We start from the raw sequence: 114947 nt of genomic DNA on the forward strand, positions 1-114947 counted from the left end.
CAATCGGTGATACAAAGCCTCGCACCTCAGTACCAAACAGCGTGCCCGCCCCTAATGCAGGAAAAAACAGCACGACAGCGATCGCTAACATCACCATTTGGGCGCGCAAACCACGGCCTCGCCGCTCAGTAATAAACACCCGCCAAGCAGCCGTAAAGCCAAATGCCGCGTGATACAGCACCAGCCCCAACAACCCTCCAACAATCATCAACAGGCCGACATTGGCACCAAATACCACACCGATGATCACCGCGCCCAGCACGATGGCTGCTGTTGAAAACAATGGCACGCGGTAGTTTGCCGGTGCTCCTGCAGAAATCGTGGACATAGCTCACCTTCTAGCAACGCCAAAAGCGCCTGTTAGAAACAGGCGCTTGCTTGGCCAACATGAATAATGGTGTTAAGCCTAACGCTGGCGGTAGACCGCTGGAAATTCTTTATTCAGCAGTGCATATGCTTTTTAAGAATATTGTTCTGCATTCGGATATTTTTCTCGCCATGAGTAGCTTGCCAATATGCAATGATCTTAGCTACCTAGTCGCTAGAAGATAATTCGACCCAGGGCGATTTCCAGGTTGAGGCTGGGATGCTTTGGCCATGCGCTGCCATAGGTGTACCCGTTAAGGGCCGGTGGCTTGCCGAACTGTCTGGCACTCGGTGTGGCGGTGAGCGTGTGCTGCCATTGCTAGTCTTTCTAGACGCTGCGATGTTGAATCAGCTCGATGCCGGTGAGCCGCTGACTGCTGTCGCCGTCGGGTGGGTTGAACTTTATGCGAACCATGGCGCTCGGGAAGGGAGTTAGGCTTAAACACGATAAATCACGTCGAAAAGAAGTCACCACGTCGGATTTAGACACATGCACGACACAGATAGCCTTGGGTAGTCGCTACTACCTACAATGCCCAGAGAGTGGTAATCAACGAATGCCGCGTCACAAGCGCGATGGTACAGCCTACTCTGCCACCACCGCTGCCCCGTAAATACGCTGGTACTCATCGGGTAACCGTGTAGGCCGCCCATTTGAGAGAGCCACACACGCAAACCGGGTGCGTGCGTTTAGCAGCGTTTTACCGCTCTCCACACGTTTAAGCTGAAACCGACGAGTGAGGCTAAAACGCCCATCGCAAGCCACAATCCACGTCGCCAACTGCAGTTTGTCATCGACAAACGCGGGAGCCAGGTAGTCCAACTCATGGCGATGAACCACCATGGCACGATCTAGCAACTGATAATCATCAAGGGATAGCCCCAGAGCTTCAGAGTGAGCCCAACTGACCTGCTCTACCCAGCGCAAATACTCGCTGTTGTTGACGTGCTGGTAGGCATCAATGGCCTCCGGCGTCACCTTAAGCTCAATCACAAAGGGATTCGGCAATGCCCACTCCATAGTGCTGCTCCTTGTGGTTACTCCTTGATGTTATCGATTATTTTTCACACGCTCGCTAAGAAGTATCTTCGACTTAATCGCGGAATACCCGCACACCCAACGCCTTCAAATACGATGTTTCCGGGATCGCTGGATGGACGGGATGATCGGGCCCCTGGTGGCCCTGAAAAATCACCTGGCCGTGGCGGTCTTGGTGGCGAACGGCGCCACGAACCACATCAATCAAACGCTCAGGTGCAAGGTGCATGGAGCACGAGGCCGATAACAGCAAGCCATCACGGCCCAGCAGACGCATCGCTTCACGATTCAGGCGTGAGTAAGCGCGTTCCCCATTGGGAATATCCTTGCGCTTTTTGATAAACGCCGGTGGATCAAGAATGACAACGTCAAACTGTTCGCCATCGGCTTTCAGTGCCGCTAGCGCTTCAAAAGCATCACCTTCTGCTACCGCAACTTGTTCTTGCACACCATTTAGCTCGGCATTGCGAGCTACCTGATCCAGTGCAGGGGCAGAAGCATCGACACATAGTACTTCCGAGGCACCGCTAGCAGCCGCCTGCACACCCCAGCCGCCCACGTAGCTGAATACATCTAGCACACGCTTACCAGCCACTTGGCTATTCAGCCACGCGCGATTAACGCGATGATCAAAGAACCAACCTGTCTTCTGACCATTCAACACAGGTACCGCAAAAGTGACCCCGTTTTCTTCCAGCAGAACCTCATCAGGAAGGATGCCCTTTACTACTTCAACGTGAGCTTCCAGGCCCTCTTGGCGACGACCGCCCGTATCATTGCGGAATACAATGGCGCTGGGCTTTACAACTTTCTCCAACGCATCGACAATCTCTTCCGCTAACGCCTGCATACCTGCGGTATTCAGCTGCACCACCAGCACATCGCCAAAACGGTCGATAACCAGCCCTGGTAGCAAGTCGCCCTCACCGTGGATCAAACGGTAGAACGGCTTATCAAACAGACGCTGACGCAGCGCCAACGCCTGATTGAAACGGTGCACGAACAGCGATCGATCCAGGCGCATTTCTGGGTCACGCGACATTACTCGACCACAAATCAGTGAATGCGGGTTAATGTAGGCTACCCCAAGGACTTTGCCGTTTGAGGCTTCGACCAGCGCAGACTCACCCGCAACAAAGTTTTTCAACGGCGTTTCTTTAATATCTACTTCATTGGAGTAGATCCACAGATGGCCCGCTTTCAGACGGCGATCGGCATTTTTATTCAGGCGCAGGCGTTGAGTCACAACAATCTCCAAAAGAGCAATCTTACAAAGCCCATAGACTCTGAAAGCCCATAGACTCTGAAAACATAGGCAAAACAGTTAACATCACAGAGTAGCTACTACCGCTGGCATCCAGGGCAAAATACACTGGCCCGCTGACCAAGCGTGATACGTCGCAGCTCAACGCCACAGCGCAGGCAGGGTTGCCCATGGCGTCCATAAACGTTCAGTTGCTGGGCAAAGTAGCCTGGCTCGCCCTGGCCACTGACAAAATCTCGCAGCGTGGTACCGCCCTGAGTAATCGCCGCCGACAGCACCTCTTTTACCGCAATGGCCAGCTGCTGATAACGGGCTAGGGAAATTTTCCCGGCGGCGCGACGCGGGTCGATACCTGCCATAAACAGCGCTTCAGCAGCGTAAATATTACCCGCACCCACCACCACGCGGTTATCCATTAAAAAAGGCTTTACCGCAACGCGTTTATTACGGGAGGCGTTATAGAGCCAACGCCCGTTAAACGCATCATCTAACGGCTCAGGACCAAGGTGCGCTAGGCGCGTATCCAAACTACCATCGCCCTGCTGCCAGTCAACAAAACCAAATCGCCGCGGGTCGTGATACCTCAGCACATGGCCATTGGCCGTCACCACATCAACATGGTCATGTTTTTTGGGCAAATCACCAACCTTGGCAATCCGCAGGCTACCCGACATGCCTAAGTGCCACAGCAACGTGGCCTCACGCTCAGACCGCATCACGGGAATTTGCAGGTACTTAGCACGGCGCTTTAATACGCCAATCCGCGCGCCTATTAATCGATCGGCTAGATCCTCAGGCACTGGTACGCGCAAACGAGAGTGCCTTACCAACACCTCGGTAATTTCTTGCCCTTCGATATAAGGGGCAACGCCACGCCGCGTTGTTTCAACTTCAGGCAATTCGGGCATGATGAAAGCCTATGATGACAGCACAGTGACAACCACACTGTCGCCAGTGCAGTGCTGGGGTATAGGGGCATGTGTAACCAATCATACACAATAAGTGGCTAACTATCAGACATGCAAAAACCCGGCTGAGGGCCGGGTTTTTCAACAGGCACTCGCCTGCGGTGAAAGCCGATCATTGTAATCGCGATTACTTGATCTTGGCTTCCTTGTAGATAACGTGCTTACGGACGACCGGGTCGTATTTCTTGAATTCGAACTTATCCGGTGTGTTCCGCTTGTTCTTATCAGTGGTGTAGAAGTGGCCTGTACCGGCACTAGACACCAGCTTGATCTTATCGCGCATGGTTTAACTCTCCCAAAATGCTAGCTTAGATGGCGTCGCCGCGCTTGCGGATATCAGCCAGAACCGTTTCGATACCTTTCTTGTCAATAATACGCATTCCTTTAGAGGAAACGCGCAGCTTGACGAAGCGGTTTTCAGCTTCAACCCAAAAACGATGGGTGTGCAGGTTCGGCAAGAAACGACGACGTGTCTTACGCTGGGAGTGAGAAACGTTATTACCAGTTACCGGACGCTTGCCGGTAACCTGACATACTTTGGACATGAGAGCCTCCAACCGCTTGGCGAGTTGTTCAAAACTGTCGGGCAAACCGGAGCAGGGAGGGAGTCGACGCAGTTAACCGCCTAGCTGTACCCAAATCCGTTATTCAACCCAAGTTTAAAGGTGGCACTTTATACCAGAGCACCCGGCTACCAGCAAGCAAAAACGCCTAAAAATGCCAAAAAAGGCACTTTTCGGACAATTTACTTAGATAAACAGCGAGAATTTGACGTCGCACTATTTTCATTAATTGCTATAGCCAGCCGCGCTCGGCAAACGAAACCACGTCACCGTCCCCCACCACAAAATGATCAAGTACCCGCACATCAAAAAGCGCGAGGGCATCTTTTAGGCGTTCAGTGATACGTCGATCAGCATCGCTTGGCTCAGCAACACCCGACGGGTGATTGTGTGCCAGGATGACAGCACCAGCGTGTAGTTCGAGCGCACGCTTGGCAACTTCGCGGGGGTAAACGGATGCGCTGTCTAGGGTACCGCGAAATAGGGATTCATAGCGAATAATTCGATGCTGTGTATCCAAAAAAAGCACCGCAAACTCTTCATGACCCAAATGACGCAGCTGAGAGCTTAGGTAATGACGCACCAACGCCGGAGAGGTGAGCGCATTGCCGCGGGCAAGCTGGCTCGCCATGTGCCGCCTGGAAAGCTCAAGGGTCGCCTGAAGCTGAGCGAATTTGGCACTTCCAAGCCCCCTGGCTGCACAAAATTGATCCTGATCTGCTTCCAAAAGCTGCCTTAACCCACCAAAGCTGGCCAGCAGGTCCCGGGCCAAATCGACTGCCGAGCGCCCTTGAACGCCGACGCGTAAAAAAATGGCCAGAAGCTCAGCGTCTGAGAGCGCCTGCACACCCATGTTCAACAGCTTCTCTCGTGGCCGCTCACCCTCTGGCCAGTGATTGATCCCCATCGCCGCCTCCCTGCCCATGCTGACAGCACTGCCCGCGCTTGCCACTGCGCACCCTTATTGGCTTTTCCAACGTCTGGCTGAGCATGCCAAAATAACCGGCCAAATGGTATGGTACACACCTTTAACAAACGCTACATGGGACTGCCCATCATGGCCTTATTATCGCCAAGTCCATCAACATCGCTGATTGGCAAACGCCTGCTGCTCGGTGTTAGCGCCGGTATTGCGGCCTACAAAAGCGCGCTGATTGTTCGGTTACTAAAGCAGGCGGGCTGTGAGGTTCGCGTGGTGATGACCGAGGGTGCCCAAGCGTTTATCACGCCGTTAACGCTTCAAGCACTGTCAGGGGAGCCCGTACGCACCTCGCTACTTGATCCTGAGGCGGAAGCAGGCATGGGCCATATCGAGCTAGCCCGCTGGGCAGATGCGATTCTGATCGCCCCAGCCACAGCCGACTTAATCGCACGCTTGGTGCATGGCATGGCAGACGATCTGCTGACCACTCTGTGTCTGGCCTCGGAAGCCCCCAAGCTGATCGCCCCAGCCATGAATCAGGCCATGTGGCGTCACCCTGCAACCCAGCGCAACGTGAATCAGTTAGCCACCGACGGCTGGCAACTCATTGGTCCCGCTGCAGGCGACCAAGCCTGTGGCGACGTAGGGCCCGGACGAATGAGCGAACCAGACGTTATTGTTGATTTCTTAGCTCAGCACTTTGCTTCTGCTGCAAAATCACCAGCGCCAACTTCTGCGCCACACGTCGTCATCACCGCAGGTCCTACCCGCGAAGCGCTAGATCCTGTGCGCTATCTCTCCAATCACAGCTCGGGGAAGATGGGGTATGCGCTAGCCGCGCAAGCAGCAAACCAGGGGGCACGGGTGACGCTGATAAGCGGTCCGGTTACTCTACCCACCCCCAATGGCGTTGAGCGGATTGATGTGGAAACCGCCGTGCAAATGCACCATGAAGCGTTAACACTAGCGCCTCATGCAGCCCTATTTATTGGCTGTGCTGCGGTCGCCGACTACCGCGCCGCCAGCGCGGCCGAGCATAAAATCAAAAAAACTGACGACAGCGATACGCTAACGCTGACGCTGGTCAAAAACCCGGACATTATTGCCGATGTGGCCGCGCTGCCTACTGACCAACGCCCCTTGGTAGTGGGGTTTGCTGCTGAAACCCAGGAGGTCGCGCACTATGCAGAAGATAAGCTAACCCGCAAAGGGCTGGATATGATCGTAGCCAACGATGTTTCCCGGCAGGGTCTTGGCTTTGGTAGTGATAACAATGCGGCGTTACTGCTGTGGCGCACAGCGACGGGCACCAACCAACTGGACGCCCCACCGCAGCCTAAAACGCAACTAGCCGCGCTAATTATTCGTCACGCCCTATCACTGCTGCCTTCTCAACGACTATCCCAGCTTCAATCTCAACGACTATCTCAACCATCTTCTCAACCATCTTCTCAACCATCTTCTCAACCACCTTCTCAATCCTCCGGAGAATTATCATGAGCGGTTCTCGCCCACGCTTGCAGTGCAAAGTTTTGGATGAACGCCTGCACGACTACCTCCCCTCTTATGCAACAACAGGCTCAGCGGGGATGGATTTGCGAGCACTGCTAGATGAACCACTGGTACTTGCTCCCGGCGACTGTCAGCTCGTGCGGACAGGCCTTGCCATTTACATAGAAGATCCTGGCTTAGCAGGCATGATCTTGCCTCGCTCCGGGCTAGGCCATAAGCACGGCATCGTGCTGGGTAATCTTGTTGGACTGATCGACTCTGATTACCAGGGCGAACTAATGGTATCGGTTTGGAACCGTGGGCAAAGCAGCTTTACGCTATCGCCCTTTGAGCGCCTTGCTCAATATGTGCTTGTCCCGGTCGTGCAGGCGGAGCTTGCCATTGTCGATGCCTTTGACGACTCCACCCGCGGCAGCGGAGGTTTTGGTAGCACAGGTCGCCAGTAAACCAAGGCTGTTTTACCGTCAATCTAGGAGCAACAATGAACGTACCTGCGTCGATATTTCGTGCTTACGACATTCGCGGTATTGTGGACGATACGCTGAGTGAGACCACCACTGAACTCATTGGCCGGGCTATTGGCTCTGAAGCCGCAGCTCGTGGTGAGCAAACGGTCATTGTTGCGCGTGATGGACGACTCTCCGGGCCACATTTGCAAGCAGCGCTGATTCGCGGCTTAACAGCCTCTGGGCGGGATGTTATTGATATCGGCATGGTGCCAACACCTGTGCTTTATTTCGCCACCCACACACTGCCTGAAAGCTCCTCCGGGGTAATGCTAACCGGCAGTCACAACCCACCTGACTACAACGGCTTTAAAATCGTCTTAGCGGGTGAAACGCTCTCCGGCGATGCTATCACCGCCCTCTATGAGCGAATTCAAGCAAGCGACCTAACCAGCGGCCAAGGCAGTGTTCGCCAGCACGACCTACGCGCAGCGTATCTTGAAAGAATTATTAGCGATATTCACATTGAGCGCCCACTGAGTGCCGTGGTGGATTGTGGCAACGGGGTTGCCGGAGAGCTTGGCCCACAGCTTATCGAGCGCCTGGGGGTAAAAACTACCCCGTTATTTGCCGAGATTGATGGCCACTTCCCGAACCACCACCCCGACCCAGGCAAACCTGAAAACCTACGCGACTTGATCCACAGCGTTAATGAAACAGGTGCCGATATTGGCTTGGCTTTTGACGGAGACGGCGACCGCTTAGGGGTTGTCACACCAAGTGGCCGCATGATCTACCCTGATCACCTACTGATGGTGTTCGCAGCAGATATGTTGTCACGCAACCCAGGCGCTAAGGTGATCTTCGACATTAAGTGCACCGGTAACTTAGCGCGTGCCATTAGCCACGCTGGCGGCGAACCAGAGATGTGGCGAACTGGCCATTCACTCATCAAAGCGCGTATGCGCGAAACCGGTGCTGCGCTGGGCGGTGAAATGAGTGGGCATATTTTTTTCAAAGAGCGCTGGTACGGGTTTGACGACGGCCTCTACGCGGCGGCTCGCCTGCTTGAAATTCTCGCCCGCTACCCCGGCAGTGCTGATGAATTATTTGAGCAGTTTCCACAAGATATCAGTACACCTGAAATTAATATCGCGGTCGCTGATGAAGAAAAATTTGCGCTTATCAAGAAGCTTGCTAGAGAGGGCGACTTCGGCGAAGGTATCAAAACCACGATTGATGGCATTCGCGTGGACTATGCCGATGGCTGGGGACTGTGTCGAGCCTCCAACACCACACCTGCACTAGTACTGCGCTTTGAGGGTAGCGATGCCGCGGCACTTAGCCGAATAAAAGCGCGGTTTGCCAATGCGCTGGCGGAGATTTCACCAGCACTGACGATCCCTGAAACCCCAGCAGGGTAAGTACACATAACAGGGTGGATAAACAGCAAGATGAACACGACATAAGTAAAACGAGATAAAACGCAAAACAACACGCCGCATGGAAAAGCCAATGCTCGCGCTGTAATAACGGTCGCGATAAACGTAGCGACGGAAAAAAGCAAAAGGGACAACGTCATGAGTTCAACTAGCCGCGACCCCCAGGTCGTTGTGGAGGTTTTGTCAGAAGCCCTCCCCTACATCCAACAGTTTTCGGGCAAAACGGTCGTCGTTAAATATGGCGGCAACGCCATGACCGAAGACACGTTGATCGATTCATTCGCACGTAACATCGTGCTTATGAAAGAAGTCGGCATTAACCCAGTCGTGGTACATGGCGGTGGGCCACAAATTGGCAGCCTGCTGGAAAAATTGAATATTGAATCACGCTTTGTGAACGGCATGCGTGTGACCGACTCCCAAACCATGGACGTTGTGGAGATGGTGCTGGGAGGCTTGGTCAATAAAAGCATTGTTAACCTGATCAACCAAAGCGGCGGCAAAGCAATTGGCTTAACCGGAAAAGATGGCGCACAAATTCGCGCCCGCCAGTTAAAAGTAGAGCACCAAAGCCCTGAGATGACCGCACCGGAAATCATCGATATTGGTCACGTGGGTGAAGTGGAGTCTATCTCCACCGACCTTATCGAGATGCTCGCTGCCCGAGACTTTATTCCGGTAATCGCGCCTATCGGCGTCGACGGTGAAGGTAATAGCTACAACATTAACGCCGATTTAGTAGCAGGCAAGCTGGCCGAAGCGCTGAACGCTGAAAAGCTAATGCTGCTAACCAACGTCGCAGGCTTAATGAATAGCGAGGGGGAAGTCTTGACTGGTCTTTCAACCACTCAAGTCGATAGCCTAATCGCTGACGGCACTATTTACGGCGGCATGCTGCCGAAAATTCGCTGCGCGCTGGACGCGGTGAAAGGCGGCGTCAACAGCGCCCATATCATTGATGGTCGCGTTCCCCATGCCGTACTCCTGGAAATCTTTACCAATGCTGGGGTAGGCACCCTGATTACTGACGCAGGTTAACCGCGACGGAGGGATAACGTCATGAGTGACGAACAAAAACCTCGCCGCCGCGAGCAAATCCTGCAAGCCTTAGCCGTTATGTTGGAAGAGGATAGCGGTAAACGCATCACAACCGCTGCACTTGCTCGCCAGGTAGGCGTCTCCGAAGCAGCGCTGTATCGCCACTTCCCCAGTAAAGCGCGTATGTTTGAGGGTCTAATCGACTTTATTGAAGAAAGCATTTTTGCGCGCATTACCCGCATCCTGGAAGATATCCCCGATGCTACATCGCGCTGCAGCACGATTTTGACCTTACTACTGGGCTTTGCCGAGAAAAACCCTGGGCTTGCCAGGGTATTGGGTGGCGATGTTCTTACCGGCGAAACGGCGCGGCTACGCCAGCGGGTACACCAGCTTTTCGAGCGCCTGGAAACTCAACTAAAACAGGTGCTACGGGAGGCTGAACTGCGTGAAGGCTTGCGCACAAGCATTCCTGCATCCGCCGCAGCTAACCTGCTGATCGCCCAGGCAGAAGGACGTATTTCTCAATATGTGCGTAGTGACTTCAAACGCTTACCAACAGAGTATTGGGAAGATCAGTGGGCACTTCTATCTAGCCAACTGTTACGAGAAACCGTGCAACCGGCTTAGCAAGCGCTGACATATCAAGCCAGCAGCCAACCAATAAAAACGCCCCGAAAGCGCTGCCTTCGGGGCGTTTATCTAGCCTACTTACCCAATATATATACTTAAATTAAGCGGCGATAGCGTCGCCCATTTTCTGACGCAACTTTTTCATAGCGTTCTTTTCGAGCTGACGAATGCGTTCAGCGCTAACGCCATACACATCAGCTAAGTCGTGCAGTGTCGCTTTATTATCGGTCAGCCAGCGACGCTGCAAAATATCCCGCGAACGCTCATCAAGCCCCTTCAAAGCTAGCTGCAAGCGACGCGTTGAATCCTCTTCAAAGTTGCTGTCTTCTAACAGCGTTGCCGGATCGGCTGAAGCATCATCTAAAAAGTACGCCGGTGCTTGATAGGTGCTCTCTTCGTCGTCGCTAGGAGAGGCATCAAAGCCCGCATCGTAAGCCGACAAACGTCCTTCCATATCGCGCACTATTTCTGGCTTCACATCGAGATCTTTTGCAATCGCATTGACCTCATCATTATTCAGCCAGGCTAAGCGTTTTTTGGCGCTACGCAGATTAAAAAACAACTTGCGCTGCGCTTTGGTAGTGGCAATTTTGACGATTCGCCAGTTGCGAAGCACAAACTCGTGAATTTCCGCTTTGATCCAATGCACGGCAAAAGACACCAAGCGAACCCCTTGATTGGGGTCGAAGCGCTTAACGGCTTTCATCAGACCAACGTTACCTTCTTGAATCAAGTCAGCCTGTGGCAAACCGTAACCTGAATAACTACGAGCAATATGCACAACAAAACGCAGGTGCGAAAGCACCAGACGACGCGCAGCTTCCAGATCACCTTCATCGTGGAGGCGGAATGCAAGCTCACGCTCTTCATCAATGCTTAGTACGGGAATTCCGTTAACCGCCTTGATGTAGCCACCCAGATCGTGACCTGGAGAGAGCTGACCCACCGGTAGAAGACTAGTGCTCATGTGCAGGTGGTCTCCCTTAAAACCTATCGTGGTTGGTGTACTGTTAACTCTAAGACCTTAGCCTAAGCATAAGGTTCATATGACCGATGCATTCACTGCATAAGACACAAAACGGGGTAGAAATTCCCGTTAATGACCGCATAACAAACACAATTAACGCGGGCGTATGCTAGAGAGATGGCGTGTAACTGCCAGCCACGCTCCCAGCCAGCCCAGTAGTGTACTGCAAGATAGCAGAATTGTAGAGCCTGTCACGTCTAACTGCGGCAATACGAAGCTCGCGCCGTAGCTTGCAGCCAAGGCCGCCACAGGCAACGACAGCCAGTGGTTACCAAGCCCCAACAAACCCAACGCCAAAAGACCGCCACCCACACCGTACCAGGCCCCGCTGTAAAGAAAGGGTCTGCGCACAAACGCATGAGTTGCGCCTATCAGCATCACCACTTCAATTTCCCGCCGCCGACTCTCAACTGCTAGGCGAATCGTGTTGCCCACTACTAGCAGCACTCCACAGCCAAACAGCACACCAAGCGCGAGCGCTACCCGTCGCCCAAGGTCTGCTAAATGACGTAAACGCTCTACCCATGCGAGGTCTACACGTACCTCGTCTACCCCAGAGAACGCTTCCAACCGCTGTGCCAATTGCGCCATAGCCGCAGGCTCAACGCTCTGCGGGTAGATGACAATACTGGCAGGCAAGGGATTATCGTCAAGGCCCGCTAAGGTATCTTCAATCCCTAGCGACTGCTGAAACTCAGCCATCCCTTGTTCTGCACTAATAAGGCGCGTCGTTGCGACGCCCTCATCTGCCCTAACGGCTTCGTCAATACGCGCAGATTGCGCAGCGTCTACGGTCGTTTCCAGATAAACCGTGAGGGTTGCACTCTCATCCAGCTCTGCGTCTAGCAGTTTGGCGCTATCTAAGGTTAACCAAAGTGCCGCGGGTAAGACTAACGCAATAGCAATGGCCAGCATGGTGAGCAGATTGCCCACAGGGTAACGTATCAGGCGATAAAGGCTATCCATCGCCATGGCACGATGATGGCGCCCCCAGGCGCGTAAGCGGCTGCTAAAGCGTGTTTGATGTGAACGCGCCCCACGCCGCTCGGTGGATGGCTCACTGGAGGTTCTGGCCGCTTGTCGCTTACCCTTGGGAGCTACACCTGTAGAACGGGGTGTCGCAGCACGTTTCATACGGCGCCCTCATCTGCCACCAAACGTCCATCGCGCAGGCGTAAAATACGGTGGCGCAGCCGTGCGATTAACGCCAGGTCGTGACTGGCAATCATCACAGTAGTTCCAATACGATTGAAGTCTTCAAACAGCGCCATAATGTCGGCAGAAAGCTGTGGGTCAAGGTTACCGGTAGGTTCATCAGCAAGAAGCAGAGCTGGCTTATTAACCACTGCGCGCGCAATTCCCACTCGCTGCTGCTCACCGCCGGAAAGCTCTACCGGTAACGCTTTTTCACGGTGTAAAAGCCCGACTTTATCCAAGGCTGCACGAACGCGCCGCGCTGCTTCACGTGGCTCTACTCCTTGGATTTCCAGCGGCAGAGATACATTGCGAAATACGCTGCGATCAAACAGCAGTTGATGATCTTGAAACACTACACCAATCTGCCGACGGTAAAACGGCACTTGGCTGGCATGAAGCTCGGCAATATCATGCCCAGCCACCACTACACGACCACGGCTAGGCTTTTCGAGACGCATAATTAGTCGCAACAGCGAGCTTTTACCAGCACCAGAATGCCCCGTCAGGAACACCATTTCGCCTCTTGCAACGCGAAAGTTTAGGTGTGCCAGCGCCTCAAAGCGCCCTCCATAGCGCTTACCCACATGTTCAAAAGCGATCATGCGCGGCCATCATCCCCTTGCCGGTCAAACAGCGCGTTAACAAAGTCATCTGCCTCAAAGGGGCGAAGATCATCAAGCCCTTCGCCCACGCCAATAAAGCGAATCGGTGTTTTTAGCTGCTTCGCCAATGCAAAAATAATCCCACCTTTAGCGGTACCGTCCAGCTTGGTCAGAGTAATACCACTGATAGGCACGGCGTCGTTAAATGTACTGGCCTGAGAAATGGCATTTTGCCCAGTGCCCGCATCCAGCACTAACATCACCTCATGGGGAGCGGTGCTATCCAGTTTCTGCATGACCCGATGCACTTTTTTTAGTTCTTCCATCAGATGGCTCTTGTTGTGCAGCCGCCCTGCTGTATCGGCAATCAGCACATCTACGCCACGTGCTTTGGCAGCTGCCACCGCATCGTAGATCACTGACGCGCTATCAGCACCAGTATGCTGCGCAATTACCGGCGCGTTGTTACGCTCACCCCACACCTTAAGCTGCTCAACCGCCGCTGCCCGGAAAGTGTCACCGGCAGCGAGCATGACGCTTTTACCTTCACGTTGAAAACGTTGGGTCAGCTTGCCGATTGTCGTCGTTTTACCTACGCCGTTAACACCTACCACGAGGATGACAAAAGGCCCATCGCTCTGTTTTTCAAAATTTAGCGGTGCCGCTACCGGCGCTAGCATTGTTGCCAGCTCCTCCTGCAAACCACGATATAGCGCTTCAGGATTATTCAGTTCTTTACGCGAAACGCGCGCCTCAAGGCGCTCAATAATCTCGCTAGTGGCTTCAATGCCGACATCCGCCATCAGCAGTTGGGTCTCAAGATCTTCCAACAGCTCATCATCAATCTGCTTTTTGCCTAAAAACAGATCTGCAATGCCATCCGTTAGATTGGCGCGGGTTTTGCCTAGCCCTGATTTAATACGAGCGAACCAGCCTTTCTTTTCCCCTTTTTCTGCCACTGGCTTCTCTTGAAGAGCCGGTTTAGGTGCAGGCATTGCGGCGGGTTCTGGTTCTGGTTCTGGTTCTGGTTCTGGTTCTGGTTCTGGTTCTGGTTCTGGTTCTGGCTCTGGCTCTGGCTCTGGCTCTGAAACAGCCTCTACTGCAGGCTCAGGCTCTTGCACCTGCTCTCTAGCAGATGCTTTTTCAGCCTCTTCTTCGACAGTCGTCGCGAGCTCAGCGGCTGATGTTGCTGAAGCAACGGCTTCCTCCGTTGGCGTGCCCTGCTCTGTTTTATGCTCTAGCTTAGACTCTTTAGTAGGCTCTGCGTCACCATGCGCCTCTTGTGAAAGCGCTTGCTGATCTTGCTGCTCCTGCGGGGAGTCGTGCTTTTTCTTACGTTTGAAAAAACCGAACATAGGTGTCATCCGACTTAATAGGTGAACATTGCGATTATCCTACCATCGCAGACCAAGACTTTGGATAAGTAGCCCGCTACAATCCATGTTATGAAACGACAACGCTCTTCTCGCTCCTCTACTTCTTCTCGTTCCGCTACTTCTCGCTCTTCAGTAGCGCGGCGTGGGCCTGTCAAGCCGCCAGGTAAGCTACGCATTATCGGCGGTGATTTTCGTCGTCGCCAACTGCCAGTGCTTGACCACCCGGGGCTACGCCCAACCCCTGATCGCGTGCGTGAAACGCTGTTTAACTGGCTTGGCCAACACTTGTTTAACAAACGTGTGTTAGATCTCTTTGCAGGCACGGGAGCACTCGGCTTTGAAGCCCTCTCCCGAGGCGCTAATCACGTTACGTTTATCGAGCGTGATGCTCGGGTAGCCGCGCTAATTGGTGAAAATATTATCACTCTTGGAGCTAGCAATGGCCGGGTGGTCAATTCCGATGCTCTGATATTTCTTGATCAACCTAGTCAACCTAGTGACGTGATTTTTCTTGATCCGCCCTTCTATCAAGGCTTGGCAGCGTCCTGCTGCGCTATGTTAGAAGCAAATAACTGGCTGACCGACGAAGCCATGATCTACCTAGAAACTGAAAATTCGCTCTCTCCGGAGGTGCCTGCTAATTGGCAGCTGTACCGAGAAACTCAAGCTGGGGAAAGCGCTGCCCGGCTCTACGTTCGTAAACCCGTGTAAACTGCGCTTGCCGCCATCTTGCAGCGGCGTTACGCTCGCCCAACTGAATTACGATTTCATCCCCGTTATGACAGGCAATGTGCCTGTCGACATTGCTGGAGGTAGGCATGAGCCTTGAGTTATTTAACCAGTTGGAACAGAAAGTCACCGACACCGTAGAGGCGTTGGAATTGATGAAGCTTGAAAATGAAGAGCTGCGTAGCGAAAACGCCCAGCTTAAACAGGAGCGTGAGGAGTGGGGGCGTCGGCTACAGGGCGTGCTCAGCAAGTTTGAAAGCATGGACAGCGATAGCATTTCTTAAAGCAACAGCGACATCAATAACGCATCTTCTCGCCCGGCCTCGCCCTGTGCAGCCGGGTAGTAGTTTCGGCGACGTCCATCTTCATGAAACCCATAATGTCGATAGAGCTTTATTGCGCGCTGATTACTTACCCGCACTTCCAGCAATAAGCGCTCGCTTTGCCACTGCCTTGCGCAGGCAACCACTTCACTAAGCAGTTTATAGCCGACTCTCTGGCCTTGCTCCTGGGGAAGCACGCCAATCGCTTGAAGCTCTGCTTCAAACGGCAAACGAGCCACCATGGCATAGCCAATCAATGGTTCTTGCTGCCAGTAACCAATTACCTGTGAATTCGCGTCTGCTAACGCATTGCGAAGATGCGGCAAGCCTATACCACTGTTAGCTTGTGCTTCTAATGCCTGTAGCTCAGCGCTGTCAGCAATACTTAATTGGCGTATCACTAGCAGTTGGCCTCACTACGCCACTGTTTGCCAAGCGAGGCAAGCTCAGGCCAAAGCTCACGTTTGGTACTCCCATGCTGGGCAATTGTATTCAGAGCAGGACCTTGCCACACGGGCAGCGACAACGTTTGGCTATGCTGCTGGCTAACCGCCATAACCCGCACCAGGGGTGAATCGTCGGGTAATTCGTCAGCGCCCCACCATAGCAGGCGCTCCAACTGCCACCCTTGCCTGCCTGCAGCACCTGCAATAAAGGCAGCCATCCCGTCCTGTGCTTCTTCCAATGGCTCTTCTGGTGTAAAGGCATTCGCCATCGGTGGCCATTTAAAGTATGTCACCACAGGCATCTCGCCGCTCAACACACCCGCCGCTCGTAGCATATTGGCCAGTAGCTGCTGCTCAACAGGCGTTATTTCACCCTCATGGAGACTTAACCAGCGCCCGCCCACACAAACACAAGAAAGACTGAATGTTAGCGGTTTAGCTTTGCTAACAGCCTGTTCTTGCTGCGTAGAACTCCCCTGCACAGAATTTATCTGTACAGAACTTTCCTGTGTAGAACCTTCCTGTGTAGAACCTTCCTGCCCAGAACTTTCCTGCACAGACCTTTCAGCCGTAAAATTTTCCTGTGTCGAAGTAACCGTGGCTACGGCTGGCTTGCTGTCAGGTACAGGCGGTTGACCAAGCAGCGCGCGCACTGCCGCAGGGGCCGAAGAGGAGCCAGTACTAGCCGCTCTGGAAGCGCTATTGATAACTGATGACTGGCTACGCGGGCGCGGTGCAGGTGCATCGTCCAATAGCGCGTGAAGCCGCTCTCGTGGTGGAGTGGCAACCGGCGCATCCTCCCACTCGCACGCCTCTGTGGGGCACGCATGGGGTAGCTGATATTTGGATGCCCAGACAGTGATGCCCATCGCCTCCAAATATTGTCTGCGAACAGCCTCTGGTGTCACTGCCCACCGCCACGGCAGTTAGGCGAGTTAGGGCGTTCGCCACCACGTGCCTGCCACTCTTTTGGGGTGTACAGATGTAGCGCCAACGCATGTACTGGGCCAGACAGCTCATCGGCGAGCAGTGCATAAATTTGCTGATGCCGCTTTACCGGCATCATGCCATCAAAGTTGTCGCTGACTAGCGTCACTTTAAAGTGCGTCTCAGAATTAGCCGGCACGTTATGCATGTGGCTTTCGTTTTCTACGTGCAGCACGTCGGGCGTTAACGCCGCTAACTTCTGCTCAATCTGTGTCTGCATCGCCATGAGTACTCTCTCCTTCAGTCAGCCATTGCCTTATTGTACGCCGTTACTTGCTAACAGACGATGCCCGCCGCTCATTGAGAGCACGCTGAGCTAACGCCACTCGAGAAAGGCTGGCTACCAGCGCTAGCAGCGTGGTGCCCGCCCCTAACCATAGGGTAACTTGCATTGGAGAACCCAACGCCAGTGCTGCCCCCACCAATGCCACGCCAAACGATTGGCCAACGGTACGAGTGGTGCTCATCACGCCAGAGACATTAGCGCTACGCTCGGGTGGCAAGCTACCCATCATTTCGCGGTTATTCGGTGGCTGAAATAGACCAAACCCAATACCACATAAAGCGGTGCGCCACAGACTGCCTGCTACTCCAGTGGATTCATCCACCAGCGCGAGCGCCACTAATCCCATCATCAGCAGCATTAAGCCTGCGCTTGAAAGCACACTGGGATTGACCCGGTCAGCTAAGCGGCCTGCCAGGGGGCCGACCACCATAATCGCTAGCGGCCAAGGGGTGAACAACCACGCCGTTTCCAGCGGCGAGAACCCCATCTGCTCCTGGTAAAAAAATGACAGCGCAACAAACGTTAACCCTTGGCCGATAAACGCTAAGCCCGAGGCTGAAACGGCTAATGTAAAGCGCCTTTCAGCAAAGATGCTCAGCGGCAGCAGCGGATAAGATGCGTAGCGCTGGCGTTGAATAAACAGCGCACAAGCCAGCACAGCTACCACTGCCCAGCCACCGCTTTGCCATAGCGGTGCAGCGTGGCCCACCGCATCCATGGCGAGAAAGAAGCTCGCTAGCATCAGCATAGAGAGCAACGCACCCAGCACATCAAAGCTGCCCTGGCGCGGTTTATCGCGGGGCAATGCGCGATAGGCAAGCCATAAGGAACACACGCCAAGGGGAACATTAAGTGCGAACAACCAAGGCCAGTCGGCAAACGAGAGGATAACGCCGCTTAATGTTGGCCCTGCCGCGTAGCCACCGGCCACCACTAACGCACTGAGCCCCAGCGCGCTGCCCAACAAGCGTGACGGAAAAATTGCCCGATACAGCGACGGGCCAATGGACAGGGTGGCCGCCGCCCCTAACCCCTGTAAAGCTCGAAATACCAGTAGCGTTTCTAAATTACGCGACAGCGCCGCCCCTAACGCCGCGAAAACAAAGGTAGCCAAACCGAACAAATAGAGCCGCCTGCGGGTAATCAGCTCACTTATGCCTGCAAACACTAATAAGAACGCCGCGCAGACCACTTGGAATAAATTAGTGATCCATACCGCTCTGGAGGCAGGCACATTAAGATCAGCGGCTATCGTCGGGAGAGCTAGGTTGATCATGGTGGTATCAACCACCGCCATCAACGTGCCTGTGACTAGCGCCAGCACGGCTAGCGCACGCGCAGGCCCTGGCAAACCATCGTCACCGGCACGAGTTTCAAACAATCTCATGGTGGACAGTTCCTAAACAGCACCATTAAAAACAGCAAAACCGGCCGGAGCCGGTTCTACAATGCGCATATATCAAGACGCCAATACGCTAGTCTTGCTCGTTATCGAGCAGCAGTGCGTCATCAACGTCAGAAATCTCAAGTGCGGTTTCATCGTCAAGATCAATCGCAAGATAGCTATGCTCAATGCGAACAAATGCTTGAAACAGTGACCAGTCTAGCTTTTCCGGCCATTGGCGCTCATCCTCTTCCCAAGCACGCAGCTCGGTCTCCAGGATTTCTGCGTAGCGCTCACGCACGAACGTCTCAAGCGCTTCTGGGGTATCCATCTCGGGGATAAGGTACACCGTGCTTTCACGTTCGACGTCGTCCAGGGTCAGGTCGTCGTCTCCCATGGTGGGTTCGAGCGCATTGATCCAGTCCACGAAGGTCTGGGTCGGCCTGACGCTCAGGGCAGAGCGATTTAGCAGTTTCATGGGATTCTCCTCGCCGTCGAAACGTTGATCATTATGGGTGCTAACGGATTAGTTTGCCATCGGTGCAGACGCAATATCGTTTCAATGCGTAAAATGAGGCAGTATTTAGGTTTAACGACATACTGTTACTTAGCAACACAGGCCGTTACAAGCCTGTGTTGGAAAGCAAATTAGGATACGCTCAATGAACACTCAAACACGACTCGAAGCGATTAAACTCAGCGTGGAACAGAATGAGCTGAATTGGCCTAACGCTGATATCGCACTCGACCAAGATAATGACTCACTGGTGTTTACGCTCAAGGACTACGGTGACTTACCTGTTACCCTAACGTATTCCGACGAAGAGTGGCTGGTAATGAGCGAAGTGGCCCCTACCAGCGCTGTTGAAGATATCAACACCTTCAATGATGCTTTGCTACGTTTGGGCATGGCCTTACCTCTGGTCAGTGTTGGCATTCACACCCTTGGTGACGAAGATTACTACGTGGTTTATGGCCAACTATTTGCAGATTGCAAGCTCGAAGCGATCAGTGCGGAAGTTGAAGCCTGTGCTCAGGCCGCACTGGAAATTGCCGATTTAATCGACTGATTGCTCATGTGATTCAGTATCAACCGGTTGTTCGTCCTGCGTGCAAGCGTCGGATTGGTTCGTCTTAAGGAGTTACCCAATGTTACTACGCAAAATGTTTACCGCCCTACGCGGCAAAGCCACTGAAACCGGCGAAGCGATTGTCGATAGTCAGGGGATTCGTATCATGGAACAAGAACTACGTGACGCTAAAACGGCAATGAATCGAGCTAATGAAGAGCTTACTACCATCATGGCCAGACGCAATCTTGCTGCAAAAGAAGTCGATGCACTGTCCGATAAGATGGCTGAGTATGAAAAAAGCGCTATGGCTGCACTTGAGAAAGGTGAACAGAGCCTAGCTGAGGAAGTTGCCGGCGAAATTGCCCGCTTGGAAAGTGAGCGCGAAATCGCTCAGGCCAATGTCACCCAGTACGATGGCACCATCGAAGCATTAAAGTCGACTATTGCTAAATCGAAGGGTGAAATCCGCCGCGTTGAGCAGCAGATGTCTCACGTTAAGGCGACTGAAGCTGCACAAAAGGCGCAGGCTGCCGTGGCATCTCAACACGCTGGTCAAAATGCCAGCATGAGCAGCGCTGTTGCCTCTCTGGAGCGCATTAAAGAGCGCCAGGCACTGCAGGCTGAAAAGCTCAAAATTGGCGAATCACTGCAAGCCCAGGAGTCTGGGGCCGACTTGGAAGCGCGTCTTTCTCAAGCGGGTATCGGCAAACAGCAAACCTCAGGAAGCGATGTACTTGCTCGCCTAAAAGCCAAGCAAAATGCTGGCAACTGAGTGCCAGCGTTAACACTACCGCCTGAACACAAGGAAGAGTGACGCCATGCCAGTGCTACAACGGCTACTGAAAGTTTTAAAAGCCTCTACTATTAACGTCAGTTGGACGTTTCTGCTGCTGTTGGCGCTGGCTCATATGACAACCTCGTGGCTGCTCATGGGGCTCACCGGCGAAGAGGTCACGGGTTCACTGTCGTTGTGGCTGTATTTTTACGTCGTTACAGCGTCTACCGTGGGCTATGGGGATTTCTCACCAAGCTCAACTGCTGGGCAGCTGATCGCTGTGTTTTACCTAATTCCGGGCGGCATTTCACTATTTGCTGCCCTGATCGGTAAGGCAACCGTTACGGTGGGCAACTTTTGGAGGCAGCAAATGCAAGGAAAAGGCGATTACAGCGATCTTACTGGTCACACGGTAGTGCTCGGCTGGCATGGAGAAACCACTGAAAAGATCATTGATATTCTCAAAGCTGATCGGCAGCTACCCGATGAAATCGTGCTGTGTGTCACCAAAGACATCAACAACCCACGCCCGGGCGATCTAAAATTCGTCAAGGGTGATAGCTTCGCCAATATGGCGCTGCTCAAACGCGCCGGTGTTGAAAATGCTAGCCGTATTATTATCTATGATGGCAGCGATGAACGCGTGGCCACCGTAGCGCTTTCCGCTTATAGCCTGAAATCTCCTGGTTGCCACATCGTTGCCCACTGCGAAAACCCTAATACCGCAGCGATGTTGCGGCGCACGCTACCTGGCATCGAATGCACTGAAGCCATGGCGCTAGAAATGCTGGTGCGATCAGCCACCGATGCTGGCATTAGCCGCGTCGTTAATGAGCTGCTCGCCGTGAACCACGGGGCCACTCAGTACCAAACGCAGCTGCAAGACATTCCCAAAGGCAGCACGTTTGGCCAATTATTCGCCTTAGCCAAGGAAGCGCATAATGCCACCTTGCTTGGCGTCACCTCCATTAGTGACGAAGCGAATATGCTCAACCCACCGTCTTCCCGTGAGCTGAGTGACGGCGATGTGCTGTATTACATGGCCTATGAGCGTCTGACGTCGGCCCACTTTTCATCTTTGCTGTCATGACACCCAGCCGCTTTATGGAGATTTATTACCATGCTTGGTTCACTTAAATCGTTATTTCGTGCCAACAGTAAAAGCGTGCAACAAAAACACACCAGCGAAACTGCCCAGCGTTCTAGCGGCCTGCCAGCAGGCATGACCCCAGACGATTTTAACGGCCTGCGGCTTGGTGGCATGGTGTCGCTCAATATGCTGTCGCTGAAAGCGTTTGATAGCCTGAATTTTGATGCCAGCTGGAGCGGTGAGACCCAAGAAATAGCCGCGGTCGGCGTCGTCGAACTCGGCCAAGGTGAACAGCTCGCGCGCTTTTATCTGGAAAATGACACCTGGATTCAGGCCTCTATTGCCAATGGCAAGGTGTTTGAATACAAACTGTTCGACTTCTTGTCGTCGCAACACGTTTCTAACCTTGAGTTTGATGGTTTGATCAATCAACCGGATAGCCAGAGGCCGTCTCATCCACTCGGCCAACAGCGCTTTACGCTGGAAACCGACAGTGAGACTCAAGACGACCTGAAACGCTATCAACGCGTCTGGGGCGCTGAAAATAGCGAATGGTCAGCACCGGTAGTGCTTGAAGAAACGGTGACCCGCGCCGATGGCAGCGGTATATCCCACGTCATGCACCACTGCATGCTTTATGAGCGCCATGATCAAGCCTCAGAGCGCTTTGAATATATCCTACTAAGCGCTGAAGCCGATGAGTTGGAAGGCAGTTATCAGTTAGTCACTAGCCTGGGCATTGATATCAGTGCGCTGATTATCGAAGCACACTGATTGCGAACCACGGCGTACGATTTACCACCTACGATTGACGACTAAAAAAGGAAACGATAATGGGCAATATCGGTATGTACTTGGCAGGCCTACCAGCGTTTTTCGCCTACCTGATCACCGCGGCCATCCTGCTGGTAGCGTTCATGGTCGCATACAGCAAGATTACCCCTCATCACGAATGGAAGTTGATTCAAGAAGGCAACGCCGCTGCAGCAACCGCCTTTGGTGGCGCCACACTAGGCTTTACCATACCGCTCTACAGCGCTATGGCGAACAGCGTGAGCTTCATTGATTTTATCGCCTGGGGCATCATCGCCTTTATCGTACAAATCGTTACCTTCTTTGCTATCAAGCTGGTACTGAAAAGCAAAGGTCAGAGCCTTTCCGGACATATTACCGATGGCCATATGGCATACGGCATTTTCGCGGCGACCGTCGCTATCGCGGTTGGCCTGCTCAACGCAGCGTCCATGATCTGGTAACGGGAGGTTTCAATGCAATCATCTAACCAGCCACCTCGCCGCAAACGCAGTTCTCGGCTGACCCTGGCTTTAATGGGCGCAGCCGGTACAGCCGCGCTAGCCGGCTGCGGGCAGTCATCCGCGCCGCAAGACACGCTGTCGGACGTCAACTTCTCCGAACCCAAGGCCTACCAGAACGTAGATGAGTGCGTAGCAGACGAGCTTTACACGCGTACCGCTTGTGAGGCGGCGTTTACCGCAGCCGTTGAAGCGGTTCCGCGCTTTGATTCCTTAGAAGCTTGCGAACAGGTACATGGCGAAGGGGCCTGTGAGCCACCACCTCAATCGGCTCAGCAGGGCCAAGGTGGCAGTTGGTTTGGCCCCGCGCTGATGGGCTATATGGTTGGCAACATGATGGCTAACCGCAATGGCGCACGGGTACAAAGCCTGTATCAAGAGCCGGTCTACCGCACCCGCCAGAATCGCGGCGACTGGAACGCTGCATCGTCTTCCGCTTCGTCACGGGTGGAACAACGTAATCAGGCTTTCCGATCATCGACAATGCAGTCCAATCAGCGAGCGACTCAACGCTCTGGGTTCGGTTCGCGCTCCAGCGCACGGGGTGGATTTGGCTCCTAAGCTAACCTTAGTTCGCTTAACCTCTTCCGTCGCCCTCACCTGTGCTAGCAAGGAGCCGCTTTATGTTGCGCGTTGCCATCCCTGAACGCCCTCAATGGCGCGAGCTGGCGCACCAGCTAGGGTTTCACTTCCATACGATTGAAGGGGAGCCCTACTGGACCGAGGATGCCTATTACCAGTTCACGCTGGAACAGATTGAACAAGACATCGAAGACCCCACCGAAGCGCTACACGAGATGTGTATGGATGCCGTGGACAGGGTTTGTCAGTCCGATGCTCTTCTCCATCAGCTGAACATTCCTGAAAGGATGTGGGGTGTTATTCGTGACTCCTGGCGCAGTGGACAACCTCACTTGTATGGGCGTATGGACTTTGCCTACAGCGGTAATGGGCCTGCCAAACTGCTAGAGCTTAACTACGATACGCCCACCAGCATTTACGAGGCTGGCTTCTTTCAGTGGCTGTGGCTTGAGCAGGTGATCGAACAACGCCTGCTGCCTGCTCATGCCGATCAATTCAACTCGATTCAAGAGCGTCTGATTGCAGCCTTCGCCCACATTGGGCAGCGCCTTGAGCGGGACACATCGGCACCTCCGTCACTACACTTCGCCTCTATCAAAGCCCATGAAGAAGATCGCGCTACAGTTGCCTATTTGCAAGACTGTGCTTTACAGGCAGGTCTTAACGCTCCTTTTGTTCATATCGAAGATATCGGCTATCAACCCGACACAGATCACCGCTGTTTTGTAGACTTGGAAAATCGGCCCATCCGTGCGCTGTTTAAGCTCTACCCTTGGGAAGAAATGAGTGATGACGCTTTTGGTGAGCTGCTACCCAAAATGAAAACCCACTGGTTCGAACCACCGTGGAAAGCGATCCTCAGCAATAAGGGTATTCTGCCGTTGCTCTGGCAATGGAATGAGGGCCACCCTAATCTGCTACCGGCGTATTTTGACACCAGTGATGGCACGTCGCTGGCCCCCGGCTGGGTGCGCAAACCATTTTTCTCTCGGGAAGGGAGCAATATTGAGCTGATAACCACGAGTGGCCAGTACGAAGCCGTTGATGGCCCCTATACCGACAACCCGCGTATCCTGCAGGCCTACCACCCACTACCGCGCTTTGGCGAACGGCATGCCCTGATCGGCAGTTGGGTAGTGGGTGACAGGGCGTGCGGCATTGGTATTCGTGAAGACGTTGGCAGAATTACCAAGGACTCGAGCTGCTTTGTGCCGCACGCCATTGTCTAAAGGCGTCTTTCGGTAGACTGCGAAGCCGTTACTCGCTGACTTCGGGACGCATCGCTGGGAACAGCAGTACGTCCCGAATAGAGGGGCTATCGGTAAACAGCATCACCAAGCGATCAATGCCAATTCCCTCTCCCGCCGTTGGCGGTAAGCCATACTCCAACGCGCGCACGTAGTCAGCGTCAAAATACATTGCTTCCAGATCACCGGCATCTTTCTCAGCTGCCTGCTCACGGAAGCGCTCAGCCTGATCTTCGGCGTCATTAAGCTCCGAGAAGCCATTAGCAATTTCTCGGCCACCAACAAAGAACTCAAACCGATCGGTAACAAATGGGTTGGCGTCATTACGGCGCGCCAGCGGGCTTACTTCTGCTGGGTATTCGGTGATGAACGTCGGCTGGTCCAGCTTGTGCTCAGCCACCTCTTCGAAGATCTCGGTCTGAATTTTACCCAGCCCCCAGCTCGGCTTTACTTTAATACCCAGGGTTGCTGCAACGGCTTGTGCGGCTTCCAGCGACTCCAGATCTGCATCGGTGATGCCGTCGCCATGATCCAAAATCGCTTGGCGTAGCGTCAGGCGATGGAAAGGCTGGCCGAAGTCGTAGCTAGCGCCTTGATACACAATAGTGGTGGTGCCCAGCACTTCTTGGGCCGCAGTGCGCAGCATGGCTTCAGTCATATCGAGCAGATCGCGATAATCCGCGTAGGCCCAATAGAATTCGACCATGGTGAACTCAGGGTTATGCCGCGTAGATAGCCCTTCGTTACGGAAATTACGGTTTATTTCAAACACTTTCTCGAAACCACCCACCACTAGGCGCTTGAGGTAAAGCTCAGGCGCAATGCGCAGATACATATCAATATCCAGCGCATTATGGTGGGTAATAAACGGCCGTGCCGCCGCGCCGCCTGGGATTGGCTGCAGCATCGGCGTTTCAACCTCCATAAAGCCGCGGGCTTCAAAGAAACGACGCATGGAGCTAATCACCGCCGCGCGGGTCTCAAACACCTTACGTGACTGCGGGTTCATGATCAGGTCAACGTAGCGCTGACGATAGCGCGCTTCCTGGTCAGTCAGGCCGTGAAACTTATCCGGCAGCGGGCGTAGGCTCTTGGTCAGCAGCTGCGCCTCTCTCATCATCACGTACAAATCGCCCTTACCCGACTTATGCACAGGGCCACGTGCGGCGACGATGTCACCGATATCCCATCCCTTGATGTCCTCAAGCAGGTCGGCAGGCAGCCCTTTTTTGTCCACATACAGCTGGATCTGGCCGGCCACGTCTTGAATCACGATAAATGGGCCACGCTGACGCATGACGCGCCCAGCCACCGACGCTTGATGATCAAGCGCTTCAAGCTCCGCTTTATCCTTTTCGCCTAGCAGGTTGTGTAGCTCAACCGTGAGACTGTCACGGCGAAAATCGTTCGGGAAAGCGCTCTTACCCTGCTCAGCGGCGCGCTCACGGCGAGCCGCGAGCTTGGCACGGCGCTCAGCGATTAGGTGGTTTTCGTTATCGAGAGAAGACGCGTCTTGGTTAGCCATTGGGCACCCTGTTCATGTTCAAACGCTAAAAAGATGACGAACCCCCTGATTAACTATTGCGCTTGACCATACTGCGTTAAAAATCGCCTCAAAATGCTCATTTACAACCCGTAAACTGCGCTTTTTCGTTGATTTTTGCCTTGTCTGGTCTGCGCTCATCACATTAATCAGAGGCTTCTTACAAACCCTGCTTTAGGCTGGCGACGATAAACTGATCTAAATCGCCGTCGAGCACTTTGTCGCAGTTGCTGGACTGAACGCCGGTGCGCAGGTCTTTGATGCGTTGATCGTCCAGTACATATGAGCGAATTTGGCTACCCCAACCGATATCAGCTTTAGAGTCTTCCGCTTCCTGCTTAGCCGCATTGCGCTTTTGCATTTCATGTTCCCACAGCTTCGCTTTTAACTGCTTCATAGCGAAGTCGCGGTTGGCGTGCTGGCTGCGCTGATTCTGACACGCCACCACAATGCCGCTAGGCTCGTGGGTAATCCTCACCGCTGAGTCGGTGGTGTTAACGTGCTGACCACCCGCACCACTGGAGCGGTAGGTATCTACCCGAAGGTCAGAGGGATTAATATCAACCTCAAAGCTATCGTCGATTTCCGGCGACAGAAATACCGATGCAAATGAGGTGTGACGACGGCCGCCCGAATCAAACGGACTCTTACGCACTAAACGGTGAACACCAGTTTCGGTGCGCAGCCAGCCGAAGGCGTAGTCGCCTTGTATATGCAGCGACGCTGATTTGATACCCGCCACTTCACCTGCGGAAATTTCGACAATCTCTGCTTTGAAACCGTGGCTCTCAGCCCAGCGTAAGTACATACGCAATAGGATATTCGCCCAATCTTGAGCTTCGGTGCCGCCCGACCCGGACTGAATATCGAGGTAAGCGTTGTTAGCATCCATTTCACCAGAAAACATGCGGCGAAATTCGAGCTTTTCCAGTGCTGCTTGCAGGCCATCAAGCTCTTTGCGCACCTCATCAACGGTGCCTTCGTCATCTTCCATCTCAGCAAGTTCGAGCAGGTCGCGGCTGTCAGCCAAGCCCTGGTCAAGCTCATCGATGGTGGCCACAATGGCTTCTAATGATGCACGCTCTTTACCCAGCTTTTGAGCGTAGTCTGGGTCGTTCCAAACGTTGGGATCTTCAAGCTCGCGGGAGACTTCTTCTAACCGATCTTTACGTTCGGCATAGTCAAAGATACCCCCTAAGAACGTCTGTCCGCTCAGACAGGTCCTTGATCTGGTTATGAATCGGATTTGTTTCCAACATGGATCGCCTAGCCTTGGTCAGTATCGCACGGTTCAAAAGAGACAGGCGCCGCTGGGACAGCTAGACGCCCAGGCTTAAAAAATGCCAACGCCAGCCGCCCCAGCGGCGGAATTCTGAGACGCATTGTAACGAAAGCCAACGCTTACCGCACCCATCCCGAAAAAGCTCGCCACGCAAAAAACCCGGCTTACGCCGGGCTAGTCACTCTTAACGATCTACAAAATAGCGCTAACGCACCGTCTATCAGAAGCGATAAGTAAGCTGAGCACCGAAACCATGGGCTTCGTTTTTATAGTCTGCTGAGTAGTTGGAGGTAATCGGTGGCGTTTGCTGACCGGCCACGGTGAAGCTGTCAGTTTTGCTTTGATCAATCTGGGTGCTGCGCTCGGTAAGGTACGAGTAGGCAACGTCCAAGGTTAGATCAGGCGTGGGGCTCCAGCCTGCACCAATCGAGAAAATCCGACGGTCGTCAGAGGGAATACGCACACTGCGAGTTTCATCCTGGGTGGGCGTAAAGTCTAGCGCCACCCCAGCGCGTAGTGCCAGCGTCGGCGTTAACTGGTACTCACCACCGGTGGAAAATGCCCACGCATTGGAGTAGTTCTGCTGCTCGTTAGTAATCTCACCACGCTCAGTGCCAGTAACCAGAATCTGGTCAAAGCGGCTCCAACGTGCCCAAGAGGCCCCAAACATCAGTTTGAGGTTGTCGCTCATTTGCTGGGTAAGCGAGAAGTTGATAGTTTCCGGCGTTGTTAAATCCAGCGCCGCGGTATCCGTCACTGTGCCTATGCCTAATTGATCCAGCACGGGTGAGTTCGCCGTAAAGCTGCCCTCAAGATTGAAATCTACTTTAGAGCGGTACGTTAAACCAAATGTTGTTTCAGGTGCAGGTTGGTAGATAACACCCAAGTTATAACCCCAGGCCTCATCATCGCCTTCCACACGTGAATCCACTTCAGAAAGGCCCAGCGGTGTTGCCACGGGCACCTGACGGCGAAGTTCACCCTCTACTCGGTTATAGGTAAGGCCAGCCCCCACAGACCACTGCTCGTTGAAGCGATAAGACACCGTTGGCTGAGCCGTCATCACTTTCACTTCGGTGTAATTACCCTGGTTACGGCCTTGGAAACCATCTTCATAGTCAGTTTTCGAGCCGAAGGGTGCATATACCCCAAAACCAAACGCTAGCTGTTCGTTAACAGGATGGGCATAAAAGGCAAAGGGGATTAGCGTACCTGGCACCATATCGCCGTCGTTAGAACCTGCCACTGGCAACGTATCTGTTGCGCCTCCTGTTGCTTGCAGGAAAGCAGGGCTACTCTGTGAAGCACGTACATTAGAGATGTCACTATTTACGTTGAGGAACGTGCCACCTGCAGTGATTTGGGCCCGGTCTAAAAACGACATACCCGCCGGGTTACCGTACACAATGGTTGCATCATGCACATTTGAGCTACGCCCAGCATGGCCATAGCCTTGGCCACTAACGCTCTGCTCGTTGATTTGATATCCACCTGCCTGCGCCTGACTGGCAAAAGCGACGGATGCGACTGCGGCCGCCAAGGTAAGCTTTTTAAATTTATTATGCATAGTGGGCCTCTCTTCCCAATGATCCGATGGATACATCCATCCACCTTCTTTGTTTTACCACGTCAGTTTTCGCCCAATGACCGCTTGGGATCAAGGGCAAACGAGCGTTTTATTTCGGTTTTGTCTTATACATTAGTCGAACGAGTGTTTTAAATCAGTGTTTTAGTCATTCCGACTGATGGTCCCAATACTGCTTGACCTATGTGTTACCCATAGGTTTTACACTAAAAAACATTCCTACTTCCACGCAGAGGACGTTATGCAGTCTGGAGCGATGAAGGTCGGCGAGCTTGCCAAACGCGGCAGCGTTACCGCTGAAACGGTTCGTCATTACACCCGCGAGGGGTTGCTGGCGCCAACCCGGCACCCTGATAACGGCTACCAGCTATTTTCAGCGACTGACTTAGAGCGTCTGAACTTTATCCAACGGGCGCGTAAGCTTGGCTTTAGCGTGGCAGAGATTCGCGACATTCTGGCTCACGCTGATCAGGGTGACTCACCTTGCCCACTGGTGCGCGATTTACTCTCTCACCGGCTACCGCAAATTCGTGAGCGCATTGCTGAGCTAGAGGCGCTAGCCCAGCGAATGGAACAGGCACTCGAAAGTTGGCAGGACATGCCAGACGGTACCCCAGACGGACATAGCCTGTGCCGATTAATCGAAAGCTTTCCCGAGGAGGCACCATGCAGTCACACGACTTGCAACCACAAACGCTGATTCGTACCGTGCCAGGCATGAACTGCCAGGGTTGTGTAAAACGCATGCGCGAAGCGATCCAGGCCAAGGACCCTAATGCAGAGGTAGTCGGCATCCCCGCTGACAAGCGCTTGGAAGTCGTCAGCACGCTAACGGATGAAACGCTTAACAGCGCGCTACACGATGCAGGTTACCCGCCTGGCGACGTGTCATTGGAAAAAGCGGCAGATGAAAACAGCGTCTCACCTAGCGAAGCTGACACCGCTGTTGACAGCGACACTCGCGTTGATGCTGATAGTCGCCAGGGAGCGACAGAAACATCACGCAGTGGCTCAGGTAACCAGCAGATTCGTCTAGCCATCAGCGGCATGTCCTGCGCCAGCTGTGTCAAAAGCGTGCAGAAAGCACTGGAAAACACCCCAGGGGTTGAAACCGCCAGCGTCAACTTCGGCACTCATACTGCCCAGGTATTTGGCCATGCAGATTCACAGGCGTTGGTTGATGCGGTGGATTCTGTCGGGTATAGCGCTGAGCCGATTGTCGATATGCGCGAAGCGGAAAAAACCCGCGCCGAACAGGAAGCCAAGCAGTATAAGCAACGCCTGAAAGGCAGCGCTTATGCCCTGGCACTGGCCCTGCCCCTGATGCTCAGCATGTTTGTCTACCACCCTCACCCTGTCGGTGGTGGGCGGCTTTTCTGGCTGGTGATCGGGCTTCTTACCCTCGCGGTCATGGCCTTTCCTGGTCGTCACTTTTTTGTTAACGCCTGGAAAAATTTCAAGCATCACCAGGCCAATATGGACACTTTGGTCGCCATGGGTACCGGCACCGCTTGGCTGTATTCTATGGCCGTGGTTGCCTTTGCACCCTGGCTGCCAGAGGTCGCTCACGGCATCTACTTTGAAGCTTCAGCCATGGTGATTGGCCTGATTCTGCTGGGCAACGCCATGGAGCTGAAAGCCCGTGGCCGCACCAGCGATGCGTTGAAGCGCCTTCTGGATCTACAAAGCCGTACCGCCCGGGTGATCCGCGACGGTGAGGAGCAGGAAATCGAGATTGACGCCGTACGCAGCGGTGACCATATCCGTGTGCGCCCTGGCGAGCGCCTGCCGGTGGATGGCGAGGTGCTCGAAGGCACCAGCCATATTGATGAATCCATGTTGACCGGCGAGCCGGTACCAGTGAAAAAAGCAGCCGGAGATGAGGTCAGTGCAGGCACTGTCAACGGCAAGGGCGGGCTTGTTTATCAGGCTACCCGAGTGGGTGCTGACACTCGGCTTGGGCAGATCACCGAGCAGGTGGCCAACGCTCAGAACTCACGCCCGCCGATTGGTGAACTGGCCGACAAGGTATCGAGTATTTTCGTTCCTTCGGTGATGATTATCGCCGTGCTGACGGCGTTGGTATGGTTTAACTTTGGTGCCGAGCCACGGGTAATTCATATGCTGGTCACCGCCACCACAGTACTGATTATCGCCTGCCCCTGTGCGCTGGGTCTGGCCACACCTATCTCAACCATGATAGGGGTCGGCAAGGCCGCTGAGCACGGCGTGCTGGTGCGCAATGGCGAAGCCCTGCAAACCGCCAGCAAGCTGACCACGCTGGTGGTCGACAAGACCGGCACGCTGACTGAAGGCAAGCCCAGCGTCACCGAGGCGCATACCCTTCAGGGCGATGAAGAGACCGCGCTTGGCTATGTGATGGCACTTGAACGTGGCTCGGAGCACCCGCTGGCAGCGGCGCTCACCGCCCATGGCGAAGACGCCAACGCAAAAGCAGCGGAGATCCGCAACTTCGACAGCGTCACCGGCGGTGGCGTCAAGGCCGAAACATCCGACGGCAAGGCCTTACTGCTAGGCAATGCACGCCTGCTGGAGAATGCGGGCATCGACCTGACCGGTGGAAAGGACACTGCTCGAGAACTCGAAGACAAGGCACGCACTCTGGTCTATCTGGCGGTTGACGGCCAGCTAACGGCGCTGTTCGGCATCAGCGACCCGCTGCGCGACGACACCAAGGCGGCCATCAAACGGCTGCAAAACGATGGCCTCAAAGTCGTGATGCTGACCGGTGATAATCAGCACACTGCCGCTGCCATTGCCCGCGAGGTGGGCATCGACGACTACCGCGCCGGCCTTTTGCCTGAAGACAAACATTCAGAGATTGAGCGCCTGCAGAAAGAAGGAGAAATAGTTGGCATGGTCGGCGACGGCATCAACGACGCCCCTGCCCTGGCACGTGCCAACGTTGGTTTTGCCATCGGCCAAGGCACCGATGTGGCGATTGAAAGTGCCGGTATGACGCTGATGCGCGGTTCGCTGCATGGGGTGGCAGATGCCATTGAGATCAGCCAGGCCACTCTGCGCAACATCAAGCAGAACCTAGTCGGCGCCTTTGGCTACAACGTGCTGTGCATCCCGATTGCCGCCGGGGTTTTCTACCCGCTGACCGGCATGCTGCTCTCGCCGATGATTGCCGGGGCGGCCATGTCGCTGTCCTCGATTACCGTGGTCAGCAACGCCAACCGCCTTCGGCTGTGGAAAACCCAGCGCAAAAGCGCTGCCAGCTACTCAGACACCACTGCAACACAGGAGCAACGCGTATGAGTATTCTGGTTAACTTGGCTGGCTTTGGCCTGATCGCTGCCATCGTCTGGTGGTTCTGGCTTAACGCTTGATAAGCAATATCACCGTGGTTGTAGCATCATGGGTAGGCCGCCTTGTGGGCGTAATGTCAGCCGACATTCAATGCTCACTTGGTGGCCTGAAACTAGTTTTGGCGTGAAGTGCTGTGCCAATGTCGCTAAGCAGAGAACCCCCTCATAAAGTCCGAAGCGTTTTCCGAGACAAACCCGTGGGCCTACGCTAAAGGGTAGATAGGCGAATTTGTCTGGACGTGGAGACTCTGGAAGAAAACGCTCTGGCACAAAATGATCGGGTGCTTCCCATAATTTACGATGCCGGTGCAACAACCAAGGAGACACCAACAAAACGGTGCCTTGACGCACATCTCGATTGCGCACCTTATCGTCTCCCCGCGCTTGTCGGCTTAGCATAGGTACAGGCGGATATAGCCGCATGGCTTCTTCAAATACCGCCATGGTGTAGGGCAGATTAGCGACATCTTCGTAGCACGGTGTTCTACCATCGAGCACTTCATCAAGTTCATGCTGCAGGCGCGCCATAGCATGAGGGTCATAATCGAGTAAATACCAACACCATGCTAGTGCATTGGCGGTTGTTTCATGTCCTGCCATAAACATGACAATCGCTTCATTACGCACTGCTTTTCGGCCCATCGGGCAGCTATTATCTCCACCATCCTTCATAGACGTCATAAAGCTCTCAATCAGGCTATGCTGTCCTTGCCCTGATCTATACGTATGACGATCAATGATGCGGTCAATAATTTCATGCACTTGTTTTGCCGAATAACGCGTACGTGCTCTTCGTAGTGGATTACCTAGCAAACTTAAAAATGGCAATCCCAGCATATTGGCCATATCTAAGTGCTCAGAATGACGCTGGTATTCGGTAAAACCAGCCACCACCTGCTCAGCTTCTTCGTCTGTGGTGTCATCCCCAAAAATCGTTCGGCCAATGATACGCGCGGTCAAATGAGCCATCTCAGTCAGCATATCAATGGGCGCGTCCGATGGATGTTGGGCCCAGCGCTTGGCAGTCTCCTCCGCCGAGGCGGTCATGGTGGTACAGAAACCGGGCAACAGGCCATTCGTTAGCGATGGCGCACACTGGCGTCGACGCTGGCGCCACAAATCGCCATCGCTGACAAACAACCCATCATCAAGTAGCGGTTCCAGAGCACGACGCATTTGCGGACTTTTACGATCATAGTTGTCATGTTGTTCAAGGAAAACACGACGAACCGTATCGGGGCTATTACACAAGACATAGTCTTGCTTCATCAACGACATGCGCGAAGTACGTATTGAGTAATCTTCTTCCCGCCAGACAGAAAGTAAATTGTGCTGCGCCAAACGCAGCCGATGCACGATGCCTTTGCTGGCTGAAACAGGCGTTACCTTGACCGGAGGTTCCAAACACTTAGCACTGTTCAATGCCTCAGAAAGCCCCTGGTGGCCATTCGAGTTGTTTGTTGTTATCGCTTTGGATAAAACACTATCGTGGTGCATTGTCCCCTGCCCTACTATTTATATGTTTGGAAATCGACTCTTATTCGCGGGACATACTTTTTAACTAAATTTAACGACGCCTACTTTAACAGGAATAGGCGGTTTGAGGCATCGGAGGCTATCTACCCTGTTTTGCAAAAACTCTTCAGCGGCTTACTATCATTGGTTCTGTTTAACTAACTCCGATGTACCGCCCTGGTTTGTGGTTCAAGGCAATAATCAAATTCAGCGTCAGAGCCCCCAACACAGAGTAACCCACGCGGTCTAACGGAAGTTGGGTTAGTGCCACCAGCAGAATTAGTCCGTCGATGCCCAACTGCACATAGCCTGCTCGCAGGCCGTGCTTTTCTTGCAGGTAGAGCGCGAGAATATTAATTCCCCCTAGGCTGGTTCGATGCCGGAACAGCATCAACATGCCTATGCCCATTAAAGCGCCCCCCATCAACGCAGCGTACAGCGATGGAACATTGGCAAACTGTACCCAGCCTTGGGTGAGTTCAGAAAACAGCGACACCAAGCCAATCGCCGCAAACGTGCGCAGCGTAAAACTCCACCCCATACGCTTAATCGCCAAATAGTAAAACGGCAAATTAATGGTAAAAAACCAGAAGCCAAATCCCCAACCAGTCACGTAATTCAGCAGTAATGCCAGCCCCGCGGTGCTGCCAGTAATCAATACTGAATGGGTGTAAAATGCCACTCCTAAAGCAACAAACAGCGTGCCAAGTAGCATGGCCATCATATCTTCATAGTATTTATGCGGATCTTTAGGAAGATCGTCCCGCATGAGGGTGTCCTTTTGTAGAATTGCTCGAGCACTGATTCCAAGAGACTCTGCAACGTCAGTGGCCTTAAAAGGCATCACCGGTAAGGGAGAACGTATTTCCGACGCTCAATGGCTCTTATCTCATCAACCTCCCATAACACTCTCTAGTACATTGGCGGCATTGGCTGCCCCATTTGCGTTCTGTACGGCGCTTGAAAAGCGTTGAGCAGATTGACGAAATACTGGTTCATGCATTAATCGCTCTAGTTGTCGCACCAATTTATTGGGATTAATTCTACGCACTGACATCTGCAAGCCGAATTTTTGGCGCACGCCAATTTGAGCATTGAGACGCTGCTCATAGTGGGCGGGCAGCGCCAGCATTGGCACACCAGCCGCTAATGACTGATACATACTGCCATTCCCACCGTGATATAGCATTGCTCGGGCATGAGCCAAAAGCTGCGAGCCAGGCGCATAGCGCGTAAAACGGAAATTATTCGGGGCAGCGTTCATAACCTCTTCGCTCACCTGACCACCAGTGGTCACCATAAAACGATAGGGCAGCGCTCCCAACGTGGGGTAAGTGCTACACAGGAAGTGCTCCAACAATCCTGTTGAACCCATGGTGATATAAACATTGGGCGTACCATCTTGGAGTTCATCAAACCAGTCAGGTAACGGCGCCGCTAGGTCAGGTGAGATCGGCCCCACCATATGATAGTCGCGAAACCGTTTAGGCAAGCTGTAGAGCCCTGGTAAATCAGGCGAAATCATTGGCATGTTATAGAGCATGTCAAAGGCATTTTGGTCTGGCCGCTGATACTTCTGATAAAGTCGCCGTCGGATACCAGATAATAAATAGCGATCTAAGCCTTTAGCAGCATAGTAGGTCGGCGTTGGCGGCGTTAGCAGTCTCGCGGCATAGCCATTCATGACACCAGCACACGGTACGCCGGCAATGTACGCAGCGGTACTGGCACTTACCGTGGCATCACCCACCACTAGATCAGGTTTGACCTTTTCGATAGCCTGCAGCTGGGACTCAACAATCTTGCTCAGAGGCGCCCAATAGCGTAGGTGCACCATATCCCAAAAGGAGGCTTTCCAACCAAGACGCTGAAAGCGTGACCATATGTCGGGAAGATTCGGCTCCCGAGCATAGAGAAGAGGGAACCCCGCGTCTTGAACAAGGCCCAAGCGAGAACTGGGATGGTCAGGGTCATCACCGGCGAAAAACACCTCGTGCCCGCGCTGACGCAGCACGTTGGCTATCTCGATACAACGCACAGTATGCGCAAGCACCCAACCCAAGGGAAAAAACAGGATACGTGACGGTTTGGCAGCCACATTGCTACCACTAAGTAAGCCTGACATACCAAGTTTCCTGTCTTATTCAACCATCAAATGATGTTGCCCACTGACTAAAACCCGCGAATAGCAAAGAAGATTAAACTGGGCTAGCGTGCTCGACCATCAATTGGAGAGTTTCACGCCCTCGCCAGCGATTGCGATTAAGCTTATAGGCGCAGTGCAACGTATCGCCCACGCCAAACGAGGGCAGCTCTCCTGGCGTTAACGCGCGAAACCAGATCGCTTTACTGGTCACCGCGCCCATGGAAAGCTCCATCATCAGATGCGAACCTTCAGCGCCGACGGGGCGTAGCGCCTCAACAATAAATCGCCCTTCAAACAGGGGCGGGTCAAATTCACGCCCGTAAGGGCCAAGGGCTTCGACCTCGGTAAGCGTTACCAGAGACAGCTGAGCGGTAGAAAGCTCGCCATCTGTCCACAGCCGCGGGTAAAGCGGCGTATCGCCCAGCTGCTCGCCAACTGCCTGTAAAAAGGCGGCTTTAAAGGCCGCTAGCTGCTCTCTTGGCACGCCGACACCGGCCGCCCCACTGTGGCCGCCAAAGCGTGGTAACGCCTCGGGGGCTAGCTCAAAGGTGCGTTGCAACGCATCGCGCAGATGCAGGCCATCAATCGAGCGGCCAGAGCCGGTCAACATATTGGGCGCCGCCGCGCGAGTCAGCACCAATGCAGGGCGGCCATAGGCCTGCACCAGCCGTGAAGCGACAATTCCCTGTACGCCTGGGTGGCCGTCTTCTAGCAGCACCACCACCGCAGGCTCATTGGCTTCCAGCGCAGGAGCAGCAAGCGTACGTGCCTCTTCTGCCATGTCCGCCTCGATCGCCTTACGGGACTGATTGTCCTGGTCGAGCACCTCTAGCTGGCGATTGGCGACACTGTCGCTTTCCGCCAGCATAAAGTGCAGCGCCGCGTAGGGGTCATCTAGCCGCGAACGGGCGTTGATTCTGGGCCCCATTTGAAACGCCAGCGTTTCGGCATTAAACGGCACACTATCGGCGCCAAGCCGCGCTGCCATGGCACGCCAACAGGCAGCATCCATGCGGTTAATCAGCGTTAACCCATGACTCACCACGGCACGGTTAGCGGGGCTACCGCCCAGTGAAACACAGTCCGCTACGGTGCCTAGTGCGACATAAGAGAGCCACGGCGATAGCTTGGGCGTCGCGTCAGGCAGCGCTCCCCATTCAATCAATACCCCGCGGGCAAGCGACATCAAAAGCCACGCCACCATGCACCCCGCAATGGTTTTATCGGGATAGTCACAATCACTGCGTGTTGGGTTAACACAGGCGTAGGCGGAAGGCGGCGGGCCTTCCAACGGCAGCGCGTGATGGTCGCTGACCACCACATCAATACCGGCGGCTTTGAGTCGTGCAATCCGCGGCTCATCTGAGCTACCGCAGTCGGCGGTAATCACCAGAGTGGGCAGCGGCTTTAAACCAAGCGTGCGTTCCACCAGCGGCAAGCTAATGCCATAGCCATCGTGGATACGGTGCCCAATCAAACTATGTAGTTTGTGTTCGGGTACGCCAAACAGCTCCACTAGCGTGCGCCGAATCACCACGTGGGAGGTAATACCATCCACGTCGTAATCGGTGAGAATGCCGATGGACTCCCCTTCTGCCACTGCTTGGGCGATCCGTTCAGCGGCGCGGCGGCCATCGGCTAACTTTTCGGGGTGCGCTAAGTAACGCAGGCTTGGCGCCACCAACGGTGCAAGCTCTCCCGTGTAACCCGGTAGGCGTGAGGCCAATAGCCGTGCCTGTAGCTCGCTTAAGCCTTCCGCCTGGGCACGCACATACACGGCCTCGTCCAGTGGACGAGGCTCTAAGCGTGGCTGATTGGCGTTCTGCTGCGCGAGTGCTGGTTCGTCGGCCATGACGCCTCAGCGCCGATTATCAGCGACAAACTGCTGCACGGCGCTTAGCTCAGCGGGCAACACTGTGTAACGCTCTTCGCGCTCCAGCAGGTCGTCCATATGAGTGGGCAACGGCACGCCCTGGAAGCCTGCTTTGACCACGGCTTCAGCAAACTTCGCTGGATGCGCGGTCGCCAGTGTAATCACCGGCGTCGTGTTATCCACTCGTGCGCGCTCTGCAGCGCGGTAGCCAGTCGCCGTATGGGGGTCAAGAATTTCCCCAGTACGGTGGTGAGCTTCACGAATGACTTCAAGAATGGTCGCATCATCCACACTGTGGCTGGCAAACTTTTCACGCAGCTTGGCCAGCGGTGCATCGGCAAGCGCCGTAGGCTCTTGCTGGAAACGCTCTAGCAGCGCTGCCACAGCGGCACCGTCACGGTCGTAAGCATCGAACAGTAAACGCTCAAAATTTGACGAGACAACAATATCCATCGAAGGCGCAAGCGTCGCTGCCAACTCTTTTTTGGAAAAGTCGTTGGCCGTCAGCGTACGATGCAGAATGTCGTTGGAGTTAGTGGCGATAATGAACTGCTTAACCGGCAAGCCCATTTTATAGGCCATATAACCGGCAAACACGTTACCGAAATTAGCCGACGGAACGCAGAAGCTAACTTCCCTCTGGGGTGCACCCAATGCAACGCCAGCAGCAATGTAGTAAACGATCTGCGCCATAATGCGCGCCCAGTTGATCGAGTTCACAGCCACTAAGCGCGTGCCATTCAGGAAGTCCTGGTTGGCAAAGCTGGCCTTGACCATTGCCTGGGCGTCATCGAAGTTACCTTCAATGGCGATATTAAACACGTTATCAGCCAGCACCGAGGTCATCTGGCGGCGCTGAACTTCTGATACACGGTTATGTGGATGAAGAATAAAAATGTCGAGGTTATCGCAGTGGCGACAGCCTTCAATGGCCGCTGATCCCGTGTCTCCAGAGGTCGCGCCCATAATTACGGCACGCTCGTCACGCTTTTTCAAAAAGTGGTCTAGCAGCCGCCCAAGCAGCTGCAACGCAACGTCCTTAAACGCAAGCGTCGGGCCGTGGAACTGCTCTAGCAGAAAGTGACCAGCATCTAGCTGCTTAAGCGGCACGACGGCGTCATGGTTGAACGTGGCATAGGCTTCTGTCACTAAGCGACGGAACGTCTCATCGTCAATTTCGCCATTTACAAACGGCTTCATCACCCGAAACGCAATCTCGGCGTAGGAAAGACCGGCCATGCTGGCCAGCTCTTCCTTGGAAAACTCGGGCAGTGTTTCCGGCACGTAAAGCCCGCCGTCGCTGGCCATACCCGTCAATACTACTTCTTCAAAGGAGAGCGCGGGCGCTTGGCCGCGCGTACTGATATAACGCATGGGTTACTCTCCTTCGTCCAGACTTTCAACGCGGATACGGGTCACCGGGCCAGCAATATCCGCCATGGACTCGATCTCACGAATCGCTTCGTTCATCTGCTTTTCTTTGGTGCGGTGCGTCAGCAGAATGATCGGCACCAGTTCACCTTCGGTCGCTTCTTTCTGGATCAGCGCCTCAATAGAGATGCCCTGCTCAGCCAGGATGGTGGCGACACGTGCCAATACACCGGGACGATCCACCGCCAGCAGACGCAGATAATACGCCGTGGTGATGTCTTCCATCGGCATAATAGGCAGTTGGCTCACATCTTCATCAATGCCGCTAAAGGCCAGATATGGCACCCGGTAGTGGTGATCGGTAGTGATGTCACGCGCCACGTCTAGCAGGTCAGCGACCACCGCAGAAGCCGTTGGCTCAGCGCCAGCCCCAGCGCCATAATAAAGCGTTGGGCCAACTGCATCGCCCATCACAGCAATCGCATTTTTAACGCCGTGCACATTGGCCAGCAAGCGCTCTTTAGGAATCAGCGTCGGGTGAACCCGCAGTTCCAGCCCTTGATCAGTTCGCTTAGAAATACCCAGGTGTTTAATCACGTAGCCCAGGTTATCGGCCTGCTCAACGTCTTCGGCGGTAATGCGGGAAATCCCCTCGGTAAAGGCTTTTTCAAACTGCAGCGGCACGCCATAGGCAATGGATGCCAGAATGGTCAACTTATGGGCAGCGTCGATACCCTCCACATCAAAGGTGGGATCAGATTCGGCATAACCTAACGCCTGCGCTTCAGCCAACACATCTTCAAACGCGCGGCCTTCATCACGCATGTGCGTGAGGATGTAGTTGCCGGTGCCATTAATGATGCCCGCTACCCACTCGATGCGGTTAGCACCCAGGCCTTCGCGTAACGATTTGATGACCGGAATACCGCCCGCAACGGCTGCTTCAAAGGCAACAATAACGCCTTTCTCATGAGCGGCGCGGAAAATTTCGTTACCGTGAACCGCAATCAAGGCCTTGTTGGCAGTCACGACGTGTTTGCCGTTCTCAATAGCGGTCAGTACCAATTCACGGGCGATGTCATAACCGCCGATTAACTCTACCAGCACATCCACATTGGGGTTGTTAGCCACCTCAAACACGTCAGAGGTCGCATTAATGCCGGTAATATCGCAGTCAGGATGAATACTGCGGTGGGCAACCTGCTCAATCACAATCGGGCGGCCTGCACGACGGCTAATGTCATCAGCGTTACGTGTTAATACGTTGAATGTACCGCCACCGACCGTACCTAACCCACAAATGCCTACTCTTACCGGTTTCAAAATACTTCCCCTTTCGTGATGGGCACCCCAGGTGCCGCCTCTTAAATCAGTGTCTCAGCGCTATCGTTCGTCACTTAAGTGACGTTATTCGTCGTTCAAGCCTAACATGCTAACGAGCCGGTCGGGGGGTACAAACCCAGGTACCATTTGCCCGTTAGGCAACACAATGGCGGGCGTACCCTGCACCCCCAGCACTTTACCTAATTCGTACTGTTCGGCAACGGGGTTATCGCAGTTAGCCGAAGCTGCTAACGTTTGGTCTTGTTTGGCTTGCGTCATAGCCTCGCTGCGATTTTCTGAACACCATACTTGCTCAAGCGTCGTCGCGGCACCACTGCCCATACCTGCACGCGGGAACGCCATATAGTGTACAGCGATACCACGTTCGTTAAGCTCTGGAATCGCCTCATGCAGACGCACGCAGTAAGGACAGGTTGGATCAGTAAATACAATAACCGTGGCTTTAGGCTCATTTACGCCTTGGAAAACGACTCGCTCGCTCGCTGGAATAGAAGCAAGCGCCTCCGCTCTTTCCTGGTTTTGCGCCTGCTCGGTTAAGTTAATCAACCCATTATCCGCATTTTGGTAGAGGTCCCCTACCAAAAAGTGGCTGCCATCGGCATTGGAGTAGAAAGACTCCCCACTATCAAGAATAACGTGGTACACCCCATCCATCGGCGTTGCGTTTACTTGCTCCACCGGCATTGATTGGCCATTAACTTGTAAAGTTTCCGCCAAACGTTCTGCAACGGCGTCGGCACTGGCCACAACGGGCAGTAACAAGCCCGTCAACGCCAGCCAGGGAACACAGGATTTAGCAACTAAAGACCTACGTTGATGCATTGTATCTTCAACCTCGCGGATGGTGTTCGGCATGCAGCTGCTCCAAGCGCGCCTGGGCAACATGCGTATAAATTTGCGTTGTCGATAGATCGCTATGACCTAACAACAGCTGTACGACCCGCAAATTAGCCCCATGATTCAATAAATGGGTCGCAAACGCATGGCGCAACGTATGCGGCGACAGAGGACGGGTAATTCCTGCAGTTATCGCATGAACTTTAATACGGTGCCAAAACGTTTGCCGGGTCATGGCTTTATCTGCTCGGCCAGGGAATAGCGCCGGCCGCGTAGGATCTTGCATCAATGCAGGGCGCGCCGTCTTCAAATAACGCTCGATCCACTCGGCTGCTTCTTCTCCCATCGGGACCAGCCGGTCTTTATCGCCCTTGCCTCTTACGCGGACAACCCCTTGGCGAAGGTTGATCGCATCGCCCGTCAATCCCACCAATTCCGACACACGCAGCCCACAGGCATACAGCAGTTCAAGCATGGTGCGATCACGTATCCCAAGCAAAGTATTGGTATCAGGAGCAAGCAAGAGACGTTCCACTTCCTCCTCTTCCAAGGTATTCGGCAGGCTGGGTCGCACTGGCGGTAGCGCTACATTAGCTAATGGGTCGTTGGCAATATGCCCATAAAGCCGCGCCCAACGATAAAAGCTGCGCAGCGACGAAAGCAGCCGTGCATTGCTGCGTAGTTGATAACCTTGCTCTCGGCGCGCTTCCAACCATTCACTGAAACGCTCAGGCGAAGGGGTTAACAGTGTTTCCCCAGCGCTTTCGAGCTGTTGCTGCCAAGCGGTTAAATCATGACGATAAGCCGCTAACGTATGGTCGCTTGCCCCCTGTTCTAACCATAAGGCATCCAGATAGGCATCAATCACGCTCATAGGCTAACGGCCTCTTGACGGTGGCACCACACAAACAGAAACCCCGCCCCGCAAAGCGGTGACGGGGTTTTAGTATCCGAGCACAACGCCTGTCAAAAACAGCGTGCGCCCGTGAAAAAGTGGCCGTTAAGCCAGCTTTTCCTTGATACGCGCCGACTTGCCGCTGCGCTCGCGCAGGTAGTACAGCTTGGCTTGACGAACGTCGCCGCGACGCTTGACTTCAATAGAGTCAACCAGCGGGCTGTAGGTCTGGAAGGTACGCTCAACACCAACACCGTGTGAAATTTTACGTACGGTGAACGCGGAGTTCAGGCCACGGTTACGCTTACCGATGACCACACCTTCAAACGCCTGCAGACGCTCACGGGTACCTTCCTTTACTTTAACCTGAACGACAATGGTGTCGCCCGGTGCAAAGGCCGGAATCTCTTTACCCATTTGCTCGGATTCGATCGCCTGGATCACCTTGTTCTTGCTGCTCATTTTCATACTCCTGAATAACGTAATGGCTTGCCACGCAGTTGTGGGAGGGGCAAACCGTGATCCCGGCGCTCGAAGCGAGCCACGCGGGAGTCGTTATGGGTGACGCAGGTACGTAGGCTGACTGTCTCTATCTAGTAGATGATCTGCCTTATTCGCCCTGCACCGCCGCTCTGTCTTGATTAGCTGACAAACAGCTACTTCGCTGACAAAGCGTGTTCCTCGATAAACTCGTCTAGAAGCCGTTGCTGCTCGGCATCAAGCGTGCGTCCTGCTAACAGATCAGGACGGCGTTGCCATGTACGGCCTAATGACTGTTTTAACCGCCAGCGCTTGATAGCCGCATGATTACCGCTTAACAGCACATCAGGCACTTGTCGCCCGTCGATCGTTTCAGGACGGGTATAGTGCGGACAGTCTAACAAACCGTCATTGAACGAGTCTTCGATAGCGGAATCCTGGTGGCCCAATACACCGGGTACCAGCCGTGCCGCCGCGTCAATCAGCACCATTGCAGGCAACTCACCGCCGCTCAGCACATAGTCACCAATTGACCATTCTTCATCAATGTCACTCTCTACCACGCGCTCATCAATGCCTTCATAACGACCAGCGACCACAACTAAGGGGCCTGCTGAGGCGAGCGCTTGAACACCCTGCTGATCCAGCTTACGCCCTTGGGGCGAGAGATAGATCACGGTGGGCGATTGTCCCGTCGCTTGCTCTGCTCGTTGCCGAGCATCAAAGATAGCCGCACGTAGCGTGTCTACCTTCATCAGCATACCGGGGCCGCCGCCGTAAGGGCGATCGTCCACGCTGCGGTGGCGATCAGTGGCGTAGTCGCGCGGATTCCAAAACTCCAGGGCAATACGCTGTTTCTCTACCGCTCGACCGACCACACCTTGCTGAGTAATCGCATCGAACATTTCTGGAAACAGCGACACCACGCCAATCCACATCGCGGGAGCATCCGTCTGGCTGCTTTCTTCGCCGTCTGCTGCAGTAACGGTTGAATCAGTTACTGTGAGCTCGCTCAACAACTGCTTACTCAGGCCTGTTTTCAAAACTCAGGGTCCCAATTAACGACCATACGGCCATCGTCGAGGCTGATTTCAACAATCACATCGTCGGGTAAGAAAGGTAACAGTCGCTCACGCTTGTCGATTGCGTCGTTATCACCGCGCACCACCATGACATCGTTTGCGCCGGTTTCAAACAGGTAACTAACCTGCCCTAGCCGATCGCCTGACTGAGTAAAGACGGTTAAGCCTTCAAGCTCATGCCAGTAATACTCATCATCGGAAAGCGTAGGCAATGCTTCTTTCGGCATCACGATGTCCGTTTGCGCCAGCGCTTCGGCTGCCGTTCGGTCATCAATACCTTTTAGCTGCACCACAAGACCTTTGCCTTGCCGACGACCCTGAATAACGGTCATGCGCGTAAGGGTTTCACCTTGGCGCACCCACCACTCGGGGTATTCCATGATGCTGTCTATGGGATTGGTATAGGAGTAGACCTTAAGCCAACCTTTAATCCCGTGAGGGCTAGTTAGCTTACCAAGCACCACATGTGCGTCGTCTGTATGGCTAGTTTCAAAACGCGTCATCGACGACCGCTCCAACAAATTACAACGACAACATCACCTACTATCACTTACTGACAGCCACGCACTAAAAGGCTTAAGCCTGTTTACGCGCTTCTTTAACCAGCTCAGCAACGCGACCAGACAGCTGTGCGCCTTGGCTCTGCCAGTGAGTAACACGCTCAAGATCAACGCGCAGACGCTCTTCTTGACCACGGGCAACCGGGTTGAAGAAACCGATACGCTCGATGAAACGACCGTCACGGGCGTTGCGTGAATCAGTAACAGTCAGGTGATAAAAGGGACGCTTTTTGGCGCCACCACGTGCCAAACGAATGGTAACCATACGATAACTATCCTTCGGTTGAGGTTACGAGAGTGTGAAATAGCGCAGATCGCTAACAGAACACTCGTCATACTATTTTCTCGGTACCGCAGATCAAAATCAGTGATTTGCTGCGTACCATCAGGATCTTCACTGGCAGATAGTAAGCCGATGCTTGCGCATTTTTGCCAACACCCACGCATGAAGAGGCCGCATTCTACGCAAATGCGCTCGGCTTGGAAAGCCTGACAGCCAGAAAACTCATAAGCCGTCAACCTTGCCAAGCACGTTGCGACATTGCCAACAGTGGCTTAACGCCAAGGAAGGCCGCCAGGGCCACCCATACCGCCCATGCCACCGGGACCACCTGGTCCACCCGGCCCGCCGCCGCCCATCATGCCGGACATACCGCGCATCATTTTCTGCATGCCGCCTTTTTTGCCCGCTTTTTTCATCATTTTCTGCATCTGCTTATGCTGTTTTAGCAGACGATTTAGATCCGGCACTTGCAGGCCAGCACCCGCAGCAATACGACGTTTGCGCGAACCATTGATAATATCTGGTTTGCGGCGCTCTTTTGGCGTCATAGAGTTAATCAACGCTTCTAGCTTGCCAAGCTCTTTTTCCGGGCCGGGGCCTTGGGCCATTTCTGCCATTTGCCCCATGCCGGGTAACTTACCAAGCAGGCCGCCCATGCCACCCATTTTCTTGAGCTGCTGTAACTGATCACGAAAATCTTCCAGATCAAAGCCATCGCCCTTTTTGACCTTACTGGCCAGTTTAGCGGCTTTATCTTTATCTACCGTGCGTTCGGCTTCTTCGATCAGCGACAGCATGTCGCCCATACCCAGAATCCGTGATGCCACGCGATCCGGGTGGAAAGGCTCAAGGGCGTCTACCTTCTCACCAACCCCCATGAACTTAATCGGCTTGCCAGTAATATGGCGAACCGAAAGCGCCGCACCACCACGGGCGTCACCGTCAGCCTTGGTAAGAATCACCCCGGTCAGCGGCAGAGCATCGTGAAATGCTTTCGCTGTATTCACCGCATCCTGGCCGGTCATGGCATCAACCACAAACAGCGTTTCGTCCGGTGAAATGGCCTTATGCAGGGCCTGAATTTCGGCCATCATCGCTTCATCGATGGCTAGCCGCCCCGCGGTATCGACTAGGACAACATCATGAAACTGAATTTTGGCGTGCTTGATCGCCGCCGTGGCAATATCCACCGGTTTTTGATCGGAACGAGAGGGGAAGAAATCCACCTGAACTTCTTTTGCCAGCGTCTCAAGCTGATCGATGGCCGCTGGGCGGTAGACATCGGCAGAGACTACCAGCACTTTTTTCTTTTCGCGCTCGCGCAGGTAACGCGCCAGCTTGGCAACAGAGGTGGTTTTACCCGCCCCCTGCAGGCCGGCCATCAACACAACCGCAGGCGAACTTTTCAGGGATAAGCCTTCATTGGCTTCGCCCATAATCGCTTCCAGCTCTTGCTGGACGATTTTGACAAATTGTTGGCCTGGCGAAAGGCTCTTCGAGACTTCCTGACCAACAGCACGTTCGCGTACACGCTCAATAAATGCTTTCACCACTGGCAAGGCAACATCGGCCTCTAACAGGGCTTTACGCACCTCGCGCAGGGTGTCTTTAATGTTGTCGTCAGTTAGCCGCGCTTGGCCTTTGATCGACTTCAACGTCTGGGAAAGACGCTCACTCAGATTCTGAAACATGGGGCCTCTGCCTCCGTCGTTGTCGCCGGGCGGTCTCACCGGACGAATGTGTAGGCGATTATACGCGCTCGCCGCGCGAGTCTCCATGGTCGTCAACGTTGGTTATCGATGGCTGTGCGACGCCGCTATGATTGGTTATAGTAGGCAGACTGTTCTAGATTGAACGGTTTCGCATTGCTGATTTTCACAATGCCGGTTTTTATAGCCTTGTCTTTACAACATTGATCTCAACAACGCGCTGCAAGGCGCACGGATAGCATCATGCAGGCGCTCCCTTTCGCCACGATCGCTTTTATTCTTTATGTTGCCGCTGCTATTTGGCAGGGCATGACTTTATTTCGCCGCGTACCACCCCGCCAGGGTATGGTGCGCTTACTCGGTGCACTGGGACTTTTGCTGCATATCCCAGTGGTTGTAGAACTTGTTAGTGCAGCCCCGGGGCTACTTCCCGGCTTCACTACCAGCGCTACGCTTTTGATGGCTGTGGCTGTTAATGTGGTGTTGGTCGCCAGCTTGTTTAAGCCTGTGCTTAACGCTGGCATTGTGCTATTCCCTCTCGCGGGTATCGCGCTTATTGTTGCCACTTGGCTTCCTAGCCAGGGCAGTCACAGCGGCTTAACACCCGGCATTTTACTACACGCCGTCAGCTCTGCTCTGGCCTTTGCCGTTTTGGCGATTGCAGCGATTCAAGCGGTATTAGTCGGCTTGCAGAACCAAGCACTGCGCCATCACCATATTCGCGGCATTGTGCAATCGTTACCACCGCTGACGACCATGGAAAGAGTACTGTTTGAACTGGTATGGTCGGGCATTCTGTTGCTAACACTCTCGATCATCAGCGGGCTCATTTTCCTCGACAATATGTTTGCTCAGCATTTGGTACATAAAACGGTACTTTCGCTGGGCGCCTGGATTATTTTTACCACGCTTTTAGTGGGTCGATATCGTTTTGGCTGGCGCGGCATGCGTGCTGTGCGCTGGACGCTAGGTGGGTGCGTACTGTTACTGCTTGCTTACTTTGGCAGTAAGTTTGTACTGGAAATATTGCTCAATCGCTAAACACATGCTTATCGCATTATCAGCACTGACTTAGCTTGGCGTTGATAACAGTGGTCTTGACAGGCCACTTCCATACTTCTACAAATCGAGCCTAATACGCCACAAAGGAACTTTCGACTTGAGCGACGACTTCCCCCTGGGGTTACTGTTCGGCCTGCTAGCCATACTGATACTGCTGTCTGCCTTTTTCTCCAGTTCTGAAACAGGCATGATGTCGATAAACCGCTATCGACTTAGCCACCAAGCGAACAGCGGTGATCGCCGCGCCAAACGTGTTATGCGCTTGTTAACACGCCCCGACCGATTGATTGGCGTCATCCTAATTGGCAATAACTTCGTCAATAATTTAGCCGCCTCGATTGCTACCATCATCGCTATTCACTTCTTTGGTGATGTTTCAGGCCCCGCTATTTCTACTGCACTGCTGACGATTACGATTCTTATTTTTGCCGAAGTCACGCCTAAAACCTACGCGGCTATCAAACCTGAGCGAATCGCTTACCCCACCTCGCTGGGCCTGGAGCCACTGCTCAAACTACTTTATCCCTTGGTGTGGCTAGTCAACGTTATCTCTAATGGCCTGTTGCGCCTTATGGGCGTTAAAAGCGTTGAGAACGGTGGTGACAGCCTAACCCGCGATGAACTACGCACCGTCGTCCATGAAGCAGGCACACTTATTCCCTATCGTCACCGTGCTATGCTGCTGTCGATTCTTGACCTTGAGAATGTCACGGTTAACGACATCATGGTGCCAAGGCACGAAGTGCTGGGCATCGACCTCGACGACACGCTGGAAGATATCCTGACCCAGATCCGCACCAGTCAGCACACTCGATTACCCGTATACAAAGGCGATATCAACAATATTATTGGCATGTTGCACCTACGCAACGCAGCGCGTTTTTTATCGCGCAGCGAAGTCACCAAAGCGGCAATTGTCCAAGAAGCGCGGGAACCGTATTTCATTCCAGAATCCACGCCGTTGCATACCCAACTGTTGAACTTCCAAAAACAGAAGCGCCGCATTGGCATCGTGGTGGATGAATACGGCGACGTAGAAGGCTTGGTAACGCTCGAAGATATTCTTGAGGAAATTGTCGGGGAATTTACTACCGACGTCTCAGAGGATGAAGAGATCCATCAGCAAGATGATGGCAGCCATGTGATTGAAGGCACGGCCAACATCCGAGAAATCAACAAAATGCTGGGCTGGCAACTGCCTACCGATGGCCCTAAGACCCTGAATGGCTTAATTCTTGAGCACCTGGAAGCATTTCCGGAAGGGCCTGCCTGTTTACAGATCGGCAATACGCGGATGGAGATTTTAGAAATCCGCGACAACCTAATCACCTCGGCACGCTGCTGGCAAAAGCTGCGCCTTGCACGTCGCTAATCTACTATTGCGCCAGACGGTGCGACTTTGTGGCTGAGACAGAGGTGATATAGCAGATATCGTTTAACGGTGGGCGATTTCGCTATCGCCTGCCGCCTTCAGCGCCCTCACCCGGGTTTCTAAATAGCGACGCAACGCAACACCTTCTACCTCATGAATTGAGACAGGTGGGCCAAAGTGAAGACTGACCGGGGCACGAAAACGCGATGGCCATTTTTTGAGCGCTTTGCCACCGTAGTGTGACGTCCAAGACCCCCACAACCCCGCTAAACCAGCGGGAATTACCGGCACATTATCGCGGGCAAGAATAGTTTCGAGTCCGCGCCGAAAGTTATGAATTTCGCCGTCAGGGGTTATCCGCCCTTCAGGGAAGACCATCACAACGTCACCTGCCCGCAACGCTTGGCTTACTTCATCCAGCGTCCGACGCAACGCCCCAGGGCTGTGCCGCTCTGACTCAATCGGAATCGCGCCCACTAGCTGAAACCACCACTTTAGCCAGCGAGACTCAAAAATAGGCTGATCCATCACAAACCGCAGCGGCCTGGGGCTACCGCCGCCAAGCACCAGCGCGTCCATAAAACTGACATGATTACACACCACTAACGCCGCGCCGTTTTTAGGCAGATAGTCTTGCCCATGAACAGAGAAGCGGTAGCATATCCGCATAACCACATAGATAACGCGACGCAGTAAGCAGCGAATCATTTTCAACCACCACGTCACGTCCCTGCCTCCCGGTGGCGAAGGCCAGCCAGCACTGTGCTCATTAGCTGATCCAGTAGTTCATCCACCTTTAGCTGCTGCCCTTGCCAATAACCTAGGCGCTCATTTAGCCCAAGTTGTACCAAGCCATGCACACTTCCCCAAAGAGTACGACCAAGGCGTCGTGCCTCCAGGTCGTCTAATGCTGGCTGATACTGTTTTAGCGATGTTTCTACTTGAGTGAACAGCGCTTCAATCAGGTCGCTCTGGCGCTGGTCCAATTCACCTTCTTGGGCGAGAGGATAATCAAATAACAGTTGCCAGCGATAGCAACCCTGTTCAGCGAAACGCCAATAAGCAAGTGCTAACGAGCGCAGCCATGGCTCCGGATCATCTTCTGCCAGGCTAGTAATGGTATGCTGTAAGCGTGCCAGCGTTTCAACGTTGACGTACTGCAATAAGTTATTAAAGCTGCCATATAATTTCAGCAGCGTACTTGGCGCGCAACCCACTTCTCTGGCCAGGGCACGCAGTGATAAACCATGGACTGGCTGCTTAGCCAACCACTCATCACAAGCGTGCATGACCTGCGCGTGAAGGGCATCGGGCGCATGCTGTCTAGGACGGGCCATGGCGATCTCTTAAGGTCAGCGGCAAACAGGAGGAGGCCTCATCGCGCTTTAGCGTGAGCAAGGGATACGCTAGGATACCTTACATCGAACACTGTTTTCGACACTAAAACACGACATTTAACCTAATGTTGTGCCACCCCGCCATTTTGCACCATCACTTCCCCTATTTCGCATAAGGAGACAGGCATGACGGGACGCCTTCACGTACAGCGCCTCGCGCTATCACGCCTTGTACCCTCGCTTACTAATGCTGAACCACTGATCGAATCGCCTAACCTAGCACCCCGCCAGCCTGTCTCGGCAATACGCCTTGAACAGGGCCGCCACCAGCTTCAGCCATTATTCTGGGGGCTTACCCCTCCTTGGCTAAAAGTACTCGACCACGCCCCCCATTGCGCCAGAGCAGAAACCCTTAACCAACGTGCCATGTTTAGCGAAGCGTTTAGCGCTCGACGCTGCGTCATTCCCGTTAGCGGATTTTATATCTGGAAAATACAAGCACACAGCAAACAACCCTACTTAGTCACCCACGTTAATCGGGGGCCACTCTTATTGGGCGCGTTATGGTGCCGCTACCACACAACGCTCACCGCCTTTACTGACTCGACGGCGCTAATCAGCGTGCCAGCCAACGCTTGCCTTTCTTCACTTACAGACCGCTTACCCGTTGTCATCCCCCCAGACGCCCTAACGCGCTGGCTGGATCCAACAACCCCTGCTGAATCACTCAATTCATTATTAATGCCCGCGCCATTGGAACTGTTAGGCGCTTTTCCGGTATCAAAACATGTTAATAACCCTGCCTATCAGTCATTGTCTTGCGCCCATCCGGTGGGTCCAATGCTGCGCTGGGCTGTGTCATAGGAGCCGTAATGTTGCGATCTAATGAACCTCTGCCCAACCACTACGCTGCACGGCAGGCCCTTATCGGCGTTGTCATAGGCGTTGCTTGGTACGTGCCCTCTTTCGCCTTTGCTGAAAATACGGCACTTACTCCAGACACCCCTGTAAAAGACGCCATTACCCCTATCGTCAGCCCTTTTGATGAACGCGACTATCGCGTGCTGACGCTAGAAAATGGCCTTCAAGCGTTACTTGTGAGCGACCCAGACGCCGATAAAGCCGCTGCCTCGATGAACGTTCGCGTTGGCAGCGCTCAAGACCCTGACGACCTGCAAGGGCTAGCCCACTTCTTAGAGCATATGCTGTTTTTGGGCACTGAACCGTACCCTCAGTCTGATGCCTATCAGCGCTATATTTCGGATAATGCAGGCTCCCACAACGCGTTTACCGCCCAGCAAGATACCAACTATTTTTTTGATATTGAGCCTTCAGCGCTGCCGGGCGCATTGGATCGTTTTAGCGAATTTTTCCTTTCACCGCTGTTTAACGCCGACCAGTTGGAAAGCGAACGAAATATTGTTCACTCTGAGTACATGGCTCGCATTCGCGATGAATCCCGCCGTGAAAACGATGTACTGAACCAGTTACTCAACCCAGATAATGCCACCACGGGCTTTGCAGTTGGCAGCCGTGACACCCTGGCAAGCCCACCGGAAGGTGAGGCCACCCTGCGTGAGCGAGTGATTGATTTTTATCATCGCTACTATGATGCCAACGTAATGAAGTTGGCTATTGTTGCCCCCCAGCCGCTTGATACCCTTGAAGCACTGGTAGTGGAACGCTTTGCCAGCCTTCCAGATAACGACCTAAGCGTCCCAACCATTGACGCACCGCTGGTCGATCCAGACACGCTGCCTCGCTACATTGAACGTCAGTCATTACAGGATCGCCGTCAGCTACGCTTCTATTTCCCGATTCCTGATCCTACCGACGACTACCGTACCAAACCAACTCAGCTAATTTCCCATCTGCTTGGCGATGAAGGTGACGGCAGTTTATTGGCAGCGCTACGCAAAGAGGGTCTTGCAGATGCACTTTCGGCGGGAGTGGGCCGAGGAGACGGCAATGAAGCTCTGTTTACTGTTTCCATTAGCTTAACGCCTGCTGGTGCGCAGCGGCTGGACGATATCGAGGCCACGCTGTTTGCTGCCATTGAGCAAATACGTAAGGAAGGATTGGCTGAATGGCGTTACGAAGAACAACAAAACCTAAATGAACAAGCATTTCGTTTTCAGCAGCATGGCGCACCGCAGCAGGAAGCCACTCGCTTAGCCATGAGTCTTTCTCGCTATCCAGTGGATGATGTGCAGTATGCGCCTTATCGGATGGATGGCATGGATAGTGAGCGCCAGCAGGTGTATCTCGATGCGCTGACACCAGACAACATGCTGCGCTTCTACTCGGCGCCGGATGTAGAAAGTGACACCATCTCCCCCTGGTTCAACACCCAGTGGAAAGAACTCCCCCCCACCCAGCCAGGCCAAACACTTGGTGGTTTAGCGCTACCTGAACCCAACCCTTTTATCGCCAGCGACCTCACCCTCAAGGCGGGACAAGACGAGCGCCCTGAGACGTTGATTGATGTGCCTTCGTTTACCGCATGGCACATGCAAGATAGCCGCTTTAACACCCCAAGCGTTGAGTGGCGAGTAAGCCTTCAACACCCCAGCGCCAGCTACTCACCAGAAGAAGCGGTCCTTACCCGTCTCTTAGCGGGTTGGTTAAATGACAGTCTAAACGAGTCGTTATATCCAGCCTGGTTGGCTGGCCAATCGTTCAGTGCCTATCCTCACGGACGTGGTATTACGCTGTCGTTTTCAGGCTGGCGGGATGGCCAAACGCCACTGATAGAGCAGGCGATTGAGCAGCTTAAGCACGCCGATATTTCCCCCGGCGCTTTTGAACGTGTGCGTTATCAATTTCAGCGCGAGTGGCGCAATGCTCCCCAAGCATCGCTTTATGGCCAAGCAAGCCGTGCACTGGGCGAAGCATTATTGACCCCTCAGTGGTCAACGGCTGAATTACTTGACGCCAGCCAGCGGTTAGAGCGTCACCATTTGGAAAACTTCCGAAAACGGTTTTTAGATGCGCTATACATTGACGCAATGGCCGTTGGTAATCTGGACCAAGATCTAGCGCGTAAGCAAGCTAATGTAATACGCGGAGCGTTAACGCCGCGCCTCACTCGTGAAGACATTCCAACGCTTGAACCGCTCCAGGTAAGCAATGAATCTGCCGTGCTCCACCCCCACAGCACCCGTGAGGAGTCACTTGTGCTGCGTTATTTGCAGGGCCGCGACAAGACCGCTGAAGAGCAGGCACGCCTTAGCGTGTTGGCTCAGTGGTTGGACACACCCTTTTATCAGCAACTGCGTACCGAGGAGCAGCTTGGCTATATTGTTAATGCGGGCTATTCCCCCCTGCTAGAAGCGCCGGGTATTGCCTTGGTAGTGCAGTCGCCGGATGTTGAAAGCGGTGTGATCGCCGAGCGCATGGACGCCTTTATGGCAGCAGCAGGCGAGCGCCTGAACACACTAACCGAGGAAGCGTTAGCACCACATCGTCAAGCCGTTCATTCTCGTTTGACCCAACGAGACACGAGCTTACAGGGCATGGCAAACCGCTACTGGCAAGCCACAGCACTGGAGGACGTGCGCTTTGATCGCCGTGAACAACTTGCCACACTAGCGTTGGATGTTAGCGTGCGAGAACTGCAAGCACTGTGGCCTACTCTTCAATCACACCAGTTAGATATTCGCTATAACCCTGGCGATTCGCCCAGTGATATCACTCCCTACCGAGAAGCACGCGTGCCGTTTACCGACCCACGCTAAGTACTGATTTAGCTAAACCAAACCCACCAGCTCAGGCATCAAATGCCTGAGCTGGCATCATCGCCTCAACGTACATCACCACCTCTTCCAACACCTGGCGCTCATGATCTGACAAGGGCTGCTGGTTATAACGCTCTATTTCACGCGCAAATGCTTTCAGCGTAAAGCCTGACAAGGCCGGATCATTAATACGCATCCAGCGAAACGCCTCCCACTGCTCACGCTCTTCTCCCTCAAGCGTTTCAGGGTAGCTGCGCGCACGGTAGCGAAATAGCATTTCTTCTAGGCGCGGGTCTTGAAAAGCAAAGCGTTGACCGACTAAATCCCAAGGATCCATCGCCAGAGCTCGCTCCATCTGCTGGCGGTCAGCGGCAGAGAAAAAGCTACCGGAATAAAGCATTAAGTCAGGGTCTTGAGGCTCCTCTTCGTATCCCGCGTTAAACACCTCAGCGACTTTTTGAGCCACGCCGCTGGCCTCACGCAGTATTTTCCAATGCGCGCGGCAGGCATCAATATCAATCGCTAACCGCTCAACAATCGTGCCGTAGCCGCCTTTGTGTGGGCCATCCGCATCTTTTAATGCTGTCGCCGGAAAGATTACCGGGCAGCGATTAATGTGGATGACTTTCAGCGGTATACGCACCTCTCCCTCGGAAAGATCCTGCTGACTGACAAAGACACGCTCCCGGATTTGTTCAGCACTCATGGCTAGCAGATCACTAGGATCAACGCTTAAATCGTAAACAATAACCCCATTAGGGTTGGTGGGATGCTCGGCCAACGGCATCACCAACGCGCTGCAACCACGGCTAGCTGGGTAGCGACGAGAAATATGTAAAAGCGGTTTAGCGCTGGGCAAATCCAGCTGTTTAGCTACTGCACGTTTGCCGCGCAACCCCAGCAGATAGTCAAAAAGCCGTGGATTTCGAGCTTTCAACAAGCGCGCCAGGGCAATCGTAGCACGTACATCTGCCACCGCATCATGAGCGCCTTCATGGGCAATATTATTGGCCGCTGTTAAGTGTTCAAGTTTAAAGCTAGGCGCACCATCTTCCCGCTGCGGCCACTCAATGCCATCCGGCCGCAGGGCATAAAACGCGCGCACAACATCAATCAAGTCCCAACGGGAATTGCCGTTCTGCCACTCACGGGAATAAGGATCAAGAAGATTGCGATAAAATAGATGGCGGGAAACTTCATCGTCAAAGCGAAGGCTGTTATAGCCCACCACACAGGTGCCTGGCTCACTCATAAAGCCTTGAACTTGGCGGGCAAACTCCCCCTCAGGCAAGCCTTTCCGCTGCGCTTTTTGCGGTGTTATACCTGTAATCAGGCAAGCAGCAGGATGCGGCAGGTAGTCATCGGCAGGTTTGCAGTAGAGCTCTATAGGCTCACCGATTTCATTTAGCTCGGCGTCAGTGCGTAATGCGGCAAATTGAGCGGGCCGATCGCGACGCGGATCGGCACCAAATGTCTCATAGTCATGCCAGAGAAAACTGACAGGGGCGGCATTAGGTGGCGCCATGGATGGATACTCCCTTGAGCGTGATTTCCTACCGACAAGCGACCAACCACTTGCCAGATGGGGGTACAAAAACCCAAGCCTAGCATACCCACAGTGCCTCTCGCCGCTCCTCTTAGAGTATCGCCTATGCTGTCGCGTCTGACGGGATTGCGATCAGCTTTTTGGCAGCGTTACGTTTAGCTCCAACACTGAGCAATTATCTTCACTATCAAGCGAAATTTGAATTGCGTCGTCATCAACATGGACATAACGACGAATAACTTCTAGCAGTTCGCGCTCAAGCAGCGGCATATAGTCAGGCTGACCACGCTGACTACGCTGATGCGCCACGATGATTTGTAATCGTTCTTTGGCCACCGAGGCGGATTTCTTGCGCTCACGCTTCAAGAACTCCAGCAGTTTCATCGACGACTACCCCCAAACATGCGGCTTAGCAAGCCTTTACGCTGCATTTCATGGAAACGTAATGGCATTTCCTCCCCTAACAATCGCGAGACAGTATCGAGATATGCTTGCCCAGCATCGCTCGAATCATCATGGGTCACGGGCACCCCCTGATTCGATGCACGCAGTACCGCTTCGGATTCAGGAATCAGTCCGAGCAAGTCAATGGCAAGAATTTCACGAATATCATCAAGCGTTAACATATCCCCCGAGGTAACACGGGAAGGGTTATAACGGGTAATAAGCAGATGCTCTTTAACAGGGTCCAAACTTTGTTCAGCGCGCCGCGTCTTGGAACCAAGCAATCCTAAAATACGGTCAGAGTCACGTACTGAGGAAACCTCAGGATTGGTCACCACAATCGCCTCATCGGCAAAATACATGGCGAGCTGCGCGCCTCGCTCAATACCCGCCGGGGAGTCGCACAAGATAAAGTCAAAATCTTGCTTGAGCTGTTCCAGTATTCGCTCAACACCGTCTTGTGTTAGTGCGTCTTTATCACGGGTCTGCGAGGCGGGCAGAATAAATAGGTTTTCAACGCGTTTATCGCGTATCAGTGCCTGATTAAGACCGGCTTCGCCCTGAATGACATTCACCAAGTCATAAACAACGCGGCGCTCGCACCCCATGATCAGATCAAGATTTCGCAAACCGACATCGAAATCAATAACCACGGTTTTTTTACCACGCAGGGCAAGTCCTGTTGAAATGGCAGCAGCACTGGTGGTTTTACCAACCCCCCCTTTGCCGGAGGTCACTACAATAATTTTGGCCAAGAGTCACTTCCTTCTTGAAGTCGTTCATCGCGAGCGCGTTTCAAGGGCCGCTTCACGCACAACGGAAACATCAATGTCAACAACACAACACTGTAACGTATAGCGCTTGCGACGTCGCTAGGCATGAAGCATCAATCCACACTCATGCGTTCGGGCTATCCCAGCGGCTTGATTTCCAACTGCTCTTTAGCAAAATGCACTTCAACCGCACGACCAAGTAACTGAGAGTCGATGTCTTCTAAGCGTTTATAGTTACCTGCTACAGAAAGAAGCTCTGCTTCTAGCTCTCGGCAATAGATGCCCGCGTGGGTATTGCCGTGGATACCCGCTAAAGCACGGCCACGGAGCGCACCATAAACGTGAATACTACCGGCCGCCAATACTTCAGCTCCCGCATTGACTGCGCCGATCACCACCAGATCCCCCTCTGACGCACTTACTTGCTGGCCAGAGCGAACTGTTCCACGAAATAAGCGTGTTGCTATCGCCCCGCTGGCATCTTGCTCAACAGACGGCGCTTTTTTTCCTACTGAGGCACTGGGGTCTGCTGAAGAACCAACGCTCTCCAACACCCTATTTCGCCCCTCTTCAACGGGGGCAAACCAACCAAGCCCTAATGCCCAAGCAGATTGACGTACTGGCTCCGCACCGCCCCGTACCGCAACGGGAAGCAATTTGTGATCGCGACACACCGCACAAATGCGCTCAAGCGCTAAGTGAGGTTCATCGAGTTTTTCCACGCTTAGCACAACCGGTGTATGCTGAAAGAAGGCGGGAGATTGTGACAACTTGCCAGCTAGCTGACACCGTATATGCTCTGGGTCAGCGCTGCTCAATTCCATGACGGTCATTGGCAGCATGCCACCTTTAAAGGTGAAGGCAATGTCGGCACTATTGGCGTTGAGGCTCATGGCCGAACTCCATGTCATGTTCAGGTAAGATAAAGGTAGCGCAATCTCGCGCTAGGCGCTGTGAAGAAGTATTAACCATCACAGTGCCTACAGCAAAGCTAAGCGACAGCGCCGATGACTGCAACTATCTGTCATCGGCAGTTCATTTTTTTCACGTTACGCGCCTCTCTGCAGGATGATCCATGCACGGACTGTTAAGACGCCTGTTCGCTCCTCGGTGGCAACACCCAGATCCCGAGGTGCGTCTCAAGGCACTCGACCAGCTTGACCCGCAACAACCAGAACAGCAACTCGCGCTAAAACAACTAGCGCAGGATAACGACAGCACTATCCAACTTGCTGCCCTACTGGCCCTTGATGACTTAACGGAGCTCGTCAACGCGCTGCCGAAGCATCATCAAGATGAGGCTTGGTTTAATTCTATTTGCCAGCGCCTATGCGGCACTCAGGGACACACCGATCTGCAAAAACGGCAGGCCATCGTGGCAGAACTATCGGAGCCACGCCTGCTTAACGCAATAGCGCTTCAGGGAGATAATCTCAATCTGCGGCTCACCGCATTAGAACAATTAACCGATGAGAACGACCTTGTTCATCAAGCCTGCCATAATGGCGTGGCCGCAGTGCGCCATCAAGCGGCCCAACGTATAGAAAGTGAGGAGAACCTCAAAAAACTGCTAAAGGAAGCACGGCGTGACCGTCAAGTCATTCGTCACGCACGAGAAAAGCTCACCCAGTTGCGCAATGATGCGGAGTGGCTAGCGGAACAGCAGGCACAGCGAGAACATCTGCTCGCCCAGCTTGAGCAGCACGCCAGAGCACCTTGGGAACCCTTGTATGGCGGCCGTTTCCGTCATTTAGAGCGGGAATGGCAGCGTCTTTCTCATCCGCCTAGCGTGGATCAGGAGCAGCGCTTCCATCAAGCATTACTCAGCTGTCGAAAAACACTGCACCATCATGAGACACAAGAACAAGCGCGCCTACAGAGTATTGCTCATCGTGAAGAGATCGAGCGTACCCGTGACCAATTGCTAGAAGGCATTGAAGAAACGTTAGAAGGACTAACCCACGCAGAACAACTCACGGTTCAAGATATCGATAGTTTGCGGGCGCAGCGCCAACTATTAAGCCAACGCTGGCAATCCCTATCAGACCAACACCCACCAGGCGACACCACCCAGCAACGCTATAGTAACGCACTGAAACGCTACGAAGCGTGCATGGAAGCATGGCAGCGCTGGCAGGCCGTTAGCTCAGACATAGAAACAGCCATTGCCAATCAGGATAATGCAGCCGTTGCCAAGTACGTCAAGCAGTGCGCTTGGCCTAAGCACTTAACGCCGCCGGCACTACTGACACATGCAAAAGCATTAAAAGTTGCTGACGACGCTAGCAAGCCCAGTCCAGCCGCGACACTTAATGCGCTCAGCGCCGACGTGGACAATTTTGAGCACTTGCTAGAACGCGGCGCCTTTAAGAGCGCCAGCCGCCTCTATCAACGTCTCAAGCCATCGGTTGAGGAACTAACGGGTGAAGAAGCCAAGCCGCTAAAAGCACGCGTGAAACAGCTAAGCGCACGGTTAGCAGAACTGCGTGATTGGCGCGGCTTTGTGGCCGGCCCTAAACGCGAGCAGCTCTGCGCGAGTATTGAAGCACTGGCTGATGATCACCACATGGCGGAAGCTGCTTTAGATCGCCATCATCGCCAGTTGGTAAAAGAGTGGAAATCCCTCGGCGACGCCGCTGCTAACCGCGAACAGTCGGCACGCTTTCGCGCAGCCTCTGATCGCATCCATGAACGACTGGCTTCCTGGCGAGAACAGCTGAATCAAGAGCGTGACGCCAACCTTAAAGGCCGTGAAGCGCTGTGCGAACAGCTTGAAACACTGCTTGATCAGCCCGCAGAAGATGCCGACCCTGACATATTGCGCGAAATCCGAGACAAAGCCCGCCATCAGTGGCGCCACTACTCCCCGGTGCCGCGAGATCAGTCAGAAACCGTTGGCCGTCGCTTTGGCGCCATTCGTCATCGTCTTCAAGCGCTGATTGACCAGCGAGCGGAACAGATCGCTAGCCAAAAGCGCCTGCTTATCGAACAAGCGAAACGCTTACTAGACGACACCGAGCAACCCTTGGCTGCCCGCATTACGCATACAAAACAGCTACAGCAGCAGTGGCGTGCACTAGGCCGCGCCCCTAAAGGCGAAGAACAAGCTCTATGGAAAGCCTTCCGTCATACCTGCGACCAGTTATTTGCTCAGCGTGACGCCCACAAGCATGAGCAGGCAGCGCGACAGCAGCAAACACTTGATCAACTGCAAATACTGATTGACGAAATGGATAGCTGGCAGCCGACCCAAGCTAAAGAGTCTGCGACCCTTGACACCTACCTCAACAGCATTAGCCAGCTTGAACCGTTGCCGCGTAACCGGCGCAGTGACGGCATGCAGCGCCGTCTCAGCGGTATTATAAGAGCCAAGCGTGAACGTTTAAGCCGTCTGGAAATTGCCCATACCGTGCAACAATGGCAAACCGCGTTACCGCTGATAAATGCCCATCTTGCTGCGGATCAACAAGCGCTGGCTGGCGAACAGCCACACGCAATTGATGCCAAAGAAGTATTGAGCGAGGGGCTGCCCACTATATTTACGGAGGCACATCAACAGCGCAATCATGCACGGCTAACCACCTCAATCCCCCTATCGGCCGAAAAACATGCCGAATTGGAAGATAGCCTGGCGCGTTTAAGAGTGCACTTGTCACTGCTGGCACTTGGCAGTGTCAAACAGCGTGATGAACCACTCAGGTTGGCTATTCAAGTAGAGCGGTTAAATGAGGGAATCAATAACGAACGCAACCGCTCGGATGAGATTATCGATATATTAGCGTCACTAATGGCATTAGGCCCGATGCCTGACCCACTGTGGCGTAAAGAAGCAGAGGAGTTTAATCACCTGTTTAATCACCTCGCAAGGGTGCCTCACCCATAGCTTCTTATCACCCAAAGACGTTAACGGGAGGCGATCAGCCTCCCCTTTAGACACAACTCTTGTGAAGAAAACAGCGTCATAGCCCAGGGCGGTTTAGCCCATGAATTGACCACCGTTAATGTCAATATTCGCGCCGGTAATAAAGCCAGACTCTTTATCTGCCAGAAACGTTACCAGCCGACCGATTTCCTCTGGCGTGCCATAACGCTTCACTGGAATGGTTTCACGAATGGCTTCACGCACCTGCTCAGGAATTTTCATAATCATATCGGTCGCAATATAACCAGGCGATACCGTATTGACGGTAATGCCTTTGGTTGCAGTTTCTTGCGCCAACGACATGGTTAACCCATGCATGCCCGCTTTAGCAGCTGCATAGTTCACCTGCCCAAACTGACCTTTACGCCCATTGATAGAAGAAATATTGATGATGCGCCCATAACCTTGCTCCAGCATCATCTCAATCACACTGCGGCATGTATTGAAGACGCTATTAAGGTTGGTATCAATTACTTGATGCCACTGCTCATAGGACATCTTCTTCATAGTTCCATCACGAGTAATACCAGCACAGTTGACCAACACACTGATCGGCCCATGCTTTTCATGAATCTCGCGGGCGCCTTCCAAGCAGGCATTATGGTCGGAAAGATCAACACCCGATAACGCAATGTTGTCATAACCGGCGGCTTTCTGAGCTTCCAGCCAGGTTTTGGCTTTTTCGGGATTATGATATCCCGCCACCACCAAATAACCCGCATCCGCCAACGAATGACAAATTGACGTTCCGATTCCACCAGTTCCACCGGTTACCCAGGCGACGGGGACTTGATTAGCCATTGACTACCTCCCTGACATGACGAAAAGCTTGGACACTGAGCACTAGCGTGGTGTCACAAACCCTTCTAAATAAGCGCCGTAGCGCTTTAGTATTCACAGCGCATCGTATTGTTAATATGACGACACACTGACAGTAAGCTTTTTTTTATCCCTATTGGAAGCATAGCTTTACTATGACAATGTTGCAGCACGATGAAAGTCGCAAGCAAGCATAGAAGCGTTTTATGCATGGGGTTGACTTCGCGCCAAATATGCGTAGAATACGCAACACGTTGATGCGGGGTGGAGCAGTCTGGTAGCTCGTCGGGCTCATAACCCGAAGGTCATCGGTTCAAATCCGGTCCCCGCTACCAATATTTTGAAAGGCAGATCAGTTACTTACTGATCTGCCTTTTTTGTTGCCTGTCATTCCAAAAAGCTCTGTGCCCAAATTGTGCCCACACCGTGCCCATTTTTAAAAATGCCTATTGGTAGGTAAAAAAGGCTGCGACCTTCAGGCACCGAACAATTGATTCAGCATTTCCTTCTTTTTCTTTCCTACCGAGTTAAGGCGCAGGTTCTGGACTGGTCTCCTTGATGTGAGTCACTAGCTGTTCGATCTCACAATCAAAGTAGTAGCAAAGCCTATCGAGATTATCTGTCACCGTGCTGTGGCCTGGGTGATTGATAATTTTCGATAACGTCATCCGGTTGATGCCCGTTTCTTTCGCTATCTCCCCGATCGTAATTCTGCGCCGCTCGGCAAATTCCTTCTCTGCAATCAACTCTTTTAAGTGATACCGAATCATCGTCTTCTCTATTATTGATCATAAAAATTATCAAAAAGTGCTTGAAATAATCATTTGATTGTATATATTTCTAATCGAGCGATTAAAAATATTATCAAATGATCACCGCATGAGGAGATAATCTCATGGACTGCACTTTTCTGACAACGGAAGAACTCGCCTCACGTATCAAATACGATGCGCGCACTATCCGCCAGCAACTCAAAGACAGCGTGCTCATTGAAGGCACCCATTACATCCGTCCCTTTGGGCGTCGGAAAATTCTGTATATCTGGGAGGCTATCCAAGAAGAAATGCTGCAAGCAACACCTCGCCAACAACAAGTCGCCATACCGATGGCGAATGGAGGAGTCTGCCATGGGTAAGGTGCGCGCGCGCAAGGAAAGCAAAAAGCTTTTTATTGACTTTCGGTTTGACGGCCAGCGCTTTCGTGAGCAGACCCTGCTTGACGATAACGCCAAAAATCGCAAACAGCTGGAGCTGCTGTTACAGCGCATGGAAGCAAAGATGCTGCTAGGCGAATTCAATTATGCAGAGTTTTTCCCCAACAGCAGCAATTTACAGAAACTGAAAGGCCACCAGCAAGCTCCTACCACTGAGCATCAAGATGCAGTGGCTTTAGACACACCACTCTTCAACGACTTTGCTGAGCAGTGGTTTGAGGAGAGCAAGATCCAGTGGCGTGCTTCCCACGTGCGCAATGTGCGCTCGATCTTGGATAGCTCGCTGAAGCCCGCATTCGGTAAAAAGCCCATTGGTGATATAACCAAGGCCGACATCATGGGGTTTCGCGCCAAGCTGGCCAAGCGCAAAGGGCGTGGCAGCACGGGGCTCGTATCGCCAAAGACTATCAACAGCCATATGACCATTCTTCGCATGGTGCTGGATGAAGCTGCCGAGCGATTCGATTTCGAGACGCCCTACAAAAATATCAAACCGTTAAAGCTACAGAAGACGCACATCGAGCCCTTCTCGCTCCATGAAGTCCACCGCATCATCGATAACGTGCGCCCCGACTATCGCAACTACTACACGGTGCGCTTTTTTACCGGTATGCGTACCGGTGAGATAGATGGATTGAAGTGGAAAAATGTCGATTTCGCTAAACGAGAAATCTTGGTGCGCGAGACATTGATAAATGGCGAAACGGAATACACCAAGACCGATGGCTCCCAGCGTGAAATCCCCATGTTTGGGCAGGTATATGACGCCTTAAAAACGCAGTACGCCGCGACTGGGCGTATGAGCCAGTACGTGTTCTGCAATCAACTGGGACAGCCGCTTGATCACAACAACGTGACGAAACGCGTGTGGTATCCCCTACTACGGTCACTGGGGCTTTCCAAACGCCGCCCGTACCAAACGCGTCATACTGCCGCGACGCTGTTTCTAGCCTCGGGTGAGAATCCAGAGTGGGTAGCGCGCATGTTAGGCCACAGTTCAACCGAGATGCTGTTTAAGGTCTATTCGCGCTATGTGCCTAATGCCACCCGTATGGACGGCTCAGCCTTCGAGCGTTTATTAGGCAATGCCACGTCCACCAAGCCCGAGAAGGAGCACCGCCATGAAACTGCCTAATCAACAAGCTCCAGCACACCTGTCTCGCACTTTTACGGGCACTTATCGCCTTACGGGGCGCGTGGTGGAGTTCGACAATGCAAAAACGCCTTTTCTAAAACTTCGGCTAAGCGACTGCGAAGGTGATCGTATCGCAATGCTGAATTTGGCCAAGACACACGTACCTGAGCGCATTGGCCATTTGGATTTTGTTACTGCATCAGGAGTAAAGTGCTTATCAGGCCAATTCCTACTTGATGAGTTCCGCAAGGCGACCCGTGAGGAAGTCCACTCACTGGACACGCTACAATCGTTACCACGTGTGTACTCCCCCGCACCAGCGGTGTTCGATCAATTAGTGAAGACCGTACAGTCGCTTCAATCAGAGCAACTCCGGGCGTTTTTAACGCGGGTACTGGAACGTAAGGACCGTATCGAGGCGTTTCTGAATGCACCCGCCAGCGTGACCTACCACCACGCCTATGCAGGTGGGTTGCTAGAGCATTCGCTGAACGTCGCGAATAATGCTGTTGCCATGCTGCGCTTAAATGAGCCTTCCATGCCACGCTTAATGCAGGAAACGTGCTTTGTAGCGGGGCTGTTGCACGATATTGGTAAGACGTATACCTACGACTCGAAAGGCAAGCCTAACGCGGCGTGGAAGCTCTGTAGCCACGATGCATTTACCCTTGAAGCCTGTGCATACGGTCTTGCCTACTTAGATCAACATGAGCTCGATATCGCGATGACCTTACGTCATATTTGGACATGTGCCTCACCGGGTGCACGCTACGGCCAGAAAGCAGCCATAACACTTGCTCGTTATATCCGCGATGCCGATGGGCAAAGTGCAATGGCCGATAACCAAATACGAGCGTTTCGCTCCAAAAACCACTGGGGCTTCGGTCGTATTGGTCAAAATGTTTTCTGGCGACCAGAGATATCAGTTTTATAGTCTCAATAATGCTGTATGAGATATCACTCTAAAGTCGCCAATGCTGTCGCGTGGCGGCTTTTTTATGCGCTCTTTCTAGCTACTTTAGTAAAACTTGATTCTCAGAAACTCCTCCTGGTTGAACTTATAGCTAGAGAAGCGTTTGAGGGAGCTTGGTTCTATTACCAGCCTGAGCTGGCGCCTTGCCCTTTCATCATAAAAGGCGCTATCACAATACGTTCATCTCTGAAACCCCGATTCCCAGAAAAACGATAAGGATATCGTGAAATATAATTATGGAATAAAAGATATTTTTAATATTCTTTTATTGAATATTAAAACTGCCAACTGATCGGATACTCCTCGCTATGAATATTCAGCAACTGCGCATCGTACGCGAGACAGTGCGTCAGCACTTTAATCTTACTGAGGCGTCTAATGCCCTGTTCACCTCTCAGTCTGGGGCAAGTAAGCACATTCGAGATTTGGAAGAAGAGCTAGGCGTTGAGATTTTTGAGCGCAGGGGCAAGCGGATTCTTGGGCTGACTGTCGCAGGTAGCACTCTGATGGAATTCATCGAGCGCATTTTGCTTGATGTGGAAAATCTTAAACGTTCAGCCCATCAGCTTACCCATGTAGACCAAGGCAGCCTTGCCATTGCGACTACGCATACCCAGGCACGCTATGCCCTACCGCCAATCATTGCCCGCTTTAAGCAAGCATTTCCTAAAGTGCACTTGGAACTTCATCAATGCAGTCCTGAAGAAATTGTCTCAATGCTGAAAGCGGGCAAAGTGGATATCGGCATTGCCACTGAAGCCTTGCATGAAGAGGGGCAACTATTCGCTTGCTTTCCCTTCTACCACTGGTATCACGGCGTCGTGGTGCCAGAAGAGCATCCGCTCAATGACGGCTTACCATTAACACTTGAACGCATTACTGAACATCCGATTGTGACTTACCACGAAGGGTTTACTGGGCGTACCCGTATTGATACTGCATTTTCGGCGGCGGATGCATTCCCGGATATCGTGCTTACTGCCCTTGATGCAGATGTCATCAAGACCTATGTAGAGCTGGGCATGGGCGTTGGCTTGATCGCCTCAATGGCGTATCACGAACAGCGTGATCAGGGGTTAAAGCTACTAGATGCCAGCAGCCTATTCCCCCGTAACACTACTTATCTAGCGCTACGACGTGGCCATTTCTTGCGCAGCTATGCTTACCAGTTCTTAAAGCTTTGCCGCGACAATCTGGATGAAGAAACAGTTAACCAAGTGTTAGCAGGTCGCAGGGATTAGCTGGCGCTCACCACCTCCGTTTTTCATCTTTTCTAACCACCCATGACGAGCAGGTAATCACGCCACCTGATCGTTGTGGCTTTTCAATATGCCTAATTCCCCTACCTAAGCTCACTGGTTTTTAGTGGATGGCTAATCATAAAAAGATATAAGCAATCCACTTTTTATTCGTTAATTTGAATAATAGAGACCGTTAGGCTGTGCTTCATAACCTAAACAAACGATAGCTAAACAGCGAGCTGGAGCAACCTAATCATGGAAAAAAAAACGCCTGTAAACCCCTGGAAAAAATCTAAACTCACCGCCGCCATACTACTGGGTGGCGCAATACTCGCTAGCACAATGACGTTCAGCGCGACCGTTCAAGCGCAAAGCGAATCATTGCAAATACTCAACGTCTCCTACGACCCGACTCGCGAGCTTTATCGGGAGTACAACGATTGGTTCAGCAATTACTGGCAAGAACAGACCGGTGAAACTGTCACCATTCGGCAATCCCATGGGGGAGCGGGGTCTCAGGCCCGCGCGGTACTCGATGGCTTGGAAGCCGACGTTGTCACGCTCGCATTGGCGTATGACATTGATCAGTTCCATGAACGCTCTGATTTAATACCTGCGGATTGGCAGTCACGTCTTCCCAATAATAGCTCTCCTTATACATCCACTATCGTGTTGCTGGTGCGCGATGGCAACCCAAAGAACATTCAGGACTGGGATGACCTTGTTCGTGATGACGTTGAGGTAATCACCCCCAACCCGAAAACCTCCGGTGGCGCACGCTGGAATTATCTTGCCGCTTGGGGTTTCGCGTTAGATAAATTCGATGGCGACGAAGAGAAGGTTTTCGAATTCGTACGTGATATATACAAAAACGTGCCGGTACTTGACTCAGGAGCTCGCGGCTCGACTAACACCTTCGTTCAGCGTGGCATTGGAGACGTATTGCTCGCTTGGGAAAACGAGGCATTCTTGGCTACCGAACAGCTTGGTCAGGGCGATTTTGAGATTGTCGTGCCGTCGGTAAGCATTCTCGCAGAACCGCCTGTGACAGTGATTGATAAAAACGTCGACGCTCATGGAACCCGCGAGGTGTCTACCGCCTATTTGGAGCAACTCTATTCTGATGAGGCTCAGCGCCTGGCAGGCAAACATTATTACCGCCCATCCAATGAGTCCATTGCTGAAGAGTTTGCTGATCAGTTCCCTGAAGTAGAGCGTTTTACAGTTGATGAGGTGTTTGAAGGCTGGACGAATGCTCAAGAAACACACTTCAATGACGGTGGTCGTTTCGATGACATTCTCGAACAGGTCGGCAATCCCACCAATTAAAGTAGGTTGATACTTTCAATCCCCAGGCTGTGAGGCCTGGGGTTTTTGGGTTTAACCACCCCACCAAATGATGAGCTTCACCATGCCGAACCTTAACCAACCGCGCAATGTGATCCCAGGCTTTGGCTTAACAATGGGGTTCTCGCTTTTCTATCTCGGATTAGTCTTCCTGATTCCCGTTGCCGGATTACTGATATTTACCACGACCATGAGCTGGGCTGACTTTTGGTCGGCCATTAGCCATCCCCAAGTCGTGGCATCTTACAAACTCTCTTTTGGCGCGTCATTGATCGGCGCCTTAATTAACTTATTCTTTGGCATGCTCGTGGCCTGGGTGCTAGTGCGCTACCGCTTTCCAGGTAAACGCATTGTTGATGCGCTGGTGGATCTCCCCTTTGCCTTGCCCACCGCTGTAGCAGGCATTGCCCTCGTAACACTTTACGCCAGCACTGGGTGGGTAGGCCAACACCTGGATGTCTTCGGCATTCGCGTTGCCTATACCCAATTGGGCGTTGTGGTAGCACTCACCTATATTGGTTTGCCTTTTGTTGTACGCACAGTTCAACCGGTATTAGAGGATTTAGAAGCGGAGTTTGAAGAGGTATCCGCTAGCCTGGGCGCTAGCCGTTTCACTACTATCCGGCGGGTGATTTTCCCAGCACTGCTTCCTGCAGCATTAACAGGCTTTGCATTAGCATTTGCACGTGCACTGGGGGAGTACGGATCCGTTGTATTTATCTCAGGCAACCTACCATATAGAACCGAAATCACCCCATTACTAATAGTCACCAAGATTGAGCAATTTGACTATCAAGGTGCCGCCGCTATCGGCACGGTGATGCTGCTCGCTGCTTTCTTGCTACTGCTGCTGATTAATGGCCTGCAGTGGTGGGCTTCTCGGCGCCACTAAGGATCTCTCCATGTCATTAACAAATACTTCATCTTCATTATCCAACTCGTCACTGGAAAAGCGCTGGCGTCGCGCTACTGAAGAGCCTGCTTGGCTACGGCTCAGCCTAATTATTATCGCGCTTACTTTTCTAGGGCTCTTCCTGGTGCTTCCACTGATCGTGGTACTTTACAGCGCCTTCAGCCAGGGACTATCGGCCTGGCAAGCGGCCGTCACTGAGCCCGACGCCTTGGCTGCTATCCGTTTAACATTGCTGGTGGTGATTATCGTCGTACCCGCCAATATGGTGTTCGGCGTAGCGACCGCCTGGGCCGTTGCTAAATTCGAGTTCCGAGGTAAGTCCGTATTAATCTCACTGATCGATATGCCTTTCGCTATTTCACCGGTGGTGGTAGGCCTGATTTTCGTCGTCATGTTTGGCTCCCAGGGCTGGCTTGGCCCCTGGCTGTATGAGCACGACTTAAAAATTCTCTATGCGGTTCCTGGCATCGTGATTGTCATCATATTTGGCACACTGCCGTTTATTGCTCGTGAGCTTATCCCTTTGATGCAGCAGCAGGGTAAAGAGGAAGAAGAAGCTTCGTTAACACTCGGCGCCAACGGCTGGAAAACCTTCTGGTACGTCACGCTTCCCAATATCAAATGGGGCCTTATATACGGCGTAATTTTGTGTAATGCCCGCGCAATGGGCGAGTTTGGTGCAGTAGCGGTTGTTTCTGGCCGGATTCGCGGGGAAACCAACACCATGCCGCTGCATATCGAAGTGCTCTACAACGAATACATGTTTACCGCCGCTTTTGCCGTCTCTTCGCTTTTGACAGGCCTTGCGCTAGTCACCATTGCGATTAAGAGCGCCGTTGAGTGGAACGACGAGCGTCGCCAGCGTATCGCCTCCGCCTGATCCCTTAGCGCTTTACAGAGATAAGAGACTATTTATGAGTATTGAAATCGATCACGTTAACAAACATTTTCGCGACTTTGTCGCGGTCGATAATGTCAGCCTAACGTTCCGTGATGGCGAGCTCACTGCCCTGCTCGGCCCTTCTGGTTCCGGCAAGACAACGCTTTTACGCATCATAGCCGGACTAGAACAGCCAGATACCGGGAGAATCCGCTTTCACGGCGAAGACACTACCGACCTGCATGTCAGCGAGCGCGGTGTTGGCTTTGTCTTTCAGCACTATGCCTTATTCAAGCATATGACCGTGTTTCAGAACGTCGCTTACGGGTTAACCGTCCGGCCACGCAAAACCCGTCCCAGTAAAGACCAGATTAAGCAGAAAGTTATGCGACTGCTGGAGCTCGTGCAGTTGGACTGGACCGCCCACCGCTACCCCCATCAGCTCTCCGGCGGCCAGCGCCAGCGGATTGCCCTGGCCCGCGCACTGGCGGTAGAGCCTAAAGTACTGTTGCTTGATGAGCCTTTCGGCGCACTGGATGCCAAAGTGCGCGCCGAACTGCGCCGCTGGCTACGCCGACTACACGACGATATCCACGTGACCAGCGTGTTCGTTACCCATGACCAGGAAGAGGCGCTGGAAGTCTCAGATCGGGTGGTGGTGATGAACAAAGGCCGCGTAGAACAGGATGGTTCACCAGAGGATGTGTATGACCACCCGGCCAACCCATTCGTGTACCAGTTCCTCGGTAATGTGAACCTATTTCATGCAAGGGTTCATGATGGGATTGCCCGCATTGGCGATATACAACTGCCAGCGCCTGAATTTCAAGGGTACAAAAATGAGCAAGGCCAGGCGTATGTAAGACCCCATGAAATTGAGGTATTCGCCGGGCGCGAACACTCAGATGCGCTGCACGCCAAAATAGAGCTGGTATCGGTAGTAGGCCCTACCGTGCGGCTTGAGTTGCGTACGGATAACAGCGAGGAGCTCATTCACGCAGAGCTTACCAAGCACCGTTTCCGGGCATTAGGCTTAGCACAGGGTGGCGATGCCTGGATTCGCCCCACTTACAGCCGCGTGTTCTTGCCGGATGAACGTGTTTCAAACGGCTAAGGGCCTAATGAGGAAGTGGCGTCGCTGGTGCAAGCAGCACCAGCGGTCAGCTCGCTCTGCCTCAGATAACACCCAGCCAGTGCCCTGGTTTGGACCACGAGACATTAATGACTGGGTGGATGGGCCATAAGGCCCAAGTGCAATATTCAACTGCCGCTTACATCTACCCAGGAATTCTGGCGTTATATAACCTGGAATCCATGAGTCCCATCTTTCTCCAACTGCGCGACTAAACCAAACTCCCAATCCAAAACTGTATTGATCTTTTCATACTCCGCCACACCCACTTCTTAGATTAACTCTAGATATATAAATCTCAACTTTTCATATAGCCAAAGGAACCTTTCCCAGTTAAAGCCCCCTATTCTTTTTAATTATTACTTTTTTTGAATAACCTTTTCTTTTTTAACTATTTAAGCGAATAGGAATCACGTTGGTAGCATAAATCAACACTCTTTCTAGCTTAATTCTTTATTTCACGGTTTTTTCCATTTTTGGAGGGATTTTCTATGTCCATAGCATCACAAAGGCTAGCGTCTAACAAGTGGGCCGACAGCGCGCTGCCATGGGCGGTTCCCATTGTATTAATACTGCTTTGGCAGTTGGCGGTGACGTTCGGTTGGATTTCAAGCCGCATCATGCCCGCGCCGTTGGCGGTGCTTGAGGCTGGCTGGAAGTTAACCGCGTCAGGTGACATCTTCTATCACCTAGGCATCAGCTTTCAGCGTGCTGCGTTGGGTTTTCTGATTGGTGGCGGGATAGGACTTGGGCTAGGCCTGATTAGCGGTCTCTCACACTGGGGAGAAAAGCTACTAGACAGTACCGTGCAAATGATTCGTAACATACCGCATTTGGCGCTCATTCCTTTGGTCATCCTTTGGTTTGGAATCGATGAGACCGCTAAAGTTTTCTTGGTCGTTCTTGGCACAGCGTTTCCTATTTACCTCAATACGTTCCATGGCATTCGCAATATCGACCCAAACTTAATGGAAATGGCTCGAAGCTATGGGCTCTCAGGGTGGCCACTTTTCACCAACGTTATCCTTCCCGGTGCTATGTCTTCAATTTTGGTAGGGGTGCGTTATTCACTCGGCTTGATGTGGCTAACGTTGATCGTGGCGGAAACTATTTCAGCCAGTGAAGGCATTGGTTATCTGGCCATGAATGCGCGTGAATTTTTGCAAACCGACGTCGTCGTGCTCGCCATTGTGCTCTATGCGCTACTTGGCAAGCTAGCGGATGAAGCTGCCCGCGTCCTTGAACGGCGCTGGCTACGCTGGCACCCCGCCTATGTGAAGGGAGACTGAACATGAGTTTTTCTACCTATTCAGAAACAACGACACCAGTTAAAGAAAGCGCTGCCAGCAGTGCTCGCACCTCCCTCTCTTCACCGAAAGGAGGTACGCATTTACACCTCAAAGGCGTGGTGAAAAAGTTTGGCGAGCTGGAAGTACTCAAAGGCATCGACCTGGAGATCGAGAAAGGCCAGTTCATCGCTATCGTGGGTCGTAGCGGTTGCGGAAAAAGCACGCTACTACGCCTTATTGCCGGGTTGGATCGCCACAACACAGGCACCTTAAGTGCCGACGGCCATGCAGACTTGGTATCCACCGATATTCGTATGATGTTTCAGGATGACCGGCTGCTGCCCTGGAAATCTGTGATCGACAATATTGGGCTGGGCCTGAAAGGTGACTGGAGGCCTCGCGCGTTAAGAGTCTTAGAAGAAGTCGGCCTCTCTGACAAAGCCGATGTATGGCCCGCCAAGCTGTCGGGCGGCCAGCGTCAGCGAGTTGCCTTAGCGCGCGCCCTCATTCATCAGCCACAGCTCCTGCTACTGGATGAGCCGCTAGGGGCGCTGGATGCATTAACACGCATCGAAATGCAGCGCCTAATCGAGCGACTCTGGCAACAAAATGGCTTCACCGTGCTACTGGTGACTCATGATGTGCAAGAGGCTGTTCAACTGGCGGATCGCGTCATTGTGCTTGAACAGGGCCAGATTGGTATGGATATGAATGTTGAGATTGCACGGCCACGTGAGCAAGCGAGCGCCGCCGTTTCGGCCATTGAAGGAAAAGTGTTGAAACGCGTATTAGGCCAATAACAAACATCTGACCTTACCCTTTGGCATTTCTCATAACCCCAAAGCACACGGAACGTGCGCGTTAAGGAACACCTCCATGAAACCTTTTGCTCTACCACTTTCATTCAACCGTTCGATAATCGTTGGCGCAGTAGCGGCCGCTACGCTGCTACAGGCGCCATTTAGCCTAGCGGAAGAATTACGCATCGGTTATCAGCGTTCGTCTACCTTAATGAGTGTGTTAAGGGACAATAATTCCCTGGAAGAAAAGCTGGCGGAACAGGGCGTTACCATTGACTGGTATGAATTCACCAGTGGCTTACCGATGCTTGAGTCGCTGAATGTTGGCAATATCGACATTAGCGCTGACGTGGCGGACACCGTCCCCATCTTTGCCCAGGCAGCGGGGGCAGACCTAACCTTCTATGCCAGTGAAGCCGCCTCGCCCTCTGGACAAGCGCTTATCGTACTGGAAGACAGTGATATTGAAACGCTGGAAGATCTTGCGGGTAAGCGCATTACCGTCACCCGTGGAGCAGGCAACCACTACTTGCTGATTGCAGCACTCGAAAGCGTTGGCCTGACCCTTGACGATGTCCAGGTTTCCTACCTCCCCCCCGCCGATGCGCGTGCTGCTTTTTCGCAAGGCAGCGTGGATGCATGGATTGCCTGGGAACCCTTCCTCTCAACTTCCCGTGCAACTTTGGAAACACGCACCATTACTGACGGTAGCGACGGTTTAGCGAGTTACAAGCGCTATTATCTAGCGACAACACCCTATGCGGAAGCCAATCCAGAGGTCATTGCTACCGTTTATGACGCGCTCTATGAGGCGGGCCTATGGATCAAAGCCAACCCAGAGGAAGCGAGCGAGCTTTTATCGCCATTATGGGGCGACCTCGACCCTGAGATTTTACAAAATGCGCTGCAAAACCGCAGCTATGACGTACAGCCTGTGACGCTTGAGGGTCTTAGCGAGCAGCAGAAAATTGCCGATGCCTTCCTGGCTGCGGATATTCTGCCTAACGCCGTCGATGCCCTAGATTCACCGATTTGGCAACCAGGAGAGTAACATGGCTGAGTCTTATGACACTTCCCAAGCAATACCTAGAGTTACCAAAGGGAAGTTTCTATGGTTTTTACCCACTCATGGAGATGGGCATTATTTAGGCACGGCCAAAGGAGGCCGCGAGGTCAGCCTTGGCTACCTGAAGCAGATTGCCCAAGCGGCAGACCAACTCGGCTTTTACGGGGTTCTTCTTCCCACTGGCCGAAGCTGCGAAGACTCATGGGTGATTGCCTCCGCTCTGGTACCTACCACTGAGCGCTTGCGCTTTCTCGTTGCAGTGCGCCCGGGGTTGCAGTCGCCCACTGTGGCAGCGCGTATGACCGCAACCCTTGACCGCATTTCCAATGGTCGATTGCTGATCAATGTAGTGACCGGGGGCGATCCCGTTGAGAATAAGGGCGATGGCATCTTCCTGCCCCACGACCAACGGTATGAAGTTACCCGGGAGTTCTTGGATGTCTACCGTCGTTTGCTTGCCGGTGAAAATGTTACCTACCAGGGTAAGCATATCCATATTGAAGAGGGTCAACTGATTTTTGAACCGGCTCAAACGCCCCATCCCCCCCTTTATTTTGGTGGTTCATCGGTAGCAGGCATCGAAGTAGCGGCGGATATCGTTGATAAATATCTCACCTGGGGTGAGCCACCGGCACAAGTGGCCGACAAAATTGCTACCGTGCGTGAAGCAGCCAACAAGGCGGGCCGTGAGTTAACGTTTGGCATCCGGCTGCATGTCATTGTGCGCGACACGGATGAAGAGGCATGGGCAGCGGCAGATAAACTTATTGAGCATGTAGATGATGAGACCATTGCCGCTGCACAGAAGACGTTTTCACGTATGGATTCCGAAGGCCAGCGCCGGATGGCTGCCCTGCACGGTGGGCGGCGGGATAAACTTGAGGTCAGTCCCAACCTATGGGCAGGGGTGGGCTTGGTGCGCGGCGGCGCAGGCACCGCATTAGTCGGTAGCCCAGAAACCGTGGCCGAGCGTATTCGAGAGTATATGGCGGTGGGCGTCGATACCTTTATTTTCTCAGGTTACCCACACCTGGAAGAGGCTTACCACTTTGGTGAAAAGGTACTTCCACTGCTGCCAAAAGACCACGAGCCGCCACCCGCCATTGACACGCTTCGTGCAGCGGTGCGCGGCGAAATAGTTGCTAACAGTGCCAAGCCTCGCTAAACAAACACTTTTTTAATTAAGGAATCAATATGCCTCTTTGTTCAAAGAGGCATATTTTTTGTTTACCTTTATTTCTTAATAAGCTTTTCATTTATCCTTATTTACCAGCCATTGTTATTTTCTCCCCGTACGACATACTCTTTTTAATTGCAGAAATTTCAATCTGGGAGATTTAAGGATGACGTCATTAAACAAACACTATCTGATAGTACCCGGTTGGAATGGCTCTGGTCCGGATCACTGGCAAAGCCATTGGCAGACACAACTACCTAATAGTTCCCGTACACTCGTCAGTAGCTGGAGTCATCCTCAACTGGGCGATTGGGTTGCCTCATTGGAACGCGCCATTGCTCAGGCCAAGGGGCCTATTGTCCTGATTGCTCATAGCCTTGGATGCGTTACGGTTGCTCACTGGGCGGCCACACGACCCAATTTAAGGGCCAAGATACAGGGCGCACTGCTCGTCGCTCCTGCAGATGTAGAGCGTTTAAACGTAAATCCAAATTTAGCCGCGTTTGGCCCGATCCCCTTAACGCCATTGCCTTTTCCCAGTTTGGTAGTGGGTTCTACCAATGACCACACCGCCAGCCTTGAACGTATTCAGCATTTTGCTAATGAATGGCACAGCGCTCTACATATTATTCGCGATGCAGGTCATATTAATAGTGCATCGGGGCATACGCAATGGAGTGACGGTCTTCGCTTACTCAAGTGCTTTGATTATTACCGCGAGCTACATAGTGATCAGCGATGCAGTGCTTAATGTCTTTAGCTAAAAAATCACAATCTTCTCCTTCTCCTCCAGCGTCATCTTTCATCCCTCGTTAAGAGGGGTTTTTTTATCACCTTATTTATCCCTTACTTATGAATATCAACATCTAAAATACTTCCTAAGCTTTTATTTCTAAATAGATGATTATTTACAGAAGCACTGCCGATGCGCAAGCTCTAACCGCTCTGCATTGATTTATAAACACCTATTCAGGATAAGGACTTACGATGAAACTTCGCTCATTATTACTTTCTTCAGCACTCATAGCGGTTGCAACGGCCTCCTATGCCGATAATGTGGTACGCATTGGCACAACGTCTGGGGTTACGTCAGATTCACTGCTAGCGCTCAGTGATGAAATTAGTGAACGTGGTATTGATCTTCAGGTCACTGAGTTTAGCGACTGGACGCTCCCCAATGAAGCGCTTAACAACGGCGATATTGATCTTAACTTTTTCCAGCACCAAGCCTTTTTAGATAACGCGATCGACCAGCGTGGCTATGAGCTCAGCATGCTGGGATTGGGGTTATTGCAAAATATTGGCATCTACTCCAATACCCTCACCACGTTAGAGGATATTCCCGAAGGTGCTCGGGTGGCCGTTGCAAGTGACCCTGTCAATCAAGGGCGCGGGTTATTGCTGCTTCAACGTGCAGGATTAATCGAATTAAGTGACGGCGATGCCATTGGCGCAACCGTGCACGATATTACTTCTAACCCGAATAACCTCCACTTCCATGAAATTGATGGCCCGCAAATTGTTCGCAGTTTGAATGATGTAGATTTAGCAGTCTCTTGGCCCAGCCATTTCGTTAATGCAGGCCGCCCGGAGCAAGCTGGCGAAGCGCTGATTTATTCAGGCATTGATGACACTTTCTACGCCATGGGCTTTGTGGCCCAGGAAAGTCGCAAGGATGACGCTCTTCTTCTGGATGTCATCAATCAATTCCAAACGTCTCCTGCCGTAAGGGAAACCATTGATGCCAGCTATGGCGGCAATCCTGATCTCTATACGCTCCCCTGGGTAGAGTAGTTACTTATGACCTTATCACCCACTACTGCTTCTGCAGAAGGCTCCTTAATGGAGCCTCTCCCCATTGTTGCTGACCGTGTTCGTATTATCCGTAATGATGAAGAGGCAATCTCCACGGCACATGCACTTGCCAAGCGCTTCGCCCAAGAAGCTGCCACTCGCGATGCTGAACGGCGGCTTCCCTGGAAGGAACTTAATGAATTTTCTTACAGCGGCTTAGGCGGAATAACCGTGCCACGCGAATACGGCGGGGCGGATGTCTCTTATCAAACCGTTGCGGAGGTTTTTCGCCTTTTAAGTGCTGCAGACCCCGCTTTGGGTCAAATTCCTCAAAACCAGTTTGGCGTACTGGGCGTAGTGAAAGAGCTGGCTAGCGAAGCGCAGAAAGCGCACTGGTTTGGCCTTGTCTTGAAAGGTCAACGATTTGGCAACGCAGGGCCCGAGCGGGGAACCAAAACCATTCTGCATCAGCGCACCCGCCTTGCTGAACAGCAAGGCCAAGATAAACTCAGCCTTAATGGCACCCGCTTCTACTCCACCGGCGCACTCTATGCCCATTGGATCCCTACCCGCGCTCTGGATGAACAGGGCCGTGCTGTGCTGGCTTTTGTGCCACGTACAGCACCAGGCGTAAACGTTATCGACGACTGGTCGGCCTTTGGTCAACGTATCACGGCCAGTGGCACCGTCACGTTTAACGATGTTCAGGTTCCCTTGGAACATACCCTGCCGGTGTGGCAAATCGCCAATAAGCCTGGGCTGAGCGGCCCCTCTTCACAGCTCATTCAGGCCGCTATTGATGCAGGCATTGCCAGTAACGCTATCGACGATGCTCTTCAGTTTGTGCGCGAACACGCCCGCCCCTGGACAGATTCCGGCGTTGCTCGCGCCAGCGATGACCCTTACACCATCCATGCATTTGGTCGCCTGAAAATCGACCTCCATGCCGCCAACGCGGTGCTTCAGGAAGCTGCCACGACGCTTGATGAGATCGCCCGCCAGCCGATTGACGATAAAGGCAGTGCAAGAGCGTCCGTTGCGGTGGCAGAAGCGAAAATTCTCACTACGGAAATAGCACTTGAAGCCAGTGAGCGACTCTTTGAGCTTTCCGGGGCATCTGCCACTCGCGCCAAGCACAACTTGGATCGCCATTGGCGTAACGCGCGTACCCACACTCTGCACGACCCGGTTCGCTGGAAATATCACTTACTCGGCAACTACTACCTCAATGACGTGCTACCCGCACGACATCAATGGAATTAAGTGAGCAACCATGACTGAAGCGACCCTCATTTCCCCTCACGTAAGTCGCGTGGGATTGATCACTAGTGATCAGCAAGCAATTGCGACTGCACACACCCTGGCGAGCCATTTTGAACAGCAAGCAGCCCAGCGTGATAAAGAGCGCCTGCTGCCGTGGCAAGAGCTTGATGACTTTACAAAAAGCGGCTTATGGGCGATCACCGTACCCGCTGACTATGGCGGACCAGAGCTAAGTAGTGATGCACTTGCCCAAGTGATTGCCATCATTGCCGCAGCCGATGGCTCTATAGCCCAAATTCCCCAAAACCACTTTTATGCCCTTGAGGTGTTGCGCGTAGGCGGCAGTGAATCGCAGAAGCGCTTCTTCTATTCAGAGGTCATTAGCGGTAAGCGGTTGGGTAATGCACTCGCGGAAATAGGCCATAAGGATTACAAACGCCGCACCAGACTGTACAGAGACGCTAGTCAAAAGTGGCGCGTCAACGGGCAAAAATTTTACTGCACCGGCGCGCTTTACGCCCACTGGATACCAACATTGGTGGTGGATGAAGCAGAGCGCCAACAGCTGGTATTCATCCCCAAATCAGCACATGGGGTCACCATTACCGACGACTGGGACGGCTTTGGCCAACGCCTTACGGGAAGTGGCTCAGTTCAGTTGGACAACGTATTGGTAGACCCCTTATGGGTAGTGCCGTTTACCGACTCCTTTGAACGTCCCACTGCTATCGGCCCCTTTGCGCAGTTGATGCACGCCGCGATTGATTTGGGCATTGCACAAGGCGCTTTCGCCACCACACTGGCGTTCGTCAAACAACATGCCAGGCCCTGGATTGATGCCGGCGTGGAGCAGGCAAACGAAGACCCGCTGTTAATTGAGCGAGTAGGAAATCTCTCCGTGCGCCTAAAAGCGGCAAAGAGCCTGCTTAAACGAGCGGCTGGCAGCGTTGCCATTGCCCAGCAAACACCCGATGACGACAGCGTGGCGCAAGCCTCCATCGATGTCGCCGAAGCGAAAGTACTCACCACCGAGGTTTCATTGTTGGCAGGTTCTCAGTTATTCGAGCTATCCGGCACGGGGGCAACGTTGGATAACCGGCAGTTAGACCGGTTCTGGCGCAATGCCCGCACACATACCTTACATGACCCTGCCCGCTGGAAGCTGCACGCAATAGGCAATTTCTACCTCAATGGGCAACGCCCACCCCGTCACGGAGCGATCTAAACGATGCCAGCGCCCAAAAAACATATCCTGCTCAATGCGTTCAATATGAACAGTGTCGGCCATATCAATCATGGGTTATGGACACACCCAAGGGATAACTCATCAGACTACAACACGCTGGAATACTGGACGGAGTTGGCTAAAACGCTGGAGCGTGGTCTTTTTGACGGCCTGTTTATTGCCGATATCATCGGGGTGTATGACGTTTATCAAAATAGTGTTGAGACGACGTTGCGGGAGTCCGTGCAGTTGCCGCTCAATGACCCTGCCGTACTTGTCTCAGCGATGGCCGCAGTGACTCAGCATTTAGGCTTTGGTATTACCGCCAACTTAAGTTTTGAGCCGCCCTATCTCTTTGCTCGCCGCATGTCGACACTCGATCATCTCACCCGTGGCCGCGTCGGTTGGAATATCGTCACGGGGTATCTCGATAGCGGTTCGAAAGCCGCCGGTCTCCATGGCCTTGCCCCGCATGATGAGCGCTATGACCGCGCGGACGATTACCTAGAACTACTCTACAAACTATGGGAAGGCAGCTGGGAAGATGATGCCGTATTGCGCGACCGCCAGGCTCGCGTGTTTAGCGACCCCGCCAAAGTGCACAAAATCATTCATCAAGGCCCTTACTACCAGATGGAGGGCTATCACCTGAGTGAACCCTCGTTACAGCGCACGCCCGTGCTGTATCAAGCAGGTTCTTCACCCCGTGGCCAGCAATTTGCCGCTCGTCACGCAGAAGCGGTATTTATCAGTGCCCAGGATAAGGGCGAGGCAAAACGAGCAGTGGATAGCCTACGCCGTCAAGCCGTTGAAGCGGGTCGCAAAGCAGACGATATCAAAATCTTCGCAGGCATTGCGATGATTACCGGCACCCACCAACAGGAGGCGCAGGATAAGTACGATGATTACCGCCGCTATGCCAGCCCCGAAGCAGGGCTTGCCCACTTCTCTAGCAGCGTCGGCATCGATTTTGATCGCTTTGAGCTGGATGAGCCGATTCACTACGGCAACAGCAATGCCATACAGTCAGCGGCGAGCAGTGCCCAAGCCAACGCCATGACCAAGCGTAAGTTACTGGAACGCTTCAAACTAGGCAGCCGCTACCCCACCTTGGTAGGCAACCCTTCCTATATCGCCGATGAACTTGAGTCATGGATCACTGACGTAGGAATCGACGGTTTCAACGTATCACGCACGGTCACACCGGAAAGCTTTGAAGATATTGCCGACCTCATCGTGCCCGAGCTGCAAAATCGCGGCGTCTACAAAACCAGCTACCAGGAAGGCAGCCTACGCCACAAACTCTTTAGTGCCGGGGACAAGCTTCCGAGCTATCACGCCGGGGCGCAGTATCGGAGAGTAAAAGAGGCACATGCCAATGAGGAGGCCACCGTATGAAAGCACTAGCCATGGCTGGAGTACTCACGTTAACAGCGGCAACAGCATATGCGGACGCTTTACGCATTGGTGTAACACCAGGTGCATTGGCAGACTCGGTCATCGTTGCAGCAGAAGAAGCCCAGCAGTTAGGAATTGATGTTGAGGTGGTGGAGTTTAGTGATTGGACAACACCTAATCTAGCATTGGCGAATGGAGATCTAGACGCTAACTATTTCCAGCATCAAGCATTTCTTGACAATGCTGTTGAGGAAAGAGGGTACCCAATCGAGTCCATTGCTTTCGGCATATTGCCGAATGTAGGCCTTTACTCGCAACGTATTGAGTCGCTGGATGATTTACAGGATGGGGCACGTGTAGCGGTAGCCAGCGATCCAGTCAATCAAGGACGTGGCCTACAGCTGCTGCAATCAGCAGGGTTGATAGAGCTTGACCCAAATGCAGGCGCAAAACCCACTCTAGATAGCGTTATCGCTAACCCGAAAGCGTTGCGTTTAATCGAAATCGAGGGGCCACAGCTTGTTCGAGCAATTAATGATGTGGACTTAGCCCAAGGCTATCCATCTCATATCGTCGCAGCTGAAGCCTTTGACCCTGGCAGTGCACTGCTTTTTTCAGGCCTTGAAGACGAATATTATGCAATTCGTTTTGTTGCCCATCATGACAACACTGGCAATGAAAAACTACTTGAATTTATTGACTTATATCAACATTCACCTGCCGTTAGAGAACAGATTCATCGTTCCAACGCCAATGATGATCGCCTCTACAGCCTTCCCTGGCTGAATCACTAATCTTACCCCCCTACCCCTTGGCCCAACGCCGATAGGCAATACGGGCCAAGGCATCCAGGAAAAATCCCAGAAACCCTATCAGCACTACCATGGCCATAAGTTCCGAATAGGCTAATCGATCTCGGGTGTCGAGTATGTAGTAACCCAACCCAGAGCTAACGCCCAACATCTCGCAGGGCACTAGAATGATCCACAAAATACCAATGGCCAGCCGCACCCCTGTCAGGATATTTCCGAAGACGCCCGGCAGAATCACATGAAAAAGCAGTTCGCGCCGAGTGGCACTCAAGCTGCGAGTTAGCTGCAACCAGCGGGGATCTAACTGCTTCACCCCAGAGGCGGTGTTCAACAAAATTGGCCATACGGCAGCAAAGGCAAGCAGAAAGTAGATCGGCTTGTTACCTACGCCTAGCACCATAACCGCGATGGGCATCCAGGAGAGAGGCGATATCATGCGTAGAAACTGGAACACTGGCGTGGTTGCCCACTCCACGTAGTGCGATGCTCCGACCAAAAGCCCCAGCGGAATACCCAACAACAAAGCAAGCCCGAGACCTACCAACACGCGCTGCAGGCTAGCAGCAATGTGCTCATACAACTCAGCCCGCCCCAGTAGCTCCGTCAAACTGGCGAGGGTTGCCTGCGGGGTAAACAGGTTACCTAGCCTACCCAACCCATCAAGCGGCCCAAGCCAGGCCCACCAGAGCAACAGTAAGGTTAAAATACCGACGCCCCCCAATAGCCAGGGGAGCGCCGCTTGTCGAATGATCCGCGTCAAACCTCGATCTCCTCATCTCGTTCAAAGCGCTCTGGAAAACCAAACGCTGAAAGACCGCCCACGGCTTCAATACTGCGGCGAACAAAACGATCATCGACAAGATCTCTTGCCACTTCTGCAGGATCCAAGGTATCCAGAAAACCAGCATTGCCTTCAACAACGGTGTTTTTCAGTTGGCGTACCAGCTCTTCGGTGTAGCTCGGGAAAGGGTAAGGCTGAAAGTCGATCCGCTGGGAATTCCACTCGGGGTGCTGAATCGCGCCTGACGATAAGTAGCCTTCTCGAGCACTCGCGGGTGGGGCGAGTACTTGCTTGAGCACCTCAGGTTCATGCGGAGTATAACGATGGGTTCCCGCCCGGGAGAGTAGCTCGGCAGCTTCTTTGCGATGATCGCGTGTCCATAATTGCGCTTTAACAATCGCATCGACGACTTTCTGTGACCACTCGGGGCGCTCTTTAAGGTCATGCTCGTGCATAAACACCACACAGCAGGCGTGCTGTTTCCAGATATCGCCTGTAAAGCGCGCCACCCGGCCAACGTTCATATGCTCTGCCAGTGCATTGAACGGTTCGGCAACAATGTAGCCGGCTATTCGACCACTGGCTAACGCCGGGGGCATATCGGAAGGAGGCATGACTACAAGGCCGACTTCATTGTCAGCGACAGCGGTATCCGGCCCGGCGCTGACAGGGGTTAATCCCTCTTCCCGAAGCAAGCGTTGCACCACGACGTTATGGATGGAATACCAGAAAGGAACTGCGACGTGCTTACCGCCCAGTTGGCTGACATCTTCAATATCGGGGGCAACGGTCAGGCCAGAACCATCCACGTGATTCCACGCGACTACTTTGGCGGGCACTTGGCTTCCGTAGCGCGCCCAAATCGTCATGGGTGAAAGCAGGTGTATTACGTTAACTTGCCCTGAAAGAAACGCTTCAATTACCTGTGCCCAGCTTCTTAACATCACGGGTGCGTCTGCTTGTACGCCCGCTTCTTCAAACAGGCCATGGTGATGGGCGACCAAAAGCGGCGCCGCATCAGTAATGGGCAAGTAACCAATGCGCACGGGGGCGTCTGGTTCTTGCGCAGCTGCGCGGCTACTTAATGCAGAAAGTAACGGCGCAGCACCTGCGGCGGTAAATAAAGCAGCGAGTTTTAAAATGTCACGCCGAGTAGGGGTAGGATCATTTAAGCACATGCCAGGTCTCCCTTAATGAGGTCGTTCGTTACCTTACGGCTAGAGTGTTGGAGCGTTTTGAGAATATCGATGCGCAGCAGGCCTAAGGCTTCAATGTGATCATCTCGCGGGTAAGGCAGATCAATTGACCACTCGTTGAGCGTGGTAGCGGGTGCACCACCCAGCAGCAGCACCCGCTGAGACAGCTGGAGTGCCTCATCAATATCGTGGGTAATGAGCAGTACCGCGGTGTGGCGAGCCTTGACGATGTCGATCAATAGCGCCTGCATCTCACCTCGTGTGACTTCATCAAGCGCCCCGAAAGGCTCGTCCAACAGCAGCACGCTTGGCTCTCTGGCCAAGCAGCGCGCCAGCGCGGTACGTTGTGCCATACCGCCTGACAACTCTTTGGGATAGCGTCGCCGGGCATGAGTGAGCCCCACAGCCTCCATTGCGCGCGCCACTTTTTCTTTACGTTGGGCGGTACTCTGTACCGGCTGACTGGCAAAGTTGAGCCCAAACCCTACATTCTGCTCGAGGTTCAACCACGGCAGCAGGCAGGGATCCTGAAAGGCTACCGCAACACGGGGGTGCGGTTTTTTATGTGGCTGGTTAAATAGCGTGACGTCACCTCGCTGGGGTGACTGCAAACCACCCAGCACACGTAGCAAACTCGATTTACCGACCCCGCTGGGGCCCAACACGGTGACAATTTCGCCAGCCTGGAGAGACGTTGAAAAATCTTCAAGCACAGGGTTCCAGCCTGCCCCATCGGCATATCCCAGCATTAGGTTATTAGCCTCAAGTACCGGCGAGGTCATATAAAGAGCACCTCTTGATGACGCAGCAGCTCAGCTTTCAGCTGCACCACGCTGGGCGTGATGATGGGAATAAACGCGGCCTCCCTCCATCGACGAGCGAAGCCATTGGCTGCGTTATGCACATACGCCTTACCACCTGAGGCTTGCAACTCTAGCTGGGAGGCATTTGCCACGACTTCAGCCAGCGTCAAACGTATCGCAAAGAGTTCAGCAGGGTGCTTGATAAAGCGCTGCTTGCTTAGCCCCTTCTGCAACTGCTTGCCTGCATGGCTTAAGTGCCGATCCACCCCTTCGTAGTCATCGCGCAGCGCTGAACGTGTGGGTCCAAGTTGCTGTTTGGCTGCTACTAAACAGCGGCGAGCCAACCCAATTGACATGCCACATTGCATGGCCAAGAACGCTGGCCGAACGCGCGGTAAAAAGGTGTTGGCTGAATGGGAAATGACCCACTCATCTGTTAGTGAGGCATTCTCAACCTTGATGGAGGCCGTATTACTGGCCCTTAGTGCGATTAGATCCAGATCGTCGCTGCGATTAATCCCCGCAAGATGACTGGGCAGCGCCGCAATCAGCGGCTGTTCATTTTCGACCTCTACTGCGGCTGCCACCACAAAGCCTTCTTTTCGCAAGTTAGTGGCCCAAGGCAACACGCCATCTAGTAAGCGCTTACTATCATCAATAGGCCTTCGAACGACGATGCCCAACGACTCAATACCGGCCAAGTATTTCATGGCATTGGATAACCCTGTCGCACCGGCCACCTCACCGCTTAGCAAAGAAGGCAACAACCGTTCTCTTAACTCCGGATTGTCGCCTTGCAGCAAATACTCAATAAACGCGCGGTGCCCCCAAAAAACAAAGGCAGCCGTTAACGACTGGGAGGCCACCTGAGCGATGGCCTCCACACTGTCAGCCACCTCTCCACCTACGCCTCCAAGTGAGGTGGGTACACCTATTTTAAACACCTCCGCAGCGGCCAGCTTGGGTAAGAGCTCGGCTTCGTTAATATGTCCCGAATCCAGTAAGTCGGCATGCTCAATTAACCATTGGTTAAGATGATCACTGATCATTGCCCCCTCCCCAGCGGTACGCTGCCAACTCGGAGTTGAGCGGCGTTCGCGCAAAGCTATTGGCAAAGTTGCACAGTGTCGCCAAGCTAACGCCAAGAATGACCTCCAGCGCCTGCTGTTGATCGAACCCTGCCTCTAGGAAAGAGTTGAGTGAGTCTTCACTAACGGCACCACGGTTAGCAATCACCTCTCGCGTGAAGGCAGCGAGTGCCTCATAGCGCTTATCCGGCAACTCTCCCTTTGCACGTAAGGCCTCAATGACCTCCTCCGATAATTTCGCCTTGTTTTTGGCGATGGCAGTATGGCCTGCGACACAAAAGCTGCAGCCATGGGTCGTGGCGGCCGTTAACTGGACAACCTCCCGCTCAGCCAAGCTTAAACTAGCACGCGCATTGATCGCCGAGACAGTTAAATAGGTTTCCAACGCCACCGGCGCATTGGCTAATACTTTTAAAAGATTGGGCAGATAGCCGGATTGCTCTTGAGCTTTCTGTAACCACGGCAGCGCATCAGCGGGTGCATCTTCAAGTGTTCTTAAGGTAACCAAAGACATTTCCAGACCTCCTGATAAGTAAGTAACGAAATCTTAGTAGTCAGAGGCATAGCGCTGAATACTATGGAGTCGTCGAAACTTGCTCTAGAGTGTTTCCGTTATATGAATTACTCACGTTCTCCTACCGATTGGTTATTAGAATTTATTGACCCAAAGGCGCGCCTTTTTCATACCGGCAATTATTGCGGTCGCTGGAAAGCCTCGTCTCATGGGCATGCCAACGCGAGCTTTCATTTGGTTGTTTCTGGGAATTGCTGGCTACATCTTGAAGGAGTAGCACCAGAGCCTCTCACGGCAGGCGATGGTGTCTTAATACTCCGCGACGTACCTTTTTGGCTGTCAAGCAGCGAAGCGACATCTGCGTTAACAGCAATACCCGTGACGCAGATGCAGCCGTTCACTCCCCACTCAACTAACGAAACCGGTTTAGTTTGTGGCTTTTTTGAAGTAGCGCCGGGTATTGGCCAGTGGGTAATAGAGGATTTACCCAACTTTATTATTTTCCGCCAATCATCCATCAGCATGCCGCAAATACCGGTCATCTTTTCTCTTATTGTTGAAGAAACACAGCGCGAACAGTCGCCCTCTCCCAGTTTATTAACGCGTTTAAGCGACTTGCTATTGCTTTATGTACTGCGTGAGCGCCTGCAACATTTGGAGGAGCTAGGTGGTGTGTTTGCGCTAGTCTCTTCGAGCACGTTGCTTCCTTTATTGGAACGCTTGGTCGCCGAACCCGATGCCGCTTGGACACTGCAAACCATGGCTGACACAGTGGGCATGTCGCGTTCTGCCTTTTTTAAACACTTTAACGATTGCACTGGTCAATCACCGGGGCAGGTGCTGTTAATGTTGAGGATGAAAATGGCCGCGCGTCACTTGCACAACAATCGTTCAGTGATAGAGGCAGCCGATTTGGTTGGTTATAAATCATTGGCTGCCTTTACTCGTGCCTTTTCACGCTTTTATGGCGAAGCACCCGGTGCTTTTCGCCGTCATACTAAGCAGCTATCCGCCTGAAGGGTGATCATCCACCGACTGCCGCAGTACCGCCTGAGTAATCCTGCTCCCTGGAGGTACATCGCGGGTTAGCCAAACGTTGCCACCAATTACAGCGCCGCGACCAATGGTGATACGGCCAAGAATGGTGGCACCGGCATAGATCACCACGTCGTCTTCCACAATGGGGTGGCGTGGCTCGCCTTTGGTGAGTGCACCCTGATCATCCTCATCGAATCTTACCGCGCCTAGCGTCACCGCCTGATAAAGGCGTACCCGCTCACCAATGACCGCCGTTTCACCGACCACAACCCCCGTGCCGTGGTCGATAAAGAAATGGCTGCCAATCGTTGCGCCAGGATGAATATCAATACCGGTCACCGAGTGGGCTTTTTCGGCAATAATTCTGGCGATGATTCTCAGCCCTTCCCCATAGAACACATGCGCGATGCGATGATGAATAATGGCTAATAGCCCTGGGTAGCACAGCAAAATTTCGTCTACCGAGGATGCTGCCGGGTCGCCGCGATAGGCAGCTATCACGTCCTGATCTAATTGCCGACGTAGTGCAGGCAGCAGGGTGGCAAAACGACGGACAAATTCATTCGCTTTACGATCTTGAGCCTGGGGTTCCAGGCGCGGCTGCTGGCAACTCAGTTCTAAACGCACCTGGGTCGCCAGAATATTCAACGCGTGACCAAGCTGATGCCCCACATAAAAATCCTCACTCTCCTTTTTGAGATCGGAGGGGCCCAAGCGCATAGGAAATAAGATGCCGCACAGGGCATCAATCACCTCATGTATATGGCGGTGAGCAGGAAGCTCCCGGGTGCCCAGGTCGGTCTCCCGCCCTTGGCGCTCGCGCCACTCGTGTCTCACCTGGCGTAACTCTGCCACCACACTGTCTAATGGCCATGGAGATGGCTCATTGTGGTTTTTTTCACTCATCTCAGCGTGGGCCTCTTCTTTTCAAGCGTTGATAGTTTGCCCTGACTACGAATAAGACGTTGGCACAGGATACTGATCCAGCAGTGCCCACCGGCCTAGATCGCGTATTTTATAATCCACCGGATCATGGAGTGTATGGGTACGTGCATTGCGCCAAAAACGATCCAGCCCCAAAGGCCGCGCAGTCGCCCTTGCACCTGCAATATCAAACAACCGGCTGCTAGCATCCAACGCCGCTTGGTGCGCCACGACTTTCGCCTCTGCAGTGGCAATTGCAGCCTCACCCCGGTTTTCAGCACTAATAGCGGTACGTTTCACAAAGTGGCGCTGGGCTATATCGCCTGCTATATCGGCCAATACTTGAGCACTACGCAGCTTTACCCACAACTCACCAAAGTGGCGCTGAAGGTATGGGTCATCTTCCGCTTGAGCTGCTTCAGAGGCTAACCAGGGTCGCCCCTGCTCAAGCGTAAAGCGCTTTGCTTCCTCAAAGGCCCCTTCGGCAATGCCGACGTATAGATTGACTAACACTAACTGGGCTAAACAGGCGCGAAACTGAGCCGACGGGGACCACGCAAAACCAGGCGGTAGCAGCACTTCGCTCTCGAAAACCTCCACCTGCTCAAAACTCACGGTACCGCTATCGGTTTGCCGTTGACCGATAGCGTCCCAGTCATCATGTACGGTAATGCCAGGACGATGAGTGGGCACCGCCGCAATCACCAGGGTTTGGGTCGGCTCATGCCACGCCGAGACGGTCAAATAGTCTGACCCTCTTGCCCCTGAGCAGAACCCCTTCTTGCCTTGCAGGATAAAGCCACCATTACCACGCTCGGTAGCGACGGTGCGCTTATCCAACGGATTAAGGGTATTGCCCCAGAAAAGATGTTCTTGAGCGGTGGCGGTTAACAGTCGCTGCTGCTGATGTTGATTGCCGTAAAGTAATACCGACCCCACTTGCAGGTGGTGGAAAGCGAATACATGGGCAAGCGCTGAATCCACCCTGGCTAAGCGTCTGACTACTTGATAAACAAGTGACCATGGCTGCCCCTGACCGCCATATTCAGTGGGTACAGCCAATGTCAGCAAACCGCTGTCACGAATCAGCTCGCGCTCAAAAGAGGCATGCCCACCCAGGCGATCCCGCTCAACGGCACTTTCGGCTAGGCGCGCTGCCAACTGATCAGCAATGGTCAGCCAATGCTGCTGATCATTGCTCGACAGAGCGTCTCGCGAGGGATCCACCGCTCTCAATCGTTCAGACTGATCTGGGTAGGCATTTGCAATGCTCATGCGGCCACTCTCCTCAATGCATTAATGCCAAAACCAGAAAAAAGAACCATCAAACGGTAAAACGCAGGCCCAGGCACATTGAGGCTCAACCACGTTTAGCGGGTATGGATACGGTGTATTATTCATCGCTAGGCCGCCATACCACAGAAGGGATATCCAGCTCGCGTGGAATCAGCTCCAGTTCAAAGAAGGTATCGGCAATATCCTGTTGCTGGGCAATCACTTCATCAGAAAGATACTGAGCACCGTAGCTTGCACGATTCGCGGCCACATATACCACATCCTGCTCAAGGCCGATGGAAGGCGCTAAAAGCTCTGCCACTTCGCGCAGGTTATCCGCCGCCCATACGTCCAGCGTCTGCAGCTCTTCAACAATATCCTCAACCACATGCGGGTACTGTTCCGCTAAAGGCCCTGCGGCAATATAGAACTCATGATTACTCACTAGATCCGTGCCATCTGTTAGGATTCGTGCGCCCAGCGCATCTTCGGCCGCCGCCAAGTAGGGTTCCCAGATAACCCAGGCATCGACGCTGCCGCGCTCAAATGCAGCGCGTGCATCCGAAGGGGGTAGGTAGGCTGGCCTAATATCATGAATGGATAAACCGGCATCCTGTAGCGCGCGCACCAATAAATAGTGAACGTTCGAGCCGCGGTTTAGCGCAACGCGCTTGCCTTCCAGCTCGGCAACGCTTTGGATGGGCGAATCTTCTTGCACAAGAATCGCTTCTGCTTGAGGCGCTGGGGGCTGGTGGGCCACATACACAAGATCCGCCCCGGCAGCTTGGGCAAAGACCGGCGGTGTTTCACCTACCGTGCCAAAATCAATGCTGCCTACATTAAGGGCTTCCAGCATTTGCGGGCCAGCAGGAAACTCCGTCCAGGTGACATTAATATTACGATCAGCAAATCGCTCTTCCAGCGCTTGGCGCTCTTTAAGCAGTACCAAGGTGCCGTATTTCTGGTAGCCAATCCGCAGCGTTTCAGGGTCGTCTGCTGCTAACAACGAGTGCGGCAACAAAGCCAACACTCCAGATAGTACAGCGGCAGATAAGGCTGTTCGTTTAATCATAGTTAATCCCACTGAAAATTAAGCGTAGGCAACAGAGCGCTGGTAGGCACTCGCTGATGCGGAACTCTGACTGGGGAGCGTTTCAATCAGCTCTTCAATAGAGCGACTGATGCGAGCGCTTGCCTCTTCCCCTACCTGATAGCGCTTTTCACTATCAAGGGTGAGCTGTTTCGCGTTGACGTAGACACCGCCCAATACATTGCTGGCCCCTAACGCAGACAACACCGGCTTTAACGCGTAATCGATCACCAGTAGATGGCTGTCAGAGCCGCCGTTGGCAAGCGGCAACACTACTTTGCCTTTCAGCCCACGCTCAGGTATTAAATCCAGCAGCAGTTTAAGTGCCCCTGAAAAGGAGGCCTGGTAAACGGGCGTTGCCAACACCACCGCATCGGCCTTGGCAATCGCCTCCCGGTATCGAACAATTTGAGGCGCGTTAAAATCGGCGAAAAACACTTCATTACCGTCAAATTCATTGACGTTGAATACGTCTGTTTCGATTCCCTGTTCCTGTAGCTCCTTATTGATAAAGTCGATTAACGCTGAGGTACGTGACAAGCTTCCAGGGCTTCCTGCAATTAATACAACACTCATAACAAACTCCTTAAGCACAAAATAGTTAAGATGTCAGGGGTAGAAAAACTGATTTACGAGGCTGAGGCTTGACGGGATTGCGTCGCACGCGCGTCAAACGCACCCCCAGTAAATACGCCCTCTTCTGTCACCGCCTGTTTGCCAGGCAGCAAAGGGAAAACGAGTTCAGCGAAGCGGATCGCCTCTTCAAGGTGCGGATACCCCGAAAGCACAAACGTATCTACGCCTAAATCCGCGTACTCCTGCAAACGCTGGGCCACGGTTTCCGGGTCCCCCACCAGCGCCGTTCCGGCACCGCCCCTTACCAGCCCGACACCCGCCCAAAGATCAGGGCTAATCTCAAGCTTGTCGCGTCTTCCACCGTGCAGTTCCGCCATACGCCGCTGCCCCACAGAGTCCATGCGCGAAAAATTCTCCTGGGCTTTTTGGATGGTTTCGTCATCCAGGTTGGCAATCAACTTGTCTGCCGCTTGCCAGGCCTCTTCGCGGGTTTCTCTGACAATCACATGGAGGCGCACGCCAACTTTCACTTCGCGCCCGTACTTGGCCGCTTCTGCGCGCACATTGGCAATCTTTTCAGCAACAGCGGCAGGCGGTTCACCCCAGGTGAGGTAGGCATCAACATGCTTAGCGGCTAATTGATGGGCAGCAGGGGAAGAGCCGCCAAAGTAAAGCGGCGGGTAAGGCTTCTGGACAGGATTAAAGAAATTCTTGGCACCCTCAATCTGAAAGTGCTTGCCCTGATGATCAACACTTTCACCTTCCAGCAGCCGTTTCCAAACCGTTAGAAATTCATCAGCCACTTCGTAGCGTTCGTCATGGGTCAAGTGAACACCTTCGGCAGCCAACTCAGCGGCATCGCCGCCCGGCACAACATTAAGCAACAGCCTGCCTTTTAGCGCCTGATCCAGCGTTGCCGCCTGGCGAGCGGATGCGGTGGGGCCTGAAATAGAGGTACGCAACGCTACCAATAATTTAATTCGCTGAGTGACGGGCACTAAACTTGCAGCCACCACCCAAGGGTCTAAGCAACTGGCGCCGGTGGGAATGAGCAAGCCATCATAACCATGATGCTCTGCGGCAACCGCTATTTGCTGCAAGTAAGCGTTACTGGGTGGCCGCCCACTACCTTTTCCCAAATAGCGCGTATCGCCAGACGTAGGCAAAAACCAGAAAACATCTAAACTCATCGCGTCATCATCCTGTCAATAACCTGTAGCCAGGTTGCAAAGGGCATTAAGCACTGATTACCGACAGCATAAAGACATGGATAAGACCCAAACAAATCACTTTATGAGATATCTATTTCAGCATGAGGCAAGCAAACCTAATGCTATAAACCTGATGACTACTTCTGTTTAAATTATTTAGCTTACCTGCCCACTCAAGTTATATTTTTTAGTTATATTTATCCGGATGAACAACGAGATGCCGAGTCTGAAAACCCCGTTCTCCTCGTTACCTAATGCGCGATGTTGTGAGTCACACACGCACTCAAACCTTAGCAACATGACCCAGTTGAGACACTGGGCAGGCACCACTCCTCTTTCGACGGCATTATGGCAGCCTAACCATGGTCAATGGCGACGCTGGCGATGGATCGACCTACTACGGGAAGCAGAAAACCTCGCCGCCAATATGCGTCATCATGGCTTAGCGACCAACGCTCATATCGGCTTTTGCGGTACGCTCAACGCTGATTTTCTCTTTGGGATGTTGGCGGCTTATATTAGCCATTGCAGGCCGGTGTTGATTGACAGCGAGTTATTAAACGAGCCGGCAAACTTCTTAGCAGCTTGCCATCAGCAACAGCTCTTATATGTCGTTACTACGCGCCCCGTTTCACCTTTCAACACGCCTCGACCTAACGTTACCAGCAGTTGCTTGTTGTCTAGAAAAAACACCTTTGAGGCGTTTAGCCAGCTACCGCTCGCTTTAGCCAGTCCAACTATCTGTCACAAAGCACCAAGCCGTGTAGCACTATGCCTAGCACCACGCGGCTTCTGGGCTGAAGAAGGCACCGAGCGCCCTAATAGCGTAGAACACACCCTGAGTCACTGGCTCACCTCAGGCGAGGCACTCGTGCTACCTGAAAACAGACATACGGCGATTAAAGATCGCCAGGCCGCCTTGATAACGAGCATCATCGGCTCCCCTAGCCTGCGACAGAATATCTATTCACAGAATCAGCAATACTTCACCTCGCTTCCACCTAAACAGCAAGCGCTCTACCGCTGGAGTAGCCAACAGGATGCACCCGCTCTCACTAACGCCGCCAAGAAAGTTATCAGTCGCTTGATGGGCTGGAACTACTTACAGCATTTGGAAAGACAGCTCACCTCACCCTACTAGTAAAAAACAAAAGCATTACGCATAAAAAAACCGCCTAACTGGCATCAGCCATTTAAGCGGTTAAAAGGTACACTCCACTGGGACACTACACACTTCAACCTTACTTTACCGCTAGAGTTTTTAAAAATCTTTATTGCGTATATCTATTTTAATAATCATCTTAAAATCCTACTAAATTACTCACTAGCAACCACAACAAGATTCACCGAGCGTATCATTAAAAATGATTTACTAATCATTATTTATAAAGTTTTCATAACTATTTTTAAACGTTGGCCCAGTCATTTATGGTCTGCCATTACTGACCACTATTGAGTAGACCATTATGCGAACCCCCTCTTTCACTGCCACCCTCTCTTTTGCCCAATCCAAAAAATATTGGCTGGCCAGCCTGCTAGTTCCCTTAGCCGCTGCCTCACAGGTGAATGCTGACGATGTCAGGATTGGCGTTGTCTCAAATGGGCTGATTGTCGATTCAGTCTATGTCGCGGCTGACCTTGCTAAAAAGCAAGGTATCAATGTTGAGGTCACGGAGTTTAGCGACTGGGTGCTTCCTAATACCGCCGTGCTAAACAAAGATATCGATATCAACTACTTTCAGCATGAGCCTTTTCTGACCAATGCCGAGGAGGAGCGTGGCTTCGATTTAACCCCACTCGCCTATGGGGTTGAGGGCTTGATGGGTATTTACTCAAAGGACTTTGATAAAGCAGAAGACATCCCTGCAGGCAGTACCATTGCAGTGGCCGATGACCCTGTCAACCAAGGCCGGGGGTTAATACTGTTAGAGCAAGCTGGTTTAATCACCTTGCCCGAAGGCATCGGCTACCATGCCAGCCTGTACGATATTGAAGACAACCCGTTGGATCTCTCTTTTGTAGAGCTGCCGGGGCCACAGCTACCCCGCGCGTTTGAAGATGTGGCCGCTATTCTTAGCTACCCACATTACATCAAATCTTCCGGCGTGACGGATCCTGCAGATGCACTGCTATTCCATATTGACGACACGCACACTTTCGCACTGCGTTTCGTTGTGCATCCTGATAATGAAGATGCTCCCGCTATTCATCAATTCATTTCAATCTACCACCAGGCACCTGAAGTAAAGGCCTCTCTTGAAGAAGCCTTCGGTGATAGCTCGCTATATCAATTGGCATGGGAAGACTTTCCTCCCCTGGAGCTGAGTGAATGAATATTGCCGTTGCCCCCTATCGTAAGGCAGCCCCTTCGGGGGCTGCTGATAGCCAAAAAACATCCCCCACTAACCCTCTGCACCTGCGACTTGAAGGTGTCGGTAAAACCTATGTATCTGGTCAGCGACGAGTAGAGGCGCTTAAAGATATAAATTTGGATATCTTCCAAGGAGAGATCTTCGGCATTATCGGGAGGAGTGGTGCGGGTAAATCGAGCCTGATACGTACGCTGAATCGCCTTGAAGATGTCACTACCGGAAAAGTGTTGATTAATGGCGCCGATATCCAGTCACTGGATACAAACGGCCTCGTTAAACTACGCCGCCGAATTGGGATGATTTTTCAACACTTTAATTTACTCTCATCAGCGACCGTATTTGAGAATCTAGCACTTCCGCTGAAAGCCGCGGGTATTCGAGATAAGCAGCGCATCCGGCAACGGGCACAAGAGCTTCTGCGCCTAGTAGGGCTCGAGGGAAAAGAAGATGTTTACCCCTCTCGCCTTTCAGGCGGACAAAAACAGCGCGTTGGCATTGCCCGTGCGCTGATGCTAGACCCAGAAATTCTGCTATGCGACGAAGCGACCTCGGCACTCGACCCTGAAACGACGCAATCCATTTTGAGCCTGATCAAAGAGATCAATAAAACGCTAAAATTGACCGTCGTGCTGATTACTCACGAGATGTCAGTGATTAGTCAAATATGTGACCGTGTGGCGGTACTTGAGGACGGCGCGTTGGCTGAACTGGGGCCTGTTTGGCGAGTGTTTGGGCGCCCTGAACACGAAGCTACCCAGGCGTTACTGGCGCCATTAAAACCTAAAATAGCCGACGACATTGCTCAGGCGATATCTGCCACACCCGCGGATAACACTTCCAGAGCGATTGTTAAGTTTTTTTTCGATGGAACCGCAGCCACCTACCTGCCCCTGGGAATACTCAGCCAGCGCTTAGGTGGTGATCTCAGACTACTGCAGAGTGGCATTGGCCGGCTTCAAGGTCACCCACAAGGCGAGCTACTTGTCAGCCTGCCCTACCAGCAACACGAGCTAACACAACGCCTCGAAACTATTAATGACCTTGTCTCAACCGTGGAGGTACTCGGCTATGCTGTCCCAACGAATGCTTGATGCACTTTGGCAAGCCTTTCTCGATACGCTTTATATGGTGGGTGTATCAGCGGCGATTGTCTGGTTTGTGGGTATCCCGCTAGCGATCATTTTGGTGACCACCGCCAAGGGGCAAATTTTTGAAGCGCCGCTGGTTAATAGAGTGCTAGGCAGCATTGTCAACGGATTCCGCGCAACACCCTTTATCATTTTACTGGTCGCGCTGATCCCGCTTACCCGCTTGATTACTGGTACAACTATTGGCGTTTGGGCAGCCGTTGTGCCTATTACTGTCAGCGCGACGCCCTTCTTTGCGCGCATCGCCGAGGTGAGTTTGCGAGAAGTCAGCTCAGGGGTGATTGAGGCTGCCCAGGCGATGGGTTGCCAAAAGCGCCATATCATATTCAACGTTCTTCTGCCTGAGGCCTTACCAGGGATTATCGGCGGCTTCACCATCACGCTTGTGGCCATGATCTCTGCCTCTGCCATGGCAGGTGCCATTGGTGCAGGCGGGTTAGGCGACCTAGCGATTCGTTACGGCTACCAGCGTTACGACACCACCGTGATGCTTGCCGTTATTGCCATTCTTATCGCTATTGTTGCCATCATCCAGTATGCCGGGGATCGCTATGTTTACCTTTTAAAGAATAGGTAAGCCAATGTTTCTAAATCTTAATTGTAGCCCCCAATCTATTTAGAAAATGGTTTTGGGGAAAGAGCATGGCTTCACCATGGCGCTAGAGCAGGATCTTCAGCGTAGTACTAACGAGGAAACATGATGACAAACAAGCGTCGCGGTGCAACCGCTAGCGCCTCACGTAAACAGCCCACGTTACCTGTTATTGATTTGCGTGATTTCACTTGTATGGATCGACGCCAGGACTTTCTAGCCAATTTGCGTCATGCGGCCCGCGATGTTGGCTTTTTCTATCTTGTTGGTCATGGGGTTGATGACACTCTTATTCAACAAATATGGCAGGTATCCAGGCGCTTCTTCGCGCTACCACAAGCAGAAAAAAATGCCATCAGCATGGCCAACTCGCCGCACTTTCGTGGCTATACCCAACTAGGCCATGAATTGACCCGGGGGGTGCCCGACCGCCGAGAGCAAATTGATATAGGTGCTGAGTTACCCGCCCTTGAAATTTCCCCCGATGCCCCTGCATGGCGACGATTACAAGGGCCCAATCAATGGCCTTCAAGGCTGCCGGAGTTACGTGAAGTAACGCTTGAATGGTCTGCAACGCTGCGCAGTGTGGCCATACAACTGCTGCGCGCATTTTCGGTCGCCCTTGAGCAGCCTGAAGAAGCGCTGGACGGGCTTATCGATAAAGCCCCAGCGCAACTTCTTAAGCTTATTCGCTACCCCGGAAGCCACCAGGCACATGAGCGCCAGGGCGTAGGCCCTCATAAAGATGCGGGCATTCTCACTCTGTTGTTACAAGATGAGCATCCAGGGTTGCAGGTGAAGCGAAATGGCGAGTGGCTCGATGCCCCCCCGATGCCAGGAGCCTTGGTCGTCAATATCGGTGAGATACTGGAACTCGCCACCAATGGCTACTTGCGCGCCACGCTACATAGAGTGTTGGTACCCGATGCGGGGGTCACTCGCTACTCCATTGGCTATTTTCTGTCCCCTAGCCTGGAAGGCAGTGTGCCGCTTTTACCGCTACCCGAGCACTTGGCCAAAGATGCACTAGGCCCGGAAAGCGACCCCGACAACCCGCTCTTTCGTGACATCGGCGCTAACGCTCTAAAGGGCCGGTTACGATCACATCCTGATGTTGCTGAACGCTTTTATCCTGACCTCTCATCTCATTCTGTTTCTTAAGGAACCCGTATGAACACTCAATACCATCATTATATTACCCATTCTTTGGGCGGCCTGGTTATGGGGGCGCTCTCGATGACACTCCAAGCGAACGAACGGGCAGAAACACTGACTATCATGGCCTCTTCATTGCCTCACGCGGACATCCTCGAATTCGCTGATGATCAACTGCTTAACAACCTCTCTCTCGAGATTATCGAGATTACCGGCCAAATGAACCCAAACGGATTTTTAGCCGGTGGTGATATCGATGCCAACTTTTTTCAGCACGTGCCTTACCTGGAAACAGATAGTACGAATTTTTCACAGCCACTGACGGTGATTGCTACCGTACATATCGAACCGTTAGGCATTTACTCAAGCCGGCATGACACCTTGGAAGCATTGCCCAAGGGCGCCCGTATCGCCGTACCGGATAACCCAACCAACTTAAGTCGTGCCCTCTTTTTATTAGAAGATGCCGAATTAATTTCATTGGCACCAGGCGTTAGCCGAGCGGAGCTAACACAAGCAACGGAGCTAGATATTGCCGAAAACCCATATGAGCTTGAGATAGTGCCCATCGATGCGCCGCTATTAATGCGTGCATTAGCAGATGTCGATGCGGCGATCGTCAACGGCAATTGGGTGTTAGAAGCAGGTTATACGCCTGATGAAGATGCGCTGGTATTGGAGACAGCTCTCGACAATCCCTACGCCAATATACTGGTAACTCGTCAAGACATTGCCCACGATGAGCGCCTTGTATCACTTGCTAACGCATTGGAGTCAGAGCAGGTAGCAGATTTTATTCGCGAGCATTATGACGGTGCTGTACTTCCTGTTCACTAAGAAGTGAACGCGGTATGTGGCTCATCCTGTTGGTATCAGAATGAGCCACGCCACCATTATTTGCGGTACTGAACACGCCATCCCAGGTAAAGCCCCGCCATACAAAAGACGGCAAAGACCCAGCCTGACAGCGCTGACGCCATAATGCCGGAAAGTAACGTACCGACCGTACAGCCGAGGGCGACCATTGCTCCCCACCCCATCAGCACCCCGCCAGCAAATGTCCGCGTGAGCTCTTTAAAAGAGGGCTTTTTGAAGACTGCATCGCCAGCTGAAAGTGCCGAGGCAACCGCACCTAAGGTCACACCGATAACAAATAAGCCGTTATTACTCCAGAGCGTTTCCTTAATAACAGTGGCGCACCCCCTGAAGGTATCCAAGCCTTCAAGCCGAGCCGGTAGCCAGCCAAAAGCATCTGCTCCTGTTCGCGCTAAGCTGCCAATTTCCGCCGTAACACCAAAGGGGCCCACCCTAAGGTAAGCCAGTGCGGCTAAAGCACCAATGAGAAGTCCGCCTGCCCAGGTTGGCCAACGCTTACGCCACCACAAAGTTGTATTCGATGCAGGCATTATTTGATGGCGCCACGCCAATACCAACGCCACGGCAGCCAGCACGACCAGCTGTAACCACAATGCCCCTTCATAACCTAAATAGTGAGGCAGCCAAATAACCGGCGCGCTTTGTATCGCTTGAAGATAAAGCGTATTCCAACTGGCAAAGCCAAGCGCAAACCCAACGATGACACCCAGCAATCCAATGGGTGCGGTTGCCATGCCTTCCCCCAACCGATAAAACAAAGCACTGACACAGGAGCGAGCTAATGACATGCCGATGCCAAAGGTAAACGCCCCCACCACCAACACCCAGCTAATAGGGCCAATATGTGCCCCAGGGGGTAAACGATCAGCACGAGGCATTGGCAGAAACGCACCAAAGATAAAATGGTAACCCACTAAGCCGACCGCCAACGCAGCCACAATGCCGAGCAGCCCAGCCGCATCACGCCGTTCAAAAAAATCCCTTGATACGCAATAAAAGCAAAACCGTGAACGCTGTAGTAACGCCCCAAACGACACCCCAAGCCAAAGTGACATTTCAAGATGACCGCTATCGCTAGGCGCGATTACCCATTTGGCAAAGAGAACAACCCCTGCCACTACCAGTAAAGGAAATAGCCACTGCCGAGCGGGCGGAGAGCTGATCCTACCTACCCTATCGCTCTGAAAATTCGACATAAAGTCCCTATTAATCATCTCTACTTGCCAATAAAAAGTGTTCATCCATAAAAAAGGCAGTGCAAACGCACTGCCTGAACTCCAAGGAAGAGGAACACTAAAACGCTACAGCTTACTGACCACCCCATACAGTGCCTGACAAGTTAGCTACAGGGACGCCAACGGCATTACCATACTCGGTCCATGAACCATCATAGTTGCGCACGTCGTATCCCAGCAGTTTGCTCAAGGCAAACCAGGTGTGGCTGGAACGCTCACCAATACGGCAGTAGGTAATGATAGGTTTATCACCGTTGATGCCAACATCTGCATAGACTTGGCGCAACTCCTCAACGGATTTGAAAGTACCATCTTCTGCCACTGCATTGCCCCAAGGTACATTGACAGCGCCGGGCACATGGCCAGCACGAACCGCCAGTTCCTGCACACCCGGCGGCGCGAAAATTTTACCCGTATATTCATCCGCTGAACGAATATCAACAACGTCTACATCCACTTCATTTTTCGCCGCCGCTAACACATCAGGTAAAAAGGCGCGCAGCTCTGAATTGACACTCGCAATGGTAATGTCACCTGCGTCAGGCGTCGGTGCGATAGGCGTTAACGTGCGGCCTTCGGCTTCCCATTTATTACGACCGCCATCCAGTAGCTTAACGTTGGCGACATCATAAATATCAAATACCCAAGCCCCCCATGCCGAGAACCAGTTATTGGTATCCCCATAAAGAACAATGGTGTCACCTTCAGACACGCCTGCATCCCGAAGTAAGGACTGGAAGTTCTCCTGGCTAACGATGTCACGGTTAACCGTATCCACTAAGTCCGTATGCCAGCTAACATTGACAGCGCCGGGTATGTGGCCCCGCTCGTACACACCTGGATTTACGCTGACTTCAAAAACCACCAAGTCTTCACTTTCGAGATTATTTTCGAGCCACTCGGTGCTGACCAAAAACTCGCTATCAGCAGCACTGGCAGCCGACACAGCCAAGCATGTGCTAATAAACGATGCGCCAATATAGTGTTGAATTTTCATTACCGTCCCCTTTTGTTTAACCTACTATGAGATAGTAGTGAAGACTCGCCAAGCTAAATAAATATTTTTAAGCGATATAGTTTTCTGAATTAAAGATTTAAAAACTAAAGCTACCGAATAAAAAAGGTAGAGAGGAATTTATCTAATTGTTACTGTTTCAGAGATACTAAACTCACTCAACTGCTCACCACTCACCAACGTCGGCTCCAACTGCGTCATAATTCCCAAGTCGCCAGGTCGATCAAGTTTTGGCCACCACACTTTTAAGCCTGCGAGTCTCGCATCCTTGCTCCACTCCGTTAAGCGGGGGAAGTGTTCGCGGCTTTTGCGCGCCAGCGGCAATGCATCCGGCGGTGGTGTTACCCAGCGTATACCGTTCTGCTTCAAGCGCTGCCACTCCTTCGAAGTAGTACCCAACGGCACAGCTTGCGCCAATAGCGGATAGCCTCGTTGATGAAAGCTATGCGCAGCGGCCTGAGCATGCTCCTCTTCCAGTACCACTGAGCCATCTAGCCGCAAGACCACTTGGCTAGGATGCAGGCCCAATTGGGTTAACAAGCTTTCAAATACACTGCCATGAGATACCTCGACGGCCTGGATATGACGCCAGTGCACATCGACAATTAGCGGTTTGGTGCTAGCCCCATTCAGAGCCAAATGATTGAGGGCATGCAGAACCCGTAGAAAACGGTCTAAAAAAACCACATCTTCCTGGTTCCACGATAAAAAATAGAGCCAGTCTGATGGGTGCGGTACGTCGTGTTGGTCACGAATTTCTACCCCTGCTTCCCAAGCGGCAATATCTAACCGCTCCAATGAGAAGATAGGCTGCTGTGATGGATACAACGTCAAATTGTAAAGCTGCCCCCATATCCGCCCATCCTCCCAATGGAATGCCGCATGGTGTTGCAAACTGGCGTTGGGATTAAAGATATAAAGGTGTTCGTTAAGATAGTTGGTAACTTGCGTTAATGGCATGACGTTATCCTCCCGATGGGGATTTAAAAAAGCGCGAAAGTGTTAACGAGCCGATGGACAATCGACATTTAGCCATTAATTTCAACTGATTTTTCATCCTTGTCCTCTCTCATTGTGTTTTTGCTTCAAGTCCTTGCTGCCTGCTTTGAGCGCTTAAAACTTACGAATGACAGGGTTCAATGTTAACTACCTGGATGCTCATGCGCTTCTTCAAAGAAGTAGTCTTGCCATGACTCGGCTTGATGCTCTAGAACGCCCAAGTTATGCAGCTCTTCTGCGTAAATAAAGGTTCTTTCTGGAAACGCCGTAAACGTGATTTCAGGGTCATTAACGATGCTGCGCACTAGCTTGGGGTCTAGTCGCGACTGCTGAACATTGATAAACGTCTCAGCCGCAGCATCTTTATCACTATTGATGATTTCTGCGGCCTCTAACAGAGCATCATAAAAAGCGCGATAGGTTTTCGGGTTCTCCTCTCGATAGGCCTCGGTAGTGTAAAGCACATTAAAAGTCGCCGGGCCGCCAAGAATATCGTAGGAACTGATGACCGATCTTACGTTAGGATTTTCAAGCGCTTGATGCAGGAATGGCGGGCTTGAAAAGTGCGCACTAATCTCTGAGTGCCCTGAGATGAGGGCCGCGGTGGCCTCTGAATGAGGCAAGCTGATAGAGATTTGGTCAAAGCGCTGGAAATCTTCAGCACCGAAACGGCGTGCTGCTTCGATTTGTAGCGTTCGTGACTGGAACCCAACACCTGCTGCAGGCACGGCAATCCTGTCCTGATCCGTAAAATCCTCTAAATCCTGCACATCTGGATTATTGGTTAACAAGTGGTTGGGAAGCGATCCCAAGGCTGCTATTGCCTTCACATTTTGTCGCCCCTGGGTACGATCCCAAACAGTTAACATCGGCGGCACGCCAGCAGACACAACGTCTAAACTGCCTGACAAAAGCGCTTCGTTCATGGCGGTGGCACCCGAAATGGTGCGCCATTCAACGTCAATATCAATCCCTTGCTCGCGCCCATGCTTTTCAATTAGCGCCTGCTCTTGAATAACATCCAAGAGCAAATAGCCGATACCAAATTGCTGAGCGATACTGATTTCGCCACGCTCTTCTGCATGGGCGCTAGCGCCTCCCACCAGGGTGATGATGCCCAATGCGCCATAACGTAACGCTTTCTTAGCCCATAACGTTTTCATAGGTTGTCCTTGAGTAGAGGTCGTAATTAACGTCATCAGCGCACCATCCCCCAGCGCTTCACCGTTAGGCGCTCAACGCTGTCAAAAATTATGTTTTCCACCAGCAGGCCAATCACAATGACGACGACCAAGCCTGCAAAAACGTTATCGGTGTAAAGCTCGTTACGGTTCTGGAAGATGTACCAGCCAAGCCCGCCTTTGCCTGAAGAAGCACCAAACACCAGCTCGGCGGCGATCAGGGTGCGCCAGGCAAACGCCCAGCCAATTTTTAACCCTGCCAGCAGCGCGGGAAGCGCTGCAGGAATCAGAATGAAGGCCACATAGCGCAGCCCCTTGAGCCCGTAGTTACGCCCTGCCATACGCAGCGTTTCTGAAACGCCCTGAAAGCCTGCGTGAATATTGATCGCCATGGCCCACAGCACCGAGTGCACCAATACAAAGATCAAGCTGGCCTCGCCCAGGCCGAACCACAGCAGCGCCAGCGGCAACAGGGCAATGGCAGGCAGCGGGCTGAACATGGACGTTAACGTAGTGAGCAAGTCTCGCCCAATACGCGTTGAGACCGCCAAGGTCGTTAACGCCAAGGCGAGAAACGCACCTAAGGCAAAACCTTTTAGCAGCACGCTCAGCGATGCACTTACCCGTGCCAATAGAACGCCTGACGCCAGCCCATGCCACAGTGCACTCGAGGTCTCCATAGCACTGGGCAACATCAGTGGATTGTTCTGTACCCTGGCAACCACCTCCCAGGCGACTACCAACAGCACCAGAATGACGCTTTTACGCACTACGCTTTGATCCCACAGCCGCTGGCCAACACTGCGAGCGACTTTTAGCTCGCGCACATCAACGGGCGGTAGATCAAAGAAGCGATCAACCCGTGGATCAACGGGGCCACGCAGGTCATGTACGCTCATGTGAATCTCCTGACGTAGTAGTGAAACCTGCAGTGGGAATAGCGCTCTGTTTATCCAGCACGTCAACGTGAAACGATTGGCTATCCGGGTATTTGATGCCTGCGCCGGTATTCAGCGCCACTACACGCTCATGAGTGCCGATTTCGCCGAGGGTGCTTAACTCCCGTGCAGCAGCGAGAACAGCGGCACCCTCTGGGCAAACAAAGGTACCCTCTAACTGAGCCGCCCGGGTTTGCTCCCAGCGAATCGCCGTTTCACTTACGGCAATGGCGCGACCACCGGTGGCATATAGAGCGTCTAACACCAGAAAATCCCCTAGTGCTTTGGGTACGTTGATACCAAACGCATGGGTATGACTGCGCTCCCAGAATTCCGATACCCGAGCGCCCTCTTGCCACGCCTTCACAATGGGCGCGCAACCATTGGCTTGCACGGCAATTAGCCGCGGCAGCTTGCCGGTGACCCATCCCAGCGTCTGTAGCTCCTGCAAGGCTTTGTAAATACCGATCAGCCCCACGCCTCCGCCGGTGGGGTAAAGAATCACATCCGGCAACTGCCAGCCGAGCTGCTCGGCTAACTCCAGCCCCATGGTCTTTTTGCCCTCAATGCGATACGGCTCTTTCAGGGTGGAAGCATCGTAGTGGCCGGTGGCTTTTACCCACTCGCCAATCTGCTTACCTGAATCACTAATCACCCCATCGACCAGCGTTAGGCTGGCACCTGCAGCCGCGCACTCTTGACGAGTAATAAAGGGGGCATCTACCGGCATACTAATCGTGGCTTTAATGCCTGCCCGGGCGGCATATAACGACCACGCGGCACCGGCATTACCATTGGTTGGCATGGCTAAGTGGGTAACACCCAACTCTTTAGCGCGAGATATACCCACCGCCGCGCCCCGCGCTTTAAATGACCCCGTGGGCAGCAGCCCTTCGTCTTTCATGACCAAGTGATCCAAGCGCATATCGGCACCCAGCACAGGCAACTCGATCAGCGGTGTGACCACTTCACCTAGGCTGACGACGGCGTCTGGCGACGTCACGGGCAGCAGCTCGTGGTAACGCCACAGGCTCCAGGGGCGCGAGGCAAGATCCGCCTTCAACCATGACGCTTTGAGCGCCTCCAAGTCATAACGCACCAGCAGCGGCGAGCCACACTGGCACAGCTGTTGAACGTGTTGATGGGCATATTCAGCAGCACAGCGCGGGCAGTAAAGCCCTTCAACATAGCTATAACGTTGGCCTGCTAAGGGAGTGACTTTTTCATCTACACGCGGGCTGACGAACGCACTCATGGGGCCACCTCGTTTTCAAATAGCAGCCGATGAATGGTTTGGGTGCGCGCTTTGGTCGCTTCACTGCCCAAGCTGTGCAGGCTATCGTCAGCGCAGCCTAGCTCAGCGCGTACCCGGCCTGGATGGGGTGAAAGCAGCAGTACCCGGTTACCTATTACCTGGGCTTCTTCAATAGAGTGGGTGACAAACAGCAGCGTAAAGCCTTCTTGCTCCCACAACGCCAGCAACTCTTCCTGCATTTTGCGCCGGGTGAGCGCATCGAGTGCGGCAAAGGGTTCATCCATCAGCAATACCCGTGGCCGCATGGCCAGCGCACGGGCGATGGCCACACGCTGCTTCATGCCACCGGAAAGCGTATGTGGATAGGCATCCGCAAAACGCCCCAGCCCAACCTTTTCTAGCGTTTCTAACGCACGCACCTCTGCCGCTTTGCGCCCCAAGGTGCGCGAAGCCACCAGCGGGAACATGACGTTCTGCTTGACGGTTTTCCAGGGGGGCAGTTGATCAAACTCTTGAAACACCACGATGCGGTCGGGCCCTGGGCCATGAATGGTGTTGCCATCCAGACGAATGCCGCCTTCTGCGGGGGTTAAAAACCCGGCGATGGCTTTGAGCAGCGTGGACTTGCCACAACCGGATGGCCCCAGTAGTACAAACCGATCCCCTTCCTGCACGTTAAAGCTCACTTGCTGGGTCGCTTTCACGACATGTTGGCGAGTCCGGTATTCAAGGGTAACGTTGTCTACTGCCAGCCTGGGAGTTGCTGCTGCGGATGACGTATTTGTCGGTGAATAAGCCTCGCGATCCAGCGAGGCCTCACCCAGCACATGGCGATTACGAAGGGCTAGTGACATTAGCTTCCCTCCCAGGCATGGATATCTTCAAAGAAGTAGTCCTGCCATGAAGTGGGCTCATTCTGAATAGCGCCAACGTCAAACAGAAACTCTACCAACGGGAAAGTGTTGTTCGGCACCAGAGAGAAGCTTACTTGTTCGTCAGTAATAATCGACTCCAAGAAATCGATATCTAACTGCGTGCCTGTCACTCGTTTGTAGATATTAGCGGCTTCCCGCGGGTCTTCTTCTATTACCGCTCTGGCCTCATCCAGTGCATCCAGGAACGCAGCATAGATGTCAGGGTTTTTATTGCGAAAATCTTCGGTGGCGTAAAGCACCGTCGGAGATACAGGGCCGCCTAGAATTTCGTAGGAGTCGGTAATTTTGTGAATGCCCTCTTGCTGCAAGGCCTGGTATTGAAAAGGGATGGATGAAAAGTGTGTATTAATCTCGGTGCCGCCGCTGATGAGCGCCGCCGTGGCATCTGGGTGAGGCAGTGCAACGGTATTGCCCTCTAACCGATCAAACTGATCCTGCCCAAAAGTATCGGCGACCGCCTTTTGCAAGAAACGTGACTGAACAGATACACCGACTGCAGGCACGGCAATACGGTCATTGTCATCAATATCTTCTAACGTCTGAATATCGGGGTTATTGGTGATCAAAAAATTAGGGAACTCGCCTAGGGAAGCGATGCCTTTCACATTCAAGTTGCCATGAGTGCGATCCCACACCGTTAACAGCGGCCCCACCCCAGCCCCGGCAATATCGATACTGTTAGAGAGCAGCGCATCATTCACGGCCGCCCCGCCTGAAAGCTGCAACCACTCCACATCGATATCCACACCGCGCTCGGCACCGTGCTTTTCAATCAGGCCCTGGTCACGGGCAACGTGGAGCAGTAGATAGGTGATGCCAAACTGTTCGGCGATACGCAATTGTTCTGCCGCTTGAGCGGGGCTTGCACTTGCCAGCGACACCGCCAACAGCGTGGCTAAACCAGAGGCAGTAACAGATTTACTAATGAGAGTTCGAGACATAACGGTGCTCCTGAGCATTAAATGTCAGGCCACCTTATGGCGCTCCGATATTACTCAGAAGTGAGTTTTCGAGAAGTCTTTATCAGCGAATAACTGAAATACTTATTCACTTTATGCTGACATCTAAATCATAAAAAGGGCGGTTATTTAAATTATTTGGGTTCATGACCTGATGCTTCGATAGTGGGTTCACACTCCATTTAAAAAGAGCAACACACATGACACAATTACAACGCTCACAGAGCACTCTTCGTGTACGCCCTTTAAGCGGTCATATCGGTGCCGAAATTGAAGGGTTAGATCTCGCCAGCCTGGTTCTCGATAATCGGGATAACGAAGGTTTTGCCACGCTTAAGTCGCTATTTCTGCAGTACCAGGTAGTTATTTTGCGTAATCAAACTCTCACGCGGGATCAGCATATTGCACTGGGCAAACGCTTTGGCGACCTCCACGTTCACCCTATGGCGAAAGGCCCTGAGGGCTACCCGGAAATTTTTCCCATTGAGGCCGATGCCAACTCGTCTAACGACCCGAAAGCTATTCGCAGCGGTAAGCGTGCGGTTAATGGCGGCCACTGGCACTCGGATGTTTCTTGCGATGTAGAGCCACCGCTGGGAAGTTTGCTGTACCTACGCGATGTGCCTGAATATGGCGGCGATACCCTGTTCAGCAGCGGTTATGCCGCGTATGAAGCACTTTCCCCCGCCTTGCAATCGCTGCTTGAAGGCTTAACCGCCGTTCACTCCGGCGAAGCTACTTATCGCCTCCATTACGGTCATCAAGCGGCTAAAGATCGTAGTCAATTTGGCTTCAAGAACGGCGCGGACTACCCTGAGGCGGTGCATCCTGTGGTGCGCACTCACCCTGAAACCGGGCGCAAAAGCCTGTTTGTCAATCGCGGTTTTACTCGGGAGATTGTTGAGCTTTCCCACACAGAGAGTCAGGCGCTGCTGGAGTTTCTCTATCGCCATCAGGAAACGCCAGAGTTTACCGTGCGCCTAAATTGGACACCCAACAGCCTGGCTATTTGGGATAACCGCTGCACCCAGCACCGGGCCATTTTCGATTACTCCGGGCAGGCACGGCGGGGCGAGCGTGTCACGGTTAAAGGCGACCGCCCATTTTTTACCAAGCCTGAGAACAGTGTAGAATGGGGGTTAGTGGGGTAGTAACAGACAGAGTCACCTAAGACGGTAGGTGAATAGTCAACTTATCGCCTATTAAGAGTGCTATCCATGACATTTTTCACTCTTCTTTACCCAATTTAAAATCAGTGGTTAGTAAAACTAGGTAGGCTTTTTTAATTAAGCTTATATTTATACTAATGTGCGGGCCGACACCGAAGGACTTCGATAGCTGTTGCGTAAGGGTTACACCTATCATAAAACTGGGGTCATCCTACTCGGCCTTCTACCAAAGCCAACTGTTAACTTACACTGACACAAAAATAACAAATAGAGGCCGAAGAAAAGCTCAAAAATCATCTCATGGCCACTGTCGACCAGCTCAATCGAGAGTTAGTACGAGTGACTATACAGCTAGGATTGCTACGAACAGGCAATGCCTGGGCATTTACCGGACTCCTCGGCACGATACCACTCGATGTGAAGCACTGTCGCTTGTACGCTCATCACGCGCACTCAAGTCATCGTTTCTAAATTAGAAAATAGCGCTAAAACCTGCGTCTATTTAGCCTTTTGCGCATATGTAGTAGCTGATAACTTATTTTTAAGCACATATGGTACCAAACAAGCAAAAAGCGGCAGTGCATCCTACCGCAAAAAATTAATTATTATTAGAAACACCTAAATCTTTCGGTCCCAAAGTATTGAGGAACAACATGCCCAAAGAACAAATGAAAACGCATTTTCAGTACCCAAAGAATCTCATCATTAAAGTCGTTTCATTAGAAGATGCTATAAAAATTCAGTATGCCAATGGTCTTGTATGCACACCTGAAAACCTCGAAAAAACTGATATAAGAGATTTCACTTATCATTTACAAGGGATTTTATCAAACTACATCGAAGCATCAATACCAGATAACAGCATCAGTATCGAAAATACATTTTTCATAGCAACAGAAGGAGAAAACCAGAACAAATATATCGGCATGCTATTTTTAAGAAACCAGCCTCACCAAGAAAAATTAACACGAAAACTCGCCCGAATAGCTTACGAAATAACGCATTCCGTCATCACACAAAAAGACATTTTAAGCATCAACTATATCAATCATAAATCACCTGAAGATGAAGAATTTATTAAAGAACACTCTGAAAAATTCATTAATAAAAAAAATGCACGACCTATTAAGCATCCGTTTACCGTATCACCTGAAATAGATAACAAAAAACAGCCAAAAGTGGAAATCCTAGTTAGCGGTCAGTATTGTGCACCAACGTTTGCAACACTTAAACCGACGCCAGTGAAGGGTTATGCTGTACCAGCAGGATATGATGAACACAGCAATACAATCTCTCTTTATAGTATCGATTCAACTAATAAAGTTTCAAGCACACCTTTTATGCTCTCCTCCAGTCATGCTGACCATATCATGACATTAGCTTCTGCAAAAGTTAATAACCACATCTTATACTACACCGGTGAACGTTTGGAAAACCCTAAAGGCCCCACTAAACAAAAGTCATATGTATTGTCTACTCTTTCCATTGCGAGCGAAGACAATCCTTACAAAAACTTTCAGCTGCAATCTAGCTAGCGTTAAACTACTTTTTATTCATATACAAATAAGTGGCAGTCACTATGTAAGCGACTGCCAACTCATACCGGCTTCTAACAATATTGTGTTCATTTTTACCTAGTAGCAGCCCGGCATATTGCTGATACTTCATCTTTCTACCACCCTTTACAACTTCAAATATATCTAGCTGAACACTCGTATCACTTATCTCTTTCAACCCATACGAGTGCAGCATGCGCTTTACGTCATCGCTGCAGTTTTTTCCAGCGATGACATAGTTGGATGGGGACACTTTAAATGCTTTGATAGTAAGAGCGATAACTGCCACGTGCCTCGCTTCACTCATCAGTAGATGCCGGTGCCGTCCAACCTGGCAAGCTAACTCACTGAGTTCTAGTGCCCCATTCGTCGTTAAGATTTCACCATCAATTTTTTTAGCATGCTCAAGCAGGCGATCCCATGCAGCGTCGCTGATAATGCGCAGTAGGCCTAAGGGGTACTCTTGCGATGTTACCCATTGGTCTTTTCCCCGAATTTTGAAGCGCATATTTTTTTCAGCGTCCTTAATAACACCTTCAAGGATAGCAGCATGTACCGGGGACAACCCCAACGCCTCACTCGCTCGTCGCACGTTCTGCCTTAGCGCGCCTAGTCGCAACGCTTTCATCAGTAAATGCGGTGTTGGTTCGTTAAACAAAGAAAGCTCTTGAGGTACCGCAGAAGCCGGCGTGTAAAGTTTAAAATCCAGCGGTTGTAGGGCTTCTTTGAGAATGCTGCTATTTGTCCCTTTAACAGGCGTCAGCTCATCCGCCCATTCTAGAATCAAATGATGATAGTTCAGCAGCCCTGTTGATGGCTGCCGGTGGCCCATCAAACGCGCCAAACCCATCATCAAGCGCCGTGAACAATGATGTTGTTGTCCCATCACCATCTGACGAAGATGAGCGTGATCTACATGCTGAATTATTTTTGTAGCCACAGGCGTACTTAACTGCAGCAGAGAGGCCGCCACTATATTGTAAAACGCATGGCGGGCGTGATGTAGTGATAGTGATGAGCTGCCACTCACGTGACGCAATGCATCTATCTCAGCAGCACTGATGGCTGAAGCACTGAGCGCTATTTCGACGCTACCCTTACGCATCTCACCGAGGAGTGGCGTGGCTGCTTCCCCGCCCAACAGTGCATCATGACGGTTAAAGACGGCATTGATAGTGCGTTGCTCTATTGCGTCGAGAGAAAACAAAAGCGGTACGGCGCGGCGAGAGGCCTCGCTTTTGAGCGTTCGATAACGATTATTCCGAACCAGCACCCAACTGTAGCCATGAGATGTACACCAATCTCGCCGGAGCAATCCCCTCGCTTCATCAAGTCGTAATCCAAAGCGATACGCACATAGCAATACAAACTGAAGTAAACAGGCAATATCGGAGTCTCGTTGGGTTGTCCCTATCTGCTTCAGTGTCTCAAGGTACTCCCGTTCTGAGAGTATTTCAGCACGCACGTGACGCCCTTGCTCTGCGACGGGCAGCTCATCCCAATCAGGCTCTTCAACACCAAGAGAGGCAGCTACGCGGTGAAAAGAGCGCAGGCGATGGCTAAAATAGCTCATATCGCTTAGCTGGTTTTCTTGGTAATCAATCAACCCTGCATAAAAAGCAGTGACCTCTTCACTACCGAGCGTCATCAAATCGACACCGTACGCCAGTTCCTCAAATAGCTTACGCAACGTCCCCCAGTAGCGATGAATGCTACTGCTTTCGAACGGCTTAAAGCGCTTTCCCGCTTTTCCCTTGCCCCTTCGGATAACCGCCGCGATCCAGATGACCAACAGCATGATGGCGCTACTAACCTTACCATTTCGCTGTGTGACCAGTTGCTCCAGTGATTTTGCCGTTATTTTAGCCTGCGCCTTGGTGTAGCCATCCAAGATTTGCTTCACCTCTTTAAAAAGAAGTACCGCCTGTTGCTGCAGCTCGTGTTTATCGCCATTAGCTCGTAATAGCGCTGGCAACGCTGTCGAGAGCTCCAAATCCTCAGTGTTGACTGCTGAAGGTGGGAATATCAGCGATTTGCCGTGCACCATACGAATGTGCGCTTGCATAGGGAGGCTGGTGGCCACTATCCGCCCTGCTAACGCGCCAGCCACTACGCCCGGTAATCTCAGAAGATTGGCTTGATCGACAATAGCGGCCGCCTGCCTAAGTATCTGCTGGATCGTTATACACTCTTGACTCTCACAGCACTGAATCAACGCCTCAGGCAAAGGCGGCGCTTGTTTTGGGATCGTCCAAGTATCGTCGAGCGCTTTGGTAGATGTTAGGCGTTGGCCGTAAGTTAGTAGTGATGCCACATGATATGACACTGTGTGGCGCTGCACGGGGGCTTGCCAGCTGGTGCTATTTAACTGTTCGCTATACTCCAAGTAATAGGTTTTACGGTGATATAACAGCCGAAAGTTGTCCCCTTGGCACACATCCTTCAGCAGGCGCATATAACAAATACGTTTTTCAATACACAAAAGTAACGCACCGAGCGCTAATGCCTGGCGTTTAGAACAGTGGGTTCGGGTGGCGTATGGACGCATAGTCGATGCCCAATGCGTCAATTGAGTCATTAATGCAGAGTAAGCGGGAGCGTGCTCATGAATCAGCGTTTTTTCCGGCAACATCGGAATGTAACGGCGCTGAAACGCATGGCGATGCGGTGACTCATGCCGCTCTAGCAAGCGTGTCAGCACACTAAACCGTAAGGCTGCAGAGGGGTAAGGCGTTTTTCCCTGCTGAAGCAACATTTGCCGCCCCAGTTGCTTAATCTCATCAGCGGACAGCGTGGCCATATCACGCCCTTTTAGAAACAACTCAATATCGTTAAGCGCTGCTCTGATAGCGTTTCGTGTTGCCAAGCGACGATTTTTTTCGCGTAGCCGCTGCCCAAATGCCCGGGAAGATGTCGCTGAATCACGCAAGCTGCTCACGGCAGCTACTGGCAAGGAGGCAGGTGGTGCTAGCAAATCAAACGATAGTCGCTCAAAGAGTTCGTTGACCTCTTTACGGTAAGCCTTCCAATCGTCCATCCAACACCGGGCCGAGGTGTCGCCATAGGTGGCGACACTTTTTTCCGCATGCCCCAGCCAACCATCCACAACTTCGTTATCGACGCCTAATAAGGGTAATTGCTGTGCTAGTCGGTGACGGAAAAGATTGGGGGGTAGTGGCCAGTCGAATAAGGTGGCACCTGGTAGATCAGTCGCTGGCATAGAGTGCCAATTGAGCGACTCATCAAGTAAAAAGAACAGGGGCTGTTCAGCCTTCGCCGGCAATTCTAATAGCGTGTTTATTCGCGATGATATTACAGGATGGGTGCTCAACAAATGCTCGGCGAGACGCTGGAGGTACGAGAGGTAAGCCTCGACAAACTTAATCGCCTTATCGGCCAATGGCACCATACGACCATTCCGCACACCGCTGCCTTCCGCTTTATCATTAATAAACACAGCAGGGAGGTCGTGATTAAAAAACCGTGTGCTTTCAAAAGGGTCTTTAAGGTACCTACTCCCCGTTGCCGCATAGAGAGCCATGACACAGTAGCTGGTCCACTGATTATGTAGACGCACCAGATCATTGCCGTTTAACGTTTCTTTGAGCTGCTGAGTCGCTTCGCTAATCGCCCTATTGAGCTGGGCTTCAAGCGGTACCAACAAGCTGCCTTGATTCGTCGATTGTAACGTTTCGGCGCCGTGGAACTGATAAGGTAAAGCAAGTCCTTGCTCAATCGCCTCGATATCCCAGCTAGCATAGCTACACGCACCAGGTAAGGCGCTATTGGGGTGAGCCGTTAACATCCTCGCGAAATGGTGATTGCCTGACGCATCAAAAACAGATTGGCCCCATACCTCAGCCAGCTTACCGCTGGTAACGCGTGGGCATGCAATGCTCATGCGTTCATTGAACCACACCTCAATTTTTTGGGCTGGCGATACGCTCTGCCACAGTTCTGCCAGTGACGCTTGGGTGGTTAATGGCTGACTACTGATTACAAGCGTCTCTCTTACTTCGGGGATTAGCCCAATACACTGCTTTTCGTGAACAGCTGCCACATAAGCTTGTGCGGCAATATTAGGTTTCCAGGCATTACGTCGACGCGGAGACAGGCGATGCATTTGCTTGAGGTTTGATGCTAAAGACCATTCCCCATGGGTCTCGTCTCCAATGCCCATGGCAAGTACTTGGCTGAGCGAGCGGGAAAAACGTATCGCGAGCCACACTAACGCTCCGCCCAATCGCTCTCGCTGATCAGTATGCTTGAGCTGCTGAGCAATCCATTGCTCAATCAGTAAACGCTCAGGCGGCAAAAGCTTGGAACAGCTCCACGGCAGGTAATGGGACGTTTCCGCTTGTTGTTGATAAAAGCTACGCCCTGTCAGCTCTTGTTGAGCCTGCGTATCCGTTGCATCAACCGGCAGTAAGTAAATCGCCTCATCAGCCTCTTCATCTAGCCAACCATCTGGGCTTGGACATACTTCTATGAACTGTTCAGATGACTCATCAAGGCTTATTAACTGTGTCGGCTCAGAAATGGGTGCAGATAACTCAGCATGCACAAAAGGCTGCGGAGGGAAATCGCGCTGAGTGGTGAAAGGTTTTGTATCACCACTGGCAATCTCGATGATGGCATTGATGAATGCGGTGCCACTTTTACCAAATGTATGGCTTTGCTTGTACTGCTTAGCAGCCAAAGACAACGCGTCAGTAAAACGTTCAAATGTCCAAGTATCAGGTGTCAGGTAACGTCGGGCACGGCGCAAGACATCATCAACGAGTTGCCACTGCGCTTGATAGCGGTCTGCAATCAAAAAGCGCGCTGCGGTACTGATATTTCGATCCGCTAAGCAATGCTCTTTCACTACCCGATTCGCCGCCTGCGCGACCAACCACAAGCGTAGCGCACGCCTTAACACGTATTCAGATGATTGCTCCGCCCCAGGCAGCGGGTAAGTAATTAACGTTATAAGAAACGTTTGTTCTTTAAGGCTGCCTTTATATGTTTGTTTCGTTTTTGTAGCGTCTCCTGCATGAAGAAATGCAGGATACTGACGGTTGATCAAGGAGTCTTGACGAATGGCTTTCGCCAGATCATCTAGCGAGGCAAGGGTGGGATTTTGCCGCCATCGAGTCAGAATGTCTTTTGATTCAGGATGGTGAAATTCATTAACCAGGTTGCCAATCGCGACGACCTGGTGATCCAATCCAAGCGTCCAAAAAGCCAGTTCCAGAGCATCACTAAGATCATGCTGGGCAGCCCATTGGCATATATCGCGATAGGGGTGGCCAAAGCGCGCTATTTGCTTACCAGTGCTTATATCGTCTCTTTGGACCGCGAACGTATGCTCTACCATTACGACTTATTCATTCTTATATAGACAGTTACTATATATCTAAAAAACATATAAATAATAGTGATAGCTACTAATATCTATTGATACCAAGCACTAGTAGCCAAAGTAGTCGCGCACCAGAGCTGTCACCCTGACATTTTTGATTATTCGTATGACTAGAGACGGTGTGGCCACCAGCCAAACAAATTCTGCCTTGCTAAACTTCGTGAACAGATGTTGCATGCCCAGGCAACATTTAACGTTATATGCACGGCAGACCAGAGACTTCCTGAGTGGCGTGGTTCACAAGTGGTGGCAAAACATTTTTAGGGCATCAACTAGCGGTGCACCCAAATAGCTTTGGCCACTTTGAGGGAAACAGTTGCTTAACTCTAAGTAGGTATCGTGGGCAAAAGGCAACTATCACTGCTCACTGGTAATTGACGAGTTTGATGCCACAACCGTCCAAAGTGCACATGGGTCCAACAGGCGTTTCAGCACCCAAGCGCTAGGCAGCCTCAGAAGGTAGTCATCGGAATAGCCTATCCCATGCGAAGCCTATTTTGGGATAGGGTTTAACACCCATAA

General features: G+C 52.5%; 108 protein-coding genes, 1 tRNA gene and 1 pseudogene (1 of these 110 only partly in view). 51 read left to right on the plus strand and 59 right to left on the minus strand.

Annotated elements, in window-relative coordinates; all coding sequences use genetic code 11:
- Positions 1 to 328, minus strand: partial view of a YeeE/YedE family protein gene (locus CR46_RS0115965; RefSeq protein WP_030074353.1) — the beginning only. The gene continues 884 nt to the left of window position 1, outside the view; the window shows 328 of its 1212 coding nt (coding positions 1–328); the start codon lies at positions 326 to 328; its stop codon lies beyond the left edge, outside the window.
- A 258-nt stretch (positions 329 to 586) separates the two neighbouring features.
- Between CR46_RS0115965 and CR46_RS0115970 the strand changes: the two genes are divergently transcribed.
- Positions 587 to 802, plus strand: coding sequence for a hypothetical protein (locus CR46_RS0115970; protein WP_030074354.1), 216 nt, complete (start codon positions 587 to 589; stop codon positions 800 to 802).
- A gap of 150 nt (positions 803 to 952) precedes the next feature.
- Here CR46_RS0115970 and CR46_RS0115975 read toward each other — a convergent pair whose 3' ends face one another.
- The 6 genes from CR46_RS0115975 to radC all read right to left on the minus strand — a co-directional run bounded on the left by CR46_RS0115975 (position 953) and on the right by radC (position 5107).
- The gene (locus CR46_RS0115975; RefSeq protein WP_030074355.1) at positions 953 to 1387 is read right to left on the minus strand and encodes an acyl-CoA thioesterase; all 435 of its coding nucleotides are present in this window, start codon (positions 1385 to 1387) and stop codon (positions 953 to 955) included.
- A 73-nt stretch (positions 1388 to 1460) separates the two neighbouring features.
- A complete protein-coding gene (locus CR46_RS0115980; protein ID WP_030074356.1) occupies positions 1461 to 2651 on the minus strand; it encodes a class I SAM-dependent rRNA methyltransferase in 1191 nt (396 codons plus the stop codon).
- A gap of 98 nt (positions 2652 to 2749) precedes the next feature.
- A complete protein-coding gene (gene mutM / locus CR46_RS0115985) occupies positions 2750 to 3577 on the minus strand; it encodes a bifunctional DNA-formamidopyrimidine glycosylase/DNA-(apurinic or apyrimidinic site) lyase (RefSeq protein WP_030074357.1) in 828 nt (275 codons plus the stop codon).
- 187 nt (positions 3578 to 3764) lie between these two features.
- Positions 3765 to 3920, minus strand: coding sequence for a 50S ribosomal protein L33 (gene rpmG / locus CR46_RS0115990; RefSeq protein WP_009098622.1), 156 nt, complete (start codon positions 3918 to 3920; stop codon positions 3765 to 3767).
- Positions 3921 to 3945: 25 nt separating this feature from the next.
- Positions 3946 to 4182, minus strand: coding sequence for a 50S ribosomal protein L28 (gene rpmB / locus CR46_RS0115995; RefSeq protein WP_009724126.1), 237 nt, complete (start codon positions 4180 to 4182; stop codon positions 3946 to 3948).
- Positions 4183 to 4432: 250 nt separating this feature from the next.
- The gene (radC, locus tag CR46_RS0116000; protein WP_030074358.1) at positions 4433 to 5107 is read right to left on the minus strand and encodes a RadC family protein; all 675 of its coding nucleotides are present in this window, start codon (positions 5105 to 5107) and stop codon (positions 4433 to 4435) included.
- Positions 5108 to 5257: 150 nt separating this feature from the next.
- On the opposite strand from radC, the gene coaBC reads away from it, so the two are divergent.
- The 5 genes from coaBC (at position 5258) to slmA (ending at position 10190) form a co-directional block, all read left to right on the plus strand.
- Positions 5258 to 6622: a bifunctional phosphopantothenoylcysteine decarboxylase/phosphopantothenate--cysteine ligase CoaBC gene (coaBC, locus tag CR46_RS0116005; RefSeq protein WP_232222405.1), complete on the plus strand. Its 1365-nt coding sequence runs from the start codon at positions 5258 to 5260 to the stop codon at positions 6620 to 6622.
- Positions 6619 to 7080, plus strand: coding sequence for a dUTP diphosphatase (gene dut, locus CR46_RS0116010; protein ID WP_030074362.1), 462 nt, complete (start codon positions 6619 to 6621; stop codon positions 7078 to 7080). The genes coaBC and dut overlap by 4 nt, the downstream gene beginning before the upstream one ends.
- Before the next feature lie 35 nt (positions 7081 to 7115).
- Complete coding sequence (locus CR46_RS0116015; RefSeq protein WP_030074364.1) at positions 7116 to 8504, plus strand: phosphomannomutase/phosphoglucomutase; 1389 nt, start codon at positions 7116 to 7118, stop codon at positions 8502 to 8504.
- A gap of 156 nt (positions 8505 to 8660) precedes the next feature.
- Entirely contained in the window at positions 8661 to 9560 is a 900-nt protein-coding gene (argB, locus tag CR46_RS0116020; RefSeq protein ID WP_030074366.1) for an acetylglutamate kinase, read from the plus strand.
- Between the two features lie 21 nt (positions 9561 to 9581).
- A complete protein-coding gene (gene slmA, locus CR46_RS0116025; RefSeq protein WP_030074368.1) occupies positions 9582 to 10190 on the plus strand; it encodes a nucleoid occlusion factor SlmA in 609 nt (202 codons plus the stop codon).
- Positions 10191 to 10293: 103 nt separating this feature from the next.
- Here the strand turns inward: slmA and rpoH are convergent, their stop codons facing one another.
- The 4 genes from rpoH to ftsY all read right to left on the minus strand — a co-directional run bounded on the left by rpoH (position 10294) and on the right by ftsY (position 14374).
- Positions 10294 to 11160, minus strand: coding sequence for an RNA polymerase sigma factor RpoH (gene rpoH / locus CR46_RS0116030; RefSeq protein WP_030074371.1), 867 nt, complete (start codon positions 11158 to 11160; stop codon positions 10294 to 10296).
- A 153-nt stretch (positions 11161 to 11313) separates the two neighbouring features.
- Positions 11314 to 12354, minus strand: coding sequence for a permease-like cell division protein FtsX (gene ftsX, locus CR46_RS0116035; protein WP_030074373.1), 1041 nt, complete (start codon positions 12352 to 12354; stop codon positions 11314 to 11316).
- A complete protein-coding gene (ftsE, locus tag CR46_RS0116040) occupies positions 12351 to 13019 on the minus strand; it encodes a cell division ATP-binding protein FtsE (protein ID WP_009724117.1) in 669 nt (222 codons plus the stop codon). Before ftsE ends, ftsX begins: the two co-directional genes overlap by 4 nt.
- Positions 13016 to 14374 carry a signal recognition particle-docking protein FtsY gene (ftsY, locus tag CR46_RS0116045; protein WP_030074377.1) on the minus strand — a complete coding sequence of 453 codons (1359 nt, stop codon included), beginning with the start codon at positions 14372 to 14374 and terminating at the stop codon, positions 13016 to 13018. Before ftsY ends, ftsE begins: the two co-directional genes overlap by 4 nt.
- Positions 14375 to 14464: 90 nt before the next feature.
- Here ftsY and rsmD point away from each other — a divergent pair, with 90 nt between their 5' ends.
- Together rsmD and CR46_RS0116055 are read left to right on the plus strand one after the other, a co-directional pair.
- Entirely contained in the window at positions 14465 to 15106 is a 642-nt protein-coding gene (rsmD, locus tag CR46_RS0116050; RefSeq protein ID WP_030074379.1) for a 16S rRNA (guanine(966)-N(2))-methyltransferase RsmD, read from the plus strand.
- Between the two features lie 107 nt (positions 15107 to 15213).
- On the plus strand, positions 15214 to 15408 hold the full coding sequence (locus CR46_RS0116055) for a cell division protein ZapB (RefSeq protein WP_030074380.1): 195 nt from the start codon (positions 15214 to 15216) through the stop codon (positions 15406 to 15408).
- On the opposite strand, the gene rimI is transcribed toward CR46_RS0116055, so the two are convergent.
- The 5 genes from rimI to CR46_RS0116080 all read right to left on the minus strand — a co-directional run bounded on the left by rimI (position 15405) and on the right by CR46_RS0116080 (position 19028).
- Positions 15405 to 15848: a ribosomal protein S18-alanine N-acetyltransferase gene (rimI, locus tag CR46_RS0116060; RefSeq protein ID WP_030074381.1), complete on the minus strand. Its 444-nt coding sequence runs from the start codon at positions 15846 to 15848 to the stop codon at positions 15405 to 15407. The two genes, CR46_RS0116055 and rimI, sit on opposite strands and share 4 nt — an antisense overlap.
- Positions 15848 to 16762 (minus strand): hypothetical protein, encoded by a 915-nt coding sequence (locus CR46_RS0116065; protein WP_232222406.1) that lies wholly within the window; start codon positions 16760 to 16762, stop codon positions 15848 to 15850. Before CR46_RS0116065 ends, rimI begins: the two co-directional genes overlap by 1 nt.
- A gap of 35 nt (positions 16763 to 16797) precedes the next feature.
- Complete coding sequence (locus tag CR46_RS0116070; RefSeq protein WP_030074384.1) at positions 16798 to 17106, minus strand: BolA family protein; 309 nt, start codon at positions 17104 to 17106, stop codon at positions 16798 to 16800.
- Positions 17107 to 17149: 43 nt separating this feature from the next.
- Positions 17150 to 18553 carry an MFS transporter gene (locus CR46_RS0116075; protein WP_030074386.1) on the minus strand — a complete coding sequence of 468 codons (1404 nt, stop codon included), beginning with the start codon at positions 18551 to 18553 and terminating at the stop codon, positions 17150 to 17152.
- Positions 18554 to 18641: 88 nt separating this feature from the next.
- Positions 18642 to 19028 (minus strand): hypothetical protein, encoded by a 387-nt coding sequence (locus CR46_RS0116080; protein WP_030074387.1) that lies wholly within the window; start codon positions 19026 to 19028, stop codon positions 18642 to 18644.
- A gap of 184 nt (positions 19029 to 19212) precedes the next feature.
- Between CR46_RS0116080 and CR46_RS0116085 the strand changes: the two genes are divergently transcribed.
- The 7 genes from CR46_RS0116085 to CR46_RS0116115 all read left to right on the plus strand — a co-directional run bounded on the left by CR46_RS0116085 (position 19213) and on the right by CR46_RS0116115 (position 24612).
- Positions 19213 to 19620: a DUF2170 family protein gene (locus CR46_RS0116085; RefSeq protein WP_030074389.1), complete on the plus strand. Its 408-nt coding sequence runs from the start codon at positions 19213 to 19215 to the stop codon at positions 19618 to 19620.
- Positions 19621 to 19699: 79 nt separating this feature from the next.
- A complete protein-coding gene (locus CR46_RS0116090) occupies positions 19700 to 20395 on the plus strand; it encodes a PspA/IM30 family protein (protein ID WP_030074391.1) in 696 nt (231 codons plus the stop codon).
- A gap of 46 nt (positions 20396 to 20441) precedes the next feature.
- Complete coding sequence (locus tag CR46_RS0116095; protein ID WP_030074392.1) at positions 20442 to 21488, plus strand: ion channel; 1047 nt, start codon at positions 20442 to 20444, stop codon at positions 21486 to 21488.
- 30 nt (positions 21489 to 21518) lie between these two features.
- Positions 21519 to 22262 (plus strand): DUF2491 family protein, encoded by a 744-nt coding sequence (locus CR46_RS0116100; protein ID WP_030074394.1) that lies wholly within the window; start codon positions 21519 to 21521, stop codon positions 22260 to 22262.
- 59 nt (positions 22263 to 22321) lie between these two features.
- On the plus strand, positions 22322 to 22744 hold the full coding sequence (locus CR46_RS0116105) for a DUF350 domain-containing protein (RefSeq protein WP_030074396.1): 423 nt from the start codon (positions 22322 to 22324) through the stop codon (positions 22742 to 22744).
- A gap of 12 nt (positions 22745 to 22756) precedes the next feature.
- Positions 22757 to 23362 (plus strand): DUF1190 domain-containing protein, encoded by a 606-nt coding sequence (locus tag CR46_RS0116110; RefSeq protein ID WP_030074397.1) that lies wholly within the window; start codon positions 22757 to 22759, stop codon positions 23360 to 23362.
- Positions 23363 to 23424: 62 nt separating this feature from the next.
- Positions 23425 to 24612 (plus strand): glutathionylspermidine synthase family protein, encoded by a 1188-nt coding sequence (locus CR46_RS0116115; RefSeq protein WP_030074399.1) that lies wholly within the window; start codon positions 23425 to 23427, stop codon positions 24610 to 24612.
- Between the two features lie 28 nt (positions 24613 to 24640).
- Here CR46_RS0116115 and lysS read toward each other — a convergent pair whose 3' ends face one another.
- The 3 genes from lysS to CR46_RS0116130 all read right to left on the minus strand — a co-directional run bounded on the left by lysS (position 24641) and on the right by CR46_RS0116130 (position 29022).
- Positions 24641 to 26155, minus strand: coding sequence for a lysine--tRNA ligase (gene lysS, locus CR46_RS0116120; protein WP_030074401.1), 1515 nt, complete (start codon positions 26153 to 26155; stop codon positions 24641 to 24643).
- A 178-nt stretch (positions 26156 to 26333) separates the two neighbouring features.
- Positions 26334 to 27432, minus strand: a protein-coding gene (prfB, locus tag CR46_RS0116125) for a peptide chain release factor 2 (RefSeq protein WP_156963086.1) whose coding sequence is annotated in 2 segments (ribosomal slippage) — positions 26334 to 27356 and positions 27358 to 27432 — 1098 coding nt in all. Because the reading frame shifts where the segments join, the coding sequence is not laid out codon by codon here.
- 243 nt (positions 27433 to 27675) lie between these two features.
- Complete coding sequence (locus CR46_RS0116130; RefSeq protein ID WP_030074404.1) at positions 27676 to 29022, minus strand: OmpP1/FadL family transporter; 1347 nt, start codon at positions 29020 to 29022, stop codon at positions 27676 to 27678.
- A 274-nt stretch (positions 29023 to 29296) separates the two neighbouring features.
- On the opposite strand from CR46_RS0116130, the gene CR46_RS0116135 reads away from it, so the two are divergent.
- Positions 29297 to 29740, plus strand: a complete 444-nt coding sequence (locus CR46_RS0116135; protein WP_030074406.1) for a MerR family transcriptional regulator — start codon at positions 29297 to 29299, stop codon at positions 29738 to 29740.
- Entirely contained in the window at positions 29707 to 32325 is a 2619-nt protein-coding gene (locus CR46_RS0116140; RefSeq protein ID WP_035536925.1) for a heavy metal translocating P-type ATPase, read from the plus strand. The genes CR46_RS0116135 and CR46_RS0116140 overlap by 34 nt, the downstream gene beginning before the upstream one ends.
- Positions 32326 to 32405: 80 nt before the next feature.
- Here CR46_RS0116140 and CR46_RS0116145 read toward each other — a convergent pair whose 3' ends face one another.
- From CR46_RS0116145 to ffh, 13 genes are all read right to left on the minus strand, one after another.
- Positions 32406 to 33872: a cytochrome P450 gene (locus CR46_RS0116145; protein ID WP_030074410.1), complete on the minus strand. Its 1467-nt coding sequence runs from the start codon at positions 33870 to 33872 to the stop codon at positions 32406 to 32408.
- Positions 33873 to 34044: 172 nt separating this feature from the next.
- On the minus strand, positions 34045 to 34659 hold the full coding sequence (locus CR46_RS0116150; RefSeq protein ID WP_030074412.1) for a YitT family protein: 615 nt from the start codon (positions 34657 to 34659) through the stop codon (positions 34045 to 34047).
- 123 nt (positions 34660 to 34782) lie between these two features.
- Positions 34783 to 36015 carry a glycosyltransferase gene (locus tag CR46_RS0116155; RefSeq protein WP_030074414.1) on the minus strand — a complete coding sequence of 411 codons (1233 nt, stop codon included), beginning with the start codon at positions 36013 to 36015 and terminating at the stop codon, positions 34783 to 34785.
- A gap of 73 nt (positions 36016 to 36088) precedes the next feature.
- A complete protein-coding gene (locus tag CR46_RS0116160; RefSeq protein WP_030074415.1) occupies positions 36089 to 37888 on the minus strand; it encodes a single-stranded-DNA-specific exonuclease RecJ in 1800 nt (599 codons plus the stop codon).
- Between the two features lie 6 nt (positions 37889 to 37894).
- Positions 37895 to 39283, minus strand: coding sequence for a threonine synthase (thrC, locus tag CR46_RS0116165; RefSeq protein WP_030074418.1), 1389 nt, complete (start codon positions 39281 to 39283; stop codon positions 37895 to 37897).
- A 3-nt stretch (positions 39284 to 39286) separates the two neighbouring features.
- Complete coding sequence (locus CR46_RS0116170; protein ID WP_030074419.1) at positions 39287 to 40603, minus strand: homoserine dehydrogenase; 1317 nt, start codon at positions 40601 to 40603, stop codon at positions 39287 to 39289.
- 84 nt (positions 40604 to 40687) lie between these two features.
- A complete protein-coding gene (locus CR46_RS0116175; RefSeq protein ID WP_030074422.1) occupies positions 40688 to 41479 on the minus strand; it encodes a DsbC family protein in 792 nt (263 codons plus the stop codon).
- The gene (xerD, locus tag CR46_RS0116180) at positions 41454 to 42335 is read right to left on the minus strand and encodes a site-specific tyrosine recombinase XerD (protein ID WP_030074423.1); all 882 of its coding nucleotides are present in this window, start codon (positions 42333 to 42335) and stop codon (positions 41454 to 41456) included. Before xerD ends, CR46_RS0116175 begins: the two co-directional genes overlap by 26 nt.
- Positions 42336 to 42461: 126 nt before the next feature.
- Complete coding sequence (rplS, locus tag CR46_RS0116185; protein ID WP_009724084.1) at positions 42462 to 42818, minus strand: 50S ribosomal protein L19; 357 nt, start codon at positions 42816 to 42818, stop codon at positions 42462 to 42464.
- Positions 42819 to 43012: 194 nt separating this feature from the next.
- A complete protein-coding gene (gene trmD / locus CR46_RS0116190; RefSeq protein ID WP_030074425.1) occupies positions 43013 to 43774 on the minus strand; it encodes a tRNA (guanosine(37)-N1)-methyltransferase TrmD in 762 nt (253 codons plus the stop codon).
- A gap of 101 nt (positions 43775 to 43875) precedes the next feature.
- Positions 43876 to 44421, minus strand: a complete 546-nt coding sequence (gene rimM, locus CR46_RS0116195; RefSeq protein ID WP_030074426.1) for a ribosome maturation factor RimM — start codon at positions 44419 to 44421, stop codon at positions 43876 to 43878.
- Between the two features lie 73 nt (positions 44422 to 44494).
- On the minus strand, positions 44495 to 44743 hold the full coding sequence (gene rpsP / locus CR46_RS0116200) for a 30S ribosomal protein S16 (protein WP_009724081.1): 249 nt from the start codon (positions 44741 to 44743) through the stop codon (positions 44495 to 44497).
- A gap of 290 nt (positions 44744 to 45033) precedes the next feature.
- Positions 45034 to 46452, minus strand: a complete 1419-nt coding sequence (gene ffh / locus CR46_RS0116205) for a signal recognition particle protein (protein ID WP_030074429.1) — start codon at positions 46450 to 46452, stop codon at positions 45034 to 45036.
- Between the two features lie 261 nt (positions 46453 to 46713).
- On the opposite strand from ffh, the gene CR46_RS0116210 reads away from it, so the two are divergent.
- Complete coding sequence (locus tag CR46_RS0116210; protein WP_030074430.1) at positions 46714 to 47511, plus strand: cytochrome C assembly family protein; 798 nt, start codon at positions 46714 to 46716, stop codon at positions 47509 to 47511.
- A gap of 118 nt (positions 47512 to 47629) precedes the next feature.
- Positions 47630 to 48904, plus strand: coding sequence for an HlyC/CorC family transporter (locus CR46_RS0116215; protein WP_030074432.1), 1275 nt, complete (start codon positions 47630 to 47632; stop codon positions 48902 to 48904).
- Between the two features lie 63 nt (positions 48905 to 48967).
- Here the strand turns inward: CR46_RS0116215 and CR46_RS0116220 are convergent, their stop codons facing one another.
- Positions 48968 to 49612: a 1-acyl-sn-glycerol-3-phosphate acyltransferase gene (locus CR46_RS0116220; protein ID WP_406567281.1), complete on the minus strand. Its 645-nt coding sequence runs from the start codon at positions 49610 to 49612 to the stop codon at positions 48968 to 48970.
- A 14-nt stretch (positions 49613 to 49626) separates the two neighbouring features.
- Positions 49627 to 50241, minus strand: a complete 615-nt coding sequence (locus tag CR46_RS0116225; RefSeq protein ID WP_030074436.1) for a TetR/AcrR family transcriptional regulator — start codon at positions 50239 to 50241, stop codon at positions 49627 to 49629.
- 186 nt (positions 50242 to 50427) lie between these two features.
- Here CR46_RS0116225 and CR46_RS0116230 point away from each other — a divergent pair, with 186 nt between their 5' ends.
- Both CR46_RS0116230 and CR46_RS0116235 read left to right on the plus strand, forming a co-directional pair.
- On the plus strand, positions 50428 to 51105 hold the full coding sequence (locus tag CR46_RS0116230) for an SOS response-associated peptidase (protein WP_030074438.1): 678 nt from the start codon (positions 50428 to 50430) through the stop codon (positions 51103 to 51105).
- 8 nt (positions 51106 to 51113) lie between these two features.
- On the plus strand, positions 51114 to 53978 hold the full coding sequence (locus tag CR46_RS0116235; RefSeq protein WP_030074439.1) for an insulinase family protein: 2865 nt from the start codon (positions 51114 to 51116) through the stop codon (positions 53976 to 53978).
- Between the two features lie 31 nt (positions 53979 to 54009).
- Here the strand turns inward: CR46_RS0116235 and sbcB are convergent, their stop codons facing one another.
- From sbcB to minC, 4 genes are all read right to left on the minus strand, one after another.
- The gene (gene sbcB / locus CR46_RS0116240; RefSeq protein ID WP_030074440.1) at positions 54010 to 55503 is read right to left on the minus strand and encodes an exodeoxyribonuclease I; all 1494 of its coding nucleotides are present in this window, start codon (positions 55501 to 55503) and stop codon (positions 54010 to 54012) included.
- Positions 55504 to 55656: 153 nt separating this feature from the next.
- Positions 55657 to 55908 (minus strand): cell division topological specificity factor MinE, encoded by a 252-nt coding sequence (gene minE, locus CR46_RS0116245; RefSeq protein ID WP_016915987.1) that lies wholly within the window; start codon positions 55906 to 55908, stop codon positions 55657 to 55659.
- The gene (minD, locus tag CR46_RS0116250) at positions 55905 to 56723 is read right to left on the minus strand and encodes a septum site-determining protein MinD (RefSeq protein ID WP_030074442.1); all 819 of its coding nucleotides are present in this window, start codon (positions 56721 to 56723) and stop codon (positions 55905 to 55907) included. Before minD ends, minE begins: the two co-directional genes overlap by 4 nt.
- A gap of 155 nt (positions 56724 to 56878) precedes the next feature.
- A complete protein-coding gene (minC, locus tag CR46_RS0116255; RefSeq protein ID WP_030074444.1) occupies positions 56879 to 57634 on the minus strand; it encodes a septum site-determining protein MinC in 756 nt (251 codons plus the stop codon).
- A gap of 182 nt (positions 57635 to 57816) precedes the next feature.
- Here minC and CR46_RS0116260 point away from each other — a divergent pair, with 182 nt between their 5' ends.
- Positions 57817 to 60624, plus strand: a complete 2808-nt coding sequence (locus tag CR46_RS0116260) for a DUF349 domain-containing protein (protein WP_030074445.1) — start codon at positions 57817 to 57819, stop codon at positions 60622 to 60624.
- 93 nt (positions 60625 to 60717) lie between these two features.
- Here CR46_RS0116260 and phbB read toward each other — a convergent pair whose 3' ends face one another.
- The gene (gene phbB, locus CR46_RS0116265) at positions 60718 to 61464 is read right to left on the minus strand and encodes an acetoacetyl-CoA reductase (RefSeq protein ID WP_030074446.1); all 747 of its coding nucleotides are present in this window, start codon (positions 61462 to 61464) and stop codon (positions 60718 to 60720) included.
- Positions 61465 to 61740: 276 nt separating this feature from the next.
- On the opposite strand from phbB, the gene CR46_RS0116270 reads away from it, so the two are divergent.
- Positions 61741 to 61817 (plus strand) — tRNA-Met (locus CR46_RS0116270).
- Between the two features lie 192 nt (positions 61818 to 62009).
- Here CR46_RS0116270 and CR46_RS0116275 read toward each other — a convergent pair.
- Positions 62010 to 62252, minus strand: coding sequence for a helix-turn-helix domain-containing protein (locus tag CR46_RS0116275; RefSeq protein WP_030074448.1), 243 nt, complete (start codon positions 62250 to 62252; stop codon positions 62010 to 62012).
- Positions 62253 to 62377: 125 nt separating this feature from the next.
- On the opposite strand from CR46_RS0116275, the gene CR46_RS0116280 reads away from it, so the two are divergent.
- From CR46_RS0116280 to CR46_RS0116375, 18 genes are all read left to right on the plus strand, one after another.
- Entirely contained in the window at positions 62378 to 62617 is a 240-nt protein-coding gene (locus CR46_RS0116280; protein WP_030074449.1) for a hypothetical protein, read from the plus strand.
- Positions 62610 to 63830: a site-specific integrase gene (locus CR46_RS0116285; RefSeq protein WP_030074451.1), complete on the plus strand. Its 1221-nt coding sequence runs from the start codon at positions 62610 to 62612 to the stop codon at positions 63828 to 63830. Before CR46_RS0116280 ends, CR46_RS0116285 begins: the two co-directional genes overlap by 8 nt.
- Positions 63817 to 64764 carry a TraI domain-containing protein gene (locus CR46_RS0116290; RefSeq protein WP_030074452.1) on the plus strand — a complete coding sequence of 316 codons (948 nt, stop codon included), beginning with the start codon at positions 63817 to 63819 and terminating at the stop codon, positions 64762 to 64764. The genes CR46_RS0116285 and CR46_RS0116290 overlap by 14 nt, the downstream gene beginning before the upstream one ends.
- A gap of 347 nt (positions 64765 to 65111) precedes the next feature.
- Positions 65112 to 66044 carry a CysB family HTH-type transcriptional regulator gene (locus tag CR46_RS0116295; RefSeq protein ID WP_030074453.1) on the plus strand — a complete coding sequence of 311 codons (933 nt, stop codon included), beginning with the start codon at positions 65112 to 65114 and terminating at the stop codon, positions 66042 to 66044.
- A 255-nt stretch (positions 66045 to 66299) separates the two neighbouring features.
- Positions 66300 to 67373 (plus strand): sulfate ABC transporter substrate-binding protein, encoded by a 1074-nt coding sequence (locus tag CR46_RS0116300; RefSeq protein ID WP_084180517.1) that lies wholly within the window; start codon positions 66300 to 66302, stop codon positions 67371 to 67373.
- 82 nt (positions 67374 to 67455) lie between these two features.
- Positions 67456 to 68283, plus strand: a complete 828-nt coding sequence (gene cysT, locus CR46_RS0116305) for a sulfate ABC transporter permease subunit CysT (RefSeq protein ID WP_030074456.1) — start codon at positions 67456 to 67458, stop codon at positions 68281 to 68283.
- Positions 68284 to 68293: 10 nt separating this feature from the next.
- The gene (gene cysW, locus CR46_RS0116310) at positions 68294 to 69184 is read left to right on the plus strand and encodes a sulfate ABC transporter permease subunit CysW (protein ID WP_030074458.1); all 891 of its coding nucleotides are present in this window, start codon (positions 68294 to 68296) and stop codon (positions 69182 to 69184) included.
- 34 nt (positions 69185 to 69218) lie between these two features.
- Positions 69219 to 70298, plus strand: coding sequence for a sulfate/molybdate ABC transporter ATP-binding protein (locus CR46_RS0116315; protein WP_030074460.1), 1080 nt, complete (start codon positions 69219 to 69221; stop codon positions 70296 to 70298).
- 509 nt (positions 70299 to 70807) lie between these two features.
- Entirely contained in the window at positions 70808 to 71605 is a 798-nt protein-coding gene (gene ssuC / locus CR46_RS0116325; protein ID WP_030074461.1) for an aliphatic sulfonate ABC transporter permease SsuC, read from the plus strand.
- A gap of 2 nt (positions 71606 to 71607) precedes the next feature.
- Positions 71608 to 72405: an ATP-binding cassette domain-containing protein gene (locus CR46_RS0116330; protein WP_084180519.1), complete on the plus strand. Its 798-nt coding sequence runs from the start codon at positions 71608 to 71610 to the stop codon at positions 72403 to 72405.
- A 76-nt stretch (positions 72406 to 72481) separates the two neighbouring features.
- A complete protein-coding gene (locus tag CR46_RS0116335) occupies positions 72482 to 73456 on the plus strand; it encodes an aliphatic sulfonate ABC transporter substrate-binding protein (protein ID WP_030074463.1) in 975 nt (324 codons plus the stop codon).
- 1 nt (position 73457) lies between these two features.
- Positions 73458 to 74636 carry an FMNH2-dependent alkanesulfonate monooxygenase gene (gene ssuD, locus CR46_RS0116340; protein WP_051690199.1) on the plus strand — a complete coding sequence of 393 codons (1179 nt, stop codon included), beginning with the start codon at positions 73458 to 73460 and terminating at the stop codon, positions 74634 to 74636.
- Between the two features lie 178 nt (positions 74637 to 74814).
- The gene (locus CR46_RS0116350; protein ID WP_084180521.1) at positions 74815 to 75399 is read left to right on the plus strand and encodes an RBBP9/YdeN family alpha/beta hydrolase; all 585 of its coding nucleotides are present in this window, start codon (positions 74815 to 74817) and stop codon (positions 75397 to 75399) included.
- A 236-nt stretch (positions 75400 to 75635) separates the two neighbouring features.
- A complete protein-coding gene (locus CR46_RS0116355; protein ID WP_030074467.1) occupies positions 75636 to 76442 on the plus strand; it encodes a MetQ/NlpA family ABC transporter substrate-binding protein in 807 nt (268 codons plus the stop codon).
- 6 nt (positions 76443 to 76448) lie between these two features.
- Positions 76449 to 77705: an SfnB family sulfur acquisition oxidoreductase gene (locus CR46_RS0116360; protein ID WP_084180523.1), complete on the plus strand. Its 1257-nt coding sequence runs from the start codon at positions 76449 to 76451 to the stop codon at positions 77703 to 77705.
- Positions 77706 to 77715: 10 nt separating this feature from the next.
- Complete coding sequence (locus CR46_RS0116365) at positions 77716 to 78930, plus strand: SfnB family sulfur acquisition oxidoreductase (protein WP_030074469.1); 1215 nt, start codon at positions 77716 to 77718, stop codon at positions 78928 to 78930.
- A 3-nt stretch (positions 78931 to 78933) separates the two neighbouring features.
- Positions 78934 to 80328, plus strand: a complete 1395-nt coding sequence (locus CR46_RS0116370; RefSeq protein WP_030074470.1) for an LLM class flavin-dependent oxidoreductase — start codon at positions 78934 to 78936, stop codon at positions 80326 to 80328.
- Positions 80325 to 81122 carry a MetQ/NlpA family ABC transporter substrate-binding protein gene (locus CR46_RS0116375; protein ID WP_030074472.1) on the plus strand — a complete coding sequence of 266 codons (798 nt, stop codon included), beginning with the start codon at positions 80325 to 80327 and terminating at the stop codon, positions 81120 to 81122. Before CR46_RS0116370 ends, CR46_RS0116375 begins: the two co-directional genes overlap by 4 nt.
- Before the next feature lie 10 nt (positions 81123 to 81132).
- Here the strand turns inward: CR46_RS0116375 and CR46_RS0116380 are convergent, their stop codons facing one another.
- The 5 genes from CR46_RS0116380 to CR46_RS0116400 are packed head-to-tail and all read right to left on the minus strand — an operon-like array spanning position 81133 to position 85522.
- Positions 81133 to 81900 (minus strand): ABC transporter permease, encoded by a 768-nt coding sequence (locus CR46_RS0116380; RefSeq protein WP_198023740.1) that lies wholly within the window; start codon positions 81898 to 81900, stop codon positions 81133 to 81135.
- Positions 81897 to 83099 carry an ABC transporter substrate-binding protein gene (locus tag CR46_RS0116385; protein WP_030074474.1) on the minus strand — a complete coding sequence of 401 codons (1203 nt, stop codon included), beginning with the start codon at positions 83097 to 83099 and terminating at the stop codon, positions 81897 to 81899. The genes CR46_RS0116380 and CR46_RS0116385 overlap by 4 nt, the downstream gene beginning before the upstream one ends.
- Positions 83090 to 83899 carry an ABC transporter ATP-binding protein gene (locus tag CR46_RS0116390; RefSeq protein ID WP_051690200.1) on the minus strand — a complete coding sequence of 270 codons (810 nt, stop codon included), beginning with the start codon at positions 83897 to 83899 and terminating at the stop codon, positions 83090 to 83092. The genes CR46_RS0116385 and CR46_RS0116390 overlap by 10 nt, the downstream gene beginning before the upstream one ends.
- Entirely contained in the window at positions 83896 to 84969 is a 1074-nt protein-coding gene (locus CR46_RS0116395; RefSeq protein ID WP_030074477.1) for an acyl-CoA dehydrogenase family protein, read from the minus strand. Before CR46_RS0116395 ends, CR46_RS0116390 begins: the two co-directional genes overlap by 4 nt.
- Entirely contained in the window at positions 84959 to 85522 is a 564-nt protein-coding gene (locus tag CR46_RS0116400; protein ID WP_030074478.1) for a carboxymuconolactone decarboxylase family protein, read from the minus strand. Before CR46_RS0116400 ends, CR46_RS0116395 begins: the two co-directional genes overlap by 11 nt.
- 102 nt (positions 85523 to 85624) lie before the next feature.
- Here CR46_RS0116400 and CR46_RS0116405 point away from each other — a divergent pair, with 102 nt between their 5' ends.
- Positions 85625 to 86539, plus strand: coding sequence for an AraC family transcriptional regulator (locus CR46_RS0116405; protein WP_030074480.1), 915 nt, complete (start codon positions 85625 to 85627; stop codon positions 86537 to 86539).
- Here the strand turns inward: CR46_RS0116405 and epsC are convergent.
- The 5 genes from epsC to ssuD (CR46_RS0116430) form a co-directional block, all read right to left on the minus strand.
- A complete protein-coding gene (gene epsC, locus CR46_RS0116410; protein ID WP_030074481.1) occupies positions 86528 to 87466 on the minus strand; it encodes a serine O-acetyltransferase EpsC in 939 nt (312 codons plus the stop codon). The genes CR46_RS0116405 and epsC overlap by 12 nt on opposite strands.
- Before the next feature lie 45 nt (positions 87467 to 87511).
- A complete protein-coding gene (locus CR46_RS0116415) occupies positions 87512 to 88759 on the minus strand; it encodes an acyl-CoA dehydrogenase family protein (protein WP_030074482.1) in 1248 nt (415 codons plus the stop codon).
- A 118-nt stretch (positions 88760 to 88877) separates the two neighbouring features.
- On the minus strand, positions 88878 to 89831 hold the full coding sequence (locus CR46_RS0116420) for a sulfonate ABC transporter substrate-binding protein (RefSeq protein WP_030074484.1): 954 nt from the start codon (positions 89829 to 89831) through the stop codon (positions 88878 to 88880).
- Between the two features lie 18 nt (positions 89832 to 89849).
- Positions 89850 to 90425 (minus strand): NADPH-dependent FMN reductase, encoded by a 576-nt coding sequence (gene ssuE / locus CR46_RS0116425; protein WP_030074485.1) that lies wholly within the window; start codon positions 90423 to 90425, stop codon positions 89850 to 89852.
- A gap of 53 nt (positions 90426 to 90478) precedes the next feature.
- Complete coding sequence (gene ssuD, locus CR46_RS0116430; protein ID WP_030074486.1) at positions 90479 to 91615, minus strand: FMNH2-dependent alkanesulfonate monooxygenase; 1137 nt, start codon at positions 91613 to 91615, stop codon at positions 90479 to 90481.
- Positions 91616 to 91934: 319 nt separating this feature from the next.
- Between ssuD (CR46_RS0116430) and CR46_RS0116435 the strand changes: the two genes are divergently transcribed.
- From CR46_RS0116435 to CR46_RS0116460, 7 genes and pseudogenes are all read left to right on the plus strand, one after another.
- On the plus strand, positions 91935 to 92777 hold the full coding sequence (locus tag CR46_RS0116435; protein ID WP_030074488.1) for an AMP-binding protein: 843 nt from the start codon (positions 91935 to 91937) through the stop codon (positions 92775 to 92777).
- Positions 92778 to 93102: 325 nt separating this feature from the next.
- Positions 93103 to 93969 (plus strand): MetQ/NlpA family ABC transporter substrate-binding protein, encoded by an 867-nt coding sequence (locus CR46_RS0116440; RefSeq protein WP_030074489.1) that lies wholly within the window; start codon positions 93103 to 93105, stop codon positions 93967 to 93969.
- Positions 93966 to 94499: pseudogene (locus CR46_RS18700) on the plus strand (ATP-binding cassette domain-containing protein); the annotation flags it as partial. The gene CR46_RS0116440 and the pseudogene CR46_RS18700, both read left to right, overlap by 4 nt.
- Positions 94500 to 94652: 153 nt before the next feature.
- Positions 94653 to 95099 (plus strand): NIL domain-containing protein, encoded by a 447-nt coding sequence (locus CR46_RS18705; protein WP_420038470.1) that lies wholly within the window; start codon positions 94653 to 94655, stop codon positions 95097 to 95099.
- Complete coding sequence (locus tag CR46_RS0116450) at positions 95077 to 95733, plus strand: methionine ABC transporter permease (protein ID WP_035536934.1); 657 nt, start codon at positions 95077 to 95079, stop codon at positions 95731 to 95733. The genes CR46_RS18705 and CR46_RS0116450 overlap by 23 nt, the downstream gene beginning before the upstream one ends.
- 120 nt (positions 95734 to 95853) lie before the next feature.
- Positions 95854 to 96909, plus strand: coding sequence for an isopenicillin N synthase family dioxygenase (locus tag CR46_RS0116455; protein WP_198023741.1), 1056 nt, complete (start codon positions 95854 to 95856; stop codon positions 96907 to 96909).
- Between the two features lie 9 nt (positions 96910 to 96918).
- Positions 96919 to 97740 carry a MetQ/NlpA family ABC transporter substrate-binding protein gene (locus tag CR46_RS0116460; RefSeq protein WP_051690202.1) on the plus strand — a complete coding sequence of 274 codons (822 nt, stop codon included), beginning with the start codon at positions 96919 to 96921 and terminating at the stop codon, positions 97738 to 97740.
- 56 nt (positions 97741 to 97796) lie between these two features.
- Here the strand turns inward: CR46_RS0116460 and CR46_RS0116465 are convergent, their stop codons facing one another.
- From CR46_RS0116465 to CR46_RS0116500, 8 genes are all read right to left on the minus strand, one after another.
- Positions 97797 to 98975 (minus strand): YeeE/YedE family protein, encoded by a 1179-nt coding sequence (locus CR46_RS0116465; RefSeq protein ID WP_030074499.1) that lies wholly within the window; start codon positions 98973 to 98975, stop codon positions 97797 to 97799.
- 112 nt (positions 98976 to 99087) lie between these two features.
- Entirely contained in the window at positions 99088 to 100011 is a 924-nt protein-coding gene (locus CR46_RS0116470) for a sulfurtransferase (protein WP_030074501.1), read from the minus strand.
- 138 nt (positions 100012 to 100149) lie between these two features.
- Positions 100150 to 100989, minus strand: coding sequence for a MoaD/ThiS family protein (locus CR46_RS0116475; RefSeq protein WP_030074503.1), 840 nt, complete (start codon positions 100987 to 100989; stop codon positions 100150 to 100152).
- 182 nt (positions 100990 to 101171) lie between these two features.
- On the minus strand, positions 101172 to 102191 hold the full coding sequence (locus tag CR46_RS0116480) for an ABC transporter substrate-binding protein (RefSeq protein WP_035536957.1): 1020 nt from the start codon (positions 102189 to 102191) through the stop codon (positions 101172 to 101174).
- Between the two features lie 35 nt (positions 102192 to 102226).
- The gene (locus CR46_RS0116485) at positions 102227 to 103108 is read right to left on the minus strand and encodes an ABC transporter permease (protein WP_030074508.1); all 882 of its coding nucleotides are present in this window, start codon (positions 103106 to 103108) and stop codon (positions 102227 to 102229) included.
- Positions 103095 to 104402 carry a threonine synthase gene (locus tag CR46_RS0116490; RefSeq protein ID WP_051690203.1) on the minus strand — a complete coding sequence of 436 codons (1308 nt, stop codon included), beginning with the start codon at positions 104400 to 104402 and terminating at the stop codon, positions 103095 to 103097. The genes CR46_RS0116485 and CR46_RS0116490 overlap by 14 nt, the downstream gene beginning before the upstream one ends.
- A complete protein-coding gene (locus tag CR46_RS0116495) occupies positions 104399 to 105256 on the minus strand; it encodes an ABC transporter ATP-binding protein (RefSeq protein WP_084180527.1) in 858 nt (285 codons plus the stop codon). Before CR46_RS0116495 ends, CR46_RS0116490 begins: the two co-directional genes overlap by 4 nt.
- A complete protein-coding gene (locus tag CR46_RS0116500; RefSeq protein WP_030074514.1) occupies positions 105256 to 106278 on the minus strand; it encodes an ABC transporter substrate-binding protein in 1023 nt (340 codons plus the stop codon). The genes CR46_RS0116495 and CR46_RS0116500 overlap by 1 nt, the downstream gene beginning before the upstream one ends.
- A gap of 218 nt (positions 106279 to 106496) precedes the next feature.
- Here CR46_RS0116500 and CR46_RS0116505 point away from each other — a divergent pair, with 218 nt between their 5' ends.
- On the plus strand, positions 106497 to 107447 hold the full coding sequence (locus CR46_RS0116505; RefSeq protein ID WP_051690204.1) for a TauD/TfdA dioxygenase family protein: 951 nt from the start codon (positions 106497 to 106499) through the stop codon (positions 107445 to 107447).
- Positions 107448 to 108118: 671 nt separating this feature from the next.
- On the plus strand, positions 108119 to 109000 hold the full coding sequence (locus tag CR46_RS0116510) for a hypothetical protein (protein ID WP_030074519.1): 882 nt from the start codon (positions 108119 to 108121) through the stop codon (positions 108998 to 109000).
- 7 nt (positions 109001 to 109007) lie between these two features.
- Here CR46_RS0116510 and CR46_RS0116515 read toward each other — a convergent pair whose 3' ends face one another.
- Positions 109008 to 114380 (minus strand): hypothetical protein, encoded by a 5373-nt coding sequence (locus CR46_RS0116515; protein WP_030074521.1) that lies wholly within the window; start codon positions 114378 to 114380, stop codon positions 109008 to 109010.
- Between the last annotated feature and the right edge of the window lie 567 nt (positions 114381 to 114947).

The sequence above is a fragment of the Vreelandella neptunia genome, assembly GCF_000712975.1.
GTDB classification, from domain to species: Bacteria; Pseudomonadota; Gammaproteobacteria; order Pseudomonadales; family Halomonadaceae; genus Vreelandella; species Vreelandella qaidamensis.

What these genes read in the sequence shown, in the direction of transcription:
- CR46_RS0115970 (WP_030074354.1), top strand. Translation starts at nt 587, where the DNA reads ATGCTTTGGCCATGCGCTGCCATAGGTGTACCCGTTAAGGGCCGGTGG.
- CR46_RS0115975 (WP_030074355.1), bottom strand. Translation starts at nt 1,387, where the DNA reads ATGGAGTGGGCATTGCCGAATCCCTTTGTGATTGAGCTTAAGGTGACG.
- mutM (WP_030074357.1), bottom strand. Translation starts at nt 3,577, where the DNA reads ATGCCCGAATTGCCTGAAGTTGAAACAACGCGGCGTGGCGTTGCCCCT.
- rpmG (WP_009098622.1), bottom strand. Translation starts at nt 3,920, where the DNA reads ATGCGCGATAAGATCAAGCTGGTGTCTAGTGCCGGTACAGGCCACTTC.
- rpmB (WP_009724126.1), bottom strand. Translation starts at nt 4,182, where the DNA reads ATGTCCAAAGTATGTCAGGTTACCGGCAAGCGTCCGGTAACTGGTAAT.
- radC (WP_030074358.1), bottom strand. Translation starts at nt 5,107, where the DNA reads ATGGGGATCAATCACTGGCCAGAGGGTGAGCGGCCACGAGAGAAGCTG.
- coaBC (WP_232222405.1), top strand. Translation starts at nt 5,258, where the DNA reads ATGGCCTTATTATCGCCAAGTCCATCAACATCGCTGATTGGCAAACGC.
- dut (WP_030074362.1), top strand. Translation starts at nt 6,619, where the DNA reads ATGAGCGGTTCTCGCCCACGCTTGCAGTGCAAAGTTTTGGATGAACGC.
- CR46_RS0116015 (WP_030074364.1), top strand. Translation starts at nt 7,116, where the DNA reads ATGAACGTACCTGCGTCGATATTTCGTGCTTACGACATTCGCGGTATT.
- argB (WP_030074366.1), top strand. Translation starts at nt 8,661, where the DNA reads ATGAGTTCAACTAGCCGCGACCCCCAGGTCGTTGTGGAGGTTTTGTCA.
- slmA (WP_030074368.1), top strand. Translation starts at nt 9,582, where the DNA reads ATGAGTGACGAACAAAAACCTCGCCGCCGCGAGCAAATCCTGCAAGCC.
- rpoH (WP_030074371.1), bottom strand. Translation starts at nt 11,160, where the DNA reads ATGAGCACTAGTCTTCTACCGGTGGGTCAGCTCTCTCCAGGTCACGAT.
- ftsX (WP_030074373.1), bottom strand. Translation starts at nt 12,354, where the DNA reads ATGAAACGTGCTGCGACACCCCGTTCTACAGGTGTAGCTCCCAAGGGT.
- ftsE (WP_009724117.1), bottom strand. Translation starts at nt 13,019, where the DNA reads ATGATCGCTTTTGAACATGTGGGTAAGCGCTATGGAGGGCGCTTTGAG.
- ftsY (WP_030074377.1), bottom strand. Translation starts at nt 14,374, where the DNA reads ATGTTCGGTTTTTTCAAACGTAAGAAAAAGCACGACTCCCCGCAGGAG.
- rsmD (WP_030074379.1), top strand. Translation starts at nt 14,465, where the DNA reads ATGAAACGACAACGCTCTTCTCGCTCCTCTACTTCTTCTCGTTCCGCT.
- CR46_RS0116055 (WP_030074380.1), top strand. Translation starts at nt 15,214, where the DNA reads ATGAGCCTTGAGTTATTTAACCAGTTGGAACAGAAAGTCACCGACACC.
- CR46_RS0116065 (WP_232222406.1), bottom strand. Translation starts at nt 16,762, where the DNA reads ATGGGCATCACTGTCTGGGCATCCAAATATCAGCTACCCCATGCGTGC.
- CR46_RS0116070 (WP_030074384.1), bottom strand. Translation starts at nt 17,106, where the DNA reads ATGGCGATGCAGACACAGATTGAGCAGAAGTTAGCGGCGTTAACGCCC.
- CR46_RS0116075 (WP_030074386.1), bottom strand. Translation starts at nt 18,553, where the DNA reads ATGAGATTGTTTGAAACTCGTGCCGGTGACGATGGTTTGCCAGGGCCT.
- CR46_RS0116080 (WP_030074387.1), bottom strand. Translation starts at nt 19,028, where the DNA reads ATGAAACTGCTAAATCGCTCTGCCCTGAGCGTCAGGCCGACCCAGACC.
- CR46_RS0116085 (WP_030074389.1), top strand. Translation starts at nt 19,213, where the DNA reads ATGAACACTCAAACACGACTCGAAGCGATTAAACTCAGCGTGGAACAG.
- CR46_RS0116090 (WP_030074391.1), top strand. Translation starts at nt 19,700, where the DNA reads ATGTTACTACGCAAAATGTTTACCGCCCTACGCGGCAAAGCCACTGAA.
- CR46_RS0116095 (WP_030074392.1), top strand. Translation starts at nt 20,442, where the DNA reads ATGCCAGTGCTACAACGGCTACTGAAAGTTTTAAAAGCCTCTACTATT.
- CR46_RS0116100 (WP_030074394.1), top strand. Translation starts at nt 21,519, where the DNA reads ATGCTTGGTTCACTTAAATCGTTATTTCGTGCCAACAGTAAAAGCGTG.
- CR46_RS0116105 (WP_030074396.1), top strand. Translation starts at nt 22,322, where the DNA reads ATGGGCAATATCGGTATGTACTTGGCAGGCCTACCAGCGTTTTTCGCC.
- CR46_RS0116110 (WP_030074397.1), top strand. Translation starts at nt 22,757, where the DNA reads ATGCAATCATCTAACCAGCCACCTCGCCGCAAACGCAGTTCTCGGCTG.
- CR46_RS0116115 (WP_030074399.1), top strand. Translation starts at nt 23,425, where the DNA reads ATGTTGCGCGTTGCCATCCCTGAACGCCCTCAATGGCGCGAGCTGGCG.
- lysS (WP_030074401.1), bottom strand. Translation starts at nt 26,155, where the DNA reads ATGGCTAACCAAGACGCGTCTTCTCTCGATAACGAAAACCACCTAATC.
- CR46_RS0116130 (WP_030074404.1), bottom strand. Translation starts at nt 29,022, where the DNA reads ATGCATAATAAATTTAAAAAGCTTACCTTGGCGGCCGCAGTCGCATCC.
- CR46_RS0116135 (WP_030074406.1), top strand. Translation starts at nt 29,297, where the DNA reads ATGAAGGTCGGCGAGCTTGCCAAACGCGGCAGCGTTACCGCTGAAACG.
- CR46_RS0116140 (WP_035536925.1), top strand. Translation starts at nt 29,707, where the DNA reads ATGCAGTCACACGACTTGCAACCACAAACGCTGATTCGTACCGTGCCA.
- CR46_RS0116145 (WP_030074410.1), bottom strand. Translation starts at nt 33,872, where the DNA reads ATGCACCACGATAGTGTTTTATCCAAAGCGATAACAACAAACAACTCG.
- CR46_RS0116150 (WP_030074412.1), bottom strand. Translation starts at nt 34,659, where the DNA reads ATGCGGGACGATCTTCCTAAAGATCCGCATAAATACTATGAAGATATG.
- CR46_RS0116155 (WP_030074414.1), bottom strand. Translation starts at nt 36,015, where the DNA reads ATGTCAGGCTTACTTAGTGGTAGCAATGTGGCTGCCAAACCGTCACGT.
- CR46_RS0116160 (WP_030074415.1), bottom strand. Translation starts at nt 37,888, where the DNA reads ATGGCCGACGAACCAGCACTCGCGCAGCAGAACGCCAATCAGCCACGC.
- thrC (WP_030074418.1), bottom strand. Translation starts at nt 39,283, where the DNA reads ATGCGTTATATCAGTACGCGCGGCCAAGCGCCCGCGCTCTCCTTTGAA.
- CR46_RS0116175 (WP_030074422.1), bottom strand. Translation starts at nt 41,479, where the DNA reads ATGCCGAACACCATCCGCGAGGTTGAAGATACAATGCATCAACGTAGG.
- xerD (WP_030074423.1), bottom strand. Translation starts at nt 42,335, where the DNA reads ATGAGCGTGATTGATGCCTATCTGGATGCCTTATGGTTAGAACAGGGG.
- rplS (WP_009724084.1), bottom strand. Translation starts at nt 42,818, where the DNA reads ATGAGCAGCAAGAACAAGGTGATCCAGGCGATCGAATCCGAGCAAATG.
- trmD (WP_030074425.1), bottom strand. Translation starts at nt 43,774, where the DNA reads ATGTGGATTGGCGTGGTGTCGCTGTTTCCAGAAATGTTCGATGCGATT.
- rimM (WP_030074426.1), bottom strand. Translation starts at nt 44,421, where the DNA reads ATGACGCGTTTTGAAACTAGCCATACAGACGACGCACATGTGGTGCTT.
- rpsP (WP_009724081.1), bottom strand. Translation starts at nt 44,743, where the DNA reads ATGGTTACCATTCGTTTGGCACGTGGTGGCGCCAAAAAGCGTCCCTTT.
- ffh (WP_030074429.1), bottom strand. Translation starts at nt 46,452, where the DNA reads ATGTTTCAGAATCTGAGTGAGCGTCTTTCCCAGACGTTGAAGTCGATC.
- CR46_RS0116210 (WP_030074430.1), top strand. Translation starts at nt 46,714, where the DNA reads ATGCAGGCGCTCCCTTTCGCCACGATCGCTTTTATTCTTTATGTTGCC.
- CR46_RS0116220 (WP_406567281.1), bottom strand. Translation starts at nt 49,612, where the DNA reads ATGATTCGCTGCTTACTGCGTCGCGTTATCTATGTGGTTATGCGGATA.
- CR46_RS0116225 (WP_030074436.1), bottom strand. Translation starts at nt 50,241, where the DNA reads ATGGCCCGTCCTAGACAGCATGCGCCCGATGCCCTTCACGCGCAGGTC.
- CR46_RS0116230 (WP_030074438.1), top strand. Translation starts at nt 50,428, where the DNA reads ATGACGGGACGCCTTCACGTACAGCGCCTCGCGCTATCACGCCTTGTA.
- CR46_RS0116235 (WP_030074439.1), top strand. Translation starts at nt 51,114, where the DNA reads ATGTTGCGATCTAATGAACCTCTGCCCAACCACTACGCTGCACGGCAG.
- sbcB (WP_030074440.1), bottom strand. Translation starts at nt 55,503, where the DNA reads ATGGCGCCACCTAATGCCGCCCCTGTCAGTTTTCTCTGGCATGACTAT.
- minE (WP_016915987.1), bottom strand. Translation starts at nt 55,908, where the DNA reads ATGAAACTGCTGGAGTTCTTGAAGCGTGAGCGCAAGAAATCCGCCTCG.
- minC (WP_030074444.1), bottom strand. Translation starts at nt 57,634, where the DNA reads ATGAGCCTCAACGCCAATAGTGCCGACATTGCCTTCACCTTTAAAGGT.
- CR46_RS0116260 (WP_030074445.1), top strand. Translation starts at nt 57,817, where the DNA reads ATGCACGGACTGTTAAGACGCCTGTTCGCTCCTCGGTGGCAACACCCA.
- phbB (WP_030074446.1), bottom strand. Translation starts at nt 61,464, where the DNA reads ATGGCTAATCAAGTCCCCGTCGCCTGGGTAACCGGTGGAACTGGTGGA.
- CR46_RS0116275 (WP_030074448.1), bottom strand. Translation starts at nt 62,252, where the DNA reads ATGATTCGGTATCACTTAAAAGAGTTGATTGCAGAGAAGGAATTTGCC.
- CR46_RS0116280 (WP_030074449.1), top strand. Translation starts at nt 62,378, where the DNA reads ATGGACTGCACTTTTCTGACAACGGAAGAACTCGCCTCACGTATCAAA.
- CR46_RS0116285 (WP_030074451.1), top strand. Translation starts at nt 62,610, where the DNA reads ATGGGTAAGGTGCGCGCGCGCAAGGAAAGCAAAAAGCTTTTTATTGAC.
- CR46_RS0116290 (WP_030074452.1), top strand. Translation starts at nt 63,817, where the DNA reads ATGAAACTGCCTAATCAACAAGCTCCAGCACACCTGTCTCGCACTTTT.
- CR46_RS0116295 (WP_030074453.1), top strand. Translation starts at nt 65,112, where the DNA reads ATGAATATTCAGCAACTGCGCATCGTACGCGAGACAGTGCGTCAGCAC.
- CR46_RS0116300 (WP_084180517.1), top strand. Translation starts at nt 66,300, where the DNA reads ATGGAAAAAAAAACGCCTGTAAACCCCTGGAAAAAATCTAAACTCACC.
- cysT (WP_030074456.1), top strand. Translation starts at nt 67,456, where the DNA reads ATGCCGAACCTTAACCAACCGCGCAATGTGATCCCAGGCTTTGGCTTA.
- cysW (WP_030074458.1), top strand. Translation starts at nt 68,294, where the DNA reads ATGTCATTAACAAATACTTCATCTTCATTATCCAACTCGTCACTGGAA.
- CR46_RS0116315 (WP_030074460.1), top strand. Translation starts at nt 69,219, where the DNA reads ATGAGTATTGAAATCGATCACGTTAACAAACATTTTCGCGACTTTGTC.
- ssuC (WP_030074461.1), top strand. Translation starts at nt 70,808, where the DNA reads ATGTCCATAGCATCACAAAGGCTAGCGTCTAACAAGTGGGCCGACAGC.
- CR46_RS0116330 (WP_084180519.1), top strand. Translation starts at nt 71,608, where the DNA reads ATGAGTTTTTCTACCTATTCAGAAACAACGACACCAGTTAAAGAAAGC.
- CR46_RS0116335 (WP_030074463.1), top strand. Translation starts at nt 72,482, where the DNA reads ATGAAACCTTTTGCTCTACCACTTTCATTCAACCGTTCGATAATCGTT.
- ssuD (WP_051690199.1), top strand. Translation starts at nt 73,458, where the DNA reads ATGGCTGAGTCTTATGACACTTCCCAAGCAATACCTAGAGTTACCAAA.
- CR46_RS0116350 (WP_084180521.1), top strand. Translation starts at nt 74,815, where the DNA reads ATGACGTCATTAAACAAACACTATCTGATAGTACCCGGTTGGAATGGC.
- CR46_RS0116355 (WP_030074467.1), top strand. Translation starts at nt 75,636, where the DNA reads ATGAAACTTCGCTCATTATTACTTTCTTCAGCACTCATAGCGGTTGCA.
- CR46_RS0116360 (WP_084180523.1), top strand. Translation starts at nt 76,449, where the DNA reads ATGACCTTATCACCCACTACTGCTTCTGCAGAAGGCTCCTTAATGGAG.
- CR46_RS0116365 (WP_030074469.1), top strand. Translation starts at nt 77,716, where the DNA reads ATGACTGAAGCGACCCTCATTTCCCCTCACGTAAGTCGCGTGGGATTG.
- CR46_RS0116370 (WP_030074470.1), top strand. Translation starts at nt 78,934, where the DNA reads ATGCCAGCGCCCAAAAAACATATCCTGCTCAATGCGTTCAATATGAAC.
- CR46_RS0116375 (WP_030074472.1), top strand. Translation starts at nt 80,325, where the DNA reads ATGAAAGCACTAGCCATGGCTGGAGTACTCACGTTAACAGCGGCAACA.
- CR46_RS0116385 (WP_030074474.1), bottom strand. Translation starts at nt 83,099, where the DNA reads ATGTGCTTAAATGATCCTACCCCTACTCGGCGTGACATTTTAAAACTC.
- CR46_RS0116390 (WP_051690200.1), bottom strand. Translation starts at nt 83,899, where the DNA reads ATGACCTCGCCGGTACTTGAGGCTAATAACCTAATGCTGGGATATGCC.
- CR46_RS0116395 (WP_030074477.1), bottom strand. Translation starts at nt 84,969, where the DNA reads ATGATCAGTGATCATCTTAACCAATGGTTAATTGAGCATGCCGACTTA.
- CR46_RS0116400 (WP_030074478.1), bottom strand. Translation starts at nt 85,522, where the DNA reads ATGTCTTTGGTTACCTTAAGAACACTTGAAGATGCACCCGCTGATGCG.
- CR46_RS0116405 (WP_030074480.1), top strand. Translation starts at nt 85,625, where the DNA reads ATGAATTACTCACGTTCTCCTACCGATTGGTTATTAGAATTTATTGAC.
- epsC (WP_030074481.1), bottom strand. Translation starts at nt 87,466, where the DNA reads ATGAGTGAAAAAAACCACAATGAGCCATCTCCATGGCCATTAGACAGT.
- CR46_RS0116415 (WP_030074482.1), bottom strand. Translation starts at nt 88,759, where the DNA reads ATGAGCATTGCAAATGCCTACCCAGATCAGTCTGAACGATTGAGAGCG.
- CR46_RS0116420 (WP_030074484.1), bottom strand. Translation starts at nt 89,831, where the DNA reads ATGATTAAACGAACAGCCTTATCTGCCGCTGTACTATCTGGAGTGTTG.
- ssuE (WP_030074485.1), bottom strand. Translation starts at nt 90,425, where the DNA reads ATGAGTGTTGTATTAATTGCAGGAAGCCCTGGAAGCTTGTCACGTACC.
- ssuD (WP_030074486.1), bottom strand. Translation starts at nt 91,615, where the DNA reads ATGAGTTTAGATGTTTTCTGGTTTTTGCCTACGTCTGGCGATACGCGC.
- CR46_RS0116435 (WP_030074488.1), top strand. Translation starts at nt 91,935, where the DNA reads ATGACCCAGTTGAGACACTGGGCAGGCACCACTCCTCTTTCGACGGCA.
- CR46_RS0116440 (WP_030074489.1), top strand. Translation starts at nt 93,103, where the DNA reads ATGCGAACCCCCTCTTTCACTGCCACCCTCTCTTTTGCCCAATCCAAA.
- CR46_RS18705 (WP_420038470.1), top strand. Translation starts at nt 94,653, where the DNA reads ATGTCAGTGATTAGTCAAATATGTGACCGTGTGGCGGTACTTGAGGAC.
- CR46_RS0116450 (WP_035536934.1), top strand. Translation starts at nt 95,077, where the DNA reads ATGCTGTCCCAACGAATGCTTGATGCACTTTGGCAAGCCTTTCTCGAT.
- CR46_RS0116455 (WP_198023741.1), top strand. Translation starts at nt 95,854, where the DNA reads ATGATGACAAACAAGCGTCGCGGTGCAACCGCTAGCGCCTCACGTAAA.
- CR46_RS0116460 (WP_051690202.1), top strand. Translation starts at nt 96,919, where the DNA reads ATGAACACTCAATACCATCATTATATTACCCATTCTTTGGGCGGCCTG.
- CR46_RS0116465 (WP_030074499.1), bottom strand. Translation starts at nt 98,975, where the DNA reads ATGTCGAATTTTCAGAGCGATAGGGTAGGTAGGATCAGCTCTCCGCCC.
- CR46_RS0116470 (WP_030074501.1), bottom strand. Translation starts at nt 100,011, where the DNA reads ATGAAAATTCAACACTATATTGGCGCATCGTTTATTAGCACATGCTTG.
- CR46_RS0116475 (WP_030074503.1), bottom strand. Translation starts at nt 100,989, where the DNA reads ATGCCATTAACGCAAGTTACCAACTATCTTAACGAACACCTTTATATC.
- CR46_RS0116480 (WP_035536957.1), bottom strand. Translation starts at nt 102,191, where the DNA reads ATGAAAACGTTATGGGCTAAGAAAGCGTTACGTTATGGCGCATTGGGC.
- CR46_RS0116485 (WP_030074508.1), bottom strand. Translation starts at nt 103,108, where the DNA reads ATGAGCGTACATGACCTGCGTGGCCCCGTTGATCCACGGGTTGATCGC.
- CR46_RS0116490 (WP_051690203.1), bottom strand. Translation starts at nt 104,402, where the DNA reads ATGAGTGCGTTCGTCAGCCCGCGTGTAGATGAAAAAGTCACTCCCTTA.
- CR46_RS0116495 (WP_084180527.1), bottom strand. Translation starts at nt 105,256, where the DNA reads ATGTCACTAGCCCTTCGTAATCGCCATGTGCTGGGTGAGGCCTCGCTG.
- CR46_RS0116500 (WP_030074514.1), bottom strand. Translation starts at nt 106,278, where the DNA reads ATGTCTCGAACTCTCATTAGTAAATCTGTTACTGCCTCTGGTTTAGCC.
- CR46_RS0116505 (WP_051690204.1), top strand. Translation starts at nt 106,497, where the DNA reads ATGACACAATTACAACGCTCACAGAGCACTCTTCGTGTACGCCCTTTA.
- CR46_RS0116510 (WP_030074519.1), top strand. Translation starts at nt 108,119, where the DNA reads ATGCCCAAAGAACAAATGAAAACGCATTTTCAGTACCCAAAGAATCTC.
- CR46_RS0116515 (WP_030074521.1), bottom strand. Translation starts at nt 114,380, where the DNA reads ATGGTAGAGCATACGTTCGCGGTCCAAAGAGACGATATAAGCACTGGT.